Here is a 113863-nt window from a genome sequence, read left to right as displayed (position 1 = left end):
TCCCAATGGCGAATGAGCTCGCGGAAAGTGAGCATGCCTACAAGTTGGCCATGCTCCATGATGACTAAAGACCCGATATCAAGTTCGCTCATGCTTTTTACGGCATTCGCAACGGTCATGTCAGGTGTGCCGGTATAGAGAGTGTCCCCTTTTACACGCAGAATTTCACTGACCTTTAGCATTTTTATACTCCTGGCTGCTATAGCGGCGGTTCAAGTGGAAGAAAGGGCGTTGGCACTACCATCTTGCGGCGGTAGTGCTTGACGTGCTGCTAGCAATTCGGGCTGATTAAATAAAGCCTCAAGATGCGTGACCCCATCTTCCAGCGCGTTAGATAAATAATCGATAAGGTATTTTACCGGACCTGCGCTGATTAGCGAGCGGTTCAGTAAAAATACATCAAGTACTTGATTTATGCGAACTTGGCGTAAGTCGCTACAGAGTACCCAAGATTCTGTTTTGTTTTGCTCGGTATTGGCAACCCACCCCATTTGTTTCAGTTGCTCTAGCACCGTGATGAGCTCGTCGGCGTCGCGCTCTAGGGCGTAACTCAAGTCTAGTAAGCTCATTCCTGTCTGGCCTGCACGTTGACGTAGCCAAAGCGTGTAGAGAAGATTGATGGCATCTGCGAAATCTATGCCAGGCACATTTCTATCCATCCAATGTCGATGACGGAGCTCGGGTAATAAGGCGGCAATAGAGGCTCCGAGTAATACAATCATCCAAGAGATATAGATCCACAGTAAAAAAATGGGCAGGGTTGCAAAAGCTCCGTAAATTATGGTGTAGGTAGGAAAGCGGGTGAGATAAAAGGCGAATCCGGCACGCATTAGTTCTAAGGCGAGCGCCGTAAATAAAGCTCCCATGAACGCATCGCGCCACCAAATTTTTCGATTAGGAACAAATAGAAATAAGGCGGTAAAGCCGATTAAACTAAACAGAAATGGCAAATAAGTGAGAAGTAGATTGACCGGGCCTGACAGGGCGTTGATGTACCCCAATGAAGAGCTGGCTAGAACTGAGCTTGCCCATAAGCTGGCGCCTGTAAAAATAGGCCCTAGCGAAATAATGGCCCAGTACACCAGAAGGCGCTGGGTCAGTGGACGCTGCTGATGGACTTGCCAAATATCGTTGAAGGTTTGGTCTATCGTCATGATCAGCATGATAGAGGTCACAATCAGAAACAGGCTACCGATGGCCGTAAGGCTAGAAGCCTTGGCGGCAAACTGGTTTAGATACATCATGATATTGTCCGAGACATTTTCCGGCATCAGGCTGCGCGTCAGGAAATCTTCTAGAGCTCCTTGAAATTCATTGAACAGTGGAAAGGCCGTAAACAAAGCTAACACTACCGTCAGTAAAGGAACCAAAGCAAGTATGGTGGTGTAGGTTAAACTGGACGCTACTTTCATTAAGTCTTTAGCGATGAGGCGCTTTAGCACGTAGTGCAAATTGCTCCAAAGCTGCGCCCAGCGAGAAGGTTCCGGTACGGCTATCGGCTCATCCAAAGTAGGGGTCAGACTTTCCGTTTGGCTATTCATGTAGCGTTAATCCTTTTGACAGTGGAAGCAGGCGCGTGCGGGCGCACTGTGGCCTACTTTTTCGAGTCATAATAACAAGTATGCAAGCACGTTTAAATCCAGTATTACATCGTTTGGCCGCTGTTGCCTACGTCGCTCTCATCGTCGTCTGTGTGGCGTGGGAGCTTTATTTCGCGCCACTAAAGCCTGGCGGTTCATGGATGGCATTAAAAGTATTGCCATTATTCATTCCTTTACGAGGTGTACTTAAAGGTAACCTTTACACTTTGCAATGGGCGTCCATGTTTATTCTTTTATACTTTGCCGAAGGCGTGGTGCGGGCGTGGTCTGACCCTTCTGCAGCAAGTTTACCTTGGGCTTGGGCCGAAATTGTTTTATGCAGCGTGTTTTATTTCTGCGCTATTTTTTATCTCTGGCCATCCAAAAAAGCCGCTAAAGCGCGTGCCAAACAACAAAAGCAGTCGGCCTAAGTTTTTATGGGGGTGGCAGTGTCAAGAGCATTTGCAGAAGTAGATATTGCACAGGATTTTGCTAATTTGGGGCCCGAGTTCTCTACTCGCGTGCCATGTCAACCGTTAAGTAATGCGCGTTTGCTTGATGTGAATACTGATCTGGCAACTGAACTAGGTTTATCGCCCGACACGCTAGCAGCACCTGAGTTTCTGGCAGTCGTATCAGGGCAAAGCCCGATGCCCAATAGTGAAACGGTGGCTGCGGTATACAGCGGTCATCAATTTGGTGTTTGGGCGGGACAGCTAGGAGATGGCCGTGCCCATTTGCTGGGGCAGATTAACACCCCGCAAGGACCGCAGGAGTTACAACTGAAAGGCTCGGGTAAAACGCCTTATTCCCGCATGGGAGACGGTCGTGCGGTACTACGTTCTAGCGTGCGTGAGTATCTGGCCAGTGAAGCCATGCACGGTTTAGGCATAGCCACCTCGCGTGCCTTGGCGCTGGTAACATCCGATACCCCTGTGTACCGGGAAACAGTGGAGACGGCAGCCATTGTGACGCGCGTAGCCCCTAGCTTCATACGTTTTGGCACGTTTGAGCATTGGTCTACTCAGCCTGATGTGTTGAAGCGTTTGCTTGATTATGTGGTGGATCAGTTCTACCCCGAGTGTCGGCACGGTATTTCCGTTGGCGATACGCAGCAGGTGGCAGAACGCTTGCTTGCTCAAGTCAGTCAACGCACTGCATACATGGTGGCTGATTGGCAAACCGTAGGGTTTTGTCATGGCGTCATGAACACTGACAATATGTCGATTCTAGGGCTAACTATTGATTACGGCCCCTATGGTTTTATGGACACGTTTCAGGTGAACCATGTGTGTAACCATAGCGATACACACGGACGTTACGCGTGGAATACACAGCCGTCCATTGCGCATTGGAATTTATACCGATTAGCCAGCGCATTAATGGGATTAGACCTGAATTCGGAAGGTTTGAAAGCGGTGTTGCAAGATTTTGAGACCCATTTTTTGCACCGTTATTATGCTAACGCACAGGCTAAGTTCGGTTTTAATCAATGGCAAGACGGTGACGCGCAATTATTAGATGACTGGTGGCGGTTATTGCACCACGGCCAGGCGGATTTTACCTTGGCTTTCCGGGCGCTGGCCACTGCACCCGAACAAGAAGATGATTTCCTAGCCTTGTTTGCACAAGCGGAACAAGCAGAAAATTGGTTGGCAAGCTATAAACATCGTTTGACCGAGCAGGCTATAGATCCCCATATCCGTCGTGAAAATATGAATGCCGTTAATCCGCTTTATGTATTGCGTAATTATTTGGCAGAGCAGGCGATTCAAGCGGCTAAACAAGACGATCCCGCGGAAATCGACACACTTTTACGGTTACTGCGGGCTCCTTATACTGAAGTGCCAGGTTTTGAGGCGTATGCAGCAGCGCCGCCCTCGTGGGCTCAAGGCTTGTCGTTAAGTTGCTCTTCGTAATGGCAACTGGGCGCTGGGCCTGAACAATGCCATAATCTTGGTTTCCTTATTGTTTTTTTTCTACATACATATATGTCCGGCAATACTCTAGGCAAGTTGTTTTGCGTAACCAATTACGGTGAGTCGCATGGGCCCGCAATTGGTGCGGTGATTGATGGTTGTCCTCCGGGTCTGGAGCTTAGTGCAGAAGACATACAGTTTGAGTTAGACAGACGGCGCCCCGGCACATCTAGGCATGTGACCCAACGCCGTGAACCGGATGAAGTGGAAATTTTGTCTGGCCTATATGAAGGACGTACGACAGGCACGCCAATAAGCCTGTTAATCCGCAATACCGATGCGCGCAGTAAAGATTACGGCAACTTGTTAGACACGTTTCGTCCTGGACATGCCGATTATACGTACTGGAAAAAATTTGAGAATCGCGACCCTCGTGGGGGCGGACGCTCCTCCGCTCGGTTAACAGCACCTACCGTCGCGGCAGGTGCAATTGCCAAAAAGTGGTTGCGTGAGCAGTACGGTGTGCTGATACGCGGCTACATGAGCCAATTAGGCCCTATCCGTATTCCGTTTCAAACGTGGGATAGCGTAGCGGACAATCCGTTTTATGCCCCCAATCCGGGTATCGTGCCCGAGCTTGAAGCCTATATGGATGAACTGCGTAAAGAAGGGGACTCTATCGGCGCTCGTATCGAGGTCGTGGCAGAAAATGTACCAGCCGGTTTGGGTGAGCCGCTCTACGATAGATTAGATGCAGATATTGCCCATGCCATGATGGGTTTAAACGCCGTCAAGGGTGTTTCTATTGGGGCAGGCTTTGAGAGTATTACCCAAAAAGGCTCCGAGCACGGCGATGCGATTTATGCCGATGGCTTCGGCTCTAACCATGCGGGCGGTGTGCTAGGGGGAATATCATCAGGGCAAGATGTCACCGTGTCCTTAGCGATTAAGCCCACTTCTAGTATTCGTACTATGCGTCCCTCTATTACTCGCTCGGGCGAAGCGATTGAGGTGCAGACCTTGGGGCGTCATGACCCTTGTGTCGGCATACGTGCGACGCCTATTGCAGAGGCGTTACTAGCAATTGTTTTGATGGATCATGCTTTGCGTCAGCGTGCGCAATGCGGCTTAACGAGGTAAGCAAAACGGGGGTAAGTTTATGTTGAGCTATACACGAGTAACGAAATGGACGTGCACAGGTTTAGTAGTGGCCGTGCTAGCCGCTTGTGCAGCGGTGAATACGACTTCCAGTGGGACGGTGGGTGTTGATCGTAAACAATGGATGTCAGGTTTGGTCTCCGAGACTGAACTCAATCAAGCGGCCCAACAAAACTATACTCAAGTATTAAGCCAAGCTCGGTCTCAAGGCGCGTTAGATAAAGACGCTGCGCAAACGAACCGAGTTAAAAACATTGCCAACCGTTTGATTCGACATGTGGATGTGTTTCGGCCCGATGCAAGGGCGTGGAATTGGGAGGTTCACGTGATCTCGTCCAATGAACTGAACGCATGGTGCATGCCCGGCGGGAAAATGGCGGTTTATAGTGGTTTAATCAAACAGTTAAACTTAACGGATGCCGAGTTGGCGGCGATTATTGGCCATGAAATGGCGCATGCCTTGCGCGAGCACTCGCGCGAACAAGTGTCACAACAAATGGCTACTTCGGTGGGTCTGTCGGTGTTGTCGGCGGTGCTGGGACAGCCTGGAGTGCAAGACTTGGGTGGCCGCCTAAGTGAGGTAATGTTTACCTTGCCTAATAGCCGTCAACATGAAACCGAAGCGGACCTGATCGGGGTTGAACTGGCGGCCCGCGCTGGTTACGATCCGCGTGCGGCAATCACCTTGTGGGAAAAAATGGCAGCGGTAGAAAAAGGCCAGCAACAGCCTGAGTTCATGTCCACCCACCCCTCGTCGACAAGCCGTATCAACGAATTACGTACTATTACTGAACGAGTCATGCCTTTATACCAGGCGGCTCCTAAGGCATAAGGGGAGTGGCTCTGGTTAGGCACAGCCACAAATAAGTGGGTATTTCTCTTCTATGGGTACGGGGATCCATGCTGGCGTGCGGGCGTTTGCTGAAAAAACAGGTTTGGTATCCTATTAGGGTGGTAGTGCTAATACTAGGATACTCAATGGTCTTGTTGCGCTATCCGCTAATGGCATAATTCAATCCATAGCAGGGTTAAGCTTTTTTATTCCCATTTTTTCAGTGAGTTCAACCATGGCCAAGACCTTATACGACAAGCTGTTTGATGCCCATGTCGTGCATCAGGAAACCGACGGCACCTGTTTGCTGTACATAGATAGACATTTGTTGCACGAGGTCACCAGCCCTCAAGCGTTTGAAGGTTTGGAAATTGCAGGACGCAAACCTTGGCGTGTTAGCGCTAACTTAGCTGTGGCTGATCATAACGTGCCGACCACCTCAAGAGCCGAAGGCATTAGTGACCCTATTTCCCGTTTGCAGGTAGACACGCTGGACGCTAACTGCGAAAAATACGGTATTACAGAATTCCGTATGAATGATTTGCGTCAAGGCATTGTGCATATTGTGGGGCCCGAACAAGGGGCGACCTTGCCTGGTATGACTGTGGTGTGCGGTGACTCGCACACCAGCACGCATGGAGCAGTAGGTGCTCTAGCTTTTGGTATTGGTACCTCCGAAGTCGAGCACGTTTTGGCAACTCAGACATTGCTGATGAAGAAAGCCAAAAGTATGCTGATACGCATAGAAGGTAAATTGCCCTTTGGGTGCACCGGTAAAGATTTGATCTTGTATGTAATTGGCCAAATTGGTACAGCGGGTGGTACGGGCTACGCCATTGAGTTTGCTGGTTCTGCGATTCGCGACCTTAGCATGGAAGGCCGCATGACGGTGTGTAATATGGCGATTGAGGCAGGTGCGCGCTCTGGGATGGTCGCGGTAGACGATAAAACTATCGAGTACATGCGAGGTCGCCCTTATGCGCCTAAAGGAGCATTGTGGGATCAGGCTGTGGAGTACTGGAAAACCTTGCATTCTGACGAGGGAGCGCAGTTTGATAAGGTCATTAACATTGATGCGAGTCAAATCACACCTCAGTTAACCTGGGGAACTTCGCCTGAAATGGTTTTACCTATCGATAGTCGCGTACCAGACCCAGAAAAAGAAAAAGACGACGTTAAACGCAGCGGCATGGAGCGTGCGCTTCAATACATGGGGCTGGAGCCTAACACCCCGTTAGTCGATATTCGCATTGACCGCGTATTTATTGGTTCCTGTACCAACGCCCGCATTGAGGACTTGCGTGCGGCAGCTGTGGTTGCCAAAGGACGTAAAGTCGCCAGCAATGTAAAACAAGCCATGATTGTGCCTGGCTCCGGCTTAGTGAAACTGCAGGCTGAGCAAGAAGGGTTGGATAAGGTGTTTCTGGATGCCGGTTTCGAGTGGCGTGAACCCGGTTGTTCTATGTGCTTGGCCATGAATGCCGACCGTTTAGAGCCCGGTGAGCGTTGCGCTTCCACCTCTAACCGTAACTTTGAAGGCCGTCAGGGTATGGGTGGTCGTACTCATTTGGTCAGCCCCGCCATGGCTGCTGCCGCAGCGATTGCTGGCCATTTTGTCGACGTGCGTCGTTTTAACTAAGGAGGGTACTATGCAAGCTTTTACTACACACCAGGGCTTGGTAGCCCCCTTGGATCGTGAAAACGTAGACACCGATCTGATTATTCCAAAACAGTTTTTAAAATCCATTAAACGTACAGGCTTTGGCCCAAATTTGTTCGACGAATTGCGTTATCTGGACCACGGCGAACCCGGTATGGATAACAGTAAACGGCCGTTGAATCCGGATTTTGTCCTGAATCAAGCGCGATATCAGGGGGCTTCAATATTGTTGGCACGCAAAAACTTTGGCTGTGGGTCTAGCCGCGAGCACGCGCCGTGGGCCTTGGTGCAGTACGGTTTTCGCGCCATTATTGCCCCGTCTTTTGCGGATATTTTCTTTAATAACAGCTTTAAAAACGGCCTGTTACCCATCGTGTTAAATGAGCTCGATGTCGCTCGTCTGTTCGATGAGGTCAAGGCATTCCCCTCGTACCAATTGCGCATTGATCTGGCAGAACAAAAAGTGATCACTCCCGAGGGGCGCGAGCTGCATTTTGATATTGAACCGTTCCGTAAACATTGCTTGTACAACGGCTTGGACGATATTGGCCTGACCTTGCAAAAAGCGGACCAGATTCGTGCCTACGAGGCAGAGCGTTTAGCACGTCATCCATGGTTAGTGGGTGGCCCACAAGCCTAATCGAATTTTTACTGAGTATTTAACATGACTTACAAAATTGCAGTATTGCCCGGTGATGGCATTGGGCACGAGATTACCGAACAGGCGCAGCGTGTATTAGCAGCCTTAGGCTTAGACCTCGAAATGACTACGGCAGCGGTTGGGGGGGCAGCGTATGACGCTTCAGGGCATCCATTGCCACCCGAAACACTCAAGCTGGCTCAAGAGTCTGACGCCGTGCTGTTTGGTGCAGTGGGCGATTGGAAATACGACTCCCTAGAGCGTCATTTGCGTCCTGAGCAAGCTATTTTGGGTTTGCGTAAAGCCATGGGTTTGTTTGCCAATTTGCGCCCAGCTATTTTGTACCCCCAATTGGCCAATGCGTCGACACTGAAGCCCGAGGTGGTGTCTGGTTTAGACATCTTGATCGTGCGCGAACTGACCGGGGATATTTACTTTGGTCAGCCACGTGGCGTACGCCAAGTGGAGGATGGCCCCTTTAAAGGCGAGCAACAAGGCTTTGACACCATGCATTATGCGGCCAGCGAAGTGCGCCGTATTGCACACGTCGCTTTTCAGGCAGCGCAAAAGCGTCAAAAACGTTTGTGCAGTGTAGATAAAGCTAACGTTTTGGAAACGTCTCAATTTTGGCGCGATATCGTCATTGAAGTAGCCGCCGAATACCCAGATGTAGCATTAACACACATGTATGTGGATAATGCAGCCATGCAATTAGTGCGCGCACCCAAAGAATTTGATGTAATAGTTACAGGTAATTTATTTGGTGATATTTTGTCTGATGAAGCAGCCATGCTCACCGGTTCTATCGGTATGCTACCTTCTGCTTCGCTCAATGCGTCAAAACAGGGCTTGTACGAGCCTAGCCATGGATCCGCACCCGACATAGCAGGTCAAAATAAGGCTAATCCCTTAGCGACTATTTTGTCAGCGGCCATGCTCTTGCGTTATTCTTTAAATGAAGAAGCACAGGCGGCGCGTATCGAGGCGGCCGTTGCCAAAGTGCTAGAGCAAGGTTTGCGCACGGGTGACATCCATGAGGCGGGCACTACTTTGGTGGGAACTCGTGAAATGGGCGATGCCGTGTTAGCAGCCTTGTGATAAGGTTTTTTTAATTTTTTAGTACATATCAGGTAGAACAAACATGACTCAAGCGGTAGGTTTGGTTGGCTGGCGCGGCATGGTGGGCTCTGTGCTCATGCAGCGTATGCGCGACGAAGGTGATTTTTCGCTTTTTCAGCCAGTGTTTTTTTCGACCAGCAATGCTGGCGGCGCTGCTCCCGAGTGGGCAGACGGCGCGGGCCCTTTGCAGGACGCTCACGATATAGACGCCTTAAAAAAGCTGCCCATTATTGTGACCGCTCAAGGTGGAGATTACACATCCCAGGTCTACCCAACGTTGCGTGCAGCAGGCTGGGACGGCATTTGGATTGATGCCGCCAGCACACTGCGCATGCATGAAGACTCCGTCATTGTGCTTGACCCAGTGAACCGCAATGTAATTGATGCCGCTCTAGCGAAAGGCGGTAAACAGTTTATTGGGGGAAACTGTACCGTTAGCTGCATGTTGATCGGCTTGGGCGGTTTGTTCACCCATAATCTGGTCGACTGGATGACCAGCATGACGTACCAAGCTGCATCCGGTGGTGGCGCGCAACACATGCGCGAACTGCTGACTCAGTTTGGATTGTTAAATGAGGCAGTGGCGCCTTTGTTAGCAGATCCGGCGGCAGCCATTTTGGAGATTGACCGCGGTGTATTGGCAGCCCAAAAAGCCCCATCCTTGCCTCAGCAGCACTTTGGTGTGCCACTGGGCGGCAATTTAATTCCCTGGATCGACTCTGATTTGGGTAACGGCATGTCACGTGAAGAATGGAAAGGTGGTGCCGAAACCAATAAAATTTTGGGGCGCAGTGCGCAGGACGCACAGATCCCAATTGATGGCTTATGTGTGCGTATTGGTGCTATGCGTAGTCATAGCCAAGCCTTGACGATCAAATTGACTAAAGATGTGCCTTTGAACGAAATTGAGGACATCATTGCGCAGGGTTCGCAGTGGGCTAAAGTAGTACCGAACGAGCGTAACGCCACCATGCAGCAACTCACTCCGGTTGCCGTGACAGGCACTTTGGATATTCCGGTTGGACGCATACGTAAACTGGCGATGGGGCCCGAGTACATCAGCGCGTTCACCGTTGGCGATCAATTGCTGTGGGGAGCGGCAGAGCCATTGCGCCGCATGCTACGCATTGTTTTGGGCGAACTCTAATTATGCGTAAACCGAACCGTTGCCAGCCTTTCAAAATACATGTGTTGTTGTCAGGTGTACTGCTGTTCGGTACTTGTTTGCCTGCCCAGGCGTTACAGCTTGGGCACAGCCGCATTGAGTCGGCGCCCGGACAGGCGCTGGCTCTGCGGATACCCATCCGTCAGTCAGACGCTCAAGATAGTGCTAATTGGCGTATTACTTTAGCGTCTGCGCCTCAATGGCAGGCGGCAGGCATACAGCCTCCGGTTCCTTTAGAACAGTTGCAGCTGCACGTGCAACGTACTTCAGAGGGGGCGATAAGTGGGGTGCAGCTTACCTCTAGCCAGCCTTTCGAGGGCCCTTACGCTGACATTCTACTTAGTGTTGAAACCGCTCAGGGGCAGGAGTTGCGTCATGTAAGTGTGATGCAATCGCGTCGCCCTGTGGCCCAGTTGACGGCAGCGAGCCCAGAAACACGCAGTTCATCAGCACAAAATATTTCCTCTTTGCAGGTCAAAGCAGGGGACTCTTTATGGTCTTTGGCCCGGGGACGCGTGCCTGCTGGGGTGAGTGTTTATCAGTGGTTGCAGGCCGTGCATCAGGCTAATCCAGGTGCTTTCGTGCGCGGTAATATGCATCAGTTAAAGCAAGGTGTCACGCTAACGATACCTGATGCAGAACGCATGAAAGGCCTTAATGCACAAGCGGCGTATGAATACTTTCTGGCCCAAAGTGGGACGCTTAAAAAAGCCGACCCTTCTGGGTCAAGCACGAGCGGAGCAGTACAGTCGGGCACGCCAGAAAGTGAGACCGCTGCGATGGTGCAAAGCCGCTTGCAGCTTAGCCAAACCGATACTGAAAACCAACAAAATAAGCGTACGCAACAGCAACATGATTTACGCGATACGGGTGAACGTATATCGCAGTTAGAAGAAAGCGTGCATAATCTTAACCGTGCCCTGCAGTCGCAGGGTAGTGCGGCAACAAATCTACTGGTTGAAGGCGCGGAGATCTTAGGTATTCCTACCGATGGTGACTCACCTTTGGCAGTGCTTAAGTCTTCTGGGCCTGCGTCAGCGAAGCCTGGACAGGCTCAGGCGGCGTCTACCTCAGCGTCTACTCAGTTGCCTTCATCAACAAACACTGAAAATAAAAAGGCAGTATCTAAGGTGTCTTGGATTCAAGAGCATATGCTAGCGGTGATGGGCGTTTTACTGGCATTAATTATTATTGTCATCGCCTGGGTTTTACGTCGTGCCAATGCCGCCAGTCGCGAATTGGACGACACGCCAGCGCCCGTCAGCGAAGCGATGGTACGGGAAAAGCTTGAGCAGATTAATCTTGATCTGGATCAGCCACCTTCGGACGAACCCACGCCACGGCCCTAATTGCGATGCACCGAATTGCCTTAGGCCTGAGTTACGATGGCCAGCCTTGGCGTGGCTGGCAAAGTCAGCCTTGTCGAAATACCGTTCAAGATACGCTTGAAGCCGCCCTGACACAGTTTACGGCTGGACCAGTGAGTACTATTTGCGCAGGCCGCACCGACACTGGAGTGCATGCCTTAGAACAAGTCGTGCATTTGGATACGACCGCGCATCGAAGCAATGAGTCGTGGGTAAGAGGCCTAAACGCTTTGCTGCCGGCTAGTATTGCGGTGCAATGGGCGCAGCCTGTCGCGGACGACTTTCATGCCCGTTTTTCAGCGCGTATGCGGCATTATGTCTATGTTGTGCGTGGCGCGCGCGTGCGCAGCCCTTTATTGCATGGCCGAGTAGGGTGGGTATTTCGTCCCTTAGCTTTGGCCCCTATGCAAGAAGCAGCGTTGATTTTGCAAGGTGAGCATGATTTTAGTGCGTTTCGTGCGGCGCAATGTCAGGCGGCCAGTCCCGTTAGGCATTTGCACCGTTTGGATATTCAGCAGCGCGGCGATTTTTTTCTGTTTCAGTTCAGTGCGAATGCTTTTTTACATCACATGATACGTAATCTGATGGGGACCTTATTGTATGTAGGCCAAGGGCGTCAGCCGGTGCAGTGGGTGGCCGACGTACTGGAGCAAAAGCAGCGCAGTTTAGCTGCACCCACGTTTGATGCGGCTGGCCTATATTTGGCAGGCGTTAATTACGATCCGGTCTTTAATCTACCTGTCACTACCACTTTGGCACACTTAGAGCATTTGTGCGGCCATCGTTTTGAGTAATACAAGGGTAAATCCGTGCTTACGAGTATGACGGGCGAGCAAGGCATCGTATAGAATGTGATTCCTTATCGCATCCCAATTGTTGATTCAACGAAAGCACGGTTGCTTAGACCCAAAAAGTCACCTATTTGAAGATTTTATACAGAGCAAAGGCCATGTATATTTTATTAAATGTAGCGCGATTGATCGATCGCTTAAATACAGTAGTGGGTAAGTCAGTTACGTGGCTAACCTTGTTAGTGGTACTGGTCAGCGCTATTAATGCCATTATTCGCAAGAGCTTCGGTATTAGTTCTAATGCTTGGCTAGAGCTGCAATGGTACTTATTTGGCGCCATTTTCTTGCTGGCAGCGGGCTATACCTTTTTGTTGAACGAACATGTGCGGGTGGACGTGTTGGCGGAGCGCTTTCCGGTGAAAGTTCAGCTTTGGATTGAAGTAATAGGAGTGGTGTTTTTCTTATTGCCAGCCAGCTTGTTAATATTTTGGTTGTCCATTCCGTACTTCACCCTGTCTTACGAGCTTCAAGAGCTTTCCTCAAATACTGGGGGTTTAATTCGTTGGCCAGTTAAGCTATTAATTCCTATAGGCTTTTTATTACTTTCTTTAGCAGGTGTTTCACATCTGATTAAATGCGTTGCCTTTTTACTGGGCAAGGGCCCCAATCCTTTGCAAGGCCGCACTCGCCAAGAAGTCGAAGAAAAACTGGCTGAGGAAATTGCGCAATTGGCGCAAGCGGGTAATCAGAGCGTCCACACTGAGCAAAAAGGTAGTTAAGCATGGAATTCTTGCACGATAATCTCGCGCCGGTCATGTTTTTTAACTTGATCGTGTTTTTACTTTTAGGGTTTCCAGTAGCCTTTACCTTGGCCGCCATAGGTATTTTGTACGGCTTGCTGGCCATAGAATTAGGCATGATGCAGCCCGCCTTGTTTCAGGCTTTGCCGCAGCGTGTATTTGGTATCGTGGAAAACGACACCTTATTGGCGGTGCCGTTTTTTACCTTAATGGGGCTGATACTTGAACGCTCTGGTATGGCGGAGGACTTGCTTGACACCATTGGGCAATTGTTTGGTCCATTACGCGGTGGTTTAGCCATTGCAGTGGTGCTGGTTGGCGCTATGTTGGCGGCCACCACAGGTGTGGTATCCGCTTCGGTCATTTCTATGGGCTTGATTTCACTGCCTATTATGCTGCGCTATGGGTATGATAGGCGCCTAGCCAGTGGGGTGATTGCGGCCTCTGGAACCTTATCGCAAATTATTCCGCCTTCTATCGTACTGATCATTTTGGCCGATCAGTTGGGGCGTTCCATTGGCGATATGTACCGTGGCGCGATGCTCCCCGGTTTGTTACTCACGAGTGTCTATATTGCCTATATCGTGGTGGTGTCCTTTATCAAGCCTAATTCGGCGCCTGCGCTGCCTCCCGAAGCGCGTGTCTATGTAGAGCCCGATGGCAGCCGTGGTTTGAGGTCGTTATTGGTGTTGACGGTGCTTGCCTCAGCCGTGGCTTATTTTGGCTCTGCGCATTACTTTGCCACGCATCCGAATGTTCCTGTGGATGAGCATGTGGTGGTGTTGCTATTGCTCTGGGGGGCCACCGCCTGGGTAATAGCAGGCGTGAACAAGGTTTGTAAGCTGAACTTATTGTCACGCATTGCGGAGCGGGTGGTGTTTGTGATGATTCCGCCTTTGTTTCTGATCTTCTTGGTTCTTGGCACCATTTTTATTGGGCTCGCTACACCAACCGAAGGTGGGGCAATGGGGGCGGTAGGGGCGATACTGATGGCGGTAGCACGCGGTCGCCTCACCATGAGCTTATTGCGCCAGGCTATGGATTCCACCACCAGACTGTCCTGCTTTGTTGTGTTTATTTTGGTCGGCTCCACCGTATTTAGCCTAAGTTTTCGCGGTATTAATGGCGACTTATGGGTCGAAAGTCTACTGTTAGATCTTCCGGGAGGCGAATGGGGCTTTCTGATTGTGGTCAGTGTGCTCACCTTTGTGTTGGCATTCTTCTTGGATTTCTTTGAGCTAGCCTTTATTATTGTGCCGTTATTGGGGCCTATCGCCGACAAAATGGGCATAGATCTGATTTGGTTTGGTGTATTGCTAGCGGTCAATATGCAAACCTCCTTTATGCACCCGCCATTTGGTTTTGCTTTGTTTTTCTTGCGCTCGGTGGCGCCCAAACAAGATTACACGGATGTGGTGACGGGGCAGCGTATCAGAAAGGTGTCTACGGGCGATATTTACTGGGGCTCGGTGCCCTTTATCGTCATTCAATTGTGTATGGTGGCGTTAGTAATGGTGTATCCAGGCATGGTGACCCACTATAAGCATGGGGCACAGGTTATGGATGAGTCCGAGGTGCAGTTCGGATCAGATAACGTATATGGAAGCGATGAGGCGTTTGGCGGCATGGATGCAGGTGCGGCCTTCCAGTAATCGCGTTATGCTTAACAGGCGGCTTTAGTAGCCGCCTTTTTTATTTTAGGAGAACTGCAGTGCGTACTAGGGTAAAGGTGTGTGGGTTTACACGTGAGCAAGATATCGAGGCCGCCGTGGCCGTGGGGGTGGATGCTATAGGCTTAGTGTTTTATCCTCACAGTGCCCGTTGTGTCAGTATCGAGCAAGCACAAACCCTACGCGCGCAGATCCCCGCCTTTGTGAGCACAGTATGCTTGTTTGTGAACGCTGCTCCCGCAGAAGTACAAGCCGTGATCGAGCATGTTCGTCCTGATTTATTACAGTTTCATGGTGATGAGCCGGCACAGTATTGTGATTCATTTAAGCACCCCTACCTGAAGGCTCTACGAGTAGGGGCGCCTGGTTTGGAAACAGGGTCTAATTTGCTCGCACAAGCGCAGCAGTATCAGTCTAGCCAAGGCCTGTTATTAGATGCCTATACGCCCGCATATGGCGGCAGTGGTACAGCATTTGATCCGCTTATCTTAGATCAAATGCAGGCTATACAAGCCCAGCAAGCGCGTCGTTTACCCGTTTGTATCGTGGCAGGGGGCATGCGGGTTGAAAACGTGACCGAGCGCATACAGCGGTGGCGGCCTTATGCAATAGATGTGAGTAGCGGGGTGGAGGATGCGCCCGGTATAAAGAATGCGAACAAAATGCAAGAATTTATGCGTGTCGTGACGCAGGCGAGATAAGTAATGAGTAGTGTACAGATAGGGCCGTTTATGTTTGCTACGGGGCTTTTGCTGGCCGTGCTTGGGTTTATCACGGCGAATATCGTGGCAGCCGTTCTTGATCGTAAGCATAAAAGCGGGGCTGAAAATACCGTTTTTTGGGGTGTGCTCTGGGGGGTAATTGCCGGTAGGCTAGCGTATGTAGTTAGTCACCTTAGTTTGTATCAAGGGGCCTGGACGGCAGCCCTTGATTTGCGTGATGGGGATATCAATATAGCCGCAGCGCTTGTTGTAGCAGGGTTGTATTACCTATTTCGCTGGTATAAGAATCGTCGTTTATGGCCCGCGTTGCCCGCTGCGGTGGTAAGCGGTCTATTGGTGGCTGCTGTGCTACACCTGCTGTTGGGCTCAGGTGATACAGTGCGTGGGAAAGCTCTGCCCCACCTAACTTTGCAGGCTTTAGAGCCAGTAGATAGTAATAGATCTTTGGCCGACTTTACGGGCAAGCCTGTGGTGCTTAACCTATGGGCGAGTTGGTGTGGCCCGTGTCGACGAGAGATGCCGGCTTTTGAGCAAGCACAAGCGATGAATCCCGACATCACTTTTATATTTCTTAACCAAGGTGAAAGCGCGCAGATCGCTAATGACTTCTTAAAGCAGGAAGGTTTATCGCTTGAGCATGTGTACTTGGATCCTCAACAGCAGGCGCTAGCCAGCGTGGGCAGCGCAGGTTTACCCACAACAGTGTTTATCGATGCCTCGGGCAACGTCATCGACTTACGTGCAGGTGAGCTGTCCTTACCTAGTTTGAGAGCCTATTTAGAACGTTTACGCAAACCCTAGAAAGCACTCGGCCTGTCGTGGTTCAACGACAGGCCGAGTCAATACAGGGAACGTTAAGCGCTTATGCTTTGCTAACTTGCCCATCCTTATGGCCAAGCACTTGTAAAGCATAACGGTTGGCCATGAAGGAGCAGGCCATTAACTGAATCTGATGAAAAATCATAATAGGTAATAAAGCCGGTCCAATCGCCGCCGCACCAAACAGAACTTGTGCCATGGGTACACCAGTCGCCAAGCTCTTTTTAGAGCCACAAAAAACAATGGCAATTTCATCTTCGCGGTTAAAGTGAAAGCGACGAGCCAGCCAAGTGGTGAGAAAAAGTACCAGGGCTAGCATTAAACAGCACACCACGGTAAGAACGAGCAACGCTTGCGGAGGGACAGCGCTCCATAAGCCACCAATGACGGATTCACTAAAGGCGGTGTACACCACGAGCAAAATGGAACTTTGATCCACGTTTTTGAGCCACGAGCGGTTGCGGTCTATCCACTTCCCAATGAGCGGACGCATAAGGTGACCGACCAAAAAAGGCAATAGTAGCTGCACACTAATCTTTTTGACCGCTTGCATCGTGTTGCTGGCGTCACTGGCATCAGCATCCAGTAACAGCTTAAGTAAGACAGGGGTCAGAACAATACCAATCAGGCTAGAGGCCGAGGCGCTGCACACAGCGGCAGGAATATTGCCACGTGCGATAGAGGTAAAGGCGATAGCAGATTGCACCGTACCAGGCAGGGCGCAGAGGTATAAAAACCCGATAAATAGTGGCATCCCTAATAAAGGCAACAGCAAAGGCTTAGAGATCAAACCCAAAATCGGGAACATAATAAAGGTGCAGGCAAACACTAACGCATGCAAACGCCAATGCATGGCGCCAGCAATGATGGCCTCACGAGACAGCTTGGCGCCGTGCAGAAAAAAGAGCAGAGCGATAGCCAGATCGGTAATCCAGCCAAAATAGACGGCTCCCGTGCCATGCGCAGGTAGGAAAGTGGCGGTCAGTACCACCGCTATCAATATCAGTGAGAAGTTATCAAAAACCAGCCTGAATTTGGACCACATGAAAAATACTCGCGTTGCAATAAATGAGTCAACACTGTACTGTAAAACTTTATGATGGTTTATCGATAATAAGTTATGGATTGTCGCCAAACGGACAGCTTGCCGTCGCAAGATAGAATTCCTGATGTGTTGGGCCACTTGCGTCATTTACCGCGCCCTGTCTACGGGCAAGAGCGAGCCTTGCCGAATCAAGCTATCGCTCGCCCTCATCGACACCCTTGGGTGCAGTTTTCTTATGCCTTGCAAGGGGTGATTGAAGTACGCACACGAGATGGTAGGTTTATGGCGCCGCCGCAACAAGCCGTCTGGGTTCCAGCCACTATAGAGCATGGTGTACGGTGTTCGCCCGATGCGTTGATACGCAGCTTATATATTGAGCCCAGCGTACTCAAAAACGCCCCCGCCGAATGCAAAGTGGTGGCGGTGAACTCATTGTTGCGCGAGCTTATTCGTAGCTTTAGTGCTTTACCCGTGTTGTATGGCGAGCATGGGCCTGAGAGCCGTTTAGTGGCGGTGTTGTTGGATGAGCTCGCGGCGGCACCCGATAGCGGCTTGATTCTACCTTGGCCGCGCGATGAGCGATTGCAGGCCTTATGTAGTAGCTTGCAATCCGAGCCAGGCTCGCAAACCCGTCTCTATGACTTTGCTGCCCGTTATGATGTGTCGGAGAAAACCTTGACGCGTTTATTTAGGCAAGAGACTGGCTTGAGCTTTCGGGCATGGCGTCAACGTTTACGTATTATGAGCGCCTTGCCCCTGCTAGAGCGGCAAGAAAGAGTCACCGATGTGGCCTTGGCCTGCGGTTATGACAGTATGTCTGCCTTTGTGGCGTCATTCAGAGAACTCATGGGGGAAACTCCCGGCGAGTTCTTACGCGCAGCGGCGTCCAGTAATGCTGGGCTATAGGTTTGAACGAAATTGATCAAAAGTTGGCGTGCTTGTTGGGTGTCTTGCAGTGGGTGTAGTAAGTCGTCTAGCTTGTAGCCTTCAGCGATTAACTGTTCAGCCCGACGTTGTATGGTGGCGCGTAACAGGGAAACGGTGAACTCGGGATGAAACTGCACCGAATAAAAGCCGGCCCGATAGCTGAGCATTTGGTGCGGGTCGTGGTCACTACGCATGAGTACGCGGGCACATGAAGGGGGCGTTAATACACTTTGCTCATGCGTTAACAGGGCAGGAAATTGATGCGTTAATGTCCCCAGAAGCATAGCCTCGTGGTCTAGTAAGGGCTGAGCCAGTTGCCACACATTAAGGCAGCCAAGCTCGCGCCCTTGGGGGTGATAGTCCACTACGCCACCTAGCGCATCAGCCATGAGTTGATGGCCATAACACACGCCCAATAAAGGCGCTGTGCTGTGGTAGCGTTCGCGTATCCAGTGAGCTAAGGCTTCGCTCCATGGGGCGCGGTCAGTCACCATGGCCCATGAGCCGCTAATAATGACGGGGTGAGGGTCGTCGGTGTTGGGTAAGGCATCGCCAGCATGAGGGCGTAGCACGCGTACGGTGCAAGGAAGATTGGATAGGGCGTGAGTAAACCAGTCTCCTTGGCTGCCATGCAGGGATTGCAGCTCGGCGGGAGGATCAGCCGCTTGTATGATATAGACTAAAGATGTAGCAGGTTTCATGGCTTGAAAAATTGCACGCAGAGTATGCCTAAGGCTACCATGACTAATGAACCACAAACGTGAGCAGCGACGCCAAACAATGCCCAAGCATAGCGTTGTGCTTGGATCAAATGCATAATTTCTGCTGAAAAAGTAGAAAACGTCGTTAAACCGCCTAAAAAGCCCGTAAACAGTAGTAAACGCCACCCTTCGTGTACTTGCTGTAACAGGCCAAAAGCGGCTAGCCCCAAGCCCATCAGGAAAGCGCCTACGTAGTTAGCCACTAAAGTGCCAGGCGGCAACGGAGGATATAAAGCGTTAAGCCCTAGGCTGAGTAGCCAGCGGCTTACCGCCCCCGTAGCCCCTCCGGCGGCAACTAGAAGAACAGCATAATAAAAGGGTAATGGTGGAGGGCTCATGGTAGTGGCGACGGTTAGCGGTAATAGATTTTTATTCTACCAAAGCACGTTGAGCAAGGTTGGAAATGTCATGATTCTGACTTGTCAGCCTCAGCGCCAAGGTATAAGTTAAGCATAGGCGTAAAAGGGGGCAGGGCGCCTTGTAAAGACAGTTAAATTTTATAGATAGCTTCAGGAGACTTGCATGACCGGGATATATGATCAACATTTGCCCAAAACTACGGCCAATTATGCGTCGTTGTCGCCCTTAAGTTTTATAGAGCGTGCTGCACAGGTGTATCCGCACCGTTTAGCGGTAGTGCATGGCGACGCTAACACCGATATACGCTATACATGGAGCGAGCTGTACTCACGTTGCCGCCAGTTAGCAAGTGCTTTGGCCACACAAGGCATTAGTAAGGGCGACACAGTTGCCGTCATGTTACCGAACACCCCAGCAATGGTAGAGGTACACTTTGCGGTACCCATGACGGGAGCTGTGCTCAATACCCTCAATACGCGCTTAGATGCGTCAACCTTGGCCTATATGCTCGATCATGGCGAAGCCAAAGCAGTCTTGGTCGATGGTGAGTTTGCAGCGGTGATGCAAGAGGCCTTGGCGCTGCGCGAGTCTACGTCCCCAATCTTAGTCATTGACGTGGTTGACCCGCTTTATAAGGGGGAAAGCCGGTTAATTGGTACGCAAACCTACAACGAGTTTCTAAGTGGTGGTGATGCCAACTTTGCTTGGGAGCTTCCCGAGGACGAGTGGGACGCTATCGCCTTGAATTACACCAGTGGTACAACAGGCCGGCCCAAGGGCGTGGTGTATCACCACCGTGGGGCTGCGTTGGGGGCTATCTCTAACTTGTTAGAATGGGACATGCCCAAGCACGCGGTGTATATGTGGACTTTGCCCATGTTTCACTGCAACGGCTGGACCTTTCCTTGGGCCATTGCCGCGCGGGCGGGCGTTAATGTCTGTTTACGTAGGGTGGATGCAGTCAGTATGGTCAACGCTATTGTGGATCACGGCGTTACGCATTATTGTGGTGCGCCTATCGTGCATTCCACTTTGGTGAATGCTCCACCCGAACTTCGTGACCGCTTACCCCGCGGGGTGAACGCGATGGTAGCGGGGGCTGCCCCACCCGCTACCATGTTGGAAGGCATGGAGCACCTAGGTTTTAACCTTACGCATGTCTATGGTTTAACCGAAACATATGGCCCAGCAGCGGTGTGTGCCCCCCAACAAGAGTGGGCGCAGCTAAGCCTAGAGCAGCGAGCACAGAAAAATGCGCGCCAAGGGGTGGGATATCATTTACAGCGAGAGGTAGCGGTAGTTGATCCAGCCACGATGCGGCCCGTACCCCATGATGCTCAGGTAATGGGCGAAATCATGTTCCGGGGCAATATTGTTATGAAAGGTTATTTGAAGAACCCTGAGGAAACTGAAAAAGCCTTGGCGGGCGGATGGTTTCACAGTGGAGACTTGGCGGTTATGGAGCCGGACAGGTATGTCCGCATCAAGGATCGCAGCAAAGATATTATTATTTCCGGGGGAGAAAATATTTCCTCTATTGAGCTCGAAGACGTCTTGTATCGACATCCCTCGGTGCAGGCGGCCGCAGTGGTTGCGGTGAACGATGAACGCTGGGGCGAGACCCCGTTTGCTTTCATCGAGCTCAAGCCAGAGACCACAGTGACCGAGGCCCAATTGATAGAGCATTGCAGACAATACCTTGCAGGCTTTAAAATACCCAAACATTTTGCTTTTGTGGAGCTGCCAAAAACGTCCACGGGCAAAATTCAAAAATTTGCGTTGCGCCAACAAGCCAAGGCGCAAATGTCTGCTGTGTAAACAGCCTTATGTTGAACGGGCCGCTTCGACGTGATGAAGCGGCTTTTTTCTGTCAGGATAAAAAATATGCCTTCGTTTGATGTGGTTTCGGAAGTGAATGCGCACGAATTGCGCAATGCGGTTGATCAAGCAAGCCGTGAGCTTTCCACCCGTTTCGACTTCAAGGGGACGAGTGCCCAGTTTGAACTGGACGGTTTTGTGATTCAGCAGTCGGCTCCTAGTGTGTTTCAGCTAGAGCAGATGATGCAAATATTGCGTGCTCGTCTTGCTGCACGCAATATTGATGTACGTTGCCTAGAGGTAGATAAACCCTTGGAAAATGTAGCGGGTGCACGACAAAAAGTGACGGTACGTCAAGGTCTAGACCAACCCACCTCCAAGAAATTAATCGCGGCGATTAAAGCGGCAAAGATTAAAGTGGAAGCGCAAATTCAAGGGGAAAAGTTGCGCATTACGGGTAAAAAACGCGATGATCTCCAAGCCGCTATAGCTTTACTCAAGCAAGCCGACGTAGAGCTACCTTTACAATACGATAATTTCCGCGATTAATGTGTGTGCTGGTCTGCCTTGTTTAGCCCAGCCTCTTAAGTATGAATATCACTATTAGCTTATTGCAGCCCGAAGACTTAGATCAGATCGTGGATGTGCAAAGCAAAATTTATAGTCCTGATTTGCATGAAGAATACAGTTTTTATGCCAATCGTTTGCAGTTGGCGCCAAGCAGTTGTTGGAAAGCCAGCGATCAAGAAGGTCGCATACAGGGGTATTTAATCTCTTACCCTTGGAAGGGGGACAGCCCTCCGGCATTGGGGCACGCCTTACAAGCCTTGCCCGAAGCTGCTGACCAGTGGTTTATTCATGATTGTGCGTTGCTGCCCAGCGCGCAAGGCAAAGGCTGGTCGAAACAGCTGTTGCGCCATGGAGTGCAATTTGCCCGAACTTGTGGCTTACGTTGGTCCAGTTTAGTGTCGCTGGGGCAAGCTCGAGACTACTGGCAGGCTCAGGGGTACTCTGTGGTGCAGGCACAAGCCGAGCAAGCAGATCATTTGCTTGCCTACGGCCCGCAGTCATGCATGATGCGGCGGGCACTGTAGTGGCTTAGCCTAGGGACGGAGTCGATAACCTGTTTTGAAGATGGCATGGACTATGCCTAGGCAGAGCAGCAAAAATAGTCCTGTTATGCCTAGGCTTAGCCACACTGATACATCGGCGTGGCTGAAAAAACTCCAGCGAAAACCGCTGACTAAATACAGCACCGGGTTGATTAAGCTAAGCTTTTGCCAAAAAGTGGGCAGCATGTCGATGGAGTAAAAACTGCCGCCCAAAAAGGTAAGGGGGGTAATAATAAGCATGGGAACAAATTGCAGTTTCTCAAAGTTGTCCGCCCAAATGCCAATGATGAAGCCTAGCAAGCTAAAGGTAAAAGCTGTTATAACTAAAAAGGTGAGCATCCAAATAGGGTGATCGATGTGAAACGGTACAAAAAACTGTGCAGTGATTAAAATAATGGCAGCTAATAGTAAAGACTTAGTGGCGGCCGCCCCAACAAAGGCTAAGGTGATTTCCAGAGGGGACACTGGCGCTGATAATATTTCGTAAATGTTGCGTGTAAAGCGAGGAAAATAAATACCGAACGCGGCGTTGGAAACACTGTGGGTCAGCACTGAAAGCATAGTCAGCCCCGGAACAATAAAGGCTCCGTAAGCAATGCCTTCAATTTCATTGATGCGATTGCCGATCGCAGCACCGAATACAATGAAATACAGCGCAGTAGAAATCACAGGGGCAACAATACTTTGTAGCAAGGTGCGCCGCGTGCGGGCCATTTCATAGCTATAAATGGCGTTTAAGGCATACCAGTTCATACTTGTTCACCCGTCAATTCAACAAAAATATTTTCTAAAGAGCGCTGCCGTGTTTGAATGTCGGCGATTTGCAACTGAGCAGCATGGACCGCGCTGAGCAGTTGATCTAAGCCTAACGACTGATCTTGAAACTGATAGTGGAGCTCTGAGCCGCCTTTATCTTGACCCTGCTTGAGTTGCCAGCCATGCGCTTGCAGGTTGCTGGGCAGGGCACTGAGGGGCTGCGCTAAGCTGAGCACCAGTGTTTTGCCTCCCAAGCGTTGCATTAAAGCCTGCTTGGTTTCTACCAACTGTAGTTGACCACGGTTAATAATGCCGATGCGGTCCGCCATTTCTTCTGCTTCTTCTATGTAGTGGGTCGTCAAGATGATGGTGACCCCTTGGGTACGCAGCTTATGCACTAAAGCCCACATACCTTGTCGTAGTGTGACGTCCACCCCTGCAGTAGGTTCGTCTAGAAAGAGAATTTCAGGTTCATGGGATAAGGCTTTAGCAATGAGCACGCGTCGCTTCATGCCGCCTGAAAGTGCAATTTGTGGCTGATCTTTTTTGTCCCATAGGGAAAGGTCTTTAAGGATGCTTTCGATCAAGGCTGGATTTGGTTTCTTGCCAAAAAGCCCACGGCTAAAGTTAACGCTATTCCAAACGGTTTCAAAGGAGTCTGAGCTGAGTTCTTGAGGAACTAGGCCAATTTTGCTACGCGCTTGGCGATACTGCTTAATAATGTCATGGCCGTCGATAGCAACCGAACCCGTGCTGGGGTTGACCAAACCACAAACAATGCTGATTAAGGTGGTTTTTCCTGCTCCGTTAGGCCCCAACAAGGCAAAAATCTCGCCCCGTTGTATGCTCAAATCTATGGGCTGTAAGGCTTGGAAACCCGAGGCATAGGTTTTGCTGAGCTGGTGTACGTGGATAATACTGTCTAAAGTATCGGACATAAATAAGGTGTAAAACTTTAGTGGATGTGCAGGGGGGGTAAGCGTTACACTGCAAGGCAGTATGGCCGCTTTATGATCGCATGAAACACCCGCCTGTAATGAACTATTCCGATAATACCTTAATGCTAAGCGACGATGAGCACGCAATGCGCTTGGCCTTAGAGCAAGCTCAACTGGCTTATGCCATAGGTGAAGTGCCTGTAGGGGCAGTGCTGATAGACGGAGAAGGCAGGCTAGTGGGGCAGGGCTATAATCGTAGCATTGTTGATCACGACCCATCGCAGCACGCTGAAATGATGGCCTTACGAGCCGCTTGTAAAGCAGTGGGTAACTATCGCCTGCCCGGCTACAGCCTATTTGTCACTCTAGAACCCTGTCTGATGTGTTTAGGCGCTTTACTCCATGCGCGCCTAGAGCGGGTGGTGTTTGGGGCCTCTGACCCTAAAACCGGGGTGTGCGGGAGCCTATTGTCGTTGCACGAGCACACTCGTTTAAATCATCAAACGGTAGTCAGCGGGGGTGTGCTAGAGTCGGAATGTGCTGATTTACTGCGTCAGTTTTTTCGTGAACGACGTGCGCAACATCACTTACTTAAGCAACAAGCCCAGTTAGACGCTAACTCGTAGCGCAACCTTAATTTTCTTTTCCTAGCCTATCACCATGACCGAGCATCACGCACATCATCACGATGAGCACCACGCATGTAGCCATTGTTCACCTTCTGGCATTTATCTATTCTCGCCTTCCGGCGCTATTGCTGAGCCGGAGCGGGTGCGATTGGCGTGCGAGCGTCTTAACGCCTTGGGGTTTAAAACCGAGGTCGATGTGGATGCTTTGGCTGTGCATCAGCGCTTTGCGGGAACGGATGAACAGCGTTTAGCAGCCATTGACCGCAGCATGCGGCAACCTCAAGATATTGTGTTGGCCACACGCGGCGGTTACGGTATTAGCCGTCTGTTGCATCAGGTTAATTGGCAAGCGCTAGCCGATAGCGGTAAGCGGTATGTGGGTTTTAGCGATTTCACGGCGTTTAGCTTAGCCTTATTAGCGCAAACCGGGGCGGTTAGCTATAGTGGCCCAACAGCGGTGGCTTATTTTGGGGCAGACGAGCCCGATGAGCTGACGACAGAAATGTTTGGTGAGGCCATGCGTGGCGAATTGGAATTGTTTAGTTTCGAGGCACCCGATGCCGACCCTGTGGATGAGCATGGGGTGCTCTGGGGCGGCAATTTAGCGATGGTAGTGTCGTTGCTAGGAACACCTTATTTTCCTCAGGTGAATCACGGTATCCTGTTTTTAGAAGACGTAGGCGAAGCCCCTTACCGCATTGAACGCATGCTCACGCAATTGTTACATGCAGGGGTTCTAGCCCGTCAAAAGGCCATTTTGTTGGGGGCCTTTACCGAGTATCGGCAGTCGTCCGATGGGTATGACTTAGCGGTTGTGGTGCAATGGCTACGCAGTCACGTGAATGTACCCGTGATTTGTGGCCTACCTTATGGGCATACTGACGTGATGGTGACCTTGCCAGTGGGTAAACAGGTGGGTGTAGCCACCGAAGATGGCCTTGCATACTTGGTTATAGACGAACACCAACATTAAATTATGCCTAGGCACTAACTAAAATAGCGAGCGCTTGCTACACTAGCAGGTTGTATTTAACTTTTTTAGTGTATCTTTCAAATTGATCTCCACCGCAAATCTAACTATCCAGTTTGGTGCTAAGCCACTTTTCGAGAATGTCAGCGCCAAGTTTGGCGAGGGTAATCGTTATGGCCTAATTGGGGCCAATGGCTCAGGAAAGTCTACCTTGATGAAAATCATTGGGGGGGACCTTGAGCCAAGTTCTGGCAACGTAGCACTAGACCCCGGTGCTCGTTTGGGTAAACTGCGCCAAGATCAATTCGCCTATGAAGACATGCGGGTGCTCGACGTCGTAATGATGGGGCACACCGAAATGTGGGACACCATGCAGGAACGGGATGCGATTTATGACAATCCCGAGGCCAGCGAAGAAGACTATATGCGCGCGGCCGAGCTGGAAAGCCGTTTTGCTGAGTACGACGGTTATACCGCCGAAGCGCGCGCTGGTGAGCTATTGCTAGGTTTGGAAATTCCCATCGAACAGCACCATTTGACCATGAGTGAAGTGGCCCCGGGATGGAAGCTGCGCGTGTTGTTGGCTCAGGCCTTGTTTTCTAATCCTGATGTATTGTTGTTGGACGAACCAACGAACAACTTGGATATCAACACCATACGTTGGCTTGAAGAAGTGCTAAATAGCTACCAGTGCACGATGTTAATCATCAGTCACGATAGGCACTTTTTAAATGAAGTATGTACGCATATGGCGGACTTGGACTATGGCGCTTTACGCTTGTACCCAGGCACCTACGATGACTACATGCTGGCCGCCATGCAATCACGTGAGCGCGCATTAGCGGCGAACTCACGCGCTAAAGACCGTATCAGTGAGCTACAAGATTTCGTGCGCCGCTTTTCGGCCAATAAATCTAAGGCACGTCAGGCAACCTCTCGCATTAAGCAAATTGATCGTTTGAAAGCAGACGCCATCGAGGTGAAGCCTTCTTCGCGTCAGAACCCTTTTATTCGTTTTGAGCAGAAAAAGCCGTTGCATCGTTTGGCCGTTACCGTTGAGGGCTTAAGCAAAGCCTACGACAGGCCGATTATTCACAACTTCTCAACCATGATTGAAGCGGGCGAAAAAATTGCCATCGTGGGGGCGAATGGGGTAGGTAAGACGACTCTGCTGCGTCTATTGGCAAATGATCTACAGGCAGATTCCGGGACGGTTGTTTGGTCTGAAAATGCCGATATTGGTTATATGGCACAAGACGTATCAGACGATTTCGATAGCCAAGATAATTTGTTTGACTGGGTGGCTCAGTATCGTCAAACCGGTGACGACGATCAAGCATTGCGTTCTGTCTTGGGGCGTATGTTGTTCTCTGCCGATGACATCACCAAAGCCGTGCATGTGTTGTCAGGCGGTGAAAAAAACCGCATGACATTCTCGCGCTTGATGTTGGGCAGGCACAATGTGATGTTGCTCGACGAACCTACTAACCACTTGGATATGGAGTCGATTGAGTCTCTGCAAATGGCCTTAGAGAAATTTGCAGGCACCTTAGTATTTGTCTCCCATGACAGGGAGTTCATTTCGGGCGTGGCCACTCGCATTATGGAAGTGTTACCAAACGGGCAAGTGCTGGATTATCGTGGGGGATACGACGATTATTTAGCCGCTAAAGAGCAAGGCTAGTTTGCCTATGGTGCAGCAAACTTTGCTCGGTATAGAACGTTACGAAGAAGAGATTAAAAAAAGTCGTTTCATTGCTCTTGCAGCACCAATAGAGAGTGCTGCGCAGGCGCTGGCATTTTTTCAAAGCCAGGGTGCGCCTGAAGCAACGCACAATTGCTGGGCGTACAAAATAGGCCAGGAATATCGCTTTAATGATGACGGCGAGCCTGGCGGTACCGCTGGGCGGCCTATATTGCAAGCCATAGAAGGGCAGCAGTGCGATCGTGTTGCCGTCTTGGTGATTCGCTGGTTTGGTGGCGTGAAGCTGGGCACTGGTGGCTTGGTCCGGGCCTATGGCGGGGTGGCCGCACAGTGTCTACGCTTAGCGGAAAAACGTGACTTAATCCCTATGGCAGAGCTTAGTTGTCATTGTGGGTTTAGCGATATGGCATTGGTGCAATCGCGTTTTGAGCAGTTTAGCGTGCAAGTGCAGGCCGAAAGCTTTGATGCACAAGGTGTGCAGTGGACACTGAGTCTACCTACTGATCAGCAGGCATCATTTATAACAGCCTTCACTAATATGACTCGTGGTCAGGGCGTTTGTGCGCCTGTTGTTGCCGAGAGTGAGTAACGGTTGCGTACGTAATTTACACACTCTAAACGCTACCTTTGGGTAGCGTTTAGAGTGTGGGCAGAGCCCTTAATTGCTTGCGCTATTATTGCCCTGAGCAGCTATCTCGGCGTGTACTTGCTCCATATCAACCGCGTTGACCTGTTCGATGAGTTCATCCAACTGGGTAGGGCTTAAGGCGCCCGAGTGGGAGAATAACAGGACGCGCTCACGAAATACCATAATGGTAGGGATAGAGCGGATACGTAAGGCGGCGGCTAGCTCTTGCTCTTCTTCCGTGTTGACCTTTGCAAAGGTAATGTCGCTATGCTTTTCCGCTGCGGCTTCAAAAGTTGGGCCAAATTGACGGCAAGGGCCACACCAGGGGGCCCAGAAGTCAATAATCATGGGTTTACCATCTTCGATAGCGGCCTGGAAAGTGCTTTCGGTCAGATCTATCGTGCTCATGTGAGAGCCTCCGCATTGAAAAAAGCGGCTGGGTAGCCGCTTTTGTTAGTCATGGTCTCAGTGTACCTGTTTTTATAGAGGTGCCCAAGAGCTCAGCTTTTTTTTATCACTCGGCAATAGCGTATTTGATAACAAAAAGTATGGCCACTAGCAGTGTGGCAGGGTGGATATGGCGCCATTTTCCGGTGCACGCTTTCAGCACCACGTAGCTGATGAAGCCGATCGCCAAGCCATTAGCAATGGAATAAGTAAAAGGCATGGCAAAGGCGGTCAAGGCAGCAGGGGTGGCTTCTGTTGTATCGCTCCAGTCCACCTCTACAATTTCACGCATCATCAAGCAAGCCACGTATAGCAGTGCAGGTGCGGTGGCGTAAACGGGGACGGAGGCGGCAAGCGGAGAAATGAACAAAGCAAGCAAGAACAGTACGCCGATGACCAATGCGGTTAAGCCTGTGCGGCCACCTGCTTGTACGCCAGAAGCGCTTTCTACATAAGCTGTAGTGCTGCTGGTGCCTAATACGGAACCGGCAACAATGGCAGTGCTGTCCGCTAACAAGGCTTTGCCTAGACGGTTGGGTTTGCCCTCATCAATAAGGCGCGCGCGTTTGGCGACACCAATCATGGTGCCTGTTGCATCAAAAACCTCGACCAATACCAACACCAAAATAACGTGGAGTAGGCCGGTATGCATGGCGCCGATGATGTCTAGCTGCATGAAGGTAGGAGCAATCGAAGGCGGGATAGAAAACACCCCGACAAACTCACTTTGACCGGTCATCATGGACAGCACAGTGATGGCTAAAATACCAATCAGGATAGCGCCGCGCACTTTTAAGGTGTCGAGCGTGGCGATAATGAAAAACCCTAAAATGGCGTACAGCACCGGCGCCGAGGTCAAGTCACCCAAGCCTACTGTAGTGGCTGGATTGGCCACCACGATGCCCGAATTAATTAAAGCGATAAGGCCTAAAAACATACCAATACCGGCAGCGATAGCGCTTTGTAGCGATTTTGGTATGCCGCGTATCAGCCATGAGCGCACGCCTGTGACGGTCAAAATCAGGAAAATAATACCCGAAATAAAAACGGCACCTAGTGCTTGCTGCCAGGTATAACCTAAAGCGGCGACGACCGTAAAAGCAAAAAAAGCATTCAGCCCCATGCCTGGCGCCATACCGATAGGCCAGTTGGCAACAAAAGCCATAATAAAGGTGCCTAAGGCGGCAGCTAAGCAGGTGGCCACAAAAATTGCGTTACGGTCCATGCCTGTCGTAGATAGAATCTCCGGGTTAACAAAGATGATGTAGCACATCGTCAAAAATGTTGTAAAACCGGCGATTACTTCCGTACGTACTGATGTACCGTGCTCTTGAAGCTTGAACAGCCTTTCAAACATGGATATCCCCTCATGCCTTAATGGCAAGTAGTAGTCTTATGAAACAAGAATTTTAAGCTGTAGCTCTTTAGCTCGCTAGTGCTTTACTTAAAGGTTTTCCCCTTGATGCTTGGGTAAGCATTAAAAGCTAGAGTCTTAGAGCAAGCAGCCATTATTGGCAGTGTTTCAACCGGATTCGAACATGCGCAGGCTTGCCTATGCATAAAGAAGTACGCGTTCTGTCTCGGGGCGTTTACAATATAGGGCATGAATATATTGGGTTTTGAAAGTTCCTGTGATGAGACCGGCCTAGCGGTAGTGAATACCGAAAAAGGCTTACTGGCGCATGCCTTACACAGCCAAATTGCCATGCACCGAGAGTACGGCGGGGTGGTGCCGGAATTGGCCTCTAGGGACCACATACGACGGGTCATTCCGTTAACGCAACAGGTGCTTGACGAGGCTGGCTTAGCCTTAGACGATATCGATGCGATCGCTTATACGGCAGGGCCTGGCTTAGCGGGTGCCTTGCTAGTGGGGGCAAGTGTTGCGCAGGCCATGGCGTGGTCCTTAAATAAGCCCAGTATTGCCATTCATCACTTGGAAGGGCACTTGCTGTCTCCACTATTAGCCGAACCGCGCCCTGAGTTCCCATTTATTGCTTTGTTAGTGTCAGGTGGACACACACAAATTATGCGTGTCGATGCCGTAGGGAAATACGAGCTATTGGGCGAAACCTTGGATGACGCAGCCGGTGAGGCCTTTGATAAAACAGCCCAATTATTAGGCCTAGGCTATCCCGGCGGGCCTGCTTTATCGCGCCTTGCTGAGCAAGGCGATGCTACGGCGATTGAACTGCCGCGTCCTATGCTGCACAGCAAGGATTTGGATTTCAGTTTTAGTGGTTTAAAAACCGCAGTCATGACCCGTATGCGCCAATTAGAAAAGCAAGGTGTGTTCGACGAACAAAAGCGTGCCGATTTGGCCGCTGCAACCGAAGCGGCCATAGTGGATGTTTTGGCAGCTAAGGCGATTAAGGCCTTGAAGCAAACGGGGTTGCGGCGTTTGGTGGTGGCGGGGGGCGTGGGGGCCAATCGGCACTTGCGTGAACAACTACAACAAGCGATGACGCGTTTGCGCGCCACCGTTTATTTTCCGCCTTTGGAGCTGTGTACCGATAACGGCGCCATGATTGCTTTTGCCGCAGCGTTGCGGGTGCAGGCTGGCTTGGTTAACTTGCAGGCGCCTAAGCATTACGGTTTTGCCATACGGCCCCGCTGGGACCTGCACAGCTTAGTTGCTGCAGGTAATCCCACTTAAGGTTTTGATTTCTTCCCGATTTTGCTTTCTTTGCCTTGTAGTAAACGCTGAATGTTGCCCGCATGGCGCCAAAGTAGCGCGGCGGAGATGAATATCAGGCAAATAACCAAGCTAGATTGTAGTGGCCACGTAACATTACCACCCAATAAGTAAAAAAGTGGTACAAGTATGGCACTGATGATAGCGGCTAGGGAAGAGTAGCGAGTGACATAGGCCACTATAAGCCAAGTGCCAATTGCTGCTAGGGCAAGCCACGGGTTAAGTGCAAGGATCACGCCAATGGCAGTGGCTACGCCTTTACCGCCTTTAAAGCCCAAGAAAATGGGGAACAAGTGGCCTAAAAAAGCGCATAGGGCGCTCAGTCCAGCTAGGCTGGCTGCCCAATGCCAGTGCTCGATGGCTAGCAAGCACAGATAAACCGCTAGGTAGCCTTTGCAAGCATCGCCAAGCAAAGTTAGGATGGCAGCCGTTTTATTGCCGCTACGCAGTACGTTAGTAGCCCCTGGATTGCCAGAGCCAAAGCTGCGTGGGTCTTGTAAGCCCATGGCCCGACTCACGATGACGGCAAAAGGCAGTGATCCTAATAGGTAGGAAATAACGGCAACGATTAGGGCACAAACAACAAAGGGAACAGCGGTCATTGGGGACTCCGGATTATTAGCAAGGCGATTCTACCTAGCAACAGCAAAAAGCTGAAGCCTGCAGGTACAATTCGCTACCTATGTATTGTTTTTTGATGGAACAGTTATGCGCATATTGGTTTGCAACGATGATGGTTATAACGCTGCAGGGATAGAGGCCTTGTACCAGGCTTTGCAAGGCTTAGGTGAGCTAACTGTTGTTGCCCCTGAAACCAATTGCAGTGGTGCTAGCAACTCCTTAACTTTAAGCCGCCCGTTGTCCTTGCGGCAGGCAAGCAATGGATTTTATTACGTAAATGGCACGCCGTCAGATTGCGTGCATTTAGCCATGACGGGCGTACTCGATTTTCGTCCTGACTTAGTGGTCTCAGGCATTAATAATGGTGCCAATATGGGGGATGATACCCTCTATTCAGGTACGGTGGCCGCGGCCATGGAAGGTCATTTGTTTGGTGTGCCAGCCATTGCTTTTTCCTTAACCGAGCGCGGGTGGGGGCATTTGGACAGTGCCGCGCAGGTAGCGCGTGAATTGGTTCTACAGCACCAAGCGGTGCCATTGCCACCCGGTACCCTGCTTAACGTTAATATTCCGCCAGTGCCGTATGACGTGCTCAAAGGTACTAAAATAACGCGTTTGGGTAAGCGCCATCCCTCTGAGCCGGTTATACGCAGTACCACGCCTTACGGGGAGCCTATCTATTGGATCGGGCCGGTAGGGGTGGTGTCCGACTCGGCCGACGATACCGACTTCGGGGCCATTCAAGACCTCTATGTGTCAGCGACTCCGTTGCGGGTAGACTTAACCAATTATGCCCAATTAGACCAATTGCGTCGGTGGTCGGAGCAAACATGAACAAGCCTGTAAATCGTTATCCTTTTGCAACGGGTACGACGAACCGTTTTGGTAAGTCGCGTTTGGGCAGCGGTTTATCTGCAAGTAATAGTAATACCCGCATCGTGCAACCTGGGCATTTGCAACCGGGTTCTCCGCAAGCGTTTGTGCAATCGTCAAGAACTGAAAACCTGGGCTTAAACTCAGAGCGTTCGCGTATTATGATGGTTGAGCGTTTACGCCGTCAGGGAATCGTTGACGAGCGCGTACTCCGAGCAATGCTTGCCGTGCCCCGCCATTTATTTGTGGATGAAGGTTTGGCTAGCCGCGCCTACGAAGATGACGCTTTACCGATAGGCTTTGGGCAAACTATTTCGCAACCGTGGGTGGTGGCACGTATGATAGCCGCGGTATGTGAGAGTAAAATACCTAATAAAGTACTTGAAGTGGGTGCCGGATGTGGCTATCAGGCCGCGATTTTGGCACAATTGGTAAAAGAAGTGTATGCCATAGAACGTATCAAAGGATTGTACGATATGGCTCGCGGTACTATACGTCAATTAGCCCTGAACCAGCGCGTGCGCCTGCACTTTGGCGATGGCATGAAAGGCTATAGCGTAGCAGCGCCTTATGATGCTATTTTAGTGGCAGCAGCGGGGCCCAGTATCCCACGACCTTTGTTAGAACAACTAAGCGTAGGGGGGCGTTTAATTGCCCCTGAAGGCGCTAACCAGCAACGTTTGGTGTTGGTGGAACGAACCGGCACCAGTACATGGCGCCGGGAAGAAATGGAAGCAGTCCGCTTTGTACCCTTACGAGCGGGCACACAGACTTGAATTTGCTTATTGTTTGGAGATTTATATGCAGCATGCAGCCAGCTTACCGTTAGCCGCTGCTTTTACAGGCGTTCAGAAGCGACATGTGGTGGTCGTTGCCCTAGCCCTGAGCACCCTGTTAGCAGGGTGCGGATCGCGCACGACGCGCGCGCCAATTGCTGATCTTAGCGTGGCTCCTCCAGCCACGCCAGCCGTGAGCAACCCCAGTACGCTTGGAAGTTATGTCGTTAAGCCGGGTGATACTCTGTATAAAATTGCTCAAGCGCACAATACAGATATTGCTTCCTTAATACGTATTAATAACCTAGCGGACCCCTCAGTATTACGCCCAGGCCAGACCTTGCGCTTGAGCCAAGGCACATCTGAAGTAGCGGTAAGCACGCCCGTCACTCCGCCTGTTAGTACCGCACCGGTAACTGCACCTGTAGCACCCGCTACGCCAGTGCCTACCGAAACACCAAGCGCGGCACCCCGTGCCACTGATGCCAACTTAATTAGTTGGGATTGGCCAGCGCAAGGAAAAGTGATTCAAGGTTTCAACGCTTCAACCAAAGGCGTAGACATTGAAGGCAAGGTGGGTGATCCTGTGTTGGCGGCCGCTGACGGTAAAGTCATGTATGCAGGCAATGGCGTACGTGGACTAGGCTCTATGGTGTTGTTGGGCCATAGCAATGGTTTTATCACCGCCTATGCGCATAATCATGTATTGCATGTGAAAGCAGGGCAAGAGGTAAAACGTGGTCAGCGTATTGCTGATTTAGGTGAGTCCGATACCACTTCACCTCGTTTGCACTTCGAAATCCGTCGTTCGGGTAATCCGGTTAATCCTTTGGGCTACTTACCTGCTCGTTAATCAGCAATAATGTTTGCATGACTAAGCAGCTCTTAGCAGGGCTGCTTTTTTTATTTAGGCAGCACTTGCAGTCAAGTGTAGAATTGCTGACTCAAAACACCCGAACAATGAAGTAGGCCGTAGCTTGGCATCTGGAAACCACATAATGTCTGATGTTTTATTGATTGAATCGCTGGACCTGGAAGGGCGGGGCGTTGCGCACCGTGATGGCAAAGTAGTGTTTGTAGAAGGCGCTTTGCCCGGTGAGCGTGTCCGGGCGCAGGTGGTGCGTAGCAAAGACTCCTACGATAAGGCGCGTATGACACAATTGCTACATGCCAGTTCCATGCGTGTAGAGCCTCCCTGTCCTAATTTTTCTGTCTGTGGTGGCTGCGCTATGCAACACCTGCATCCCGAGGCTCAGGTGGCGGTAAAACAGCGTGTATTGGAAGATACGCTTGAACATATCGGTGGGGTACAGGCGCCGCAAATTTTGCCACCTTTACATGGTCCGTATTGGGGCTATCGTTTCCGTGCTCGCTTTTCAGTGCGCTTAGTGAATAAAAAGGGCGGTGTGCTGGTGGGTTTTCGGGAGCGCAATGGCCGGTATGTGGTCGACATGGACGAGTGTCGAGTGTTGCCGGCCGACGTATCGCAACTGTTACGGCCATTACGGACGATGTTGGGCGGCCTTTCACGCCCTGATCGCATTCCCCAAATTGAATTAGCTAAAGGCGATCAGCAACTGGCTTTGACCTTGCGGCATATGGAGCCCTTAAGCGCTGAAGACATTGAGTTGCTGAGTAACTTTGGGCGCGAGCATCAGGTGACGTGGTATTTACAGCCCAAGGGGCCCGAGACCATACATCCTCTTAACCGGGGCGATGAGCAGCACTTAGCTTATGCACTACCTGAGTTCGATTTACGTATGGGCTTTAAGCCTAGTGATTTTACCCAAGTTAACCAGTCGATAAATCGCAGCATGATTCATTCGGCCTTGTCTTTGCTACAAGTGCAGCCAGAGCATAGAGTTGCCGATATGTTCTGTGGCTTGGGTAATTTTAGCCTACCCATTGCGCGACAGGCGGCCAACGTGGTGGGTGTCGAAGGCAGTAGCACCTTAACCTTACGGGCGACCGAGGCAGCACGCGAGCACGGGTTGCAGGATAAAGCCAGTTTTGCAACGTTAAATTTGTTTGAAGTTGACGTCAGTTGGTTGCGTGAGCTGGGGTATTTTGATCGTATGCTGATTGATCCGCCGCGTGATGGCGCCATGGCCCTATCGCAAGCCCTCAGTCAGCTAGACCATCACGAGCGTCCCGAGCGCTTGGTCTATGTGTCGTGTAATCCGGGGACGCTAGCAAGGGATGCCGGTATTCTTGTACGCGAAGGTGGCTGGAAGCTTGAGCAGGCTGGGGTCATTAATATGTTCCCGCATACCGCACACATAGAATCTATTGCCTTATTTACGCGCTAGATGTGCAGGGCCTGCGCCCACCTAAGCAAATAGGTGGGCGAGGCGCCTGCTACACCAGCATTTGCGTAAAGCCGTCTACCACCAGTGCTTGTCCCGTTACGCTACGGGCAGCGCCGCTGGCATTAAATAAGGCCATATTGGCGATATCGCGTGCGCTGACCATACGTTTTAGGGCGGCATTGCTGACATACTCCGCATGCACCTGCTCAACAGGCAGGCCCAGCGTTTTTGCCTTGGCGGCAATCACGGCGTCGATCCTAGGCCCTTCTACCGCACCGGGTAAAATGGCGTTAACACGGATACCGTGTTGGCCCAGTTCAATGGCTAGCGTTTTGGTGAAACCGACCACGGCCCACTTCGATGAGGAGTAGGCTGCGCGTCCCGGAAACCCCATATGCCCGCCGATCGAAGACATATTGATCATCACGCCTTCTGAGGATTGCTTTAGCAAGGGAACGGCGCGGCGCGCGCACAGAAATTGTCCAGTAATATTAACGGCTAAGCAACGATCCCAGTCTTCTTTGCTAAGCGTTTCCACATAGCCGGTAGGTCCGGCAACGCCGGCATTATTAATCAAAATATCTAAGCCAGAGAACTGTTCCTTGACGAACTCAAACAGTTTGTCGACGTCTTGCTCTTGAGCGACGTCGCAATAGTAGGTGAGCAGTTCAGGGTGGTTCTGGGCAGCGTCTTGCATGCCGTTGCGGTCGACATCGCTGATGCACACTCGGGCACCCGCTTCTAAGAATACCTTGGCTATTTCCAGACCTAAGCCACTGGCACCAGCGGTAATGAGCACGCTTTTGCCTTTGACACTATATTGTTCGAACATGTGAGTCTCCTCCGTTTATGATGGGTTAGAGGTAATCGGGGGTGTTTTCTTTGGCTTTCAGCAAATCGACCAGCAAAGCGTCGCGTTTGCGAAGGAGCGCTTGTTGATCATACGCCGCAAGCTCTTCTTGTACACCTTGAGTGAGCTTTTCTCGTAGTTCGGGCGTTAAGCTTACCGTACCTAGGTCTTGCCACCACTCTTCAATAGGAGGCCCGAGATGCTCGATGGTGTGAGCAATACCACCCGCCCCGCCGGATAAATGCAGGTTGATGAAAGGGCCTAGCAGTGCCCAACGCAGGCCAGGGCCATGAGCAATCGCCGTATCCAAGTCTTCCACTGACACCACGTCTTCTTGGAGCAAATAGAGGGCTTCACGCCATAAGGCGGCTTGCAGTCGGTTGGCAACGTGGCCTTTACGCTCGGCCTTAACGTGTATTGGCTTTTTGCCAATATCTTTATAAAACTGCATGGTGCGTTGTACGGTGTCGGCAGAGGTTAACTTGCCGCCAATCACTTCGACCAAAGGAATCAAGTGAGGGGGATTAAAAGGGTGTCCCAAAACAATGCGTTCTGGATGTTGAGCACCCGCTTGCATGTCAGATACTAATAAGCCCGAAGAACTGGAGGAAATAATGGTCGTGGGGCGTGTGGCCTGTTCAATTTGAGCAATGAGCTCATGCTTGATTTTCAGACGCTCTGGAGCATTTTCTTGAATGAAGTCGGCGTCTTTGACGGCAGCGTGTAAATCAGCTTCAAAGCGCAATTGGTCGGGGTTGATGCCCTGACCCACTCCTAGCTCTTGTAGGGCTGGCCAGAAGTTTTGCACATGCTGACGTAGTGTTTGCTCAGCGTTGGGTGCTGGGTCATACACAGTCACCGTAAATCCCTTTGCCAGAAAATAGGCTGCCCAGCTACTGCCAATTACTCCTGTGCCGATGACGGCAACATGTTCAATAGTCATTGTGTTCCTTGTTAACGACTAGGCGCTTGCGTGCAAGTGCCTATTGACGGGGGGGACTAAGACGCTTATTTTGATCTAAGCATCAATTTAATGATTTGATGATAAAAGAGACAAACTGATAAAGGCAACTATATGAATCAAATTCTCCCCCTCAAACGCACAGTTTTAGCAGTGGCGTTAGGTGCGCTATCCTACTCAGCGTATGCAGCAGATATTTCCGATGATGTGATACGTATTGGTTTTATTACGGATATGTCGGGCGTATACGCAGACTATGATGGTCCCGCTGGGGCTGAGGCTATACGCATGGCCATTGAAGACGCCGGTGGAGAGATCAATGGGAAAAAAATTGAACTATTAACGGCCGATCACCAAAACAAGGCAGATATCGCTTCGGCGCGAGCACGGGAATGGTTCGATCAGAATAAGGTCGACGTCTTAATCGGAGGAACTAACTCTGCCGCTAACTTGGCCATGTCAGCGGTAGCGGCCGAGAAAAAGAAAGTCTTTATCACCTCAGGGGCGGGTGCTTCGGCCCTGACTAATGAGCAGTGCACGCCCTATACCGTGCAGTACACATACTCCACTAATGCTTTAGCGTCGGGTACCGGCGATGCCGTCGTGAAAGACGGCGGAAAGAAGTGGTTCTTCGTCACAACCGATTACACCTTTGGTCATGCGTTGGAAAATGAAACCTCTAAGGTAGTCAAAGCGGCTGGTGGAGATGTGGTCGGTTCAGTACGTGTGCCTCTGGGGGCAAATGATTTCTCATCGTTTATCCTGCAAGCGCAATCTTCAGGCGCCAATATTTTAGGTATGGCCAACGCGGGCGGTGACTTTGTGAACGCCGTGAAAGCAGCCAGTGACTTTGGTGTGAACCAAACGATGAACTTGGCGGGCTTGACCGTGTTCCTCATGGATATCCATTCTTTAGGTTTGGATGTCACCCAAGGCATGTACTTTACCGTACCGTGGTATTGGAACATTTCTGACGAGGCCAGCAAGTGGTCGGATCGGTTTGAGGAAAAGGTCAAGCGTAAGCCTTCTTACATACAGGCAGGTGACTACTCCGCTGTCACGGCCTATTTAAATGCGGTGAAAGAAACCGGTACAGATGATGCAGATGCCATTATGAAATGGCTTAAGTCCAACACGATTAACGACATGTTTGTGAAAAACGGCAAGGTGCGCGCCGACGGTCGTATGATGAATGATATGGTGCTACTGCAAGTGAAAAAACCGGGTGACAGTAAAGGTGCGTGGGATTACGTGAATCAGATCGCGGTGATACCTGCTGAGCAAGTGTATGGCACCTTGGAAGAGTCTACTTGCAAGCTCACCAAGGAGGGCGCTTAATGAGCCAGCGTAAAGTCATTGTGACGATCGCTCCGACGGGCGGAATGGCTTACAAAAGTCAGAATCCTGCCTTGCCGACTCAGCCTGCTGAAATCGCCCAAGATACTTACGACTGCTATAACGCGGGCGCAAGTGTCGTGGCTATTCATGCACGCACCCCGGATGACGGAGCTACTTGCGACGCCGCCATTTATCATGATATCAACACACGCATTCGTGCCAAGTGCGACATTATCTTGAATAATTCCACTGGCGGTGGTGTGCACGGCGAGATGATCGGCGAGACAGCACCCGGTTTGTGGGAGTTGCTCTGGGAAGAACGCATCAAGGGTATGGATGCGGGCGCAGAAATGTGTACGTTGGATGCCACCACCATCATTGCTAGTTTTGGTGGTAAAGAACTGCTCATGAACACGGCCCCCAGCAAAGCACGCTACCTCGCCGAGGAAATGAAAAAGCGCGGTATCAAACCCGAATGGGAGGTTTTTAGCCCCACCCATATTCTGCAAGATACCAATACCTTGATTGCTGAGGGTTTAGATGACGATCCCCCCTTTATTAATCTAGTAATGGGTGTGCATAAAGGGTTTCAAAATGCTATGCCTTATTCGCCTCGGCACTTGCAGTACATGGTCGATCTGCTGCCCCCCAACGCTATTTTTGGGGTTAGTGGTATCGGTCCAGCACAGCTACCCGCTGCGATGAACTCTTTGCTATTAGGCGGTCATGTTCGCGTAGGTCTAGAGGATAATTTGTATTATTCTCAAGGTGAATTGGCGACGAATATCCAACTGACCGAGCGCGTCGTACGGCTAGTACGTGAAATGGGTTATGAACCCGCCACGCCAGCGGAAGCGCGTGCCATGATGGGCTTACCTCGCCAAGGTGGGGTGAAGCCGGAGTTTGCCTTGTAAACAGCGCTGAAGCAGGTCAATAAGCAAACTGTTAAAGCCTGAGAGCGGTTATGCCGCTATCTCAGGCTTTTTTTGTTTACTACAGTTTTTACAGGCGAATGAGGCGTTTACCGAGGTTTTCGCCTTGATAAAGCTCGCTGATGGCGTTGAGCGCAGACTCAAGGCCGTCGGTGATATGTTCGGTGTAACGCAATTGGCCGTTCAGGACTGCCTGTTCCAGTTGGTGTACATAGTCGGCATAGGTGTCCATGTGATCAAAGATAATAAATCCTTGCATGCGCGCACGACGAGTAAGCAGTATGCGCTCTACCCGTGGCCCCATGGGGGTAGGATTCCATTGAGGGATCGAGGCCGTGCCACAAATAACCACCCGTGCGCCAATCGCTAGGTGCTGCATGACGGCATCGGAAATGGCGCCCGAGGTATTGTCAAAATAGACATTCACGCCTTCTGGGCATGCTTGTGATAGAGCAGAATGCAAATCATCGGTTTTATAGTTGATGACAGCATCGTAGCCAAAGGTGTCGTAGCAGGCCTTGACTTTGGCCGCTGAGCTGGTGAGGCCCACGGTGCGGCATCCTATCGCTTTTGCTAATTGGCCAACACAGGAGCCCACGCTACCGGCAGCGGTAGAAACGACCACTGTATCACCGGGCTTAGGTTGCCCCAGCTGCTCTAACGCAGTGGCCGCGGTAACGCCATTCAGACCTAAAACGCCAAGATACAAAGAGGGCGATAAGGTCGATGAAGTGATGCGTTGCACGACGGCATCGGGATCACACTGGGCGTAGTGCTGCCAACCGAACCAACCTAGCAAAAGTTCGCCCTCTTGGTAATCTGGGTGACGGGATTGTAGAACGCGCCCCACGCATAAAGCACGCATGACTTCCCCTACCGGGACGCTGGCATAGTTTTGGGCATCGGCTAGCCATCCACGCATGGCGGGCTCCACCGATAACCATTCATTTTTAATCAGTAACTGCCCCGCAGCCAAGGGTGATAGGGTTTCTTGTTCTATCTTGAATGTGTCAGCGGTCGGTATCCCTTGGGGCTTTTTGACCACGCGAATCAACTGGTTGAGTAAGGATGTCATAGTGGCAGAGAAAGAAGTTGTTAGTTCAAACAGTTGTAAAGGCTTTGTGTGTACTTGGCAAGATCTTGTTCGGTCCAGAGGGCAGAACGGTGAGCGTTAATGGAAAACGGCCATGAATACGTGGGTATCCATGGCCGTAGTGCGCCACCGATTAAGGTGGTATATATAGGGCGTACGCCGGTTAGCTGTTTTGGTCTATGATGCGCTGTGCCTCAATACGCACTCGTTCGGGGGCGGTGCCACCAATATGCTTGCGTGCAGCCACGGAGCCTTCCAGCGTTAACACTTGGAAAATATCCGCTTCAATACTGGCATCAAAGGCTTGCAACTGCTCTAAGCTAAGATCAGCTAAATCACAGCCTGCATCTTCACAATGGCGGACGGCAGCAGCCACGGTTTCGTGTGCATCCCGGAAAGGCAGGCCTTTTTTAACGAGATAGTCGGCCAAGTCGGTGGCGGTAGCAAAGCCCTGCAAAGCAGCATCGCGCATGGCTGAGGCTTTCACCTTAATACCAGCGATCATGTCGACAAAGATGGTTAAGGTATCGCGAATGGTGTCGGCGGAGTCAAACAAGCCTTCTTTGTCTTCTTGGTTGTCTTTGTTATAGGCTAAGGGCTGGCCTTTCATGAGCGTAAGTAGCGCAATAAGGTTGCCGTTCACGCGACCTGTTTTTCCACGAGCTAATTCCGGTACGTCCGGGTTTTTCTTTTGCGGCATGATGGAGCTGCCGGTACAAAAGCGGTCTGCTAGATCGATAAAACCGACTCGTGGGCTCATCCACATGACTAGCTCTTCAGAAAAGCGCGAAATATGCGTCATGATGAGTGCAGCGGCGGCACAGTATTCGATGGCAAAGTCGCGGTCTGATACAGCATCTAGCGAGTTGCGGCAGACTTCGTCAAAATTGAGCAGCTTGGCAACCATTTCGCGGTCGATAGGGAAACTAGTGCCGGCTAACGCTGCAGCCCCCAAGGGCAAACGGTTGACACGTTTGCGGCAGTCGGCCAAACGCTCAGCGTCGCGCTTAAACATTTCGGCATAAGCCAATAAGTGATGCCCGAAAGTAACCGGTTGAGCCACTTGTAAGTGGGTAAAACCCGGTAAAATCGTGTCCGCTTGCTCTAGAGCCAGTTGTGCAAGCTTGACCTGCATTTGAGCCAGTAGCTCTAGGGCGATATCAATTTCGTTGCGTAGCCATAGGCGTATATCGGTAGCTACTTGATCGTTGCGTGAACGACCTGTGTGTAAACGTTTGCCGGCATCACCGATTAGCTCTACTAAACGCTTTTCGATGTTTAGGTGTACGTCTTCAAGGTCGAGCAACCATTCAAATTGGCCAGCGTCGATTTCTTGCAGAATTTGCTGCATGCCGCGTTCAATATCTGCTTTATCCTCGGCGCTAATAACGCCAACCGCAGCCAGCATGGTGGCGTGGGCTAAAGAGCCTTGGATATCAAAGTGGGCCATGCGCTTGTCGAAGTTTACCGACGCGGTATAGCGCTTGACCAGATCGGAGACGGGCTCGGAGAAACGAGCGGACCAAGCTTGGGCCTTATTGGCGAACTGGTCCTGAGAGGCGGGGGTATTTTGATTTGACATAGCGAGAAATTATACGGGAATACGGGCACTACGCCGAGCCCTGTGCAGACACAGAAATACACGGTAAGGCGCTGTGCAGTATATTAGAGTGTTTACTGCTTACTGCCTACTATCCGTTGGCGTTATTAGCTGAGTTTTATAGAGCCTTAAAAAAGATGGAAGAAAAATTTCCGACTGAACCTCCATTAGCCGAGTGGTTGAATTGGTCAGTCATCGAGTCTTGGTTCCCTAGTAGTTTGTGGGCGCAGGTGGCGCTGGCATTGGTCGCTTTGCTATTGACGATGGCCTTAGCTAGTTGGATTACTTCACGGGTACTGTCTGGCTTATTTAAACGCTTATTACGGGTAGCGGGGCAAGAAGAATGGATTAAGGCCTTAGCGCAACACAAAGTGGTGCGTTATTGCTCCTACGCGGTGCCGGCTTACTTATTTGTGGGTAATGTTGCCTTGTTGCCAGTGAGCGAGGCGTGGTTAATCAGCATTGCTCGTATGGCGGCCACTTTAGCTACGGTGTTAACCGTATTAGCTTTAGTACGTTTGTTAGCCGCTTGGCAGCAGGTGTATGCGGCTTCAAATCGTGGCCAGACACGCTCTATTAAAGGTTATATCGAGCTCGCTAAGATTGCGCTCTGGGCAATAGGGGTGATTTTCGTTATATCTATTTTGATGGATCAGTCGCCTTTATTGCTACTCTCTGGCCTAGGGGCGTTATCAGCCGTCTTATTGTTAGTTTTTAAAGACACCCTGTTGTCTTTGGTGGCCAGCACCCAAATGAGTAGCAACGATATGTTGCGCATCGGCGACTGGATTGAGATGAAGCAAGCAGGGGCCGACGGCTTTGTGATCGATATTGCCTTACACACGGTCAAAGTTCAAAACTGGGATAAGACGGTCACTACGATTCCCACTTACAAGCTTTTTTCTGAAAGTTATCGAAACTGGCGTCAGATGTTTGAGTCGGGAGGGCGCAGAATTAAACGTACCCTTAGTATTGATGCCACCAGCGTGCGTTTTTTGAGCGATGTTGAAATAGAAGACTTATCCCGCTTTGCTTTATTAGACGAGTATTTGAAAGAAAAAAAGCAGCAATTAAGGCAGACTAATACAGCGCTTGCCCAATCTGGGATAGATCGCGTCAATCATAGGCGTCTCAGTAACATTGGAACCTTTCGTGCGTATTGCATGGCCTACATACAACAACACCCTGGAATACATCAGGGCATGATCATGATGGTGCGAATGATGGAGCCTGGAGCCGAAGGCATCCCGATAGAGATATACTGTTTCACTAATAATACAGCTTGGGTGGAGTTTGAACGTATACAAGGGGACATTTTTGATCATTTTTTAGCGATTCTGCCAGAAATGTCCTTGCGCCTGTTCCAGACTCCAACGGGCTATGACTTGAGCCAAGGCTTAAGCATGGCACGTCATGCCGCCAGCTTAGGGGACAGCAACAATAATTCAACGACTAACGGAATCTCATCATGAAGCAAATTACAGCCATTATTAAACCATTTAAGCTCGATGAAGTGCGCGAAGCGCTATCAGAGCTGAACGTGAACGGTTTAACGGTGACTGAGGTAAAAGGTTTCGGACGTCAGAAAGGACATACAGAGCTGTACCGCGGGGCTGAGTATGTAGTGGATTTTCTGCCGAAAATTAAAGTCGATGTGGTAGTGGAGGCCGATCGTAGTGAAGCGGTCATCGACGCAATTATTAAAGCGGCCCATACAGGTCGCATTGGTGACGGAAAAATTTTCGTCACCAATATCGAGCAAGCGATTCGTATTCGCACCGGAGAAAGTGGGCGCGAAGCCTTATAAAGCCATTACTCCGGTGGGCTATGCATAGTTTGCTATGTGTTGACGATGAAAATAGCTCCGTGGCCCACGGGGTGGTAAAGCTTAGGCGGTTGTGGTGTGGCTAGCAGGAGAACGGCTTTCATGCCTCCACAACCAGCTCAGAGCGCAAAGCAAGGCAATTACAATAGGAAAACTGCCCTGGTTGATAACGTCCCAGCCATATTTAGCCAATACTTGGCCAGAGCTGAAGGAAGACAGAGCGACGCAACCAAAAACAATGAAGTCGTTTAAAGCCTGAACGCGGCTGCGCTCAACGGGACGATAGCAGGAAATCACCATATTGGTGGCGCCAATAAAGCCGAAGTTCCAGCCTACACCCAACAAAATAAGGCTTAACCAAAAGTGGTTGACTGATAAACCGGTCAAGGCCACCGCACTGGCAGCACCAATAAGTAATAGGCCAATCATCGTAATAGGGATTTGGCCGAACCGTTTAATCAGATTGCCGGTAATAAAGCTAGGGCCGAACATGGCCAGAATATGCCATTGAATACCTAGCGTTGAATCCGTAATGCTGTGACCGCAGCCTATCATGGCCAACGGGGAGGCCGTCATCATAAAATTCATGAGGCCATACGAGGCAACCCCGGCCAGTACAGCCACAATGAAGCGTGGTTGGCGAGCGATTTCTTTAAGAGGGCGTCCCTGGTAAGGCCCGGTATGGCGTGACGTGGAGCCTAGGCTTTTAGCCCGCAATAGTAACACTAAGGGTATGACGCAGGCTGCCAGCACCGCTTGCGAGAAGAACGAGGCCATAAAGGGGTGCAAGGGTGTTAGATCGCTAGTCCAGATAATAGTTTGACTGGCAATCACAGCACCTAAAAGCCCCCCAGCCAACACCCACGAGGTCGCTTTGGGGCGAAACTCATCATTGGCGCCATCAGCGGCGGCGAAACGATAGTTTTGCACATACGAGGCATAGCACCCTGCCAGCGCCACCCCCAGACAAAAAATAGTAAAGGAAGCGATATAAATGCCCCACGTGGCCAGTAAGCCACCGCCGATGCCGAGAATAGCTCCCAGTAAATAGGCTTGCTTGCGCCCTATGCGCTGCATCATGAATATAGCCGGTAGTATGCCTAGCGCCAGCCCTAAATTAAAGGTGGTGACGGGCAGAGTGGCTAGTTCTGGAGAAGAGGCTAGTTGCTGTCCTACCAAGCTACTTAACGCCACTACTAGTGCCGGATTGGCGCCGCCGAGTGCTTGCATGCCAGAAAGCACAAGCGCATTATGCCGCCCTGAATCACCACTGCTCATGAGAAATACCTTGTCTATGCTTTATATAAATTTTAATTATAAGTTTATAACAAAGCCTATTGTTTAGCCTATTAGTCCATTGCGATGTGCCAGAATTCAGGGGTAAAACTTTCTGCTACTAGCAAAGGGCTACCTTGCCGCCAGAAGACCGAACAACGGGCCAATATTTGTGTAGGAGCAGGAGGGTGTGGGGAGCCATGCTGCAAAGCTGATAATCGAACTGTGCGATAAAGAGGCATGTGTGCATGCAAACGGCAGCTTAAAAAGGCCGAACGTTGTATCTGCGCATCGTTATATAGCATGTCGGCTAAGGGACGTTGGCGCAGACGACGCATGCCTTGCCACAGCCCATGGGAGTCTACTAGTGGGGTGAAGCTGCGTGCCACAACACATAAAACGCCGTCAATTGCCATGCGCACTTCACGTACCCAAACGGGGGCGGGACACGCGCGGTCTAACAGCCAGGCCTCGTCTTCTTTGAGCCCTGTGGCATATTCGCGCACCACGTTTAGCTCAACCTGTCCTAGTTGTCGTAGGCCGTCAGTCAAGGCACCGGGTCGATGTAACCAGTACTTTTGCAGCGGACTGTAGCTAGGTCGCAGGTGTTGTTGCCAAGGTTTTTTTTCAATGCAATGGAATTTCATAAACTATATTATCGCCAAAGCCATAAAATATCGCTTATGGAAAAAATACGTATTTCAAAATTAATGGCCGAACGCGGTATGTGTTCGCGACGCGAAGCAGACGCTTTTATTGAGCGAGGTTGGGTGCGGGTCGATGGCGAGGTGGTTTCCGAGCTAGGCTCTAAGGCTTATCCAAATCAAAAAATCACCTTGGAAAAACAAGCCCGTCAAAAACAGACCCAACGGGTGACGATTATTTTACATAAACCGGTGGGTTATGTATCGGGGCAGGCTGAAAAAGGCTACCGCAATGCTGTCTCGCTTATTTCGGGTGTTACGCAGTACAAGGGTGGGCGAGGAGGGGTGCGCTTTGAGCCCGGACATCTGCGTGGTTTAGCCCCTGCTGGGCGTTTGGATATTGACTCGACAGGTATGTTGATTCTTACTCAGGATGGCCGTATAGCGCGTCAAATCGTGGGCGAAGACTCAGTCATCGAAAAAGAATATTTAGTGCGCGTCAGTGGCAAGCTCACTGAGCGTGGCTTAGCAATGCTTAACTTTGGTCTGACCCTAGATGGTCAGCAGTTGCGGCCTGCCGAAGTAAGCTGGCAGAACGAAGACCAATTGCGTTTCATTTTACGTGAAGGCCGTAAGCGCCAAATTCGTCGTATGTGCGAAATGGTGGGCTTGAAAGTAGTAGGGTTAAAGCGCGTGCGTATTGGGGATATCGTGCTGGGCGATTTACCGGTAGGCCAGTGGCGCTACCTAAAAGAAGGTGAGCACCTAGCCTAACTGGGTGTAAGTGGGGCAAAAGCCTAGAGTTTATGCTGTTGCAAATAGCTTTGGGCTTTATTATCTTGGGCCATCGCGGCTTTAAGCCAGGGCAGAGCCTCGGACAAAGACTGATACAGGGTCCACGGCGGATTCACAATAAACATACCGCTGCCGTGTAAACCTAAACCATCGCGGCTTGGGGCACGCACAGTCAGACTAGTATGTAGCCAAGGTAGTGTTTGGCTTTCTAGGTAGCGCCGTAATTGCTGTACTTCAGGGCGCTGTACCAGGGGATACCAAATGACAAAACAGCATTGCGCAAAACGGCGTAAGGCCTCGTTAAGGCTGTGCTGTACCTGGCGATAATCGCCCTTGGCCTCGTAAGAAGGGTCCATCACCACTACTGCTCGCCGTGAAGGTGGAGGCAGTAAGCGTTTTATACCGTCGAAACCGTTTTCAGCATACAGGCGAACGCGACGGTTAGGACGTGGAAAAAGCTGTTTAACGTTATCGTTTAACGTTTGAAACTCAGAAGGGTGCAACTCAAATCCATGAAAGCTATCTTGCGGACGTAGTGCGGTGAGGGCTAACCAAGGTGAGCCTGGATAATAGCGCGCAATGCCATCGGGGTTGAGGTCTGCAATCGCATCCAGATAGCGTTCAACCATCGCAGGTGGGTTCTCGGCTTGCAATACTTTGTCCAGCCCATCGTAGAACTCGCCCTTGGTTTGGGCCCAGTCGTCCTCTAGGTCGTACAAGCCGGAACCGGTGTGCGTGTCGATAATGCTGTAAGGGCTATCTTTTTGAGCGTAATAATCAAAGATTTGCAGCAAGATAGCGTGTTTAAGTACATCGGCATGATTGCCGGCGTGAAATGCGTGACGGTAACTGAACAAAATGTTTGCAGCCTAAGCTGATCCTTGGAATTAAAAAGAGTCTGGACGTATGGTGGTAATTCTATCGGTAATGATGGCATCGCAGCCCCAGTCCAATAGTTCACGCACGCGCTCGGCTTCGTTGACGGTCCACACGCACACGGTGTAACCCGCTAGTTTAATCGCTCGCGCCTGAGCTTGCGTAAGATACCGAGTATTGACGTTCAAGCCTATGCAGCCTAGCTCCTCTAGCTTGTCTTGCCAATTAGAGGGTAATTCTGCCTCGATGAGCAGCGCACGGGGCATATCTGGGGCAGCCTGTTTGGCCGCCGCTAAGCTGGACTCGGAAAAAGACGAGAGCAAAGGTGGTAGAGCAGCCGCTTGCCATAACTGCTGAGCCAACAGGGCAATGCGTTGACCGGTTTCAGCTTCGCGCCCTGCGCTGGGCTTAATTTCTATATTGCTGTGAATTTGGTTGGCTATGGTGTAGTGTGCAATGCTATATAAGCTGGCAATGGGCTCACCGGCATAGGCAGAAGAGTGCCACGCGCCGAAGTCTAACTCAGCTAATTGCGCATAGGTGTAGTCGCTAGCTGGGCCTTGGTGGTTGCTGGTGCGGTCTACGTCATCATCGTGCAATAAAATAGGTACACCATCTTGACTTAGTTTGACGTCGAACTCCATCATGCTAAAGCCATTGGCCGCGCCTAAACGTATAGCAGACAAGGTGTTTTCCGGCGCCAACTTACCGGCTCCACGGTGGGCGATAAGCTGAGGATAATTCCAGTTGTGCGTGAAGTTAGCCACGATGGGGCTCCTTTATTAAGCATGGAATGTAAAAAACAGATTTACTATTTTCATTCAGGCTGTAAACTAACCGGTTAGGTTTTTAGCCATTGCATGGTGTTACACTGCCGATTTTATGCCAGACACGCACGGTGTGCTCAAAGCATTGTCAATTTGACACGCTAGACGGCATGCTCATCCGCAGCGATTCGCTGCATGCGATAGTAGGTGATAATGAATGTTTGAATTTATTCGTAGACATCAGCGCTTGATGTTGTTGGTGTTGCTAGTTTTAATTTTGCCGTCATTTGTACTGATAGGCGTAAGCGGTTATACCAATTTCGCCACGGGCGATAAAGAAATAGTCCAGATAGGTGATAGTGGAATCACTGTACAAGAGTTCGATCAAGCTAGACGCGCGCAACTTGAAGAAGCTCAGCGTAATTCGCCTGATGGCTTTGATATAGAGCGTTACGACACTCCGGCTATCCGTCAGCAGTTGCTCGATAACATGATCGATCAGCGTGTTTTGATTAATGTCGCTACCCAAGAACGATTTAGTGCTTCGGATGCTGTATTGCGTGAGTCCATCGCCGCCACGCCAGCCTTTCAAGAAAACGGCGTTTTCTCACCTAAGTTGTACGAAGAGCGATTACGTGGGGCGGGCATCGAGGCGCGTACTTACGAACAAAGCGAACGTGCCCAGTTGGCCTTGGCGCGGGTATTGGAACCTGTTGTGGGCACCGCCCATATTTTGCCTAGCGTAGTGGGGCAGCTAGAGCGAGCATTGACTGAAGCGCGACAAATACGCGTTAAGCAGTTCAGTCAGGCTGATTACCTAGAGCAAGTAGACGTTACCGATGCCGAGCTGCAGGAATGGTATGACAAGAACAAGCAGTCTTTAGAAATTCCCGAACAAGTAACGGCTGAGTTCCTATTGCTGGACGAGGCCGCTGCAACAGCCAGTGTGGGCACTCCCGACGAGGCACAACTCCAGCATTACTACGAGCAAAATAAAAGTCGCTTTGTATTGCCAGCGCGTGCTCACATCAGTCATATTTTAGTGGCGTTAACGGCCGGTGCCAGCGATAGCGAGCGTGAGCAGGCTCATGCCAAGGCCAAACAAATAGCCACGGCAGCACAGGCTGATAACGCCAATTTTGCTGAGCTGGCCAAAACGCAGTCCGAGGATGCAGGCAGCGCCAGTCAAGGTGGTGACCTGGGTTGGATCGTGTATGGTAGCTGGCCCGCTGCATTGCAAAACGCTGTGTTCTCCTTGCCTACCGGTGCGGTATCGGATGTGATTGAAGGCCCTAGCGGTTTTCATATCTTTAAAGTGCTCGAGACCGAACCAGAACGTGGTCAAAGTTTTGAGCAGGCTAAAACGCAGATTGAGCAAGAGTTACGCACACAAATGGCGGCAGAAAGCTTTGCCGAAATCGCCACCGTACTCACTGACTTAGTTTACGAGAACGAAGATAGCCTGCAGCCAGCCGCCCAAACCTTAGGTTTGCCGTTGCATGTAGCCGCTGGTATTACTCGTCAAGGCTTGTTGGACGCCTCTCAGGTGCAGGGCGATAATGCGGCCGCTAGCAGCCCTTATTGGGTCACCCTCAATGACAGCCGTGTGCGGCAGTCTTTGTTTGCGCCTATTAGCCTGAAAGACCGTAAAAATTCGGGCGTATTGGAACTGTCGCCAGATACGATTATCGCTTTGCGTGTCGCTGACGTGATTCCGGCTTATGTGCCCGAGTTTGCACAAGTTAAAGATAGTCTAGTCGAGCGTCTGCGCCATGAAAAAGCCTTGGCCTTGGCGGTTGCAGAAGGTGAGGCGGAATTAAAGCGTCTGCAAGCTGATAACACACTAGAGCGAGTAGGCTTCACGCCTGCAGAACAGGTGAGTCGCTCTGATTTCGGCGTTTTTACTGAAGCTGACTTGAACACAATCATGGCCGTGGATACTCAGACCTTACCTACGTATGTAGGCATTCAGGGGGCTGATCAATATCGTCTGGTTGAGGTGCTCGAAGATATCCCTGGCACAGTCAGTCCACAAGGTGAGCAATTCATTGCAGCCCGCATGAGCCCGCTTCTGGGCAATAGCGAAGCACAGGCCGTGCTACAAGTGCTACGTCAAGAGCAAGGTGTTAAAATCCTGCCTGCGGCGGCCGAGGAAATCAATCCTACTAGCCAAGACTAAGCTATTGCTGCCTGACTGATAGGGCGGTAATGGGTTGATTAATTAACGATGACCACCGTGTAGTGTGGTCATCGTTTTTTTATGGTGCGATCATGATAATGACAAAGTGGCCTGAGCGACTGCAAGTTCTACGTGCGTGGCGCTACGCATTGCTTTTAGCAAGCCTAAGCCTAGCGGCGCCGTTGGTGCAGGCCTCTACCTACATAGAAAGGGTGTTGCATAAGCCCGTGCCGGGTGGCGTAGCCGTGCTCAATGCGGGGCAGGCAGAGCAGGCGCCCGAGGTGTATGTAGATGGGCAGCGTGTGATGGTCATAAAGGATGCCGACGGCGCTTGGAAGGCTATCGTGGGCATAGATTTAAAAACCAAGCCCGGTACGATTAGCCTGCAAGACAACCAGGGTTTGAGCTTACACGTGGTGGTAGGTAACAAGCACTATAAAGAGCAACATATACGTTTGAAAAATCAAGCGCATGTGAACCCAGATCCTCAACAACAAGCTCGCTTCGCTGCCGAATATGCGGCACAAATTCAGGCCTATAGTCAGTTCCGGCCCGAAGGTCCTTCCAATGTGGTCTTTGAAAAACCCGTGCCGGGACGTTTATCCAGTCCTTTCGGTTTGCGCCGTTTTTTTAATGGCGAGGAGCGTAACCCCCATTCGGGCTTAGATTTGGCATCCCCGCAGGGAACTCCCGTTAAGGCCCCAGCAGATGGGGTAGTCTCTCTTGTGGGCGACTACTTTTTCAATGGTAAAACGGTGTTTGTTGATCATGGGCAGGGGTTTATCACCATGTATTGCCATCTGTCGGCGATTGATGTGCAGCCGGGCGACAGCATTAAACGGGGCGAGGTGCTAGGGCGAGTAGGGGCCACTGGCCGTGCAACCGGCCCGCATTTGCATTGGAATGTGAGCTTAAATAATGCTCGAGTGGATCCTGCGATTTTTATTCAGGCTTTTCAACCCTAGGAAGCTTACATGTCTGCTTTTGCCGTAAGCGGTTTTAGGCGCGGCCTACTGGATAGTTCGGCCATCGCACTAGGCTATATTCCGGTGGCCATTTCTTTTGGATTAACTGCTTATCATCAGGGCTTAAGTCCTTTTGTAGCCGTATTGATTTCCTTATTAGTGTATGCCGGAGCCAGCCAGTTTGTTCTGCTTAGCATGTTGGCAACGGGTGCCAATATGGCCAGCTTGTTGGCAGTAGTGGTGGTGATGAATCTGCGTCACTTGTTTTACGGCCCTTCTATATTGACCCATTTTGGTACGGCCCCACGCCATTTATCGGTATTTATTCTGGGGGCGGGTTTAACCGACGAAGTCTTTGCGTCTGCCTCGGGGAAAATGGCAAATGTGCCTGCCGAACAGCGTGAGTGGTGGTACTGTGGTTTGCAACTAGGGGCCTATGCTTCTTGGGTGGGCGGTACAGCAGTGGGCGCTTACTTAGCCCAAGACCTACTGGCTGACTCACAGGTGCTCACCAAAACCTTGGGTTTTGTATTGCCGGCTTTGTTTTTTGCGTTGTTGTTAGAAATACGTCATGCGGTAGCCCCTGGCGTGATGTATACCGCCGCCGTGGTGGCGCTATTATCGGTCTGGTTGATGCCAGCCTATCTGGGCATTATTGTAGCGATGCTAGCAGGCGGTGCATACGCTTTGCGGCGTCAATAGGCAGGAGCTATTATGCAAGATATAACGGTGTTGATGATAGTGATTGCGTTGGCGGGTTTAGGCACATACTTAATTCGTGTGTTGCCCATGAAATGGCACGAGCGCGGGCAACAGCAGCATAGCGACAAGGCACACTCAACACGCTTGATCCCGGTGCTGCAAGCCATTGGGCCAGCAGCCATCGTGGCTTTGCTGTGTATTTCCTTAGCTGGTTTGCTTACACCACCTAGTTGGCTAAGTGACAGCCTTTGTGTTGCCTTAGGTTTACTAGGTGTGATGGTAGGCCACCGCTTGGGTGGTATTGCCATAGGCACCCTGTTAGGGGTGCTTACCTACGGCTTAAGCCTTTACGTGTTGCTGTAAGGCAAGAAGGGGCTGCGGGTACCCTTTACCACTGCTTAACCCTTCACCCGCACTATCTTTTGCACCTGAGGCACATGCCGTATGGCGCGTATCACACGAGCCAAATGATTGCGGCTATCTACCTGTACAGTGACATGCAACAAGGAGGTTGCGGCGGCTTCATCTGGCATGGAAATGTGAATAATGTTGGAGTCGGCATCGGTGATTTCAGCAGCCAGACGACCGAGGACTCCACGCTCGTTAAGGACGGTAACATCAAGGCGGGTAGACAAGTGTCGAGCCGTATTGCTATCCCACATTACCGGTACCCAACGCTCGGGTTCTTTGGCCTGAGCACGCTGAGCGATTTCACACTCTGCCATGTGCACCACTAAGCCGTGGCCCATACGTATGCCGCCGATAATCGCGTCGCCTGGTAACGGGCCGCAGCAAGGTGCTAATTGTACTGCTTGCCCTTCGTTGCCTTGAATAAGAATAGGAGCCAAGGAGCTGGAGGTGAAATCGTCGATGGCTGCTGCTGTGGTTTCTAGCAGGGTGGTTTCTGGAGCGAAGCGGCGTGCCACGACCGCAGCTAAACGTTTGCCCAAGCCAATATCGGTAAGGATTTCTTCTCGTGACGCGGCGCCAGAGCTTTTAGCTAACTTGTCCCAAGCGGGGTCGTCATCACGTACCGGTGGCAAGCCCATTTGCTCGAACGCTTGATCTAATAAACGACGGCCAAAATCAAGCGACTCTTCGTACTGTACGGTACGAAGAAAATGACGGATTTCCGAACGGGCACGGCCAGAGCGCACATAATTAAGCCACTGAGCCTGTGGGCGTGCTGCCGGAGAAGTGATGATTTCAACCGAGTCACCACTTTTCAAATCAGTGCGTAGTGGGGCAAATTCGCCATTGATTTTGGAAGCAACGGCATGATTGCCAATATCGGTATGAATAGTGTAGGCAAAGTCTACGGGTGTGGCGCCCCGAGGTAAGGAGATAATTTTGCCCTTTGGGGTATACACATAAACGGCATCGGGGAACAAGTCGACTTTGACATGCTCTAGGAATTCAGTGGAATCGCCAGTTTGGCTTTGTATATCAAGTAAAGACTGCAGCCAGCGGTGCGTGCGCTTTTGTAGGTCGTTAAGCGTGACATCGTCGTCTTTGTAGAGCCAATGCGAAGCAACGCCTTCTTCGGCAACATGATCCATCTCGCGCGTGCGGAACTGAAATTCGACAGGCGTGCCGTAAGGGCCGATAAGCGTGGTGTGTAGCGACTGGTAGCCATTCACTTTGGGGATGGCAATGTAGTCTTTAAATTTGCCTGGCACGGGGCGATACAACTGATGTAAGGTGCCTAAGGCCAGGTAGCATTCGGGTAGGGTGTGCACAATAACCCTAAAACCGTAAATATCAAGTACGTCCGAAAAAGACTTTTTTTGCTCGACCATTTTACAGAAGATACTGTAAAGCGATTTTTCCCGACCACTGACATCGGCCTCGATGCCGGCAGCGGGCAGGGCAACCCGCACTGCATCAGTGATTTTGCTGAGTACTTCCCGGCGATTGCCGCGCGCGGACATCAAGGCCTTGTGTAGTACCCGATAGCGATTAGGGTACATGGCTTTGAAGCAACGATCTTGCAGCTCGCGAAATAAGGCGTTGAGCCCTAGTCGGTGGGCAATGGGTGCGTAAATGTCTAGGGTTTCTTGGGCGACGCGGCGACGCTTTTCTGGCTTGACGGCATCCAGTGTGCGCATATTATGCAGGCGGTCGGCCAGTTTAATCAGTATGACCCGTACATCGCGCGACATGGCCAGTAGCATTTTGCGAAAGCTATCGGCTTGCTGTTGTGTTTTTGTGGCGACTTCTAAGCGATCCAGTTTAGAGACACCGTCTACAATCTCAGCGACATCGGCACCGAATTTCTCGGCGAGCTCTTGTTTGCTGACATCTTGGTCTTCAATGACGTCGTGCAATAATGCAGCCATCAAAGAGTCTGCATCGAGTTTCCAGCCAGCACAAATTTCGGTTACTGCGATAGGGTGCGAAATGTAGGGTTCGCCGCTAGCACGGAATTGTCCTAAATGCGCTTGGTCAGAAAAACGATACGCCTCGCGTACCCGCTCTACATCTTTCGGATCCAAGTATTTGGAGATGATTTTCGTGAGCGGCGCCAGCGAGGCGATGGTGTTGTTGGTACTTTGTTCGGCCTCGGGTGAATAGACGCCATTCGGGCGTGCTGAGGCCTTGCGTTTTCCTAGGCGTGACCCTTTTTTTAAAACAGCTAATAGACCAGTTGATGCGCCTCGAAACCGCGGAAATACCATTGAATACCTCTAAGTGTTAGGTGGGTACCTTACGCAGCATTTCTATGCCGGTTGCACCAGCCGCAATTTCACGTAAAGCGGTCACTGTTGGTTTGTTTTTGGACTCTATGCGGGGTTCGTGACCTTGAGCCAGTTCGCGAGCGCGGTAGGCGGCGGTTAGCGTAAGATTAAAGCGATTAGGAATCTGCTCCAGGCAGTCTTCTACAGTAATACGAGCCATGTTTGATAACTTTAAGGTTAAGTTAAGCCTGTTTAAAGACCTAACTGTTGAAAAACGGAGGTTTGTCGAGCCGCTTGGTTGGCGACCCGTAAACGACTGGCTTGCACAATCAGGGAAAGCTGTGCCACAGCAGTGTCAAAATCTTGATTTATAATAACATATTGGCATTCATGCACATGGCTGATCTCGCCTGTTGCAGCCAGTAAGCGACGCTCAATCACTTCATCGCTATCTTGGCCGCGAGTGCGTAGCCTTTTCTCTAGTATAGCCAGTGAAGGGGGCAAAATAAAGATACCCACCGCTTGGGGGAAGTTCTCTTTTACTTGGCGCGCTCCTTGCCAGTCAATTTCCAATAGCACGTCTTTGCCCGCATTCAAGGCTTGTTCTACAGCTTTGCGGGGTGTGCCGTAGTAATTGCCATGAACATGCGCCCACTCAAGCATGGCATTGTCATCGCGCAAGCTTTCGAACTCTGGGGTGTCCACAAAGTAATAGTGCTTAGCGTGCTCTTCGCCTGGGCGTGGGGCGCGTGTCGTGCAAGAAATCGATAAACTAATGTTATGGTCTTGGGCAAGTAAAGCATTAACCAGACTGGATTTGCCAGCCCCGCTGGGGGCTACCACAATAAAAACACTGCCAGGAAAGTGAGCAGACGACATAAGCGCGGTGAAGAAAGGAAAAAATTAATCGTTAAAAAGGTCAGTGTTTTGGCCGAACTCATCCAGCACGGCTTGGCGGCTACGTAAATCGTTGCACAGAAACACGACGGTATCGCCGGGGTTCATATTGAACAGTACCTCTTGCACAAGCTCAGGAGCGTCTGCAGCTTGGGTGATAGCCATTACATGAATATCGCCTCCGGCTTCAAACTGCTCTTGTGGCACGAATTCAGCAACCCGCTCAAGATCAGGTTCGCTCAGTACGACATAAGCCCAAACAGTATGTTCGTCTAGGCTAATTTGCAGTACTGAACCGGCGGGTATGGTGCGCAAAACTTCACTTTGTACTTGCATAGTAGGGCTTCTTTGTTCAAGGTAATTGCAGTACTGCCGTAACAGGGGTGTGGTCCGAAGGCTGCTCCCAAGTGCGCGGCTCGCGATCAATCTCACATGCGACGCAGAACTCTTTCAGGCTATCAGAAAGTAATGCGTGATCAATCCGCAAACCTGCATCCCGTCTAAAGGCAAATCGGCGGTAGTCCCACCACGTAAATGGGCTGCCGTTTTGCTCAAACAGGCGATAGGCATCATGAAGTCCTAGGCTGAGTAATTTATTCAGCGCCGCACGCTCGGGCTCAGAAACTAAGACCACGTTTTGCCATTTAGCGGGATCATGCACGTCAGCATCCGTAGGGGCGATATTATAGTCCCCAAGTATCGCTAGATGGGGATACTTTTGTATTTCCGTACTTAGCCACTGATATAGCGCTTCAAACCAAGCCAGTTTGTACGTGTATTTATCGCTTTCTAAATCTTGACCGTTAGGGCAGTAGGCACTTATTACCCGTACAGGGCCGGCGCTAGTGTCGTAGGTCGCCGCAATAATACGTTGCTGGTGGTCGTCAAAGTCGGGAATGTTTCGTTGTACGTCATACCCTTGAGTACGTGAAATTAAGGCAACCCCGTTATAGGTCTTTTGACCCGCCCATACCGCTTGGTAACCGATTTCTTGTAAGGCTTCGATAGGGAAGCGTTCGTCAGGAATTTTAAGTTCTTGTAGACAAAGCACATCTACAGGGTTGGCTTGTAGCCACTGTATCACTTGAGGCAAGCGTACATTAAGCGAATTGACGTTCCAGGTGGTGAGTTTTAAGGTGGTCATAAAAAGTCTGGGTTCAAGGAGTGCGCCCTGAACAGTGGTCCCGTAGCGTAATCAGAGTATTGTCATAGTGTAGCCTTGCTAGGGTGAACTTGTCCTTGTTCAAGGGGAGAGTATCCCCACCAGTGCAGTCATGCGCAGAGTATTTAATTTTCTTTTATTTCTGTTATCTTCTTCTAAAACGCGGCTAACTTCTTGTTTATTTGAGGTTTTTACTTGTTTGTGTTATGATGGATATTGTTCGGAGCCAGTGGGTGTGCTCCGTCTTGCCGATGTATACAGGAGTTTTGCTTAGTGTCTACAAAGAAGCCGGTTCGTCGCAAGCCCCTTGTGGAAGTTCAACCATTAAATTGGGTAGCACCAGAACAGCGCAAGGATGATGTCGAGGACGAGAAGTCCTTTGAGCAGCAGGATTCAGAATTGACTGCACAAGGATAAAGCGTCCGTAGGCTGACCATTTTTTGGCAGGCCGCTTACGTTTTATCTGATAAAACCGAACCTCGCTTAACGAGCGACGTTCGGTTTTTTTATTGCCTAGACTAAGGCTTATTGCCAGGAGCTGCCCGGCGGTAATGACAGGCTATGGTGGGAAAGACGGAAAGACCAAGGGCTTTCGGAGGCCGGGGCGAGGACGACGCTGTGCTCGTGTTGAAAGCTTTCTATATCGCCAGGCCAAAGCTGGAATCCTAGGCGTGATCCTTCATGATCTTGTTCAAAAGACCACAGAGCCGTGCAGTGATAGCATCGGTATAAGTGTACGAATGTGAGGCCTGACTTGTTGATGTGCTCAGCCACGACATTCATATAAGCATGTTTTTGCTTATCTGATACAGCTAACGGCAGTTTTTGGCATGGTAAACATAAATTAAGGTAACCCTTATCGCCCATTTCCCTCTCCCAGTTGAAGCCATGTTTAAGAGTGTGTGTAGGACCACTTAGATGAGCTTATGGTAGGCAAACAAAAAAGTAAAGAATAGAGAAAAAAGAAATAAAGTTTTTCGTTTTTTCTTGCTTCGCCGATTTGGAGTTGGGAATTGTTTACCCACAGCCCTAGCGCCATTATCAGCAATAGTATTTTTCGCCTATTGAAAACCCTGCTTACGGGCGTGTAGGATCAACCGTGCCAATGATAGATTGCAGCTCTGCTTGCTCGGGCATCTCTAGGCATTGCATCACGTGTAATGAGCCCCCGCTTTTGGACTGATAAGGGTGTTGCAGTTGTTCGGCCACGGCGGCAGCAATTTTTTCATAAACCTCGATTTCGCCTTCGCTGAACTCCACATAGGCGCCCGAAGCTCGCCCTGCATCGGCGGCCAGTTCGCTGTTAGGGAAAGACTGCATCAGACATTGGCTAATCGCAAATTTGTTCAGTTGTTGTTGATTTTGATCCTTGTCTAGGGGCTTGGCGTGAGCATTCACACCAAGGGCGACCAGAAGTAGTAAACAGATTTTATGCATAATCATGGTAGAACCCACAGTTTAGCGCGCGTAGCACGCGCAAAATAACAAGTATCCGAGCATGTGGATCCGTTCCACAGCGTGACGTGTCCGGTGGCATCATTCCAGCCAGAGACCTCGAAGAGCAGTATGCCTTTTTTGCCCAAAAACTGCTGTAAATTTGGATTGTTCTGTACGTAATCGGGCTTACCAAAGCGGGTCTCAATGTGATTACTTAAATCGCTAACACGAAATAAATATTTTTCTCCTTTGGCGCCGGACGAAACTGCACCAGCGTTGGAAGGAATGGAAAAACCGGTTTGGTTAAATACATAGCTCATTCTGATGGCGCAGGCATTGGTAAAAATACCAGCATCAATATTAGTTTTAACCTTGCCACCTATTACGGAGCCGACATTTTCTACGGATCCGTGGACTTGCGAAAAAGAAGTCCAAGCATGTGTAAAAGAAGGGCGCTGGCTGCTCATACAGTAGGTTGATCTAATGAGTTAATAATAAGCAAAGCGTACCCACTGAACATGACAACTTGGATAAGCAAGCACCGCTTTTAGGTATCCAGTTGCAACATGAGTGGTGTGTTTTGTCGGTGAGAGTGGGGCGCTTGAAGAGGATGATGACTACGTACTTTTCGGTAGGATAAATCCGGTTTGTGTCGTAGTTTGCTTAAGTGAATTAAGTTTAAATAAAGCTCTTATGGCGAAGATGGATTAAATCCCTTGCGGCATCTTTCTTATTACCTGTGCTAACCGTTGACGCACAACGTCATTATGCATAGAATGTTTTGTAAAGAGTTTTTATGGCGATTGAGTTTCGTGATACTTGGCTGGCTGCTTTTTATGAGAAAGGTCTTAGTTCAAGAAAAATCCCGCAAACAATTGAAAATGCGCTTTTTAGAAAATTGCAAATTTTAGATGCCGCCTACAAAGAGTCTGATCTTCGGGCGCCGCCAGATAATCGTTTTGAGCATTTACAAGGAAAATTGATAGGACCGTGTTCTATTCGTGTGAACCGACAGTATCGTTTGATTTTTATATGGGAAAACGGTCTAGCAAAAAACGCCTATTTGGACCCGCATGTCTACGAGTTATAGCGGAGTAGTGTAATGAGAGCGACGAAACGTAGGCCCGTCACCGTTGGTGAAATGCTGACACTGGAGTTTTTGCAGCCCTTAAATATTGATATCAAAGAGCTTGCGGAGGCCATGGGGGTACATAGAAACACCTTAAGTCGTATTGTGAACGATAAAGGCGTGCTGACTGCTCCGATGGCCATTAAATTGGCAGCTGCTTTGGGTAATACGCCGGATTTCTGGCTAGATATTCAACATGCGGTAGAGCTGTGGGATGTACGTCATCGCGCCTATGAACATGAAGCAGAAAATGTACGTTTGGTTAGACAATTAGCACACCGGTAGCCTGGTAGGGCTTGCATGAGTTGGTTTGTTTGAGCTATATTAAAGGCTCATATGAGCCGAAGTGAGGTGGCTATGAATCCGAACAAAGAAACGCCCGTTGTGCGCAGAACGCGTAGGTCTGCGGTGGCGGCTAGCGCTACACCAGCAACAAAAAAGTTGCCGGGCAGGCAGGCTTATGTATTGCGTCACGCAAGTAAAACAACCGGGCTAGCTGAAAATGCCCCCAGTCTGTTGACCAGATACGCCGACATGGATGTACAAGATCGCATTCGTTTAGTGCGTGAAGGGGTGCCTGCCGAGCTTATCGATGATCTTGGTACGGCTATGCATGTGCCGCGGATTCAATTGTTAGATTGGATGGGGCTGCCTGAAGCGACTATCAAGCGACGCATTCGCGATGTACAACCCTTAAGCCGCCCTGAGGGTGAGCAAGCCTTGGCCATGACTCGGCTGATTCGTCAGGTGCAACGCATGGTAGACGAATCCGGTGACAGTACTAATTTTGACGCGGCCTTGTGGTTAGCACAATGGTTGGCCGAGCCTAACCCAGCCCTTGGAGGTGTGCCGCCAGGCCAGTACATGGATACGGCGGAAGGCTTTATGCTGATTTCCGATACCCTGGCGCGTATGCAGTCAGGCGCCTATGCATGAGCGAGAAAGCAAGCTTACAAATATGGCGCATCGGGGTGGATACGCCCACCTATGAAGCCCACGATATGCAAGGCGAAGGGGCCAGAATCAGTGGTGGCCGTTGGAACCGCAAAGGCCATCCTATGGTGTATGCGGCCAGCAGTCGCGCTTTAGCTTGCTTAGAAACCGTCGTTCATCTACAAAGCGGCTCCTTGCCTTTAAATAGCTATTTGGTGGAAATCACCCTACCAGAAAGCCTGTGGCAAGCTGCCACCGTCTTGCAGCACGATAGCCTAATTGGGTGGGATGCGTTGCCCCCAGGCAAAGTCTCGCTTGATTGGGGCGATAACTGGTTAGCCCAGCAACAAAGCGCCATCGCGCTAGTGCCATCTATTGTCATACCAGAAGAATATTGCGTACTGCTGAACCCCGAGCATCCAGATTCACGACAGATTAGCGCGAAAAAAATACGTCGTTGGCTTTACGATCACAGAATAAAAACCTAACCACCACACTATGGCTCGCTTTTACATCGGGTTAACGTCTTGGTGCTGTGGGCGGGTAGAGCAATTTGCCTGCGTAGGTGTTTATGGTCTTGATTATCAATGTTAATTGGTAGAAGGTAGAAGTCCTTCAGCACTTCTTGGCGGCGAGGGTTTGGTGTTCTGGTGAAGGTATGCAAGCTAAAGGATACATGCACGCAGTACGAAATTTCTACTTTGCCCTCTTTAGCTGGCTGGATGATCGTCATGACAAACGGGTGCAGGTGTTCAAGGCGGTATTACTTTCCTCTGTAATGAAAGGGTGCCCAAGTTGTCATGATGTGATTGCTGTCCGAGACTTTAGGTAGATTCGTTTGGCAAAAAATTAGGGCGAGTAAAAACTAATAAAATGATTGCTCGCATTGTGCATCGACCTAAGTGATGACCGATGCCCCTGAAGAGGGCAGGCTGAACACATGGCCGAACGTAACTATAAGATTAAGGTTATTGCTTGTAGAACTATTTAGTGTGGTAGTGTCCACTGGGTTTTTAGTAGGTGGATTATCTGAGCATCCTCACCTTGCCTGGTAGTGTTGAGCCTTTATAAAATATTTAATCAATCACACTGAGTACGACAAAGGAGATTGGAAATGATGACTCTAGATGTCAATGAGATCCGTGCTAAGTGGTCTGCTTTGCAAGGGGTAACAGGCTTGGTCGCTCCTATTCAGGATGAGGAAGGTTATGAGCGTATGGTAGCGCTAGCGGATGCTCTCATAGAGAGTGGTTTAGCTAGCGACGCAGGTGAGTTGGCAGATTTGTTTGCGATGGTTAGCACTTTAATTGCCGATTTTGATGCTCAGCACTATGTTGTGCCGAGTTCATCCTCGCCAGATATCCGCCTTGGTAGCGCGCTTTAATATCAGCGCAGATTTATTTATTGAGCCAGCCGTTGCAGCGGCTAGTTAGTTGGTTTTTTAAACCAAATGGATAAAAAGCATGGGCCGAGGGCCTCATAGTAAGCAGAGCGAGTAGTTCTGTAGGCCCACCATCATCGATTAATTTTAGTAACTTTGTTTTAATCGTAGTTTTGCTGCACTTTACACCAGACTAGTGCCAGGTACGCCACTGACTTCCAAGGATCTGGCGGAATTAGGCATTTCAGCTGATTTTGCTGTTCACCACGCCAGGGCAGGTTTGCTCATGCGGCTAGCGCGAGGGGTGTACTGTCGTCCCAACGATAGTTTGGCGCTTGATCCTAGTTTATTGTTATTACAACGCCGCTTTGAAGGGCTCCATGTCGGTGGCAAAACGGCACTTGATTGGTATGGCATTCGTCAATACGTTCCACAGCAGCCAGTGCTGCACTTATAGAGGTTACTAGGGATCCAAGGCCCTGCTGTCACAGGGTCTTGTTTTGCATTTGTGTAGACGTTAATGTATATTAATCGTGTGGAAATACATGGGCTTGACTGGGATGACGGCAACTGGCCCAAGTGCAGCAAGCACGGTGTTACTCGTGAGGAAATCGAGCAGGTTTTCTTGGGTGGCCCTGCTGTTATGCCTGATCCGTTTCCTGATGAGCCGCGCATGAGGGCTATTGGAAAAACTGTTGCTGGCCGGTATGTGTTTTTGGTGTTTATGTTTCGCAAGGTAGATGGCCAAACCAAATTGCGACCCATCAGCGCACGTTTCATGCACCAGAAGGAGATCGATCATTATGAACAGAAAACTTAAGTCTCTGCCACCGTTACGCAGTGATGCAGAAGCCGAAAAATTTGTGACGGATGCTGATCTGTCGAAATACGATCTGTCCGGCTTCAAGCCAATGAAGTTTGAATTCGCTAAGAAGGAAGCTGCGTTGAACATGCGCATTCCATCCGCGCTGTTATCTGCGGTTAAAGCGAAGGCAGCCAGTAAAGGCATTCCTTATACTCGTTATGTTCGGATGCTGCTTGAAAACGATATTTCGCATTCTCGTTAGTCGACAAGGGCCACCACTCGGTGGCCCTTGTCCATCTGTAGCAATGAGCAAGCCGAACCAAATTTTTGGGCTCTATGTTTTTCAGTCTACCCGCGTAAGCAGGTGTCAATAGTTGATTGACCCGCTCAAAGTCTGACTGCGGCACTTGGGTATTCTCGATATCTCTGCCGATATAAAGGTCCGTTCGGTGGTCTTCCAGCCCTTTGATGTAGCCCTCTAGGACGTCTATATTTTTCAGTTCTGCAACAGTCATCTCTGGAGCCTTCAAGTTCATTTTTTAATTTTTCTATAGAGCTGATTGGATTTGCATTGCATCATAGAAATAGTCTTCCGAATGTAATCCGGTATCACCGTTGCCCATAAAGGGGGCATTGACGGGGTATAGGTGGATGCATTGAGCTTCCCATTCGCTGGTTGGAAAAAAGGCGCCGCCGGGTTCATGGTGCATGTAGAAATCGCCCTGTGTTGCGTTGCAGTGCTCACAATGGTTCATAAAGTACCGAGCGTCGGCTTTTTTGCTGTAGGCCATGTGATAATTTTTTGTTAGCCGATGCATCGCATGGCTGGCAGGGGCCGCGAGGTCGCTAACCATGGAAAGAATGCAGAACCCGTCGGGTGAATACCAGTAGCCTGTTTGATCATCCTCCCATTCGTAGACTTCGTGCCCCGGGGGAAGCGCAAAAGCAAAAACAGCGGTCATTTGTTTACAGCGCCAGCATGTCGTGTGTGATTTGGCAATGAAATAATGTGATGCCCTGATGGGGTACTCAACAGCGTCGGAAGTCGATGTTGGGGCTGTATAGTTTTTTGGTAACCAGCGTGCGAACGGAGTCGGATCTGTCTCCGGCGGAAGGTACCAGGTTTTCTGAATAGAATCCCAGCGCGCTCCTAATTCTTTCGCCTGATCTTTTTGTGCAAATGGCACATTTAAATTTATCCTAGACACCTTATTGCTCCTGTCATGCAAACATCAACCCCACTGGCTGTTGTACATCTTCCTTTTAAGTAAAGGCCAACTTCTTGGTTTGGGTCAAGGGAGCACGGTGTTCTTGGGTGTTTTTTATATTGCGGCTTGTGAATTGCATTTTTGGCTAGGTTAAGGGTGCAACCGCAGCAATAACTTATATTGCACATTCTGCGGGATACATTACATTAGAGCCTACTATCGGAGGCTGCGATGCATCAAATTCTTGTTTATTCAGACTCGCTATCCTGGGGCATCATTCCCACGACGCGCCAACGGCTGCCCTTTGATCAGCGTTGGCCGGGCGTCATGGAAAACAGGCTCTTATCTTCCGGAAAAAGAGTTCGTATTATTGAAGATTGTTTGAACGGCCGTCGCACGGTTTGGGATGATCCTTACAAACCCGGCAGAAATGGTCTTGTAGGCTTGGCTCAACGTATTGAAATCCACTCGCCGTTGGCGCTTGTCGTGCTCATGCTTGGCACCAATGACTTTCAATCCATGCATGAACACAACGCGTGGCATTCCTCACAAGGCATCGCTGCTTTGATCTGTGCCATTCGTGGTGCACCGATTGAACCAAACATGCCCGTGCCACCAGTCTTGGTTGTGGCGCCGCCGCCCATTTGTACACCCAAAGGCCCGATTGCACCCAAGTTCGCAGGGGGAGAGCACAAGTGCGTGGGCCTGGCTGCTGCCTATGAGAAGGTTTGCCAAGAGATAGACTGCCATTTCTTCGACTCAAGTACCGTCGTCACATCAAGCGTTGTTGATGGGGTGCATCTTGATGCCGAGCAACATGTGGTGTTGGGCAAAGCATTGGCTACCGTTGCTGCCACCTTGCTGCACGTCTAGGCGTAGTAGGCTCTACCTTGAGCTTAAAGCCTTGGGCGTGGATGATTTTGATAGTGTATCGGAGCTTGGCGTACGCTTTCCAGAAAGGCTTTCTGGAGATAGCTCGCTCGGTGTCATGCGCTAGTTGAGTCATGCCTCGGGCGCGGGCGATATCGCCTAATGCTGCTGCTAATAGTGCTGGATCAGATTTTGTACTGCCATCGAGATATGACTCGGACTGCATGATTTAAGACGTACCGCGAGCACTTGGTTGCAAGACTGGGCTAGTATGATTGATGAGTGCAGTGAGGCTGTTGAATAAGCAAGCATGATGCCAAAAAAGAAGTACTTACTACGGACTTTACAAAGCACTGTAAAATCTTGCATCCATATCTCTTCAACCTTGAATGGCTGAAGTTGACCCAGTTGTCAAAACCAACAAGGAATCCCCATGCATACCATGCAAGCAATCGAAATTACCAAACCCGGTGCAGCTGACACGCTGCAGCCAACCGAGCGTGCGATCCCGTGCCCCGGACCGGGTGAAGTACTAATCAAGGTCGCTGCCGCAGGGGTCAATCGTCCGGATGTCGCTCAGCGCCAAGGCAATTACCCTGCGCCCCCTGGTGCATCCGACCTGCCTGGATTAGAGGTTTCCGGCGAGCTGGTCGGGGGAGACTTCGGTGGCGACAACCCGTTCGGTCTTAAGCTCGGCGATTCCGTTTGCGCGTTGCTCACTGGTGGCGGTTATGCACAGTACGCGGTGGCACCGCTGCTCCAATGTCTGCCCGTTCCCAAGGGGCTGACGCTTATTGAAGCGGCAGCGCTCCCGGAAAATTACTTCACCGTGTGGGGTAACTTGTTCGAACGCGGACGCCTTGGCGCTACCGCCAAAGGCACATCTGAATCGCTGTTGGTGCACGGCGGCTCTAGCGGAATCGGCGTTACCGCCATTCAACTCGCCCGGGCGTTCGGTCATCGGGTATTCGCCACCGCAGGCAATGCTGAAAAGTGTGCGGCCTGCGAAAAGCTGGGGGCACACGCTATCAACTATCACGAGCAAGATTTTGTCGAAGAGGTTCATCGGCTCACCGAAGGCAAGGGGGTTGACGTGATTCTGGACATGGTAGCCGGCGACTACGTGGCACGCGAATTGGGGTTGCTCGCCGAAGAAGGCAGGTTGGTGCTCATTGCTGATTTGGGTGGCAAGCAGGCCAACATCGATGCATTGCTGATCATGCAACGGCGGCTGACCATCACCGGTTCCACGCTTCGGTCGCGCCCAATTGAGTTCAAGGCCGCGTTGGCTCGTCAACTGTACGAGCGTGTGTGGCCTCTGCTGGAATCCGGCAAGGCCCGCCCAGTAATCCACCAAGTTTTCCCTGCGCAGGAGGCAGCCAAGGCGCATGCGTTGATGGAGACCAGCACGCATATCGGCAAGATCATGCTGCAGTGGTAGAAGCAGGGAGGGCTCGCTACCTCGTTTCCCCTCGGACTGGTGCGCTTTGATAGGGAGGTATGCGGAGCCTGGTGCTGCGGACTCTTACTAACACTGCAGCATGATCTGGTCAGCCTTGGCGTGCTGCGCGAAATGGCGTTTGGTAAGGAAAAACTCTTTATCCATCCCAAGTTGATGCAGCTACTCGGCCGAGACAGCAACGACTTCCAGCCTTACGCTTGAACGGCTAGGAATGGAGGGCACTTTTTGTGTGTAGCCCGAGGTGTGAAGTTATCTAGACAAGATCACTCTGGATGGTAGGTTCGACAGTCGTCAAAAGCATCATCTTGCAAGTCGCGTCGCCAGCGCGTATTGCTACCGCGTATTGACAGAGAGATCGACGGACTTAGTCATGCGCTACCAAAGCGCTGAGTTCCTTTGCCATCCATGTAGGCAAGCGCGTGCGTGCCGATGCGACTTCCTTGATTTCGGCGGGTGGCAGTTTGGTGTGGAGGGTGCGGATTGCTTTACTGGCTTTTTCTGGGCCTAGCCAGGCTAATGCGCGTACTAGGTCATCTGCGGCGTGACCTTGAAAATAAATACTGTTTTTTTACGTTATTCGCTTTTTTTAACTGTTAACTTTCGGTTTTCTGTTAGTAGGCCAAGCTGGGTGGCTGTTTTTTGCGGCAAGCGTAAGGTGATAGTGCTGCTGCCAGCTTCCCGAGCGGTGAGCTCTATGGCAACGCCTTCGAGTGATAGATAAACAGCTTCTTCGTCAAAAACGTCTTCATATAAGTGCCATGAAGGGGTGTCGTCATTGGAATCGTGATAGGCGAGAGTGTTTTTAGTGCTCATTGGATAGTGTCCTTGTTGATAAAGTAGACCTTGACGCGGCCTCCGAGATTCCGAATATATTTGCAGCATCATTCACAGATAAGCCGAGATAATCCATGATTTCAGCGCAAATAAGCGTGCCTTGGTGGGGCAAGGTGTAGCCTTTAGGAGTTGCGTTGTGCGGGGCACGAAAAAGGTCGTCTATCGTAAAGAATGGAGTGACAACGTGCCGCTATGCAGCCCCGAATCTAGTCGATGATAGATATTAAGGCAACGATAGACCAAAGGGAAATAGGATTTCAAGTTAGACCTTCTATATTGGTAGCATTAATTAGTCGGGGGATAAACTGGCTTAAGACGTAACTAAAGAAGGATGCAATAGTAAATGATCAGGCGCCTATGATCATTAGTAAGGAGGTATGGATTTCGGAGTATTTTTTTAATGGGTATTTAGAGATTATGGTCTGTAGGGTGTTTGTAAATTAATTGGTCTTTATGGCAGCGATAATGATTAATTTAACAATAAAAAAATATCGACAATAGGGTGAAAAAACATCGTATGTGTTTTTGTTAAATGGTGTGGGGTGCAGTTAACGCGTGTTCAGCAAACGGTGGTTTTTTGAACAGATGAAAAGACTGCAATTTTTCGTCGTGAGAACCGCCTTGAAGTGTTAACATATCCGTCAAGTTTTCAATGTCCTGGTTGCGTCCATGAATCAACGTATAGGGTACGCTCGCGTATCGACTGACGATCAGCACCTCGACCTGCAGCGCGACGCGCTTCAGCAGGCCGGATGCGGCGTTATCTACGAAGAAGCGGCTAGCGGCAAGAACACGGCTCGACCAGAGCTTGAACAGTGCAGCAAGGCGCTTCGGCCAGGGGACACCCTGGTGGTTTGGCGGCTGGATCGTCTCGGGCGCAGCCTGCCCGACCTGGTACAGGTCGTGACCGATCTTGAGCAGCGTGGCGTCGGCTTTGAAAGTTTGACGGAAAAGATCGAAACCGGCAGCGCAGCGGGCAAGCTAATCTTCCATGTGTTTGCAGCGCTGGCCGAATTCGAGCGTGGCTTGATCCGTGAGCGGACGCAAGCCGGGCTGGCCGCAGCGCGTGCCCGAGGTCGCGCCGGTGGTCGCAAGCCGAAGCTGGACGTACAGCAGGTAAGAGAGATCAAAGCCCTGTTACGTGACCCCGATATTCAGGTGGCTGACGTGGCCCGTCGCTATGGAGTATCTCGAACCACGATTTACAAGCATTGCGGCGTCGTGCAACCACGCCATCAATAGCGAAGATAGAAGAGAGAAAAAAGTTCCGTGTCCAGACTGACTGATTTGATTGCCAAGGCAAAAGCCAAGGATTCGGCACTGGGAGCCGAGTTGGATCGAGAGTTCAAGATTCTGTCGTCGCGCCTTCCTTTTGGCCTGAACTTCGAACGGCATAGCCCCGAAGCGGTAGAGCTACCGCTGCGCCCGATAAGCAAGGGCGACAAGGTATGCGTGCAGCCCGAACGTGGCACAACCCGAAAGGGTGACCAGCGACTATCGGAGCCGCAGCGTATGAAGCAGGACAACATAAGCGAGCCGTTTTTCATTACCGAGGAAGTTGAGGCCGAGATGATCGCTGCCGGCTACAAGTTCGAGCCGCCATTCATTGCCTGCACGTTGCGTCTGCGTGATGTGCTGGAGGGTATAAGCGATGCCGAGCTGGCATTGCAGCCGGGTGAGATAGCCGACCAGGAGCGTGAGCGCCGTCAGAGCTGCGTGAGTTAGTTAAGCTGTTTGTTTTCGTCAATGGGGGTGAATTTATTAACTCAATACGATCCAACGATCTACGCCTTGTAGATGACCTCGTTGATTTCATCCGAGGTCCCGGGTTCGTGCTCGATTTTTCCGACACGAGTTTTGCGGATTTTTTTGCCTCGGAGCTAAGGGTCAATATTGACGATCCCAAATACGCGGCTAACGGTGGCTCCAAGGGGAAGCGGCTGCGCTATTTCCTACAGAACTGTGACGATGCCACTGCCGTTTGCATACTTACAGCTCTCTGGGAACACCGCTCCGACTATCTTGCCCGCAGCGGCGGCAAGGATCCAGTAATCAATGCGCAGTCGCGCTATCAAGGCTTGATTAATCGTCTCTCCGGTGGTGCGGCTCCGAAGCCAACCCAATCACAGCTCCAACCCACAGTCGATCGTCAGAAGATCGCTATCATTAAGGCCGAGCTGCTACAGGTCTCCTCGCTCAGTGCTCAGGCCCGTGGTTTTGCCTTCGAGGGATTCCTCAAGGGAATGTTCGACGCATACGGTTTGGCCGCTCAGGAGCCGTTCCGCCTTCGCGGTGAGCAGATCGACGGTAGCTTCCAGCTCGGCAGCGAGACCTATCTGCTGGAAGCTAAATGGCATAGTCAGCCAATTGGCGTCGCCGATTTGCATACGTTCCACGGCAAGATTGAACAGAAGGCAGCCTGGACGCGGGGCCTGTTCGTGAGCAACAGCGGCTTCTCGAATGAGGGCCTCATCGCCTTCGGCCGAGGCAAGCGCGTTATCTGTATGGACGGCCTCGATCTCTATGAGTTGCTCGACCGCGAGATACCGCTCAACCAAGTTCTTGAACAGAAGGTGCGCAAAGCAGCCGAAACCGGCATGCCCTTTCTTCGCGTTCGCGACCTTTTTCCGAGCTAAGGAGGAGGAGATGGTCCAATTCAATGATTGGTGCGACTCGGCAGACACGCCATTAGGTAATCATCATGTCCGCGTCATGACAGGCCGGCCAGCGGACACTGCGATCGGCATTCAGGTGACGGCCAGGGCTATCCCCGCTCACTACGCTGCCGAGGAGCGTATCGCGGCCGCGCTTGCGAGGTTGGGCAAGGCCGTAGCTGCTCAGATGATCACCGATCTTCTCCCGCAAACGTCGCAGATCCGATCGGGCGACCTCGGTGAGATCTACGCTACAGAATGGATCGACACGCACAGCGGTTATCGCGCGCCAATCAAACGGCTGCGCTGGAAGGATCACCGCAACATGGCGATGCGCGGCGACGACGTCATCGGCATGTTTCTGGATCCGGCAACACAGCGGCTCTGTTTCCTGAAAACAGAAGCCAAGAGCCGCATTAACCTGCGTGCTCAAACGCTGGAGGAGGCGCGGGGCGGCCTGGATAAGGATGGCGGCCTTCCCTCGTCGCATGCATTGTCCTTTATCTCAGCCAGACTGATGGAACTAGGCACCGACGCACCGCTCGTCGACGCCATCGACGAGGCGCTCTATCGGCACGGTATCCCGCCCGAGAGCGTCAAACATCTCCTCTTCACGTTCTCTGGAAACTCCCCGCAGGCTCTGCTCACGCAGGCGCTGCAGGCCTATCCTGGTCCGATTGGACAATTGGGTATCGGTCTGCACGTCGACGGCCATGCCGCCTTTGTCGGGGCCGTCTACGATAGGGTCATAGCCAATGCCAACCTCCCCTGATTCGATCACAGCCGCTATAACGGACGCGGCGACGGCAGGCTTTCGCGGCAGGCTCATTGCGCGAGGTCAGGCGCGCGCAATGATCTGGCGTGACGGTGTTCTTCCACCTGGTGCGCCCGCCTTCTCGCCGCAGCTCAGCTTCGACCTTCACAGTTACGCTTATGGCTTGCTTGGGCTCGGGCTACGCCTTCTAGATCTCGATGGTGACTCGAACCAGGCACGGATCGCATTCGAACAGGCGGCGACAGCCCTTGAGTCGATTATGGCCAATGGCAATCGCGACGAAGCTGACCGCGATTTCCATTTCGTCATGGCAGCAGCCAGCTATCATCTCGCGCATCTTTCCGCCCGGGCCTATTCCCTCCTCGCAATAGTGGCCGACGAGGCGAATTTCTCGCCGATCGAACAGGCGCTCGCCCTGTTGATGCGCCGAGATATCAATGCGCTGCGTGCACGCGTGTATGCCTTTCGCCTCGATGGCCGAGGATCGGATACGGCCATTACGGCGCTTTTCCAGCAGCGCCTCGCCGAGCCTGTCGCTGTCGATGCGCCGGAACAAGACGGAATGGACTTTCTTTTCGAAGGCCTGGATCTTGCACTGACAGACGCTTTCTTCGGCGCCTTTTCAATGTTCCTGCTCGGCCTGGATCGCGGCGAACATGCTCTTCTAGACCGGGCGATCGCCCAGCTTCGCAAGAATCTCGACATCTGCGGGGAGCTGAACCTTCTGCCACAATGGTGGGGGCATCGGATCGCTATCCATCTGCTTTCCGATCTCTGGTCGAACACCTTCCACGAAAAGATCCCGCTGCTTCCCGCTGGCGGCGCTGCCCCTTCATGGCCCCGCCTCCGCGAACTCTTCATCGCCTTGCTCGCTCGACGCCCAAGGGCCGAGGTCGACCTATGGCCGTCACAGACCGAGGCGGCATCGCGCGCTGTCGATCAAACTGACAACCTAGTCGTTTCACTGCCGACCAGTGCCGGGAAGACCCGCATCGCTGAGCTGTCCATCTTGAGATGTTTAGCCGGCGGGCGGCGCGTCATATTCGTGACCCCGCTTCGCGCTTTGTCGGCGCAAACCGAAAACACGCTCCAGCGCACGTTCGGGCCGCTTGGCAAGACCATTTCCGCCCTTTACGGTAGCATCGGCGTGTCCGGCTTCGACGAGGATGCCATTCGCGAGCGTGATATCGTCGTCGCGACCCCCGAGAAGCTCGATTTCGCCTTGAGGAACGATCCATCGCTACTCGACGATGTGGGCCTTCTCGTGTTCGACGAAGGCCATATGATCGGGCCTGGCGAGCGCGAAGTTCGATATGAGGTTCAGATTCAGCGCCTCTTGCGTCGTCAGGACGCCGATCAACGCCGCATTGTCTGTTTGTCGGCAATTCTTCCCGACGGCGATCAAATGGAAGACTTCTCGGCGTGGCTACGGCGAGATCAACCGGGAAGTCCCATCAAGAATGATTGGCGCCCGACGCGCTTGCGGTTCGGCGAAGTAACCTGGAACGCGCCGACAGCGCGCCTCAATCTTCGCGTTGGCGAGGAAAGACCCTTCGTGCCCCGATTTATCACCGGCACTGCGCCGCCGCTGTTCGTGCCGCCGAAGAGGCTTCGCACCCGGCTCTTCCCGGACAATCAGCAGGAATTGAGCCTTGCTACCGCATGGCGCCTTGTCAGCGACGGCCAGACCGTGCTGATCTATTGTCCAGAGCGCCGCAGCGTTGAACCGTTCGCCAAGGTCATCGTTGACTTGCACTCGCGCGGCGCACTCGCATCCTTGCTCACGGTTGATCCAGCCACCTTGCAGATCGCCGTCGCGCTCGGTGAAGAATGGCTTGGGCCGGACAGCGACATCTTGAAATGCCTTCGGCTTGGTGTGGCGCTTCATCATGGCGCCTTGCCAACCGCTTATCGCAAGGAAGTCGAGCGCCTTCTGGGTGACGGTGTGCTCAAGGTCACGATCTCGTCGCCTACCCTGGCGCAGGGGCTCAATCTTTCGGCGACCGCAGTCGTCATGCACTCGCTCTACCGGCACGGTGAGAAGATCAAGGTTTCGGAGTTCAAGAACGTCATCGGCCGCGCAGGCCGAGCCTACGTCGATGTAGAAGGCCTTGTCCTCTATCCCATCTTTGAAGATACGAGGAACAGGAAACACGACAAATGGGTCGAGCTGATCGAGGACCTTGGCGCCCGCGAGATGGAAAGTGGGCTCATCCAGCTCATCTTCTCGCTGCTGAGCCGTATGCACGCCCGCCTCGGTGGCAATCTCGACCAGTTGATCGACTATGTCGTCAACAATGCTGCGGCGTGGACCTTCCCCGAGGTCGCCGGCGAAGAGGCCAACAAGCGCGAGCGGGCGCTGAAAGAGTGGGAGCGTTATATGGCAACGCTCGACACAGCCATTCTCAGTCTCATCGGCGAGGCCGACGTGCCCGATGATCAGATTGAGGCTGCGCTCGACAACATCCTTCAATCTTCGCTCTGGCAACGCCGGCTACTTCGCGTCGACGACGCATTGCGCGCTGCCTATCGCACCACGCTACTTACTCGGAGCCGGCATATATGGATGAATTCGACTGCCGCTACACGGCGTGGCTACTTTTTGGCCGGGCTTGGTCTTGAAGCTGGACATGCGCTGGACGCAATTGCGCCGGAGGCGAACGATCTTCTCATACAAGCCAACGCAGCCCTCATGGCATCGGATCATGAGTTGGCAATCGCCGCGATCACTGGGATCGCCGAACGCGTATTCGCCTTCTACCCGTTTGAGCCAGACCCACTCCCGGCGAATTGGCGCCAAGTTCTCAGATGTTGGTTGCTCGGGCAGCCGTTGGCAGCGATCATCGCCGGAGAGCAAGCTGATGCATTGCAGTTTATTGAGGGTGGCCTAGTGTATCGCCTTCCCTGGGCTATGGAAGCCTTACGGGTCCGTGCTGCGGCAAATGGCGATGTCGTTGGCATGTTTGCACAGGCATTGGATGATTATGAACTCGGCTTGGCTGTTCAGGCTGTCGAAACGGGGACGGTGAACCGCTCCGCTTCGATTCTGATCCAAGCGGGGTTTAATTCACGGCTGGCTGCCATCAAAGCTGTTACCGACACGGCCGCCACCTTCACGACCGGTTCGGAATTGCGCGACTGGCTGCGTTCACCCGGCCTCGCGGCCTGGTCGGCGCAAGCAAACTGGCCAACGGCCGAGACTCGGGCCATATGGCTCGCATTCATCCAGGAGTTTGCTCCGTCAGACAACCTGACCTGGGCGCGGCGAGATTATCTTGGAAACGTCCAGTGGTTCGCAGTACCGGCGCCTCCCGGAACACCAGTCAGCCTCTTTCATTGGAACGGACAGCCGCTAGTGCTGGCACCTGACGGGCACGCGATTGGTCTGCTACAACACCCACTCAACCCGAATCGGCGAGGTGTTGTTCGAGCGACGGTCGCTATGAATAACGGCCAGCTTGATCTGAGCTATCTAGGCCCCGATGATTTGTGGGGAGGCTAGGGTTGCAGCCGGCGAATCACTTACATTGGGCGAATGTGGGTTTACAAATTACCGCTCTGACGGCTTGAAATCTCTAAATATGGTATTTTTTATGGTATCAGGTGAATCAAACAGCGCAACTGTATGATATGTAAGGATATTTTTTTGTTGTTAATAATAGAGTGGGATAGCTAAAGGCGTTCAGAAGGTTCGGAGTTTTTCTTGTATGACTTGGCACTGTGCTATCAGTGCATCGAAAGGCTCAACGCTATCCAGAAACAAACCGTCGTCGATCATGTGTTGGTCGTCGGTTTCTGTGTGGCGTGTCCAACAGGGAGTTGATGGAAAGATCGTGGGGGTGTCTCATGGGACACCAAGGCGCTTATTTCTTGTGCCATCCAGGTTGGCAGGCGGGAGCGGGCTGAGGTGGCTTTTTTTATCTCGGCGGGGGGCAGTTTGGTGCGGAGGGTGGGGATTGCTTTACTGGCTTTTTCTGGGCCTAGCCAGGCTAATGCGCGTACTAGGTCGCCTGCGGCGCGACCTGGGTAAATCAGTTGCCATTTCGGTGCGTGGCGCAGTTCTACTTTTTGTGCCCCTAGCTTTAAGCGTCGGCTTGGGCCGGATGTTAGGTAGATGGCTTGCATAGGTACTTGAGTGGTGAGGCCGAGTGCGTTAGCTGAGGATGCGCCGTGCGGAACGATGACTTCGCCACGTTGTTTGGCCAGATTTTCGATCGTTTTAGCAGTGGAGGGCGCGCGCTTTCCAAAGCGGCTTTCGATTGGTAAGACATATATGCCACGGCTTGCACGTAATAAATGACCGCGCTGAACGAGGCGGGACAAAGCTTGGTCGATGGCAGCACGATTGCCTAAGTGCAGTAATTCCTTTGCGACCAAAGGCGACCCTTCCGGCAAGCCGGTAGCGTGCTGAAGTATTGTTTTGGAAAGTGGTTGCATAAGGTTGTCTCCTGATTGTCAGAAGTATAACAAAACTTCTGACGGTTTTTGAGATTAGCGAATTTAAACAAAAAAACCTACGCCTTTTTGGGGCGTAGGTTTTTTTGGGGGTGGGGGTTGGGTTAGGTGCCGAAGCCTAGGACTTGGACTTGGATTTGGGAGGGTTGGGTGCTGCGGGCGGCGTCGCGGGTGCGGGCTAGGGTTTCTTGGGCGGCGGTGGCGGCGCTGGTGGCGGCACTGCTGGCGCTGGTGAGGGCGCCGACGTTGACGGTGACGGCGATGGGGATGCCTTTGGATTCGCCTTGGACTTGGATGTTTTCGGCGTTGACGACGTGGAGGGCGGCGAGGTTGACGTTGCCGGAGACGCGGATGCCGGCTTCGCCTGCGTCGATGGTGCCTAGGGGGGCGATGAGGTCCATGTCGCCGGGTGGGACTTCGGCGATGGGTGCCAGGGTGGCGATGCCGGCGCCGGTGCTGGGGACGTCGGGGTTGATGGTGACGTTACCGATGTCGTCGTAGACGCGGCGGGGTGGGGTGAAGATTTGGGTGGTTTTGGCGCCGCGGCCGGCGTTGATGTCACCTTGGGCGGACCAGGCCAGTATGTCGCCACCGAAGGTGGTCATGATGCGGCTTTGGCCTAGCAGAATGCTGCCTAGGGAGTACATTTGTATATTGCCCTGGCCGCGGGTGATGAGGCCGGCGGTGGCGGGGGGGATGGCGGAGCCTTCTATGCCGTAAATTTGTGCGCCACCGGGGGTGAGGATTTGTATATCGCCGCCTACATCGGTGTGCACGCCGGAAGCGCCGTACATGAGTACGTCGCCTTGGTAGTGAATGGGCTGGCCTTGTGCGTCGGTAGTGGGGAACAGAGCAGCGATGGCTTGGCGGCCACGTAAGTAGCTGCCGGCGCGGGGGCCATTGGCATCGTTATATTCACGGCCACCGGCGCGTAGCTCGGCGAAGTACAGGTCGCGGGCAAAAATGCGCTGTTGTTCGCGGCCTAGGGCGGCAAAGTAGGCGCGGGCTTGTTCTACGGTATCACCATCACCGTCCGCTTCAAAGCCGTAGCGCTGTTCTAGCCACGTAATGAGTTCATCGTGGTAGGTTTTTACCACTTTACCGGCTTGGTCGGCCAAGGGCGTGCCCACTATGGCGGCATTGGCTGGGTCTAGGTAGTGCTGTAGGAAGGCATCCCACTGCGCGCCAGGGCCCATGCCGGCTTGTACGGCGATAGAAGCACCGGGGCGGTGGTCGCCGGGCACGATGGGGCCTAGGCTATGCAGGCCTGTGTTAACTAAGTGGCTACGTCTTGGGAATTGACTAAGGTCTATGAGCTGCTGGGCCATTATAATATGTCTACCAGCACTAACTTCTAGCGTACCCGGGCCGGCTATTTGAAAATGGCTCAAGATGATATCTCTACCCGCTTCTACTATAGACACATCATTCGCGTGATGGTGTATGAATAGGTTGCCGGTGCGGAATGAGGGGCCATAGGTGTCTTTACCCACTACCGAACCTAGCGCATTGGGCATAGAAGTTCGATTGTCCGTGCCCATGACATTGCCCGAGCGCACAATATCGCGGCCGGCGCGCATCCAAACGGGGGCATGGCCTTCGTACCAGATTTGGTTGGCACGGGACCCGTGTGCTCCAAAGTCAATGACGCCGCCGCTTTCTAAGCCGATGATGTCCCCTTGTTGGGCATAGAAACGGCTGGGGCGGCTGTCTAGGTGGCTGCTTAGGGCAGCATTGGGTACGCCAAAGGTAAATAAGCTGGCTCGGAGGTACATGGCGTTTTCAGTCAAGTTATGGGCTTGCGCCTCATTCAGGAAGCCTGTGCGCGACATAAAAGCCGGTTTAAAGGGGCTGCTAATGGCGTTTAGGTTGCCAGATCGACTGATGCTTAAGCCGGCGGTGTAGATGGATTGTTGCGCGAGTAGGGTTAGCTCTCCTAAAGTGGAAGGAGCTAAAAGGATAGGAATGTAGTTTTGAGTTCTTTCAGAATGCTGTATAAAGATGCTGCCCGCTGTGGCGATGACTTTAAGTTGCGAAGGATAGGTTTGCCAACCATCGCTGGCGTTCAAGTCGTTAGTAAGGTAGCTTTGCGCTGCTGGCGCAGCGTGACCACCCACGCTAAATAGCTGTATGGCGGTGTTGGGCGTCCACAGAGAAAACCAGGATTCGCCGCCCGACCCATATGCTTGCCCTAGGTAGGAGTAGGGCAGGGTATAGGGTGTGGCAAGGCGGGTAGGGTCGGCCGTGCCTGTTAGCACTAGATCGCCACGCGTATGTAAGCGTGCAGGGCTATCGCCCAATACCAAGGTGATGCCGCCATTGGCAAAACCGCGCTGTTGGGCATAGGGGTCAAAGGCCCGCGTGTCACGTAGGTCAGTGCCTAGGCCAAGGGCACGGGTATAAAACTGTTTGATGCCGCCTAGGCTGTTGCTTAAGGTGTAGGTGTCGCCGCGTAGGTTGGTGACGGTGCCCAGTAGGTTGGGGTTTTGACTCTGAAGGCCGGAGTTAGAGCTGATACGGGCTCTTGCTGCCATGCTGGGGTTCCACCCGTGGGCAATGCGTAGCTGTAAATCACCGCCGCCAGTTTGTAGTAATGACCCGTCGGCTAATACGCGGCCTGTGCTGGCCACGGCCACATTTAAAGCTTGGCTGCGAGGCATATTTGTTTCGTTGCGCCCTAGACGTTCTAGGGTACCGGCCATGCCCTGTACATCGATATGTAGGTTTCCCCCGCCTAAGGTCCCTAGGCCAGTAAACCCTATGAGCTCCGGCGTAGAGATCACTCCACCATAATTGACTTGGTCTAGTCCGGAAATTATAGACGAATTAATACTATTGGGTGTGCCCGCGATGTAGGTGCCAAAGTTCAGCCACCAGGCTGTGGCAATAGGGTCTATACCGTTGGTATTACCGGAAGCTTGGCGCCAGAGCCAGTTGCTGACTAAGCTGCTGGACTTTAACTCTCTCAAGTCAGTATCTTGCGAAATGTTAAAATACCCTGACCAATTGTCTAGCGTGACGTTGCCACCAGAGTGAATCAGCACATTACCCCCATGCTCTGGGTACCAGGCGGTGTAGGTGGACGAGGGGCCGCCATTTACTAAGGCTTCATAGCCAGTTCCGAGAGCAGGGCTGGAACCATCGCTAGGCGCCATGGATTTACTGGTGTTTAAGTAGGTGCCATCGGCGGCTTTTGCTCTGCTCCGATTAAAATCGGCTTCTTGGTTTGCTGCTGCCGAGGCCGTGTGGGTGCCTGCGGTGTAAATGCCGTAAGGGGACTGTACCTGAATACTGCCTTGGCTGATGAGGTCTAGGTGCCCTGTACCAGTGCGTAAAACACTGAAAACGTGAGAAACGGGGACTTGCTTGATGATAGCGCCGATAATGGTTTGGTCAGGGGTGCCTGGGATAATGATGGACTCGCCCAAGGAGTCGCAGTATCCGCGATTGCAGTGGCGTTCAAATTCAGGTCCAGCAGGCGTTCCTGCCTTATAACCAAAGCGTTGTTCACCTAGCTCGTTCCAAACATAAAAATAACGGTCACAATAGCCACGGCTGCAATGACGTTCAAATTCAGGGCCAGCAAGTGTCCCTGCTTTATGGCCAAAGCGCTGTTCTCCCAGCGCATTCCAAAACCATGCGCCGCCGGGAATAATTTGATCGGGGACGCCAGGTATAAATAGCGACTCACGTTGATTAAATATCGTGTAATGACTATCACTTAATTGGATTTCTCCGTTCGCGGTTTGTTGCAAGGAGCGGTTGTCCACTGCCTGGGTATCGGCTCCCGCCACTACGCGCAGGTTCCACGACAGCGATTTCTCCGGCAGCATGGCGGCAATAGCCCAGTTTTGCCCCATGCGGCCGTTGGCAGTGGGGCGTAAGGGGGTGGAGAGGGCGTTATGGGGGAGTTTAACGTCTGTGAGGCTAGGGATGAGGGCGCCCAGGGGTAAGTTCACATCCTGAGCCAATGCTAAGGATTGCGGCAAGGGCACGCCGGCTGGCCAAGTAAAGGCATGGAAGCTGGCGCGGGCAGGCAGTTTAAAACCAGCCCCTAATTGGGTGTTAGCGGCTAAGGTAGTGGCTTCTTGCAGTATGCTGCCGGCAGCATGTAGTAGTTGGCCGTTTGCATCGTAAACCGGGCCGTTAAAGACATAGCCAGCGGCCAAGTCTAAGTTAGTGCTTAAGGTGGCGGTAACGGGTAGCTCTACGCCTGCGGCCAAGCTAGGCTGGATGGGAATGGCGTAGTTGAGGGTTTTGCCCGAGGCAAACTGCGTGCCCTTGCCCAATACCACGCCACTGCCGGGCACAATAATTTCGCCGCCGAAAGCGATGACTCCTGGGGTCAGCACCCAGCCGTTATCGTCGGGGGTTTCGGGTGGGGGCGCAAAGCCATCGTTAATACTGCCGTATATGGATAGGTTACCACCAGCGCGTATGGCCAAGGTACCCGGCTCGCCAGAGCCATACAGGGCGGTTTGTTGGCGGTGGGGGTTCAGGCTAGCGTAGCGGTGGCCGGATAAGTCTAGGTCGCCGCTTACTATTAAATCACCATCGGCGGTGGCGCTGACCAGATCAATAGCGGGGCGTAGGTGCAAGATATCGCCGTAGCTTTGTGTTAAACCGGCCAGTTTGTGCTGACGTAGGTGGGTATTGGCTAAGGCGGCGTTAATGAACTGGGCAGACTGCTGGTGTTTGGCGTTTAGGTAGTCTTGGGTGATGACTTGGTAGGCTTTACCGCTGGCCGCAGGGTCGGTGCCGTAGGGGGCATCGTCATAGATGGTGCGGCCATACACGGCCACCGCATGGGCGCCTTGTAGTTGTAGGCCGGGTTCTATGTGTATGGCTAGGTCCCCATGCTGGATGGCGGCTGCGGTGTGACTATGGCCTTGGGCGTCGAGGCGGGGGGCGTACAGGTGCACTTCTCCTAAGCGGGGGGCAGCAACGATAGCCGCTAGGCGGGCATCGTCGGTGCCATAGCGCAGGTCCAGTTGGGCGCCAGCTTCTGTATGCAGTTGGCCTAGGCCCGAGTTCAGTTCGATGATGGCGCGGTTGGGCGCATAAATTAACTGGCCGTAGCTGTCGATACGGGCCAGGGTGCCGTGGGCATCCAGTAGGGCTTGGCTGCCTAGGTGTAGGCCGTTCTGGGCGGCTAGGCGTATGCTGCCCACTTGGGCGCCGCTGGCATCGATTTTGCCTTGTACGTTTAGGTGGCCAGCGTCTAGGGACAGGTCAATTTCGTGGGCGCGTAGTTCATCGCCCACGCGCAAGTCGCCTTGTAGTAGCTGGAAGCGGCGCAGGCCAAACACCTCGCCGGTATTCAGGCGCTGGTTAAGGGCTGCAAAGTTGCTGTTCAGGTCACCATGGCCCAAGGTTTGGGCTTGAATAATCAGCCCGCCACTCAGGTAGGGCACGACAGTGCCACCCGCATTGTAGGTGCCGCTGGCTTGGCCCAGGATTTGGCCTTGTAATAAGACCCGGCCGTGGTCTGGGTGGCTGGCCAGAGCGCTTAAACGCCCGGCTTGGTTGTTGATGGCCGATAGGTTGATGATGGAGGCTGGTGCCTGAGTAATGTTACCGCCCAGGCTTTCTAGGTAGACATCGCCACCCCAACTGTATTGAGTGGCGGCGGCATCGTCAAAGTAGGTGACGGTGCGGCCCGCCATGTCGATGTGGGCGTGGGCGCCTAGGTCTAGATGGTGCTGGGCTTTCAAGCTTAATTTACCACTGGGCAGTAGCACGGCGGTGTTTAGGTGTAGGCTGCCACCGGTTTGTAGGCCGAGTTCTGCCCCCAAGGCGTTGAGGGCATCGTATCCTAGTGATGCGCCGTAGGGGTTGTGTACGTTGATATCGCCACCCGTTACTATGCTGCTGCTAGAGCCGGCGCTGCCGGTGAGCAAGGGGGTGTGAATGCGTAGGTGGCCGCCGCTGTACTGGTAGCCGTTGACGGTGTCGTAATCGAGCCCACGGCGGTGGTAGAAAGATAGCTTGCCTTCATTGTTGGCACTAAAGGCGGTGCTGGCGTTCAAGTGGGCCTGCTTGAAACCCAGGAGTAAGCGTGCCGCTAGTGTGTCGCCGTCGGGTTGGCTCCACGGGCCAAAGCCTAAGGTAATGCGCTGGGCATCAATGTGAAAGGTGCCATCGCCTGTGCCAGCACCACCATACACCACATCGCCTGCGGCTTGGCTGCTGCCGTTCCAGATTAGATGGCCGGTATGGATGGCGGCGGTGTCGGTCTCTGTACCATAGCCATAGATGGCGGGAGTGGTCAGCAGCAGGTTGTCCATGGTGGACTGGCCCTGACTATTAAGGGTAGACAGGGTGACGTTACCCAAGAAGTTCATGCTGCTGCCAGCGATAAGCTCAAGGGTTTCCATAGCGGGTGCGCCCCAGTCTGTATCGCCTTGGAGTAGGCGCTGGAAGTCCCGTTCGGTTAAGCGCAGGCCAGGGGGCAGTACGCCAGCCGAGGCGGCCTGCTGTAAGGCGGTTTGTGAGCCGATGTGGAAGGCATCTGAACCTAGGCTTAAATGGCGCGTGCCGTAGCGCACGTGGTCTGTTAAGGTGAAGTTATTATTCGTCAGGAAAGCCAAAGAGCCTTCGGAGTATAAGCGGGTTAGACCTTGGCAAGTATGGCTAGGACAGGAGCCCAAAGCAATAGGTGCGGAAGGGCTATTATCACTTCCGCGTACAGGCGGGAGCCAACGCATCAGGCTATTAGATAAGGCAACAATAGCAGCGTTGTCTACCGCTTGATAAATGTAGCCGTCGTTAGCGCTGAAAGCCGCTTCCCCGCGATATAGGGTATTTAAGGCCGCTCCTTGTTCAATAATAATGCCTTCAGCACTAAAGCTGTGGCTGGCGAGTAAAATCTCTGGGGCGCTAAGACTTGCGTCAGAGCGAATGGTAATGCCCTGAGCCGCACTTGACCCAAGAATTTGAGCAATGTTTGGTGAAAAATCGTAGTCAACGTAGACTCTGGTTCCCAAGCTTAAGCGATTGATGTCTAGCTGACTGAGTTCAGAGGCTAAGAGGGCGGTGGCATGATCTGCTGAGGGTGTGGTGCCGTCAGCGAGCACTTCAATGTTGCCGGAAGTGGTAATAGCCACGTTGCTGCCATACCCTCGTTTTTCTGGTTTGCCTAGTATCTTGCCACGCAAAGATAGGCTTAACGTGCCTAGTTCACGATTTCTTTCTCGTAGGGCTATATGTAACAGCTTTCCATCTGCTTCTATTTGAGCACGAGGGACACCACGGCGGACGGCATCCATGTGCGCAAAATCCGCGTAGCTGGTTTCGTTGTAGGAGGCATACCGGCGTAGGGTATCGGCGGGGGTAAGGGTGATGCGATGGGCCAGGCTTTGTTCAATTCCTGTATGGGCTTGCGATAAGGTGCCGCTGGCTGCCCAGGAGCCATTAGGCATGGCGGTGGGTGCGGTGCCAGGTAGGGGATGGTTTAGGTGTAGTTCTACCCGGAATGCGCCGGGTAATAGGGCGTAGCTGGCGGGCAGTAAGGTGTAGGTACCTGCAGGCAAGCCGGGTAGGTGATGGCCTAGGGTGATTTGCTGGCCAGCAGTGGGGCTAGAGCCTTGTTCGGCTTGTGGGGCGGTAGCGTTTGGATGGCTTGGTACTATGGCGTAAATGGCCCGGTCTTGCTGGCTGGGCAGGGTGAAGCTATTGCCTTGGTATTGCATTAAGGGGTGGTAGCGGGCGTCGGTAGAGCCGCCACGGCCGGACACAAAGCCTGCGCCTGTTAAGGTGCCGCCCCCGGATAGGTCAATGATGGCCTTGTCGGCTACCTCGATATATTGTCCGCGCAAACCGACATGACCGACCTCTGGGCTACCGGCACCGTAGAGACTGATGGGTTGAGCCATATAGGTCCATGCGATATTGTCTACCGTGCCGCCATATGGCATGGTTAAGCCAGCCGCGCTAACAGAAGTGATGCTGCCAGCCGCTAAGGTTAGGCTTTGCGTAAAATCTGAATAAGCGTTAGAGCCTATAATTATTTGGCCCAGCGGAGCGCGTAACACACCTTGTTGAATGATGTGTGGTGCTTCTAAAGTAAGGGTCCCAAACACCGAGTAAGGAAGGTGGGGTAGCGCTCCTTCAGCTCGTTCAATGAGTAAGGTATGGGGAGGGTTTTGTGATGCTTTCCAGCCTGCTTGCAATAAGGTAGATGCTCCGGTAGCAGGATAAATTTGAGCCGCGTGTAAAGTTAAATTGGCCGGCGCATATACTGCGCTTAAGTGGCCCTTACGACTTGCTTTCACTAATCGTATATCACCTTTACTCTGCAAGAGTACGTGCTCGAAACCGCGTCGGTCTACAATTTGATTGACATGGGATGTGACGTCAGTGCGACCACCGATACTTAGCTGGTTTTGTATATCAAGTAGGGCTGTCGCGACGATTTGCAATTGTCCTTGCGGTGCTTGTTGCGAAGGCGTTAGGCCTGAAAGAGTGGGGTGTAAAGGGGGAGGATTCCCTTCTGCTCCTGTGGCACTTCCCGGAGCTGCCAGTTTGACATAAGGTGCTTTGAGTGACACTAAACCATGTGGATCGGTATGTTCCGCCCAGGCAATGGCTCTGGCATATAGATTTAGTGATTCTGCGGCTGTTAACAATAGCCCGTTTTCTAGGCTAAGTAACCCGTCACTGTATAAGCTGAGGTTGGTGATGCCGCTCTGTTCTAATTGTTGGGTAGCAAGACGCGCATGACCATAGCGTAATGCTTGTTGCGTACTGGATTCGAATTCTGTGGTTATTAAGAACTCGCGGGCCTCACGTACGATAGTGTTAGAGTGACTGGCGTAGATTGGAGTGTCGAGAGCTAGGGTTAAATGCCCGCCCGCAGCACCAAGGCCGCCAGAATGGGCAATAAACTGTCCGTCAAGATATAGGCCAGCACTGGACGAGAGGCTAATGCTTCCACCGTTGCTTGCGTGGTTGATAGTGTTTTGTTGAGGTACATCTATTTGGGTCCTGCTGCCTGATGCATCGAGTGTGGCGCCTTTATGCACAAGAATGAACATTGAGTCGGCATCTATGGGTTCACCATTAACAGCGTTAATATGACCTATAGTGCCATTTTGATGGTTGAACTGTCCCCCTATTTGTATAGTTCCGCCAGCCGGGGCTAGGCCATAGGCTTTACCGTAAGGGTCGACGGCGCTAGACGCACGCCCGGCCACATCTAGGTAAGCGCTAGGGGCTAGGGTGACGGTGCGAAATAGGTTGCCGGTGCCTTGGCCTTGCCACAGGTTGCCGATTTCTATTTTACCGCCCCAGGCGTTCAGGCGGCCCGCGATATGGATATCCCCCACGCTGTAGAGCTGAATCGTTTGGCCAGGGTCTACAGAGAGTGTGGCTTGTTCCCCTATGGACAGGGTTACGTCATGATCGGGGGCTGCGTAGGTAGAACCCACGGTTAAGGTTAGGTTGGCGCCGGCGCGTTGGGTGATGCTGCGTTTGGTATGGTCGGCGAGGTAGAGTTGAGGTAGGTAGGGCTGTAAGGCTTGTGAACTGTGGTGCTCGGAGCCCATATCTGCTGCCGTGGCAGTAGGCTGTAGTACGGGGCGCAGGATGTGTAGTTCTTGTTCTAGGCTCATGCCCTGTAGGCTGGCGATATGGTAGTGGGCAAAACCGGCAGCAAAAAAGCCTGCATCAAACAGGCCGGTACCGAGTTCGATAGCGCTGTTTTGGTGCCAGTGTAGGGTGCCGGCTTGTTGGAAGCCGTGGCCCTGTAGCTGACCTTGCAGGTGTATATCGGCCCCGGCCTTGTTGCCAAAACCGGCTTCTAGCTGTAGGTTGCCGCCACGGCCCCCTTGTACACGGCCTAGTTGATTGAGTGTAGCACCGGCAGAGACGTTAATCAGGCTGTTTTCGTTTAGGATGATATCGCCCGTGCTGCGTAAAGAGACGCTGCCGCCATGAATGTAGGGCGATGGGGTAGCGTTGCCTTGCGTCAGGTTATTCCATAGGCCTTGGGTAGTAAGGGTGACGCCTGGCGCTACTAGCACTTGGGCGGTGCGACCAGCTAGGGGATTCAGCCAAAAGTCGCGGTAACCGTTACCATCAATTTGATGTAATACGTTGCCTACTTCCACCTTGCCGCTGGGTACCGTTATGTTGGCGCCAAGATGAATATCGGGGCTGTAGAATTGTAGGTAGGCGCCGTCGGCTAGTTTAAGGTCGCTGTGCAGCGCAAGTGTGTCGTGGGTGGCGATGCGCAGGGCGCTGAGTTGGTCGCTATTTAGGGCATCGGTATTTACGTAAATCGTATTCTGACGTTCTAGTGGGAGGGCGGTATCTAGCTCCCACTCACTGGCTATGGCTTCCCCTAGGCTGTCTAGTATGACGGACTGAGCACGAGGGTTGAACTGATGGTCTAGGCGCTGTTCCTTACTGATATAAAAAGGGATGTATTGGCCAATAATTAATTGAGCGCTACGGGCTAGGGCGTGATGGGGGAGGCCATAGCCATCGGCGTCTGTGGGGGCAGCGGTGTGCTGGCGGGGGCTGTTGTAAACTGCGCTGATCAGCTCGCCTTCTAGCACGGCATTAGGGGTATCAATAATTAAACGGCCTGCATCGCGGCCCACCAAGTAGCCGTGTTCAAAGCGTTGCTGTGGGGCCAATAAGGGGCTGGCAAAGCTGCGTTTGCCACCCCAGCGGGCACTTTCTTGTACGTAGCCGGTAAACACGCCGGGTTGGTATAGGCGATCACCCGGGGCGGTATCGGCGCGGTACAGCCTACCATCGTCGCCGCGTAGCCAGCTTTGTTTTAGGTGGCCGCTTTGTACGGCTAGGGTGCCGCCAGATAGGTTAATTTGCGAGCCTTGCTGGGTGACGACATCGCCGCCGCTAAACAGTACGGTGCCGCCTTGGGCTAACCATTCAGCGGTGCTGTGTGTGGTGTTGCTGAGATAGCCGCCTACCTCCAGCAAGCCGCCTTGGCTGTACCAGCGATCCCCCTCGTAGCCGTTGGTGCCATCGGGTACGTGGACTAAAAAGCGCCGATCGAGCCAAATGGTTTGATTGTTGAGGTTTTTACTGTCGCGGTTGTTGGGGGAGTCGCGCTGTTCATTGCCCTGCACGTTAACTTCTAGGTTGTTCACCGCCATGGCGAGCGGCACATCTAAAGCCCCCGACACGTCCAACCTAGCACCCTTTCGCACTAGGCTGCGGTGTGCAGCGTTGAAGGTAATTTGCCCCCCGGTCGCCAGAGTGAGGGATTCCGTGGCAAGGTCTAGGGTGCCTGCGCTGGTGATACGAATGAGGGATAGGTCGCCACGAAAGCGGTCGTTCAAACCTAACCAGTTGGCAGCGATGGCGCTGTCGCGCTGGCTGTCTAGGGCTTGGCCACCGGGTTCTACTTCAATGGCGGTGACGCTGTGGCTGGCGAGCAGGATATTGGCGTCGGCTTCTGTGGCCGTAAGATGCACGGTGCCGCGCTGGTTTTGCGTGGTGGTGCTGGATAATACGCCGGCTTGGCTAATGCTGTTGGCGCTAAGGCTAATATCGCCGGCCCGTGCCTGTATTAAACCTGTGTTTTCTATATGGCCTAGGCCGCTAGGTAGGACTTCGTTGCCGCGTACGGTGGATTGCTGGTTGGCATCGGTGGCTTGGCCTTTACGGATGATGAAGCTGTCGCCAGCGGCTAAGGCCACTTGGCCTTGTTGGGCAGTCAGTGTGCCGTCTTGTTGTATGTCTTTCGCCAGCACTAATACATAGCCACCACCGGTCGTGGAATTTTCTGGTTTGTGGGTGTGAATTTGGGCGCCGGCTTGTATTTCAATTTTACCTATAGCTTGCTTGAAAGCGGGGGTTTTACTGTCGGGGCTGTAGAGGCCGTGATTCAGGAATTGGTCGTCGGTGATGGTGGCGGCGGCCGCTACTAAGTTACGCACGTTAACCTGACTGGTGCCACTGAACACGATGCCGTTTTGGTTGACCACCATGACGGTGCCGTCGCCTTTGATTCTTCCTTGTATTTGACTAGGGGCGACTTGATCACCGACGACGCGGTTTAGCACCGCATCGGTATTTTTTTGTTGGAACTCGACCGTCGTATTACGGCCCACATCAAAGCGGTTCCAGTTTAGGATAGCTTTAGATTCGGTTTGTTTAATGCCTACGTGATGTTGACCGTTTTGCTGGGTGTGTACAGGGGCTTCAGCGCCTAACCATTGTGCTTTATCACCTACCGCCACTTCTAGCCCACCCTGTGCTAAGCCTTCGGCTACGTTGCTGGCTTGTTGCTGTGCCGCTAAGCGGGCAGCGTTTTGGGCGGCTTGTTGGGCGGCGATAGCGCTGGCGGTACGGTTTAAGTTGTCCAGCGAATGCGATAGTTGCGCGCGGGCGGCAGCTTGTTGTTGCTGCATGTTAGCCACCTGCTGGGCGGCACGGATAGCATGGTTATTGTTGGCGTTTTGGTGTTGCTGGGCGGCATTGCTCTGGGTAAACCAGGCGCCGCGTAGTTGGGCCTGACTGTGCTGCGCCACACTGCTTAATAGTACAAGTGCTAAGGCTTGGGCGATGGGGTGTAAACGGTAGCGAGAGTGGGATTTTGATGTCATGTTGGCAGCGGTCAGGAAAAAAGAAAACACAGCGGCAGGCTACAAGAGGAAGCCCCTTGTAGCCTGCGGGTGGAACACTATGACATGGTGTGAATCAGTGGATTAGCGACCTGCGTGGCCCGCGCAAACGCTGGCGTTGCCGATGGCTAAGGTACTACTGCTTGGCTTTGCAAACGTCTCGTGTACAGCATTTTGCCAGTTAGTGGGTAGTGGCACTAAGTTGTTGGCGATGATTTTTGCGTCGTTAGCACTGGCTGCTGCTGTTGCGGAATAGTTCTTGTTGAGGAAATCGAGGATGCCTCCCTCAACATCAAAGTCGGCATAACACTGACTCAACAGTAGGTTGGTAACGCCTGTGATGGGGTAGCCTGCTGCGGGCAATGCTAACGCTGTTTCGGTTGGTTGGGCTCCGATCCCCCAATGAATTGGGTCCACTGGATTTAGACTAGAAAGAGGAGTTCCTGGTGGGTGTATCGCGTTAACAGCATTTTGCACATTGTTGATAGTGGGCAATACATAGTCGTTAGGAGCACTCAGGTTTTTGTTTTGAATACTAGCCACCTTGGCTGGATTACCAAACTCCACCACTTCGGGGCTAACGTAAGCAATAGAATAGTTGTTGGCATTTAGCTGAGTAATAACATCAGCTGTGCCATTGGCGGCAATGTATTTGCTAGTATTAGAAACGTTTACCACGCTAGAGAACGTGCTGCTAACGCCTGATAGATTTGGGTTAGAAGGGTTCACCGCTTTCAAGTGACGTAGAAAAATTTCTGTCGTACCGCTACCGTCGGCTCTATATACTACTTTAATAGGTACCGCAGGCCCACCGGTTATAACTTGATCCCATGTTGTTATGGCAGGGTCAGTAAAAATTTTATTTAACTGTTCGCCAGTTAGTTTTAATGAGGAGAAGCCTTTGAATGGGACAGTTACCGATGTTAAAGCGACTGGTATTTGTACCAAGGGTCCAAAAGCTGCCTTACCCGCTGTAGTGTGAGCATTATAATTAGTTAACTCAGTGGAAGTAACTAAGGAGTCGCTTCCAGCATAATGAACACGTACTTTAGGGTTGTATACGGGAACATTATCGCCAGCAGCATTTTTTACGGTAAAGAAGTCTGAGTTATCACCGAAGAAAGCCTTTTTACCGTTACCGCTACCCACACCAATGTATTTGTCGAAACCAGTGATGCTGGTGATGATGCCGGATTTAAAAGGGGCAGCCTTACCGTTGTACAGATTCTCTGGCAAGGTTGCCCCACCGCCTACGATTTGTGCCGAAGCTGCACCTGCAGCTAATAAGCTTGCAGCAACGGCGGCTACTAAGGTTTTAAGACTTAAGGTATTCATGGTCGATCTCCAGAAGCAATTAGAAAAAATTTAACGAACTTCATTACGGATGATTTACATGAAACGCAGAACTTGCTGCGCTTCGTTCCCTGTCTTAGGGAGCGTATCGCTGTGTTGCGATGGTTCCCATTGTGCGAGGCAAACATTACAGTTTGAAGAAAATAAATCCCCGATTTGAGGGTAAAAAACGTTTAGTTTTCAAGGGTTTATTGTTTTTGTGAAAACAGGAGAATCCCCCTGATTTGCTCTTTTTTTAGGGTGTTTTTTGGGTTTTTGACGGGTCTTTTTCGGTCAAATTCGGGAACATTTGTCGTTTCTCTGTCATAAAGCTGTCAGAAAGGAAAAGGCGCTTTTTAGGCCATGTTCGGGAGAACGGGTGAATTTGGGCCAAAAAAGCCCCAAAACAGCCGTTTTTAGGCCTTATTTAAGTTGTAAGCATTTATTTCTTTGGGTGCCAGTTTTTTTGTTGCTTTAGCCTATATAAGGTATGGCTGGTAAGGGTTTTAGCCTGATGTTGTTTGTTTTTTTGTGGAATTATATAGTTGCAATTTATTTGATCTTTTTTTCTTGTTTTCTGTGAATTGACCACGTTTTTTGTATTGACGGGCTGAAGTGCAGCTGTTTTTTGTTGATTTACGCTTGTATCTATGACGCTTTAGGGCAATGTAAGCGTGCTATTGGGTAGGTTAATTGTGTGCGGGTACATCAATCCGTAAAAAACCTAAATTAGTATGGTGATGTGCGGGCCGTGGTTGCGGTTGCTTGTGCGCACGCAGCAGGTGTTTCTTATTAGGCTTAGCCATGCGTGGACGTAAACCTTTATGGCGGCGTGTGCGGCATACAACTAGGAGTGTCTGGTGATGAGTAAGGCAACGGAATCTTTATACGACGGTGGGTTGACCGAGGCTAACAGCAAGGTATTGGTGGATGAGTTCGAGGCGCATTGCCCGCCTACCTTAAAGGGCTTTAGTGCCGCCGATGTGACGGCGTTGCGGGAGTCGTTACATTGTAGCCAAGCGATGTTTGCACACTATTTACATACGAGTGCGGTCACGGTGCGTAAGTGGGAGCAAGGTGAAACCCGCCCTACGGGGCCAGCGTTAAAGCTGTTGAATTTGCTGGCCGATAAGGGTTTGCAAGCTATTGTGTAGTACAGGCTAGGCGGCCATTAACGATGGGTTAATAAGCAGGGTTTCAAGGGTGTAGCTGATATGCGCTATGGGCTGGATGAAGGTGTAGTCTAGCAATTGGTTGACCCGCTGGGTGTGCTGCCGGATTTCTGCTTGTACTTTATTGGCGTCTAGGCTTTGAATGTGTGCTACCAGACGGTTGTTGCCAGGGCCACGGTAGACCCAGCCGCGATACATGATTTGTAGTGGCAAGCGAGGCGAGTGTAGCGAGGCCGTGATGGCGTTGCTGGCTGCGGGTAGGATTTTATCGTTTACGGCACAGGCGGTTTCATGATGCTGCACTTCGGCGTTGGCTTGGCGAAGCATGGATTTTAAGGTGGTGATGTGCTGGGCGAGGGTGACTGAGTTGATGAGCGCGCGAGGTTTCATTTGCACCGAGGCGGCCAGGCGCAAGTGCAGGTATTTAATGATTAAGAATATATATTGGTACGCAAAGCCGTTTGCTTTTTCGACTTCTTGTTTTAAGGCGGCGTAGGCTTTGTTTAGGGTGGTATCGGCCAGCTTGAGTAGATCAAGGGGCGGGTGGTGGGGGTAGTGGTCGTAGTCTTGCAGGTGTTTATCGGCCTGATATAAATAACGGATGATGTGATCGGTAGGGTGTGGGTGGACGCATATATCGCTGTCGCGCACCAGGGCTTGGGTGGCCTGTTGCAAGTCTGCTTGTAGTGCCAAAGGGCTGAGCAAGGGCATGGCGATAGAGCGTGCGTTTTCTAGTGTGAGTGGTTTTGCTATAGAAAGTGCCATGATGTGCGCAAAGTTCATGGCTATGCGTGAAAGGGTGGTAGCTTCAGGCATCAGGTGCTCCATATTTTATTACTTTTTATAGTAGGTAGACGGTGCCACGAGGGGTGTACCCTATATAGGGTATGGCTAAATTAATACTTCTGAGGTAACGGCTAGTGTTATAGGGCGCGGGGAATAGCGTATGGCGGGGTGCTGCCACCCCTAAATAGCGTATCAGCGCAGGCCGAAAACAACCTTTTTAACAAAATGGTGTTACAGCAGTTTTACTGTTTTAAAAATAAGACAGGGGGTTTAACTACTTTGTATCAGATTACTACTTAGATTGTTATAGGTATTAAGCCTATTTATTTAATTTGATAATTATAGTATTGCGTTAATTTTTTAAAGCTTCAAGTAATATCTTTGAGTGGGAATTAGATTTTTCGCATACAGTATATAGGGTGTTCAGGGGCGAAATAGAGGCGTTAACTTAGAGGAAAACTTTCATCCGATAAAGCTTAACTTTATAGTTAAATAAAAAATAAAATATTTTACTGGGTATGAAGGTAAGGTTGCAGCGGCGCTGCGTTTGGTATTGCTACGGGTTTTATTTGTTGGATAATTTTTAACGCTATTACCGCGGCAGACATACTGCCGTAAACTGGCGGGGCTACCCTGTTAGTGCTCAATATCGTTAAGGCTTAGGAGAGTAGGCAATGACAAACCCTTTAGAGAAGCAAGCGTCAAACGAGGACCCCAAACCCGAAGATAAAGCATCGGGATTAGGGGAGTTTTTTAGCCTGGAGTCAGTCACGGCTATTCCCAAAGATTATCTGCGCGCGTGCGAGCAGCCTTCGGTGGAAGCTGACCCGCTTGAGGAGCAAAGCAAGTAGGGGGCAATGTGGTGGGCCTTATTGCACCATTTGGTTAATTTCCATAATGGGCATTAGCACTGCTAGCACAATAAGCATCACCACGCCCCCCATGGCTAAAATCATCAAGGGTTCCAGTAAGGCGCTTAGCCTAGTGGCGCGACGTTCAAGGTCGCGCGATAGGTTTTGGGCGGCGCGATCTAGCATGGCGGCCAAGGTGCCGGTGTGTTCACCACTGGCCACTAGGTGAATTAAATTAGGCGGAAAGATTTTCTGTTCGCGTAGGGCCAAGGCTAAGGGTGCGCCTTCACGGGTGCGGGCCGAGGCTTGTTGCAAGCTGTTTTTTAAGCGTAAATTTCCTAGGGTGTCGTGGGCAGCTGCTAAGGCGCGCAGCAAGGGCACGCCTGCATCCATCAGTATGGCCAGGGTGGAGGCAAAGCGGGCGGTGTTTAGCCCTAGCAGGTAGTTGCCTACTAGCGGCAGGGTTAAACAAAGGCTGTGCCAGCGCAAGCGCCGGGCAGGGTTTTTTAACGCAAGGCGTGCCAGCACGACGAAGACCACGATGGCCACAGCGCAGAGCCAGCCCCAATCGCGAATAAAATCGCTGCAGTAAATCATGAATTGGGTGATGGCGGGTAGCTCTTGGCGGGTTTGGGTAAAGGCGCTAATGACCTGCGGGACGACGTAGCTGAGTAGAAAAATAACAATGGCTAGGGCGACTACCGCGACCACTACGGGGTAAATAAAGGCCGTGATGAGTTGGTTTTTTAAGTTGTCGCGGTTTTCCAGGTAGTCGGCTAGGCGTTCCATGACGCGGGCTAAGTCGCCGGCATCTTCGCCAGCGCTAATCAGGGCGCGATAAATATCGGGAAAGTCGCGTGGCCGCTGGGCCATGGCGTCGGCCAGGCGCATGCCGCTACGCACGTCTTCGCGCACGGCGTTAATGGCCTGCGTCATGTTTTTTTTCTGGGTTTGTTCTAGGCTGGCGCTTAAGGCGGCCTCTAGGGGCAGGCGGGCACTGAGTAAGCTGGCCAGTTCGCGGGTGAGCCAACAGAGGTCGTTGGCGCTGATGCCTGAGTTGAGCCAGCTTGAACTGGGCTGGTCGTTCATACGTTGCAGGGCCAATGGGCTTAAGCCGCGCTCGTGTAATTGGAGTCGGGCCGCTTGCAGGGAGTTGGCGGTGACGGTGCCGTTAAGCAGGGTGCCATCGGCTTGGGCGGCTTGGTATTGATAACGGGGCATGGTGGCGTTTAGTTCTCGTCGCGCGTCACGCGCAGGACTTCTTCGTGGGTGCTGATGCCGGCTTCTACCCAGCGCTGGGCGTCTTCTCGCATGCTACGCATGCCTTGGCGGCGGGCGGCGGCGCGGATGTCTTGTTCGCTGGCACCGGCATGAATAAGATGGCGAATGTCATCGTTAATGATGAGAAGCTCGTGTATGCCTGTGCGGCCTTTATAGCCGGATTGATTACAGTGTGCGCAACCTTTGGCTTGCCATTGCTGGCCTTGGTCGGGCGTGGTGACGGGGGTTTTGCAGTGGGGGCACAGGCAGCGTATGAGGCGTTGAGCCATGACGCCCAGTAAGGAGGACGAGAGTAGGAAGGGTTCTACGCCCATATCGGTTAGGCGGGTGATGGCGGACACGGCATCGTTGGTGTGCAGCGAGGCTAGCACTCCGTGGCCGGTGAGGGAAGACTGCACGGCGATTTGTGCGGTTTCTAGGTCGCGAATCTCGCCAATCATGATGTTGTCAGGGTCTTGACGTAGGGCGGCTCGGAGGGCGGCGGCAAAGCTCATGCCGATTTTGGCGTGCACGGGAATTTGGTTAATGCCGGGAATGTCGTATTCGACCGGGTCTTCGACGCTAAGAATGTTACTGACGCTTTTATCGAGCTGGCCCAAGGCGGCATACAGGGTGGTGGTTTTGCCGCTACCGGTGGGCCCGGTGACTAACACGATGCCGTGGGGCTGGCGGATGAGTTGGCTAAGTTGGTGCAAGGTGTGTGGGGCCAGGCCTAGTTTGTCCAGTTGCAAGCGGCCAGCGTCTTTTTCGAGTAAGCGCAGGACGGCACGTTCGCCGTGCATGGTGGGGACGGTGGAGACGCGTACATCGATGGGGCGGCCCGCCACTTTGAGGGTGATACGGCCATCTTGGGGGATGCGTTTTTCGGCGATGTCCAGTTGGGACATGATTTTGATACGCGAGATGAGCGCGGCGTGCAAGGCTTTGCGGGGGGCGACGATGTCATGCAGGGTGCCGTCGGTACGGAAGCGCACGACAGAATGGGTTTCAAAGGCTTCGAAGTGCACATCGCTGGCGCCGTCGCGGGCGGCTTGGGCCAGTAAGGCGTTGATCATGCGTATGACGGGGGCGCCGTCTTGGGTGTCGAGCAGGTCGGTGACGGCGGGGATGTCTTGCAGTAAGCGTTCTAGGTCTAGGTCGGATTCGGCCTCACCCACGACATCGGCCGCGCTGCCGGCCTCGGCATAGTGTTGGTTCAGGGTACTTTCTAGCTGGCTGTCACTTGTTAGCTGCCAGCGTTGCAGGCCAGTGAGCTGTAAGGCTTCAATCAGCGCCCACGAGGGGGCGGCGGGGCTGTGGAGCAGTTGTTCGGGCCGGGCTGGGTCTATCATGATGCGGTGGCTGCGGGCCCAGGCGTGGGGTAGGGGGGTGGCGTTAGGCATGGGCTAGATTCCGGGTTGTATGAGTAGTTCGGGGCGATATCCTAATTCTTGCAGGACGCCTATGCTGTTATCGAGGGCGGTTGCGTCACGGGGTAAGTCGACCCGCAGGGCGTAGCCGATGCCGCCGGGCGCGCTGACGATGTAGGCCGGTAAACCACTGATACGAACGCGTTGAACTATGCGGCGTGCCTGGCTTTCGTCGCTTACATCGGCAAATTGCACGATGTGTTTTTCTTGTTGGGCGGCGGCGTATAGGTTGGTGCTGTCACTGGCTAAGGCGACGTTGCTAGGCAGGTTAGAGCGATATGTGGGCTGGGGTTCGGCCTGCGCGGCGGGCACTTCGTGGAGGCTGGTTTGATGGGTGGTGTCGGGGCCAGGTTGGGTTTGGGTTTGGGCCCACTGGGCATCGCGCAGGTCGTGCTTGGGACGTTGCGTGGATGCGGGCAAGCGGGGCGGTAGTATGGGAGCGTCCATGTCGGGCAGTAATGGGTGGTTGCCTGGCTGGGCCTGGCTTTGTGCGGCACGCATGAAGTTATAGCGGTCTTGGGTGATGCCGCGGCTGGCTTGGGCGTCGCGAATGACAAAGGGGCGCAGGAACACCATTAAGTTGGTTTTTAGGCGTTTGCGTCGTTCATAGCGAAAGAGGTTGCCTAAAATAGGGATGTCGCCTAACAAGGGTACCGATTCGTTGAGGCTTTGTACGCTGTCTTCAAGCAGGCCGCCAAGCACCATGATTTGGCCATCGTCAAGAAGTACGCTGGTGTCCAGAGCGCGTTTGTTGGTAACGATGCCGGCTAAGCTTGAGTTTTTCTCGTCGATGCTGCTGACTTCTTGGTAGATGTCTAGTTTGACCGTGCCGCCTTCGGAAATTTGTGGGCGAATTTGCAGGCGTAAGCCGATGTCTTCGCGTTCTACGGTTTGGAAGGGGTTGTCTGAGCCGCCACTGCCGGAGGTAATGTACTGGCCACTGACAAAGGGGACGGTTTTGCCGACCATGATAGAGGCGCTTTCATTGTCGAGGGTAAGAATATTGGGGGTGGACAATATGTTGACGCCGCCGGTGGATTGTAGGGCGCGAGCCAGCAGTTCCAGATTCATGATGGCGCCTATGCCGGGCACGTTGAGGGTGCCTTTGATTACGCCTAGGTTGAGCCCTTCGGGGAGTAAGTCGATGCTGTTGCTTGCTTTGGTGTTAAAGCCGGCCCCGTTGAAATTCGTGCCGCCAATAAAGTTGCCCCCTTGGCGCATCCATTGAATGCCCAGTTCGGCGGCATTTTCTTCGACAACTTCAACGATCAGGCTTTCAACCAAGACTTGGGCGCGGCGTTGATCGAGCAGGTCAATAACCCGCCGCAGGCTGCGGTAAATGGGCTCGGGAGCCGCGATAATTAGGGTGTTGGTGCTGGAGTCGGCCTGTACGGTGACGCCGTTGGCAGAGAAAGAGTTGGCGCCAGAGTCGTTGTTTTGGCCCTGAAAGCGGGGGCTGCCCTGGTTTTGGCTTAGGCTGCCTGAGCTTTTATTGCTACCGGGGGGAGTGGCGCTGCCAGTAGGGGTGCCGCTGCCCGCGCTTAAGCCGCCTGCCCCTAGGGTGGCGCGGGCGGCGTCGCCGCTGCCTAGGGCCACTTCGCCGCTGTCGCCCGTAAGTAAACCGCGTAGCACTTGGGCCAAATAGCTGGCTTGCGCATTGCGTAGGTAGACCACGTGTAGGTTGGCGGGGTCGTCTTGGGCGTTATCGAGTTTGATGACCAGTTCGCGCGCCAGTTTAGTGCGGGCGGGGCTGCTAGAGCGTATGAGCACGTTGTTGGAGCGCGGGTCTGCGGTAAGGAGTATGTCGCGCTGGGCTTCGCGGCCGCTGCTTTGTTGTAGTAGCTCGTTGGCTAATGAGGCAATGTCGACCGCCACGCCATTGTAGACTTTGACCACTTCGGTATCGAGGGAGGTGGGGGTGTCGATGCTTTCAATGATGCGGGCTAAGCGATCGAGGTTGTCGGCGTAGTCGGTGATGACCAGAGTGTTGTTGGCGGGGTAGGCCGCGATGCTGTTCTCGGTGGCGATCATGGGTTTGAGCACGGCCAGTAAGGACTCGGCACTTTCATAGGCGAGGCGGAAGGTACGGGTGGTGATGCCGGCGCCGGGTTGGGCTTGGTCTACACCGCCGCCGTGCAGCTTGGCGTCGGCCACGGGTACGACGCGGCTGACGTCGCCTACGTCGACAATGGCAAAGCCTTGCATGCGTAAGGCGCTGTTAAGCAGTTGGCTGGCGGTGTCAGGGCTGACGGGGCCATCGGAGACCAGAGTGATTTGGCCGCTGACGCGCGGGTCGATAAGAAATTGGCGTTGCTGGTAGCGGGACACGGCCCGCACCACGGCCTCAATGTCTTGATTCTGGAAATTGAGTTCGACGGTTTCTTGAGCGTTGGCCGTGGGGGCGCTACGACTGTGGCGCGTGGGGGCGGGCGGGGTGGCGGGGCGGATGACTTTTTGTGGGGTGGCCGGGGCCGCGACGGGGGCCGTGGTGGCCCCCGGTGGCGCTTCGGGGGAGCTAGGCAGGTAACGCTGAGAGCGAAATAAAGGGTCGGTGTCGGAAGGGGCGGCACAACTGCTTAGGAGGGCGACCACTAGCAAGCCCATAGGGCTGCGGCGGCAAGGAGAGAGGAGTGGACGTAGACGCTTCATTTCCCAATGGTTTCCTTAAGGGTTAAGGTGACACGTACGGTAGGCGTACCCTCATCGTCGCTGCGTTGCAGGAGAACTTCTTGGGTGTGCCAGCCAAGGCTGCTGGGCGCCTGATTGAGCCAAGCGAGCAAGGGGTCGGGGTTGGGGGTAGGGGTAAATTCCAGAGTGAGTAAGGGCGAGGTATAGCTGATTTGGTAAGGGGGAAGCCCAGGGTGTAGCTGTAGCGATTCAGTGATGGCGGCGGGCGGGCTACTGTTGGCAAGGGGGGCGCCAGGGGCTTGTTTGAGTAAGCGTTGTAGCTCTTGCGCTTGCGATTGCAGGCGGGGCAGTTCTGCCTGCCAGTAACGTATGTTTTTTAACGCTGGTGCGAGCACGAACAGGTAGGCACTGGCCATTAGCACGATAAGGAGTAAGCCTTGCAATTGGGTTTGTTCGCGCGAGCTAAGGCTACGCCACGCGGTTGTGGCGCGGGTGTAGGTTCGGCGCACCGGGGTGCGAAGCCGCTGTAGGGCGTTTACCCACGACGCAGGCAGACGATAGGGTTTCATGGCTGGCCCTCGCTAGCGGGTAGGGAGGGGGCTGCGCGTATGGTCAGTTCGGTGTTGTCGTCGTGCAGTTGCAGGCCTTGTTCTTGTGCTTGCTGTTGCAGTGTTTGTAGATAGCTTTGCTTTAACCCAGCGGCAGGCCGTAAACGTAGGCGTAAGGTGCCATTTTTATAGTGCAGGCTTTGTATTTGCGCCTGCAAGGGATCGAGCAAGGGCGCCACGCTTTGTATGAGTTGCGGGTAGTTGGCGGGAGGAGGCGTGAGCGCGGAAGGTGCGGCAGCTTGCATTTGCCGTACTTGTTGCAGGGGGTTGAGCACGACGCTTAGCTGTGGGTAAGCCGCTTGTACGGCTTGGCTCATTTGGCGTTTCAGTGTTTGCCCTGACTGGCTCAGTTGCTGGGCATAGAGGTGTACGCTGCTTAACCAAATGGCGCTAATGATGGTGCCCCACAGTAATAAGGCAGGGTAGTAGGTATAGGCTTTGTGTTGGGCTTTATGCAGGGGGAAATGCCATGACCATGCTTTTCCAGTCCACGTATCGTATTGGCGGCGGGGCAACCACTGGAAGGGGGTAAGTTGTGGATAGTGGGTTTCGATGTGTGCGCGGATTTCTGCCTGGGTGGCGCTGGGGAGCGGTGGCACGATAACGCCATTATGTTCTTGGGGGCGCAGCACTGACCAAGTGTCTATATCACCCATGGGGGTTTGGGTCATGTCATCGGGTAAAAAGGCGCAGACTGGATAAAAGAGCAAGGATTTGAACCGATACTGAGCCAGCAGTTGGGCCCAGTGTTGGAGCGTGCTGAGCGGCGTCCAGCTAAGGGTGACGTGGGGCCCGACAGGGGGGCTATGGGTGATACTGAGTGTTTGGGTATCTTGGAGGCTGAGCAGGGCGACTTGTTCGCGCACGGCGGCCGTGAGCTTCGCAGCGGGCAAGGGCGGCAGGGTGAGCTGGGTGATGGCGAAGTCTTGGGGGTGCAGGCCTAGTTGTAGGCGCTTAGGCGCGTAGTGCTGCGCCAGCGATTCCCAACTGCTGTCGCCGGGCACCGGATGCCAGCGCTGTGCGTGGTAGTAGAGCGCCAAGTAGGGCCGTTGGGCGTGCTGCACCGATGGGAGCAGTATGCGCAGGATATCAACTTTTTGCTTTTTCATACTCCCTCTCGGAGCCACATAAGCTGGGTGCGTTGTTGACGGATATCGTGATGGATCAGTGCCTGAATTTGGCTGATGCCTTGGGCGCTCTGCACTAGGGCTTGCACATGAAACCAACTGCTGGTGATGCCAAGCAGAACTTCGTGGGAGGGCAATTGGGGCATGTTCAGGCGCTGGATAATGTCGCCATGATTGATAAACCACGTGCCTTGATCGCGGCTTTTTAGCAGGGCTTTGGCTTGCTCTAGGCTAAGCCCGGGCACCCAGGCAGCAATCACCACAGGCGAGGCGGTATTGGCGTTGATCCAGGTGCGTTCGGGCAAAACAGTGACGTAGGGCTGCAAGCGTGCCAGTGTGGCGGCTTGTACGCCAGGCACGGCGGTTAAGTCGTGCAAAACCCGTAAGCGGGGAGCGCGGTGGTGTGGTGCTTTGGCTTGCACGGGGTGTGACGGGCTAGAGACGACGGAGTGCGTGCCGGTTTGTTTATGGGGTGGGGCGGTGTCAGGCGCTTGATCGTCGATGAGGCTGCTGATGACGCGCTGGCTAATGAGTTCCGCTTGCGCGGGGGGGACGCCTAGTAAGGCGCACAGGCGTAAAAAGGCGCTGACTTCTTTGGGCTGAATTTGGCCGCGCTCGACGAGGTTAGTGAGGTTGTATTTGGACTGCTCATCGGTGATAAGGGTATAAAGGCGTGCCGGTATGCCGTTGTCTAGGGTGATGGGACGTGATTGGCCGGACGAGGACCAGTCGCCACCCAGGCGCACTACGGGCTGGCGGTGCGAGATGTGACGTAGCCTTGCTTGCACATGGTTAATTTCGCCGCGCAGTAACCAGTAGTTGCGCAGGCGGTATTGTTCATTTTGAACACTGTGCAGGACGGTGTTTTGGCGTGTCATGAGGGCGGTGGCCAGGCCGGCAATCAGCGCCACAATGAGCAGTACGCTAATGACTGCCATGCCTGGAGCGGGCGACTGTGATGGGTGCACGGCTTATAGCTGCCAAGAGCCTATGTCAGCATTGCTGCCTTCGCCACCGGGTTCGCCGTCGGCGCCGAGTGAAAAGACATCGATTTCACCGTTGGTGCCTGGGTTCAGGTAGTGGTAGGGCTTGCCCCAGGGGTCGTTGGGCAGGCGATCTAAGTAAGAGCGCCAGTTATTGGGTATGGGGTTGGTGGTGGGTTTTTCGACCAGGGCGCGTAGGCCTTGGCTGCCACTGGGGTACTGACCATTATCTAGGCGATAAAGCTTTAAGGCTTGCATGATTGCGCCAACGTCGTTGCGTGCTGCGGTGGCACGCGCCTGATCTGGTCTATCCATTAGGTTAGGGACAATCAGGGCGGCGAGTACCCCCATGATGACCAATACCACCATAATTTCAATTAAGGAGAAGCCGTGTTGACGACGGCTACGATAGGTGGTGGAAGCGTGAGCTAAACCTTGCATAAAGCACCCCAGTAAGAAGAGATTAGGACTGTATAAATAATCTCAAATTCGCATGTCAGGAACATGGATGGGGGTCGGGGAAACAGGCACAAAAAACCCTTAAAAAACAGTTTTTTTTGGCTTTTTTGGGCTCATATTGGGGATTTTGGGTCACAAACAAGAAATATTTGAAAAACAGGGTGTATTTGCCCTAAAAGGCATGTTCATTAAATGACATTTTTGACGTTCTGGAGGGGAAGGGGAAAGGGGGGAATAAGCGATTAAAAATGGCTTGGATTTTTTACGTGGGATGGATAAGCAAGGGCAGGTTTAACAGTAAGTAGAGTAAGCCGGGGGGCTTTTTGATGGGGGGCTGGATGGGGTGCTTATAATGACAGGGAACGTCATGGACGTTTTTATCCTATCTTTAGCCTCTCTCATGTCAGTTAGAAAAAAAGCAGCACCTAGAAATCGTCGTTCTACCCGTTCTTCTCCTCCTCGTCCCCTGCGACGTTTGTTGCGCCAGATTAGTGCCTCGGCGGTGCTGGCGTTTGTGGCGGCAAGTTGTGCACTGAATCCCAATTGGCGCGAGCAGTTACAGATCGAGCAGTTGAGCGTCGGTCAGTTTAGTCTTGAGGATGTGCTGCCCGATTGGCGTTGGCCTGCTTTGCCTTCTTTGCCGTCGTTATCGGGTAATTTATCGACGGTGCAAAGCCCTGATGGGGTGTTTGTACAAACGTCGTTTGCGTCTTGTGCCGACTTTTTCCCCCAGCGTAGTGCGCCCGTGGTGCCCGAGGCACCTATATTGCGTGAGTTGTGTTTTACCGATTTTGCCCTGTTGCACAGTGGGCAGTATAAGACGCCGGTATTTGTGGTGGAACGGTTGAGCCGCAGCAAGCTGAGCCAAAGCTCGCAGTTCAAGCGTAGCGATAAGTTTTATGCGGAAGCGCGTTTGCCTCAAGCCGAGCGTGCGGAGCTGGCCGATTATCGTGGGTCGGGCTATTCACGCGGGCATATGGCGCCTGCCGGTGATATGTATTCGGCCGAAGGCATGGCGCAAAGCTTTTCGTTGGCTAATATGGTGCCGCAGAATCAACGTCATAATGCGGGGGCCTGGAGCAAGATTGAGGGGGATACGCGTAAGTACGTGCAGCGGGCCCAAGGCGATGTGTATGTGTATACGGGGCCGGTGTATGAAAGCCCGGTGCAAACCATCGGGGCAGGGAAGGTGGCCATCCCTAAGTATCTGTACAAGTTGGTGTATGACCCGAACACGGGTAAGTCGTGGGTACATTGGCATGAGAATAGTCCTGACACCAAGGTGGGCGCGCCGATCTCTTATCAAGAGTTTGTGAACCGCACGGGTTTGCATTTGCTGCCTCATTTAAGCCGTTAATTGTGCCTGAGTTGGGCAGGGTTAACCTGCTGGTGAGCGCGGCCTTTTTTGCCTAGAGTGTGGAAGGCTATTTATTACGAGGAGAAGCAGCCATGTCAGAGCAGTCAGCCAGTTATTGGAATCCCAGCATACCCGAAGCGGTGCGAGCTAGTTTTGCGTGCCAAGGGGCGATGTCGTTAATTAAAGCTTCTATGCCGGTGGTTGAGCAGGGCAGAGTAGAGATACATTTACCGCACTGGGATGGGGTGGGGCAGCAGCATGGCTTTGTGCATGGCGGCGTGGTGGGGATGATTGCTGACTCGGCCGGTGGCTATGCCGCGATGACGGTGGCGCCGGAGGGCTCTTCGGTGTTGTCGGTGGAATATAAGCTGAATTTTTTGGCCCCGGCGAAGGGCACGATGTTAATTGCGCGCGGCAGTGTTATTAAGGCAGGGCGCAGGCTGATTATTACCGAAGCTAAAGTGTGGGCACGTGAGGGTACAGAGGAGCGTTTGTGTGCGGTGATGCAGCAGACGATTATGGCGGTGAGTGAGCCCGAACGAGCGTAAGGTTTACGTTGTAGGGCTATACGGCGTTGCGCCAGGAAAGGGTTTAGGCTTCTTTGCGGCGCTGTGCCCGTTTGAGTGCGTCGATTTCTTTGCGTAGGGCGAAGACTTCTTCGCTCATCATGTTAATCATGGCCATTTGGCTTTGATACATTTCTGCTAAGGAATGGTAGCTCATGCCTTGGCTGGTTAGCTCGCGGCATAGGTTACTCATGCCAGAATTGGCGCGCTGGGTGAATACGGCTAAACGCTTTTTATCCATTGCTGCTTTCCTGGTGAGGGCTTAAGCACAGATGGGTACCTTGCTTTAGGCCCTTAGTGTATTGATCTTTATACCATAACAGCTAATTCCACTTTGTGTTAGCGCTTATTGCAGCCTTGACTGTTAAGCAACTTAAATTATTGCGTTCTACTGGCGTTTACCCTACCTGAAATTGCCCTTCGGGGTAACGAATACGGCTGCGCTGACGGTTGGCGATGGTGTAGATGAGGGTAAGAGGGCCCAGGCGGCCAATAAACATTAAAAATATAATGATGGATTGGCTGGGTTTGGACAGTTCATTGGTGATGCCGTGGCTCATGCCGGTGGTGCTAAGGGCCGAGGCAGTTTCAAATAGAATGCTGACCAATGGCAGATCTTCGTCGAACAAGGTAATGCTAAATACCCCTAAAAAGTACATGGCACCGGTTATTAGAAATAAGGCTAGGGCTTTTTGTACGGTTTCGGGGGCGACGCTGCGCTGCATCAGAACAATTTCTTGGCGTTGGCGTATGTAGGAGCTGGCTGCGGCGAGCAAAATCATGAGGGTGCCAATTTTGATACCGCTGGCGGTACTGAGCGAACCACCACCTATTAACATCAGCACGATGAGTAGCAATGAGGTGCCGTCACGCATGTATTGGAGGTCCATAGTGGTGAAACCTGCGGTGCGGGTGGCGGCAGTTTGCATCCAGGTTGCCAGTAGCTGGTCGTACAGGCTGAGCTTACCGATGGTGTAAGGGTTATGGTATTCAATGATGAAGAAAGCACCAAAGCCAATTAGGTTGAGCACCAGGGTAGCCAAAATAATGAGCCGTGTGTAGGGCAAGAGCGAGCGCCAGTTTTTGTTTTTCCAGACATCGCCTAACACGCCAAAACCTATGCCGCCCAGAATGATTAATGAGGACATGACAGCTACGACGGTGATGTCGCTGGCCCAAGGGCTGAGGGAGTCATTAAATAGGGTGTAGCCCGCATTATTAAAGGCGGAGACTGAGTGAAATAAAGCGCGGTATAAGGCGGTTTGCCAAGGCATGTCGCCCGACCAGCGGATAAATAGCACTAAGGCGGCCGTCAGTTCAATAGCCGCGGCAATTTTGAAGACTTGCTTGGCAGTGTCGCGGATACGGGCGACACTGGTTTGGTTAAAGGCCTCGAGCGCTAAGGCTTGCTGGTTAACGCTGATGTGTTTGCGCATAGTGATGGCGGCAATGACAGCGAAGGTGACAAAGCCTATGCCGCCTATTTGCACCATAATGGCTAAGGCGATTTGACCAAAATGAGTGAGGCCGGTGGCCGGGTCGACGATGGTTAGTCCGGTAACGGTAACCGCGGAGGTCGCCATGAATAGGGCTTCGAAGTAGGAAATCGGGGCAGTGCTGGCTTGTGGTAAGCTGAGTACGGCAGAGCCCAGAAGAATGAGGAACAGGAAGCCGATAGCTAGCACGATAGGTGGGCTAGCTTGCAGTTGTTGTTGGCGACGTGGTTTTCTGTGCTCGTGCCGTAGCGCTTGTTTAGGTTCCCAAGAACGCATGGTTAAACCAGTTTAGGAGCAATGCTACGCAAAGCACTTAGTTGACCGAACAAGACGAGTAGGTCTTTTGCTTGCAGGATGTGCTGTGGGTCGGGGTTGAGCGTGGTAGAGGAGCGATGTTTGATGAGCAACACGTTGACGTTATCGGTATGAGGATCGAGTACACTGGCTAGTGTTTGCCCGTCGAGGTGAGGGCTAATGGTAATTTCTACGACAAAGTCACCGTTGCCTAAAGAGATGTAGTCGTTAACCATGGGGTAGCTGAGTATTTGCGCTACGCGTATGCCCATTTCTTCTTCGGGATGAATAATGCGGCTGACGCCAAGTTTAGCCAGAATAAGATGCTGGGTATGAGTGGTGGCTTTGACCCAAATGGTAGGAACCCCAAAACTTTTAAGGTGCACCACACAGACTAGGCAGGCTTCGATGTCATCGCCGATCGCCACAAGTACGACGTCAAAGTTATCTAAGCCAAGTTCTTCTAGGGCCAGTTTGTCGGTGACATCGGCAATGACGGCACGGCTCAACTGATCGGCGTATTTGTCTACGAGTTTTGGGTTGGTGTCTACCCCTAAAACGGAGTGGCCCATTTTCATGAGTTCTAAGGCGGCGGCGGAGCCAAAACGACCTAGGCCTATAATTGCAAACTGTGCCATAGTAGCTGTTCTTTTGAGTCTTAAAATTTAATACGAGACAAATAAGCCTTGGTAGGCTACGATAAAATCTGGTAAAAACCCTTATCGGGTATTCCCGATCCCTTCTGTGCCGAAGTTCTGGCTGATGAAAAATTGCACCATCATGCTCACTTTGTTTGATCCCTTACAGTTAGGTGATATCACCTTAAATAATCGTATCATCATGGCTCCCATGACGCGTTCGCGTGCCTCTGAGGGGCGGGTGCCGAATGATTTGATGCGTACGTATTATTGCCAGCGAGCGTCCGCAGGTTTGATTTTAACCGAGGCTACCTCAATTTCGCCGCAGGCTGTGGGTTATGTGCACACGCCGGGTATCTGGAGCTCTGCCCAGGTAGAAGGTTGGCGCCATATTACCGAGGCGGTGCATGCGCGGCAGGGCAAAATATTTTTGCAGTTATGGCATGTGGGTAGGGTGTCGGACCCTGAGTTCTTAAATGGGCAAATCCCGGTTGCGCCTAGCGCGATTGCCTGCCAGGGCATGGTCAGTAACCTAACGCCTGAACGGGCATATTCGGTGCCGCGTGCCTTGCATTCCGAGGAAATTGCCGAGATAGTGAAAGATTTTGGCATAGCGGCGCAAAATGCATTGACGGCAGGTTTTGATGGGGTGGAAGTGCACGCTGCCAATGGCTACTTAATTGATCAGTTTTTACACGACGGTTCTAATCGACGTTGTGATCAATATGGTGGTTCGATTGAGAATCGGGCTCGCTTTTTGCTTGAGGTGGTGGACGCCTGCATTAGTATTTGGGGCCCTGGCCGGGTTGGGGTGCACTTGTCGCCACGTGGCGGGGTGCATGATATGCATGACTCGGACCCACACGCCTTGTTTGGCTATGTGGCTAAGGCGTTAAACGAGCGCGAATTGGCGTTTGTATTTTTACGTGAAAGCCCTGCCTCTGATAGTTTGCTCCCCATGATACGCAGTTGCTATAAAGGGGTATTGATTGCAAATGAACATTTTGACTTGCCAACGGCTGAAACTGCCTTGCAAAAAGGGATGGCGGATGCCGTGTCTTTTGGCAAAGCTTTTTTAGCGAACCCCGATTTGCCGTTACGTTTTCAACGTAAAGCGGCGTTAAATGCCTGGGATGCGAACACTTTTTACAGTATGGGGCCCAAGGGGTATACCGATTACCCTTTTTTGGATGCGGTGGCGCCCCTAAGTTGCCAAGTGGCTGACGAGTAGTGTTATTTACCGGGGGGTGCTACGCGGTTCTCGGCGTGGACGATTCTAAAAGTGGCCGCTGCTTTGACTAATAAGCGCTGTTTGTCATCGTAACCGGCCCCTTCGCAATAGGCGGTGTCGCCTTCTAGATAGAGACACCGTGCGCGAAACCATACATCAGCACGGGCCGGTAATAAAAACTGGGTATTCATGTCTATAGTGGCCATGCCGGATTCTGGCAGGCGTGCGCGTGCGGCGGCGCTGAGGGTGAAGTCTAGGGCTGCCATTAAGGTGCCGCCGTGTACGTCGCCACGGCTATTGGCGTTGCCTGGCTGCCAAGGTAGGTAGGTTTCGACTTGTTCTGGCGTAAAAGAAAGAGGCTGCAGCCCCAGAGTTTGCATTAAGGGAATATGCACACCGAAATAATCGTGCTTGACGGGGGTGTGTTCTGGGGCTGTCAGGGTCTCGGTGAGCATGAACTTAGGCTATTTTTTGTTTCAGTAAGGCGGAGACGGCGGCCATGTCGGCGCGGCCAGCAAGTTGAGCTTTAATTTGAGCCATGGCTTTACCCATGATGGCTGGGCCTTGCGCACCTTGGGCTTGAGCTTGGGCAATGGCTGCGTCGAGCACAGCGTTGATTTCAGCTTGATCAGCTTGGGCAGGCAGATAGGTTTGCAGAACTTCCAGTTCAGCTTTTTCTTGGGCAGCGCTTTCAGTGCGGCCAGCTTGTTCAAAAGCCTGGATGGATTCACGGCGTTGTTTGGCTTGTTTTTCGATGATGCTGATGATGTCGTCATCGCTGAGCTCAATGCGTTTGTCGACTTCCACTTGTTTGATGGCCGCTTGTAGTAGGCGTAAGGTGCCTAAGCGAGCCGTGTCGCGAGCGCGCATGGCAGTTTTGGTGTCTTCGGACAAACGGGTTTTCAGGCTGGTACTCATGTCAGTTCCTGTGAGCTTTAACTAAAGTTCTATTTTAGCGTAGCTGTCAATGTTGAGCCAATTTAATGGAAGTCGCGACTGGATGTGTGTAGCTGTTCGATCAAGTGGCTGAGGTCAACAAGCCGTAAAGCAATGAGGTGGCAGACTTGGCCATGTCGTTGCCAGGTGCCATACACAGCGAGTAAGCGGGCTTGGAGCAAGGCGGCTGAGTCTCGTTGGGCAATGGTGTCGCGGACAATCACGTTAAGGTGGCCGGTTTCGTCTTCGAGGGTGACAAAAATAGTGCCTTTAGAGGTTTGTGGGCGCTGGCGCATGGTGACTAGGCCGCAGGCGCGTGCTAAGCGACGATCGGGGTAGTCGTTGAGCAAGGTTTGGGCTGAAACAAAACCTTGTGTTTGGAGTTGAGCGCGTAATAGGCCGACAGGGTGGTGGTCTAGGCTAAAACCTAGACTGCGGTAGTCGCTTAAGGTATCGGCGGCAGCACCGGCGGGGGCAAAGTGGGCGGGGTTGGTTTCGTGTATGGGGCTGTGGCGTAGTAGGCCTTTGGGGTGGCTAAGGCGGCTATCCCATAGTGCTTGGCGACGCGTAGGGCTAAGGCTGCGTAAGGCTTGTGCTTGGGCTAGGGCTTGGAGCGCGGTGGGGTCAAGGTAGGGGCGTAAGCTGGCTAAGGTTAAGGTTTGTTGTTGATGTTGCGCTTGAGTGCGCCACTGTACCAGTTGTGCGGCGCTGCTTTGCGCTAGGCCTTTGATGCGATTTAAGCCTAGACGCACGGTGTTAGGTGCTTGAATGTGGCTTTCCCAGTGGCTATGCAGGGCATCGACAGGTAATACCTGGACGCCATGTTGACGGGCATCGTGTATGAGTTGACCTGGGGTGTAAAAGCCCATGGGTTGTGAGTTTAATAAGGCGGCTAGAAACTCGGCGGGATAATGGCATTTTAAATATGCACTGCACCACGCTAAGCGAGCAAAACTGGCGGCATGGCTTTCGGGGAAGCCGTATTCGCCAAAACCACTAAGCTGTTCAAAAAGCCGTTCGGCAAAGTCTTGTTGGTAGCCATTGGCCAGCATGCCGTCGATCAGCCGGTGACGCATTTGTGCTAAGCCGCCGCGTCGTCGCCAGGCGGCCATTGAACGGCGTAGTTGGTCGGCTTCGTCGGGGGTGAAGCTGGCGGCAATCATGGCTAGCTCCATGGCTTGCTCTTGAAAGATGGGTACGCCTAGGGTGCGGTCTAGCACGTGGGCTAAGGCGGGGTTGGGATACTGTGCTTGATAGCCGTGTTCACGTCGTTGTAGGTAAGGGTGCACCATGCCCCCTTGTATGGGGCCAGGCCGAACAATGGCCACTTGTACCACTAAGTCGTAATATTCTTTGGGTTTTAAGCGCGGCAGCATGCTCATTTGGGCGCGTGATTCGATTTGGAATACGCCTATGGTGTCGGCCGCTTGAATCATGGCAAAACATGGGGCGTCGGCGTTGCCGATGTCTTGTAAGCGTAAGGGGCGTTCTAGGCTTGCACTGACGAGTTTTAGGCAGCGTTGCAGGGCGCTGAGCATGCCTAGCGCTAAGATATCGACTTTGAGTAAACCCATGGCATCGAGGTCGTCTTTGTCCCATTGCACAATGCTGCGCTCGGGCATAGTGGCAGGCTGTATGGGCACTAAATGGTGCAAGGGGGTGTCGGCGATAACAAAGCCCCCTGGGTGTTGGGAGAAATGCCTGGGAAAGTCACGCAGTTGAGGTGTTAGGCTGGCCCATAGCAGCATTTGGCGTTTGCTGAGCGAGTGGGGCGTTTCTTGTAAGCGGGTGAGCAGGTCGCGATCACGCACCCAGCTATGTTCGCTTTTTGCCATGCTATCGATGAGGTCTGGGGGCAGGCCTAGTGCTTTGCCGACATCGCGCAAGGCGCTACGACGGCGATAGCGAATAACGACGGCTGCCAACGCGGCGCGATGGCGACCGTATTTTTGATAAATGTATTGAATGACTTCTTCGCGGCGTTGATGTTCGAAATCGACGTCAATGTCGGGCGGCTCTTTGCGGGCACGGCTGATAAAGCGGGCAAATAAGGTGCGGCTACTGGCGGGGTCAACTTCGGTGATGCCTAAGCAGTAGCAGACGGCGGAGTTGGCGGCCGAGCCACGCCCTTGGCAAAGGATATCGCGCGAGCGGGCAAAGTTGACGATATCATATAAGGTAAGAAAGTAGGCTTCGTAGCGTAGCTCGGCAATAAGCGCGAGCTCTTCGTCTAGGCGTTGGGCGATAGAAAGTGGCAGGCCTTCGGGATAGCGTTTTTGTGCTCCTTGCCACACTTCTGTGCGTAGGTATTGGCTGTGGCTCATGTGGGGCGGGCACACTTCTTGAGGATACTGGTACTGTAGTTCGTTTAAGGAGAAATGGCAGCGCTGTGCGAGGGCGATGCTGAGCGAACGCATGGCGGGAGGATAAAGATTGGCCAGTTGTAGGCGACTACGCAAGTGATGCTCGGCATTAGGGCGTAAGTGGGCCACGCATTGTTGTACGCTTTGTTTATGACGGATGGCGCAAAGGATGTCGTGTAGCACCTGACGCGAACGTACGTGCATTTGTACACCGCCTAGGGGCAAGACGGGTATTGTGCTGTGGGCGCTGGCGAGCTGTATTTGTTGGCGGTGGTAGGAGTCTTGATCGAGTTTGTGCAGGCAAAGCCCCAGATAGAGGCGCGTTGGGAAAAAAGCGTTGAGGGTGGCTAACTGTGCTTGTATGTGTTGTGCGCTGCGGGCGTAGGCGGGTTTATAAATAAACAGGCAGTCGGGAAAGAGTGAGGGGCTAAGGGCTTTATGTTGGGCTGCTAACGCTTGCGCCTGTAAAACGAAGGCTTGGGGCGTTTGGTGTTGTGCGGTGATGAGTTGGCATAAGTTGCTGTAGCCTGCCTGAGTGGTGGCTAGGCACAGGAGTTCGTCTGCTTGGGGGGCTTGCTCTTGCCAGTAAAATCGGGTGCCGATAATAAGATGAATGCCGTGTTCTTGGGCGGCCACATGGGCGCGCACGACACCAGCCATTGAGGCGTAATCGCATAGGGCTAAGGCTTGATAGCCAAGCTTGGCGGCACGGGCACAAAGTTCTTCGGGATGAGAGGCGCCTTGCAAGAAACTAAAATTAGAGATGCAGTCTAGTTCGGCGTAATCCAGCAGGTGGCTCATCCGAATACTCCATGCAAAAACCAGCGGTCCGCTTGTTTGACTAAGCGGTAGATCCAATAACGGGTATGGCGGTGGTCTTGGGCGATGTAGTAGTCCCGTTGTTCGTGCCCTGGCTCTTGCCACCAGCCTGACTGTAGGCGTTCGGGGCCTTGAATGAGTTGTAAGGCATGCCCTTTCAGGCCGGGGCTATGTCCTATGGTGGAAAGCTCACGAGCAGGAGTAAAAAGCCAATAAGGACGTAGGGGCTGTAGGGGTAGGGGAGTATGGCTTAATGCCGGTAAAATTTGGTGAGAGTAGTTTTGCCATTGGTTGACTTGTTCCGGGATATGACTGGCTTGGGCGTGGGGGTAGCGTAGGTTGTGTGGACCTAGGCGGGCCGCGAGTTGATCAAGCAGGTGTTGTTCTTGGGCTTGTAAGGTGTGGGGGTCGTCGGGTAGCAAGCTGGCCGTGCGCGCACTGCGCGCGTGGGTATCGTGAACGATAAGGGTGATGGCATAAACAGGGTTGGAAATAGGTAGGTGGGTGAGTTTTTCGGTGATTACTGGCAGGAAGTCGCTAGGGTGACAGGCTGAGCCACTAAGCTGGATGAGAAGCTGAGTGGGAGCAAGGTGGCGACGGTCGTGACGTAAGCGGATTAATAGTTGATTGCAGGCAAGCTGGCGCTGGTGTAGCCAGGTGGACAGTTGTTGTACTTGTTGCGCTAGGACGTGTAGCAAGGGGGCGCTATGGCGCGTGCTGTAATCGAGCTCATGATGATGTCTAAAATAAGGGCGGGGGCGTAACCATTCGAATACACTGGCTTGTAGGCCATAAGCCTGATCAAGCTGGTCGAGTACTTGACGCAAACCGCGCTGCGCTAAGCCTGCACGAGGTAGTCGTCGCAGTTGGGCTAAGGTGTGGCAGGCTAAGTCAGCCAGCCAGGTGCTGTGTGTGGGTGAAAGCGCCAGTACGCTAAGCGGTAAAGCGTCGAGGCGTTGTTGTAAGGTGCTCAGACGCAAGCAACGGGTTTGCCTTGGCTGTGCGCTGGCCAATAGGTAAGCCCCCCAAGCGGTAGGCGCCAAAGCGGTTTGCCAAGGGGCTGGCGCATCCAGATCAAGGGTGAGTAGATCGGCGTGAATACGACGCCATAGCTGTCGTGGCCCCCCAAATAACACTAGGCTGGCTTGTAGGCTAAGGAGTAAGGCATGGGGCTGCAAGTAACACAGTTGGGGGGTGTAGGCCTGCATACGCCCACTGAGCGCCTGCATGGCAAGCTTAGTGTTTTTGTAGTGGGGCGGCAGCAAAAGGCACAGGTAAAGGCTCATGGGTTGGAGTGATGACACGGGGTTGATTAGCTGTGTGTGATGCAGGAGGGGCTTGCCATAAGGGTAAATACAGTTCGTGCTGAGTAAGGAGCCCGGCGCCTTTGAGTAGGTGTACCGCTAGCCCCCAGCTATTTGGGTGGTGGGCAGGAACCTGGGGGCGATACCTTACACGTAAGGGGGCGGGGCTAGGGCGCTGGCCTGCACTGGCAGGGGGCATAAGAAACAGTACATTTTGGGTTTGCCGTGCCAAAACATGGAGCTGCCTAAGCTGTGCATAGCTGAGGGGGTGGGCGGGCCAGTAACACAGGAAGGCATGTTGATGATGACGTAATACTTGTAGGGCAGCCCAATAGGCATCGGCGGCGGTGTCGCTATTGAGCCAGAGTAGGCGGTGTTGAGCTAAGCCGTGGTGATACCATGCTTGCAGGCAGGGCGGGTGCGGTGGCGTGAGTAAAACGATTAAGGTGGCCGGCGTTAACGCTTGCAAGCACGGCTGTAATAGTGAGAGCTCGGCTGTACCGCAGGTATGCTGAGGGATGAGTTCAATCAGAGTACCTACCGGCCAGCCGCGGCCGGGGAGTTCGGCGTCTAGTTGTGAGAAACCACTGGATAAGGTGGTGCCTACTACGCTGGGCAGTTGATGGGCGCGCCATACGGCTGGGTGCAATACGTTTTGCTTCATAGCTTGCTGTCTTTATTAGGTGCTGTATAAATATACAGTAGTTGTGCGTAGCACAGCAAGTTTTTGAATCAGTCTTACAATAACGGTTTTTAATCTTGTGAGTGATTGTGGCCGTTTCTTTACGCCCCCGTTGTGAGGCATGCCAGCGTCCTACCGAGCGCTGCTTGTGCCCGCTCATTCCCCATTTGCCGCATCGCTGTCCGGTATTGGTGTTGCAGCACACGAGTGAAAGTCGCCATGCTTTAAATACGGCGCGCTTAGCGGTGCTGGGGTTGCAGCAGGCGCAGTTGTGGGTGGGGGAAAGTTTTAGCCAGTTAAACGCTTATTTAGCCGCGTTTAGGCATCCTGTTTTATTGTTTCCAGGGCCCGAGGCGCAAACGGTGGAGCAGTGGCGTGCGGCGCAGCGTGAGCCGGATTTACTGATTGTGCCCGATGGTACATGGCGTAAAGCGCGCAAGATACTGTATGCCAACCCCTGCTTGCAAGAGTTGCCACGTTTGCAACTGAACGTCGCTGAGGCTTCGCGTTATCGGGTGCGTAAGGCGCCTGATGCGCAATCGTTAGCGAGCATTGAGGCGATTGCGCAGGTGTTGGCTGAGCTACAGCCCGAGCAGTCGTATGCGGCGTTGTTACGGCCTTTTGAGCAGTTGATTGAAGAGCAAATTGCCGCCATGGGCGCTGAGGTGTATGCGCGTAATTATGGCGGCTTAACCTAGGTGTTAAGGTGTGCTTGGTGTCGTGGTAGCGGGCCATTGAAAGTTCACTTCGCGTGCTTGGTCGGGTGCGATGGTGACGTCTTGGTGCAGGGTGATACCTTCCAGCGTAGCAAAAACCTTGTAGTTGCCTGGGGCTAAACGAATCAGGCAGAAAGGGCCGTCTATAGCGCTATTGAGCACGGTTTGATCGTGTTGATCACGGATGACTAACTGGGCGTCGGACACATAGGCGGCTTTGTCTTGGGGCATTAAGCGCGCAAAGCTGACCGATAAAGGAAAGGTTTTGCGGGCTAGGCGAAACAGTTGTGCTTCATCACTGCCTATGCCGCCAGCAATATATTCGGTTACCCCATAGTATTGGCTAGGGGGCAGGCTTTCTTGGGCATGGGCTGTATACAGCACAGCACTGGAGCATAGGGCCAAGGCGAGATGAGAAAAGAAACGAGGGCGCCGTGTCATACTGTGTCCTTAAGGGGCTTGTAATTGAAAGTACCAGTCGTTCTGGGCCAATAGTTGGGCTTGTGGGGTAAAGCTGCGCTCGATAAACATGCCTTGCCCTTGGGCGTTGACGGCAATGATCGTGGAGCAACGCGTACCGTATTCAGGGCTAATGATAAAAGGGCTGCTGAGCAGACGTTCACGCTCTAGGGATAGGCCGGTGCTGGGCAGCAGGTGGTCGGGCGCAGCTTGGTCAGTGCGCAATATGGTAAATAGATGGGCAATGGCCGCTGGCGAACCATCAAAACCTTGAGCTAAGGTGTGTTCACGTAGGTAGTCGCTTTTGGGCCAAGCGGTATTGAGTAAATGGTTGCTGAGTACATGAATGCCATCAGCCAGAGTTTGAGCCGGCGCGTTGGCACGATTGCTGAGGTAGGCAGCTTTTGCCACCCAGGTTTGAGCATTGGGCACAAGATCAATACTGAGCAAATTAAAGCCGGCGTAATGCTTTTGTTGTGCGGCTAAGCTTTGTAGTGCCTCAAGGCTAGTGGCTTGCGGGTTTTCGAGGCAGGCTAAGGGTAATTGCCCGCGAGAGCGGCTATAAGAGTGTGTGTGGCCGGGCTCACGAAAGTTGGTAACGAGGCTAACACGCCGATGCTGGGTGTGCAGACCTAACCAGGTTCCCCCCGCTTGGAGATCTTGGCCCGCCAGT

The 113863-nt window shown here is 52.4% G+C and carries 105 protein-coding genes and 1 pseudogene (2 of these 106 only partly in view); 57 read left to right on the top strand and 49 right to left on the bottom strand.

The genetic code is table 11. The features are described 5' to 3' along the window. Positions 1–182, bottom strand: partial view of a CBS domain-containing protein gene (locus OSH01_RS12005; RefSeq protein WP_266124351.1) — the 5' end (the start) only. It extends 274 nt beyond the left edge of the window; 182 of the gene's 456 nt are visible here — the first part of the coding sequence; it begins with the start codon at positions 180–182; its stop codon lies beyond the left edge, outside the window. Between the two features lie 30 nt (positions 183–212). After that, on the bottom strand, positions 213–1541 hold the full coding sequence (locus tag OSH01_RS12000) for a YihY family inner membrane protein (RefSeq protein ID WP_266124350.1): 1329 nt from the start codon (positions 1539–1541) through the stop codon (positions 213–215). A gap of 80 nt (positions 1542–1621) precedes the next feature. Here OSH01_RS12000 and OSH01_RS11995 point away from each other — a divergent pair, with 80 nt between their 5' ends. From OSH01_RS11995 to OSH01_RS11930, 14 genes are all read left to right on the top strand, one after another. Continuing rightward, the gene (locus OSH01_RS11995) at positions 1622–2011 is read left to right on the top strand and encodes a DUF2069 domain-containing protein (protein ID WP_266124349.1); all 390 of its coding nucleotides are present in this window, start codon (positions 1622–1624) and stop codon (positions 2009–2011) included. Positions 2012–2029: 18 nt separating this feature from the next. After that, positions 2030–3499: a protein adenylyltransferase SelO gene (locus OSH01_RS11990; RefSeq protein WP_266124348.1), complete on the top strand. Its 1470-nt coding sequence runs from the start codon at positions 2030–2032 to the stop codon at positions 3497–3499. A gap of 72 nt (positions 3500–3571) precedes the next feature. Further along, positions 3572–4639 (top strand): chorismate synthase, encoded by a 1068-nt coding sequence (gene aroC / locus OSH01_RS11985; RefSeq protein ID WP_266124347.1) that lies wholly within the window; start codon positions 3572–3574, stop codon positions 4637–4639. A gap of 19 nt (positions 4640–4658) precedes the next feature. Continuing rightward, positions 4659–5489 (top strand): M48 family metallopeptidase, encoded by an 831-nt coding sequence (locus OSH01_RS11980; RefSeq protein WP_266124346.1) that lies wholly within the window; start codon positions 4659–4661, stop codon positions 5487–5489. A 235-nt stretch (positions 5490–5724) separates the two neighbouring features. Next, on the top strand, positions 5725–7128 hold the full coding sequence (gene leuC / locus OSH01_RS11975; protein ID WP_266124345.1) for a 3-isopropylmalate dehydratase large subunit: 1404 nt from the start codon (positions 5725–5727) through the stop codon (positions 7126–7128). A 10-nt stretch (positions 7129–7138) separates the two neighbouring features. Then, a complete protein-coding gene (gene leuD / locus OSH01_RS11970; RefSeq protein ID WP_266124344.1) occupies positions 7139–7789 on the top strand; it encodes a 3-isopropylmalate dehydratase small subunit in 651 nt (216 codons plus the stop codon). Positions 7790–7813: 24 nt separating this feature from the next. Then, complete coding sequence (gene leuB / locus OSH01_RS11965) at positions 7814–8887, top strand: 3-isopropylmalate dehydrogenase (RefSeq protein WP_266124343.1); 1074 nt, start codon at positions 7814–7816, stop codon at positions 8885–8887. Between the two features lie 43 nt (positions 8888–8930). Then, positions 8931–10055 carry an aspartate-semialdehyde dehydrogenase gene (gene asd, locus OSH01_RS11960; RefSeq protein WP_266124342.1) on the top strand — a complete coding sequence of 375 codons (1125 nt, stop codon included), beginning with the start codon at positions 8931–8933 and terminating at the stop codon, positions 10053–10055. 2 nt (positions 10056–10057) lie between these two features. After that, a complete protein-coding gene (locus OSH01_RS11955) occupies positions 10058–11422 on the top strand; it encodes a type IV pilus assembly protein FimV (protein ID WP_266124341.1) in 1365 nt (454 codons plus the stop codon). 5 nt (positions 11423–11427) lie between these two features. After that, a complete protein-coding gene (gene truA / locus OSH01_RS11950; protein WP_266124340.1) occupies positions 11428–12234 on the top strand; it encodes a tRNA pseudouridine(38-40) synthase TruA in 807 nt (268 codons plus the stop codon). Positions 12235–12389: 155 nt separating this feature from the next. Continuing rightward, a complete protein-coding gene (locus tag OSH01_RS11945) occupies positions 12390–13010 on the top strand; it encodes a TRAP transporter small permease subunit (RefSeq protein WP_266124339.1) in 621 nt (206 codons plus the stop codon). Positions 13011–13012: 2 nt separating this feature from the next. Then, positions 13013–14683 (top strand): TRAP transporter large permease, encoded by a 1671-nt coding sequence (locus tag OSH01_RS11940; protein ID WP_266124338.1) that lies wholly within the window; start codon positions 13013–13015, stop codon positions 14681–14683. A 59-nt stretch (positions 14684–14742) separates the two neighbouring features. Beyond that, the gene (locus OSH01_RS11935; RefSeq protein ID WP_266124337.1) at positions 14743–15402 is read left to right on the top strand and encodes a phosphoribosylanthranilate isomerase; all 660 of its coding nucleotides are present in this window, start codon (positions 14743–14745) and stop codon (positions 15400–15402) included. A 3-nt stretch (positions 15403–15405) separates the two neighbouring features. After that, complete coding sequence (locus OSH01_RS11930; RefSeq protein ID WP_266124336.1) at positions 15406–16224, top strand: TlpA family protein disulfide reductase; 819 nt, start codon at positions 15406–15408, stop codon at positions 16222–16224. Between the two features lie 61 nt (positions 16225–16285). Here the strand turns inward: OSH01_RS11930 and OSH01_RS11925 are convergent, their stop codons facing one another. After that, complete coding sequence (locus tag OSH01_RS11925; RefSeq protein WP_266124335.1) at positions 16286–17287, bottom strand: bile acid:sodium symporter family protein; 1002 nt, start codon at positions 17285–17287, stop codon at positions 16286–16288. A gap of 75 nt (positions 17288–17362) precedes the next feature. On the opposite strand from OSH01_RS11925, the gene OSH01_RS11920 reads away from it, so the two are divergent. After that, complete coding sequence (locus OSH01_RS11920) at positions 17363–18193, top strand: AraC family transcriptional regulator (protein ID WP_266124334.1); 831 nt, start codon at positions 17363–17365, stop codon at positions 18191–18193. Here OSH01_RS11920 and OSH01_RS11915 read toward each other — a convergent pair. Together OSH01_RS11915 and crcB are read right to left on the bottom strand one after the other, a co-directional pair. Beyond that, complete coding sequence (locus OSH01_RS11915; protein WP_266124333.1) at positions 18091–18915, bottom strand: glutamine amidotransferase; 825 nt, start codon at positions 18913–18915, stop codon at positions 18091–18093. The two genes, OSH01_RS11920 and OSH01_RS11915, sit on opposite strands and share 103 nt — an antisense overlap. Continuing rightward, the gene (gene crcB / locus OSH01_RS11910) at positions 18912–19313 is read right to left on the bottom strand and encodes a fluoride efflux transporter CrcB (protein WP_266124332.1); all 402 of its coding nucleotides are present in this window, start codon (positions 19311–19313) and stop codon (positions 18912–18914) included. The genes OSH01_RS11915 and crcB overlap by 4 nt, the downstream gene beginning before the upstream one ends. Positions 19314–19497: 184 nt before the next feature. Here crcB and OSH01_RS11905 point away from each other — a divergent pair, with 184 nt between their 5' ends. The 3 genes from OSH01_RS11905 (at position 19498) to OSH01_RS11895 (ending at position 22247) form a co-directional block, all read left to right on the top strand. Then, complete coding sequence (locus OSH01_RS11905) at positions 19498–21153, top strand: acyl-CoA synthetase (protein WP_266124331.1); 1656 nt, start codon at positions 19498–19500, stop codon at positions 21151–21153. A 66-nt stretch (positions 21154–21219) separates the two neighbouring features. Further along, on the top strand, positions 21220–21702 hold the full coding sequence (locus OSH01_RS11900; RefSeq protein WP_266124330.1) for a YajQ family cyclic di-GMP-binding protein: 483 nt from the start codon (positions 21220–21222) through the stop codon (positions 21700–21702). Between the two features lie 41 nt (positions 21703–21743). Further along, the gene (locus OSH01_RS11895; RefSeq protein ID WP_266124329.1) at positions 21744–22247 is read left to right on the top strand and encodes a GNAT family N-acetyltransferase; all 504 of its coding nucleotides are present in this window, start codon (positions 21744–21746) and stop codon (positions 22245–22247) included. 9 nt (positions 22248–22256) lie between these two features. Here OSH01_RS11895 and OSH01_RS11890 read toward each other — a convergent pair whose 3' ends face one another. Together OSH01_RS11890 and OSH01_RS11885 are read right to left on the bottom strand one after the other, a co-directional pair. Further along, positions 22257–23018, bottom strand: coding sequence for an ABC transporter permease (locus OSH01_RS11890; RefSeq protein WP_266124328.1), 762 nt, complete (start codon positions 23016–23018; stop codon positions 22257–22259). Continuing rightward, positions 23015–23959: an ABC transporter ATP-binding protein gene (locus OSH01_RS11885; RefSeq protein ID WP_266124327.1), complete on the bottom strand. Its 945-nt coding sequence runs from the start codon at positions 23957–23959 to the stop codon at positions 23015–23017. The genes OSH01_RS11890 and OSH01_RS11885 overlap by 4 nt, the downstream gene beginning before the upstream one ends. A 98-nt stretch (positions 23960–24057) precedes the next feature. Between OSH01_RS11885 and tadA the strand changes: the two genes are divergently transcribed. From tadA to OSH01_RS11865, 4 genes are all read left to right on the top strand, one after another. Further along, a complete protein-coding gene (tadA, locus tag OSH01_RS11880; RefSeq protein ID WP_266124326.1) occupies positions 24058–24585 on the top strand; it encodes a tRNA adenosine(34) deaminase TadA in 528 nt (175 codons plus the stop codon). Between the two features lie 34 nt (positions 24586–24619). Further along, positions 24620–25561 carry an LD-carboxypeptidase gene (locus OSH01_RS11875; RefSeq protein WP_266124325.1) on the top strand — a complete coding sequence of 314 codons (942 nt, stop codon included), beginning with the start codon at positions 24620–24622 and terminating at the stop codon, positions 25559–25561. An 82-nt stretch (positions 25562–25643) separates the two neighbouring features. Next, on the top strand, positions 25644–27242 hold the full coding sequence (locus OSH01_RS11870; RefSeq protein WP_266124324.1) for an ABC-F family ATPase: 1599 nt from the start codon (positions 25644–25646) through the stop codon (positions 27240–27242). Positions 27243–27252: 10 nt separating this feature from the next. Beyond that, positions 27253–27852 (top strand): IMPACT family protein, encoded by a 600-nt coding sequence (locus OSH01_RS11865; protein ID WP_376918142.1) that lies wholly within the window; start codon positions 27253–27255, stop codon positions 27850–27852. 69 nt (positions 27853–27921) lie between these two features. Here the strand turns inward: OSH01_RS11865 and trxA are convergent, their stop codons facing one another. Together trxA and OSH01_RS11855 are read right to left on the bottom strand one after the other, a co-directional pair. Next, positions 27922–28299 (bottom strand): thioredoxin, encoded by a 378-nt coding sequence (gene trxA, locus OSH01_RS11860; protein ID WP_266124322.1) that lies wholly within the window; start codon positions 28297–28299, stop codon positions 27922–27924. Between the two features lie 106 nt (positions 28300–28405). Continuing rightward, positions 28406–29695, bottom strand: coding sequence for an NCS2 family permease (locus OSH01_RS11855; protein ID WP_266124321.1), 1290 nt, complete (start codon positions 29693–29695; stop codon positions 28406–28408). Positions 29696–29941: 246 nt separating this feature from the next. Here OSH01_RS11855 and tsaD point away from each other — a divergent pair, with 246 nt between their 5' ends. Next, complete coding sequence (gene tsaD, locus OSH01_RS11850; RefSeq protein ID WP_266124320.1) at positions 29942–30994, top strand: tRNA (adenosine(37)-N6)-threonylcarbamoyltransferase complex transferase subunit TsaD; 1053 nt, start codon at positions 29942–29944, stop codon at positions 30992–30994. Here the strand turns inward: tsaD and plsY are convergent. Then, positions 30991–31635 carry a glycerol-3-phosphate 1-O-acyltransferase PlsY gene (gene plsY, locus OSH01_RS11845; protein ID WP_266124319.1) on the bottom strand — a complete coding sequence of 215 codons (645 nt, stop codon included), beginning with the start codon at positions 31633–31635 and terminating at the stop codon, positions 30991–30993. The two genes, tsaD and plsY, sit on opposite strands and share 4 nt — an antisense overlap. A 106-nt stretch (positions 31636–31741) precedes the next feature. Here plsY and surE point away from each other — a divergent pair, with 106 nt between their 5' ends. From surE to rlmD, 4 genes are all read left to right on the top strand, one after another. Then, complete coding sequence (gene surE, locus OSH01_RS11840) at positions 31742–32488, top strand: 5'/3'-nucleotidase SurE (RefSeq protein WP_266124318.1); 747 nt, start codon at positions 31742–31744, stop codon at positions 32486–32488. Beyond that, positions 32485–33303 (top strand): protein-L-isoaspartate(D-aspartate) O-methyltransferase, encoded by an 819-nt coding sequence (locus OSH01_RS11835; RefSeq protein ID WP_266124317.1) that lies wholly within the window; start codon positions 32485–32487, stop codon positions 33301–33303. The genes surE and OSH01_RS11835 overlap by 4 nt, the downstream gene beginning before the upstream one ends. A 25-nt stretch (positions 33304–33328) precedes the next feature. Continuing rightward, positions 33329–34156, top strand: a complete 828-nt coding sequence (locus tag OSH01_RS11830) for a peptidoglycan DD-metalloendopeptidase family protein (protein WP_266124316.1) — start codon at positions 33329–33331, stop codon at positions 34154–34156. A 145-nt stretch (positions 34157–34301) separates the two neighbouring features. After that, complete coding sequence (gene rlmD, locus OSH01_RS11825) at positions 34302–35612, top strand: 23S rRNA (uracil(1939)-C(5))-methyltransferase RlmD (RefSeq protein ID WP_266124315.1); 1311 nt, start codon at positions 34302–34304, stop codon at positions 35610–35612. Between the two features lie 49 nt (positions 35613–35661). On the opposite strand, the gene OSH01_RS11820 is transcribed toward rlmD, so the two are convergent. Both OSH01_RS11820 and OSH01_RS11815 read right to left on the bottom strand, forming a co-directional pair. Next, positions 35662–36444 carry an SDR family oxidoreductase gene (locus OSH01_RS11820; protein WP_266124314.1) on the bottom strand — a complete coding sequence of 261 codons (783 nt, stop codon included), beginning with the start codon at positions 36442–36444 and terminating at the stop codon, positions 35662–35664. Positions 36445–36469: 25 nt separating this feature from the next. Further along, a complete protein-coding gene (locus tag OSH01_RS11815; RefSeq protein WP_266124313.1) occupies positions 36470–37405 on the bottom strand; it encodes a 3-hydroxyacyl-CoA dehydrogenase NAD-binding domain-containing protein in 936 nt (311 codons plus the stop codon). 132 nt (positions 37406–37537) lie between these two features. Here OSH01_RS11815 and OSH01_RS11810 point away from each other — a divergent pair, with 132 nt between their 5' ends. Beyond that, positions 37538–38761: an ABC transporter substrate-binding protein gene (locus tag OSH01_RS11810; protein WP_266124312.1), complete on the top strand. Its 1224-nt coding sequence runs from the start codon at positions 37538–37540 to the stop codon at positions 38759–38761. Next, on the top strand, positions 38761–39675 hold the full coding sequence (locus OSH01_RS11805) for a BKACE family enzyme (protein WP_266124311.1): 915 nt from the start codon (positions 38761–38763) through the stop codon (positions 39673–39675). Before OSH01_RS11810 ends, OSH01_RS11805 begins: the two co-directional genes overlap by 1 nt. Positions 39676–39763: 88 nt before the next feature. On the opposite strand, the gene OSH01_RS11800 is transcribed toward OSH01_RS11805, so the two are convergent. After that, a complete protein-coding gene (locus tag OSH01_RS11800; RefSeq protein WP_266124310.1) occupies positions 39764–40768 on the bottom strand; it encodes an NADP-dependent oxidoreductase in 1005 nt (334 codons plus the stop codon). Positions 40769–40949: 181 nt separating this feature from the next. Beyond that, complete coding sequence (gene argH, locus OSH01_RS11795; RefSeq protein WP_266124309.1) at positions 40950–42368, bottom strand: argininosuccinate lyase; 1419 nt, start codon at positions 42366–42368, stop codon at positions 40950–40952. Between the two features lie 155 nt (positions 42369–42523). Here argH and OSH01_RS11790 point away from each other — a divergent pair, with 155 nt between their 5' ends. Together OSH01_RS11790 and OSH01_RS11785 are read left to right on the top strand one after the other, a co-directional pair. Next, positions 42524–43858 (top strand): mechanosensitive ion channel family protein, encoded by a 1335-nt coding sequence (locus OSH01_RS11790; protein ID WP_266124308.1) that lies wholly within the window; start codon positions 42524–42526, stop codon positions 43856–43858. Next, positions 43855–44193 carry a P-II family nitrogen regulator gene (locus tag OSH01_RS11785; protein ID WP_266124307.1) on the top strand — a complete coding sequence of 113 codons (339 nt, stop codon included), beginning with the start codon at positions 43855–43857 and terminating at the stop codon, positions 44191–44193. Before OSH01_RS11790 ends, OSH01_RS11785 begins: the two co-directional genes overlap by 4 nt. A gap of 81 nt (positions 44194–44274) precedes the next feature. Here the strand turns inward: OSH01_RS11785 and OSH01_RS11780 are convergent, their stop codons facing one another. Both OSH01_RS11780 and OSH01_RS11775 read right to left on the bottom strand, forming a co-directional pair. Continuing rightward, positions 44275–45489: an MFS transporter gene (locus tag OSH01_RS11780; RefSeq protein ID WP_266124306.1), complete on the bottom strand. Its 1215-nt coding sequence runs from the start codon at positions 45487–45489 to the stop codon at positions 44275–44277. Between the two features lie 71 nt (positions 45490–45560). Further along, positions 45561–46133, bottom strand: a complete 573-nt coding sequence (locus OSH01_RS11775) for a chorismate--pyruvate lyase family protein (protein ID WP_266124305.1) — start codon at positions 46131–46133, stop codon at positions 45561–45563. Positions 46134–46169: 36 nt separating this feature from the next. On the opposite strand from OSH01_RS11775, the gene OSH01_RS11770 reads away from it, so the two are divergent. After that, on the top strand, positions 46170–46904 hold the full coding sequence (locus OSH01_RS11770; RefSeq protein WP_266124304.1) for a pseudouridine synthase: 735 nt from the start codon (positions 46170–46172) through the stop codon (positions 46902–46904). Between the two features lie 23 nt (positions 46905–46927). On the opposite strand, the gene OSH01_RS11765 is transcribed toward OSH01_RS11770, so the two are convergent. Continuing rightward, the gene (locus tag OSH01_RS11765) at positions 46928–47782 is read right to left on the bottom strand and encodes a 23S rRNA (adenine(2030)-N(6))-methyltransferase RlmJ (protein WP_266124303.1); all 855 of its coding nucleotides are present in this window, start codon (positions 47780–47782) and stop codon (positions 46928–46930) included. Positions 47783–47812: 30 nt separating this feature from the next. Beyond that, positions 47813–48568, bottom strand: a complete 756-nt coding sequence (gene ugpQ, locus OSH01_RS11760; RefSeq protein WP_266124302.1) for a glycerophosphodiester phosphodiesterase — start codon at positions 48566–48568, stop codon at positions 47813–47815. Between the two features lie 217 nt (positions 48569–48785). On the opposite strand from ugpQ, the gene OSH01_RS11755 reads away from it, so the two are divergent. From OSH01_RS11755 to OSH01_RS11740, 4 genes are all read left to right on the top strand, one after another. Continuing rightward, positions 48786–50747 carry a SurA N-terminal domain-containing protein gene (locus OSH01_RS11755; protein ID WP_266124301.1) on the top strand — a complete coding sequence of 654 codons (1962 nt, stop codon included), beginning with the start codon at positions 48786–48788 and terminating at the stop codon, positions 50745–50747. Between the two features lie 92 nt (positions 50748–50839). Next, positions 50840–51712: a peptidoglycan DD-metalloendopeptidase family protein gene (locus tag OSH01_RS11750; RefSeq protein ID WP_376918134.1), complete on the top strand. Its 873-nt coding sequence runs from the start codon at positions 50840–50842 to the stop codon at positions 51710–51712. Between the two features lie 9 nt (positions 51713–51721). Next, positions 51722–52414, top strand: coding sequence for an AzlC family ABC transporter permease (locus tag OSH01_RS11745; protein WP_266124300.1), 693 nt, complete (start codon positions 51722–51724; stop codon positions 52412–52414). A 12-nt stretch (positions 52415–52426) separates the two neighbouring features. Beyond that, positions 52427–52777 carry a hypothetical protein gene (locus tag OSH01_RS11740; protein ID WP_266124299.1) on the top strand — a complete coding sequence of 117 codons (351 nt, stop codon included), beginning with the start codon at positions 52427–52429 and terminating at the stop codon, positions 52775–52777. 35 nt (positions 52778–52812) lie between these two features. Here the strand turns inward: OSH01_RS11740 and OSH01_RS11735 are convergent, their stop codons facing one another. The 7 genes from OSH01_RS11735 to OSH01_RS11705 all read right to left on the bottom strand — a co-directional run bounded on the left by OSH01_RS11735 (position 52813) and on the right by OSH01_RS11705 (position 59055). Further along, positions 52813–55092 carry a RelA/SpoT family protein gene (locus tag OSH01_RS11735; RefSeq protein WP_266124298.1) on the bottom strand — a complete coding sequence of 760 codons (2280 nt, stop codon included), beginning with the start codon at positions 55090–55092 and terminating at the stop codon, positions 52813–52815. Between the two features lie 16 nt (positions 55093–55108). Beyond that, on the bottom strand, positions 55109–55312 hold the full coding sequence (gene rpoZ / locus OSH01_RS11730) for a DNA-directed RNA polymerase subunit omega (RefSeq protein ID WP_266124297.1): 204 nt from the start codon (positions 55310–55312) through the stop codon (positions 55109–55111). A 32-nt stretch (positions 55313–55344) separates the two neighbouring features. Beyond that, positions 55345–55971: a guanylate kinase gene (gene gmk, locus OSH01_RS11725; protein ID WP_266124296.1), complete on the bottom strand. Its 627-nt coding sequence runs from the start codon at positions 55969–55971 to the stop codon at positions 55345–55347. A 24-nt stretch (positions 55972–55995) separates the two neighbouring features. After that, positions 55996–56325, bottom strand: a complete 330-nt coding sequence (locus OSH01_RS11720; RefSeq protein ID WP_266124295.1) for a hypothetical protein — start codon at positions 56323–56325, stop codon at positions 55996–55998. A 16-nt stretch (positions 56326–56341) separates the two neighbouring features. After that, positions 56342–57133, bottom strand: a complete 792-nt coding sequence (gene xth / locus OSH01_RS11715) for an exodeoxyribonuclease III (protein WP_266124294.1) — start codon at positions 57131–57133, stop codon at positions 56342–56344. 1095 nt (positions 57134–58228) lie between these two features. After that, a complete protein-coding gene (locus OSH01_RS11710) occupies positions 58229–58594 on the bottom strand; it encodes a T6SS amidase immunity protein Tai4 family protein (RefSeq protein WP_266124293.1) in 366 nt (121 codons plus the stop codon). Then, the gene (locus OSH01_RS11705; RefSeq protein ID WP_266124292.1) at positions 58591–59055 is read right to left on the bottom strand and encodes a type VI secretion system amidase effector protein Tae4; all 465 of its coding nucleotides are present in this window, start codon (positions 59053–59055) and stop codon (positions 58591–58593) included. Before OSH01_RS11705 ends, OSH01_RS11710 begins: the two co-directional genes overlap by 4 nt. Positions 59056–59384: 329 nt before the next feature. On the opposite strand from OSH01_RS11705, the gene OSH01_RS11700 reads away from it, so the two are divergent. From OSH01_RS11700 to OSH01_RS11665, 8 genes and pseudogenes are all read left to right on the top strand, one after another. Beyond that, entirely contained in the window at positions 59385–59678 is a 294-nt protein-coding gene (locus tag OSH01_RS11700) for a type II toxin-antitoxin system RelE/ParE family toxin (protein ID WP_266124291.1), read from the top strand. Between the two features lie 12 nt (positions 59679–59690). Further along, complete coding sequence (locus tag OSH01_RS11695; RefSeq protein ID WP_266124290.1) at positions 59691–60002, top strand: HigA family addiction module antitoxin; 312 nt, start codon at positions 59691–59693, stop codon at positions 60000–60002. Between the two features lie 51 nt (positions 60003–60053). Next, positions 60054–60653, top strand: coding sequence for an antitoxin Xre-like helix-turn-helix domain-containing protein (locus tag OSH01_RS11690; RefSeq protein ID WP_266124289.1), 600 nt, complete (start codon positions 60054–60056; stop codon positions 60651–60653). After that, complete coding sequence (locus OSH01_RS11685) at positions 60650–61138, top strand: RES family NAD+ phosphorylase (RefSeq protein ID WP_266124288.1); 489 nt, start codon at positions 60650–60652, stop codon at positions 61136–61138. Before OSH01_RS11690 ends, OSH01_RS11685 begins: the two co-directional genes overlap by 4 nt. A gap of 626 nt (positions 61139–61764) precedes the next feature. Further along, entirely contained in the window at positions 61765–62034 is a 270-nt protein-coding gene (locus tag OSH01_RS11680) for a hypothetical protein (RefSeq protein WP_266124287.1), read from the top strand. A 175-nt stretch (positions 62035–62209) separates the two neighbouring features. After that, a pseudogene (locus OSH01_RS11675) lies at positions 62210–62485 on the top strand (AbiEi antitoxin N-terminal domain-containing protein); the annotation flags it as partial. A gap of 66 nt (positions 62486–62551) precedes the next feature. Then, positions 62552–62851, top strand: coding sequence for a BrnT family toxin (locus OSH01_RS11670; protein ID WP_266124286.1), 300 nt, complete (start codon positions 62552–62554; stop codon positions 62849–62851). Beyond that, complete coding sequence (locus OSH01_RS11665) at positions 62835–63098, top strand: BrnA antitoxin family protein (protein WP_266124285.1); 264 nt, start codon at positions 62835–62837, stop codon at positions 63096–63098. Before OSH01_RS11670 ends, OSH01_RS11665 begins: the two co-directional genes overlap by 17 nt. A 286-nt stretch (positions 63099–63384) precedes the next feature. On the opposite strand, the gene OSH01_RS11660 is transcribed toward OSH01_RS11665, so the two are convergent. Further along, entirely contained in the window at positions 63385–64044 is a 660-nt protein-coding gene (locus OSH01_RS11660; protein WP_266124284.1) for a DUF5710 domain-containing protein, read from the bottom strand. A 231-nt stretch (positions 64045–64275) separates the two neighbouring features. Here OSH01_RS11660 and OSH01_RS11655 point away from each other — a divergent pair, with 231 nt between their 5' ends. Next, the gene (locus OSH01_RS11655; protein ID WP_266124283.1) at positions 64276–64917 is read left to right on the top strand and encodes an SGNH/GDSL hydrolase family protein; all 642 of its coding nucleotides are present in this window, start codon (positions 64276–64278) and stop codon (positions 64915–64917) included. Here OSH01_RS11655 and OSH01_RS11650 read toward each other — a convergent pair. Continuing rightward, on the bottom strand, positions 64886–65140 hold the full coding sequence (locus OSH01_RS11650) for a helix-turn-helix domain-containing protein (RefSeq protein ID WP_266124282.1): 255 nt from the start codon (positions 65138–65140) through the stop codon (positions 64886–64888). The two genes, OSH01_RS11655 and OSH01_RS11650, sit on opposite strands and share 32 nt — an antisense overlap. A 216-nt stretch (positions 65141–65356) precedes the next feature. On the opposite strand from OSH01_RS11650, the gene OSH01_RS11645 reads away from it, so the two are divergent. Then, complete coding sequence (locus OSH01_RS11645; RefSeq protein ID WP_266124403.1) at positions 65357–66355, top strand: NAD(P)H-quinone oxidoreductase; 999 nt, start codon at positions 65357–65359, stop codon at positions 66353–66355. A gap of 594 nt (positions 66356–66949) precedes the next feature. On the opposite strand, the gene OSH01_RS11640 is transcribed toward OSH01_RS11645, so the two are convergent. Then, positions 66950–67189, bottom strand: coding sequence for a hypothetical protein (locus OSH01_RS11640; protein ID WP_266124281.1), 240 nt, complete (start codon positions 67187–67189; stop codon positions 66950–66952). Positions 67190–67879: 690 nt separating this feature from the next. On the opposite strand from OSH01_RS11640, the gene OSH01_RS11635 reads away from it, so the two are divergent. From OSH01_RS11635 to OSH01_RS11615, 5 genes are all read left to right on the top strand, one after another. Then, complete coding sequence (locus tag OSH01_RS11635) at positions 67880–68452, top strand: recombinase family protein (protein WP_266124280.1); 573 nt, start codon at positions 67880–67882, stop codon at positions 68450–68452. 27 nt (positions 68453–68479) lie between these two features. After that, positions 68480–68935: a hypothetical protein gene (locus tag OSH01_RS16575; protein WP_435574920.1), complete on the top strand. Its 456-nt coding sequence runs from the start codon at positions 68480–68482 to the stop codon at positions 68933–68935. A gap of 107 nt (positions 68936–69042) precedes the next feature. Further along, entirely contained in the window at positions 69043–69846 is an 804-nt protein-coding gene (locus OSH01_RS11625) for a restriction endonuclease (protein ID WP_266124279.1), read from the top strand. A gap of 10 nt (positions 69847–69856) precedes the next feature. After that, a complete protein-coding gene (locus OSH01_RS11620; protein ID WP_266124278.1) occupies positions 69857–70636 on the top strand; it encodes a Hachiman antiphage defense system protein HamA in 780 nt (259 codons plus the stop codon). Between the two features lie 79 nt (positions 70637–70715). Then, entirely contained in the window at positions 70716–74141 is a 3426-nt protein-coding gene (locus tag OSH01_RS11615) for a DEAD/DEAH box helicase (RefSeq protein ID WP_266124277.1), read from the top strand. A gap of 272 nt (positions 74142–74413) precedes the next feature. Here OSH01_RS11615 and OSH01_RS11610 read toward each other — a convergent pair whose 3' ends face one another. From OSH01_RS11610 to OSH01_RS11600, 3 genes are all read right to left on the bottom strand, one after another. Further along, entirely contained in the window at positions 74414–75076 is a 663-nt protein-coding gene (locus tag OSH01_RS11610) for a DUF6088 family protein (protein ID WP_266124276.1), read from the bottom strand. A 122-nt stretch (positions 75077–75198) separates the two neighbouring features. Then, complete coding sequence (locus OSH01_RS11605) at positions 75199–87675, bottom strand: filamentous haemagglutinin family protein (protein WP_266124275.1); 12477 nt, start codon at positions 87673–87675, stop codon at positions 75199–75201. A gap of 102 nt (positions 87676–87777) precedes the next feature. Continuing rightward, complete coding sequence (locus tag OSH01_RS11600) at positions 87778–89028, bottom strand: substrate-binding domain-containing protein (RefSeq protein WP_266124274.1); 1251 nt, start codon at positions 89026–89028, stop codon at positions 87778–87780. 860 nt (positions 89029–89888) lie between these two features. Between OSH01_RS11600 and OSH01_RS11595 the strand changes: the two genes are divergently transcribed. Then, complete coding sequence (locus OSH01_RS11595) at positions 89889–90179, top strand: helix-turn-helix domain-containing protein (protein WP_266124273.1); 291 nt, start codon at positions 89889–89891, stop codon at positions 90177–90179. Positions 90180–90185: 6 nt separating this feature from the next. Here OSH01_RS11595 and OSH01_RS11590 read toward each other — a convergent pair whose 3' ends face one another. After that, a complete protein-coding gene (locus OSH01_RS11590; RefSeq protein ID WP_266124272.1) occupies positions 90186–91013 on the bottom strand; it encodes a hypothetical protein in 828 nt (275 codons plus the stop codon). A gap of 644 nt (positions 91014–91657) precedes the next feature. On the opposite strand from OSH01_RS11590, the gene OSH01_RS11585 reads away from it, so the two are divergent. After that, positions 91658–91834 (top strand): hypothetical protein, encoded by a 177-nt coding sequence (locus OSH01_RS11585; protein ID WP_266124271.1) that lies wholly within the window; start codon positions 91658–91660, stop codon positions 91832–91834. A gap of 18 nt (positions 91835–91852) precedes the next feature. Here the strand turns inward: OSH01_RS11585 and gspF are convergent, their stop codons facing one another. Genes gspF through gspG form a run of 7 tightly spaced genes read right to left on the bottom strand, consistent with a single transcriptional unit; the run spans position 91853 to position 100311 of the window. Further along, on the bottom strand, positions 91853–93055 hold the full coding sequence (gene gspF / locus OSH01_RS11580; protein ID WP_266124270.1) for a type II secretion system inner membrane protein GspF: 1203 nt from the start codon (positions 93053–93055) through the stop codon (positions 91853–91855). An 8-nt stretch (positions 93056–93063) separates the two neighbouring features. Further along, entirely contained in the window at positions 93064–94497 is a 1434-nt protein-coding gene (gene gspE / locus OSH01_RS11575) for a type II secretion system ATPase GspE (protein ID WP_266124269.1), read from the bottom strand. A gap of 3 nt (positions 94498–94500) precedes the next feature. Then, entirely contained in the window at positions 94501–97173 is a 2673-nt protein-coding gene (gspD, locus tag OSH01_RS11570; protein ID WP_266124268.1) for a type II secretion system secretin GspD, read from the bottom strand. Next, positions 97170–97721 (bottom strand): type II secretion system protein GspM, encoded by a 552-nt coding sequence (gene gspM / locus OSH01_RS11565; RefSeq protein WP_266124267.1) that lies wholly within the window; start codon positions 97719–97721, stop codon positions 97170–97172. The genes gspD and gspM overlap by 4 nt, the downstream gene beginning before the upstream one ends. Beyond that, entirely contained in the window at positions 97718–98869 is a 1152-nt protein-coding gene (gspL, locus tag OSH01_RS11560) for a type II secretion system protein GspL (protein WP_266124266.1), read from the bottom strand. Before gspL ends, gspM begins: the two co-directional genes overlap by 4 nt. Continuing rightward, on the bottom strand, positions 98866–99855 hold the full coding sequence (gspK, locus tag OSH01_RS11555) for a type II secretion system minor pseudopilin GspK (RefSeq protein WP_266124265.1): 990 nt from the start codon (positions 99853–99855) through the stop codon (positions 98866–98868). Before gspK ends, gspL begins: the two co-directional genes overlap by 4 nt. 3 nt (positions 99856–99858) lie before the next feature. Then, on the bottom strand, positions 99859–100311 hold the full coding sequence (gspG, locus tag OSH01_RS11550) for a type II secretion system major pseudopilin GspG (protein WP_266124264.1): 453 nt from the start codon (positions 100309–100311) through the stop codon (positions 99859–99861). Between the two features lie 385 nt (positions 100312–100696). Here gspG and OSH01_RS11545 point away from each other — a divergent pair, with 385 nt between their 5' ends. Further along, positions 100697–101686, top strand: a complete 990-nt coding sequence (locus OSH01_RS11545) for a DNA/RNA non-specific endonuclease (RefSeq protein ID WP_266124263.1) — start codon at positions 100697–100699, stop codon at positions 101684–101686. 92 nt (positions 101687–101778) lie between these two features. Continuing rightward, entirely contained in the window at positions 101779–102234 is a 456-nt protein-coding gene (locus OSH01_RS11540) for a PaaI family thioesterase (RefSeq protein ID WP_266124262.1), read from the top strand. Positions 102235–102277: 43 nt separating this feature from the next. Here the strand turns inward: OSH01_RS11540 and OSH01_RS11535 are convergent, their stop codons facing one another. The 3 genes from OSH01_RS11535 to OSH01_RS11525 form a co-directional block, all read right to left on the bottom strand. Then, positions 102278–102493: a hypothetical protein gene (locus tag OSH01_RS11535; RefSeq protein ID WP_266124261.1), complete on the bottom strand. Its 216-nt coding sequence runs from the start codon at positions 102491–102493 to the stop codon at positions 102278–102280. Between the two features lie 157 nt (positions 102494–102650). Then, positions 102651–104024 carry a TrkH family potassium uptake protein gene (locus tag OSH01_RS11530; protein WP_266124260.1) on the bottom strand — a complete coding sequence of 458 codons (1374 nt, stop codon included), beginning with the start codon at positions 104022–104024 and terminating at the stop codon, positions 102651–102653. Positions 104025–104026: 2 nt separating this feature from the next. Beyond that, positions 104027–104680 (bottom strand): potassium channel family protein, encoded by a 654-nt coding sequence (locus OSH01_RS11525; protein WP_266124259.1) that lies wholly within the window; start codon positions 104678–104680, stop codon positions 104027–104029. A gap of 142 nt (positions 104681–104822) precedes the next feature. On the opposite strand from OSH01_RS11525, the gene OSH01_RS11520 reads away from it, so the two are divergent. Then, entirely contained in the window at positions 104823–105911 is a 1089-nt protein-coding gene (locus tag OSH01_RS11520) for an alkene reductase (RefSeq protein WP_266124401.1), read from the top strand. A gap of 2 nt (positions 105912–105913) precedes the next feature. Here the strand turns inward: OSH01_RS11520 and OSH01_RS11515 are convergent, their stop codons facing one another. The 5 genes from OSH01_RS11515 to imuA all read right to left on the bottom strand — a co-directional run bounded on the left by OSH01_RS11515 (position 105914) and on the right by imuA (position 111997). Further along, complete coding sequence (locus OSH01_RS11515; RefSeq protein WP_266124258.1) at positions 105914–106366, bottom strand: PaaI family thioesterase; 453 nt, start codon at positions 106364–106366, stop codon at positions 105914–105916. 4 nt (positions 106367–106370) lie between these two features. After that, a complete protein-coding gene (locus OSH01_RS11510) occupies positions 106371–106829 on the bottom strand; it encodes a GatB/YqeY domain-containing protein (protein ID WP_266124257.1) in 459 nt (152 codons plus the stop codon). A 62-nt stretch (positions 106830–106891) separates the two neighbouring features. Beyond that, complete coding sequence (locus OSH01_RS11505) at positions 106892–110011, bottom strand: error-prone DNA polymerase (RefSeq protein ID WP_266124256.1); 3120 nt, start codon at positions 110009–110011, stop codon at positions 106892–106894. Beyond that, entirely contained in the window at positions 110008–111258 is a 1251-nt protein-coding gene (locus OSH01_RS11500) for a DNA polymerase Y subunit UmuC family protein (protein ID WP_266124255.1), read from the bottom strand. Before OSH01_RS11500 ends, OSH01_RS11505 begins: the two co-directional genes overlap by 4 nt. 7 nt (positions 111259–111265) lie before the next feature. Then, positions 111266–111997 (bottom strand): translesion DNA synthesis-associated protein ImuA, encoded by a 732-nt coding sequence (imuA, locus tag OSH01_RS11495; RefSeq protein ID WP_266124254.1) that lies wholly within the window; start codon positions 111995–111997, stop codon positions 111266–111268. A 107-nt stretch (positions 111998–112104) separates the two neighbouring features. Between imuA and OSH01_RS11490 the strand changes: the two genes are divergently transcribed. Continuing rightward, on the top strand, positions 112105–112713 hold the full coding sequence (locus tag OSH01_RS11490) for a tRNA-uridine aminocarboxypropyltransferase (RefSeq protein ID WP_266124253.1): 609 nt from the start codon (positions 112105–112107) through the stop codon (positions 112711–112713). 3 nt (positions 112714–112716) lie between these two features. On the opposite strand, the gene OSH01_RS11485 is transcribed toward OSH01_RS11490, so the two are convergent. Both OSH01_RS11485 and OSH01_RS11480 read right to left on the bottom strand, forming a co-directional pair. Continuing rightward, the gene (locus OSH01_RS11485) at positions 112717–113172 is read right to left on the bottom strand and encodes a carboxypeptidase-like regulatory domain-containing protein (protein ID WP_266124252.1); all 456 of its coding nucleotides are present in this window, start codon (positions 113170–113172) and stop codon (positions 112717–112719) included. Positions 113173–113181: 9 nt separating this feature from the next. Beyond that, positions 113182–113863: the 3' portion of an NRDE family protein gene (locus OSH01_RS11480; protein WP_266124251.1), read on the bottom strand. The gene runs 125 nt beyond the window's last position; only the last 682 of its 807 coding nucleotides appear in the window; its start codon lies off the right edge, out of view; the stop codon is at positions 113182–113184.

Origin of the sequence: Alcaligenes endophyticus (genome assembly GCF_026344035.1) — a bacterium.
Classification (GTDB): Bacteria; Pseudomonadota; Gammaproteobacteria; order Burkholderiales; family Burkholderiaceae_B; genus Alcaligenes; species Alcaligenes endophyticus.
This window is presented reverse-complemented; position numbering and strand designations above follow the sequence as displayed.

What these genes read in the sequence shown, in the direction of transcription:
- OSH01_RS12000 (WP_266124350.1), bottom strand. Translation starts at nt 1,541, where the DNA reads ATGAATAGCCAAACGGAAAGTCTGACCCCTACTTTGGATGAGCCGATA.
- OSH01_RS11995 (WP_266124349.1), top strand. Translation starts at nt 1,622, where the DNA reads ATGCAAGCACGTTTAAATCCAGTATTACATCGTTTGGCCGCTGTTGCC.
- aroC (WP_266124347.1), top strand. Translation starts at nt 3,572, where the DNA reads ATGTCCGGCAATACTCTAGGCAAGTTGTTTTGCGTAACCAATTACGGT.
- OSH01_RS11980 (WP_266124346.1), top strand. Translation starts at nt 4,659, where the DNA reads ATGTTGAGCTATACACGAGTAACGAAATGGACGTGCACAGGTTTAGTA.
- leuC (WP_266124345.1), top strand. Translation starts at nt 5,725, where the DNA reads ATGGCCAAGACCTTATACGACAAGCTGTTTGATGCCCATGTCGTGCAT.
- leuD (WP_266124344.1), top strand. Translation starts at nt 7,139, where the DNA reads ATGCAAGCTTTTACTACACACCAGGGCTTGGTAGCCCCCTTGGATCGT.
- leuB (WP_266124343.1), top strand. Translation starts at nt 7,814, where the DNA reads ATGACTTACAAAATTGCAGTATTGCCCGGTGATGGCATTGGGCACGAG.
- asd (WP_266124342.1), top strand. Translation starts at nt 8,931, where the DNA reads ATGACTCAAGCGGTAGGTTTGGTTGGCTGGCGCGGCATGGTGGGCTCT.
- OSH01_RS11955 (WP_266124341.1), top strand. Translation starts at nt 10,058, where the DNA reads ATGCGTAAACCGAACCGTTGCCAGCCTTTCAAAATACATGTGTTGTTG.
- truA (WP_266124340.1), top strand. Translation starts at nt 11,428, where the DNA reads ATGCACCGAATTGCCTTAGGCCTGAGTTACGATGGCCAGCCTTGGCGT.
- OSH01_RS11945 (WP_266124339.1), top strand. Translation starts at nt 12,390, where the DNA reads ATGTATATTTTATTAAATGTAGCGCGATTGATCGATCGCTTAAATACA.
- OSH01_RS11940 (WP_266124338.1), top strand. Translation starts at nt 13,013, where the DNA reads ATGGAATTCTTGCACGATAATCTCGCGCCGGTCATGTTTTTTAACTTG.
- OSH01_RS11930 (WP_266124336.1), top strand. Translation starts at nt 15,406, where the DNA reads ATGAGTAGTGTACAGATAGGGCCGTTTATGTTTGCTACGGGGCTTTTG.
- OSH01_RS11925 (WP_266124335.1), bottom strand. Translation starts at nt 17,287, where the DNA reads ATGTGGTCCAAATTCAGGCTGGTTTTTGATAACTTCTCACTGATATTG.
- OSH01_RS11920 (WP_266124334.1), top strand. Translation starts at nt 17,363, where the DNA reads ATGGATTGTCGCCAAACGGACAGCTTGCCGTCGCAAGATAGAATTCCT.
- OSH01_RS11915 (WP_266124333.1), bottom strand. Translation starts at nt 18,915, where the DNA reads ATGAAACCTGCTACATCTTTAGTCTATATCATACAAGCGGCTGATCCT.
- crcB (WP_266124332.1), bottom strand. Translation starts at nt 19,313, where the DNA reads ATGAGCCCTCCACCATTACCCTTTTATTATGCTGTTCTTCTAGTTGCC.
- OSH01_RS11905 (WP_266124331.1), top strand. Translation starts at nt 19,498, where the DNA reads ATGACCGGGATATATGATCAACATTTGCCCAAAACTACGGCCAATTAT.
- OSH01_RS11900 (WP_266124330.1), top strand. Translation starts at nt 21,220, where the DNA reads ATGCCTTCGTTTGATGTGGTTTCGGAAGTGAATGCGCACGAATTGCGC.
- OSH01_RS11895 (WP_266124329.1), top strand. Translation starts at nt 21,744, where the DNA reads ATGAATATCACTATTAGCTTATTGCAGCCCGAAGACTTAGATCAGATC.
- OSH01_RS11890 (WP_266124328.1), bottom strand. Translation starts at nt 23,018, where the DNA reads ATGAACTGGTATGCCTTAAACGCCATTTATAGCTATGAAATGGCCCGC.
- OSH01_RS11885 (WP_266124327.1), bottom strand. Translation starts at nt 23,959, where the DNA reads ATGTCCGATACTTTAGACAGTATTATCCACGTACACCAGCTCAGCAAA.
- tadA (WP_266124326.1), top strand. Translation starts at nt 24,058, where the DNA reads ATGAACTATTCCGATAATACCTTAATGCTAAGCGACGATGAGCACGCA.
- OSH01_RS11875 (WP_266124325.1), top strand. Translation starts at nt 24,620, where the DNA reads ATGACCGAGCATCACGCACATCATCACGATGAGCACCACGCATGTAGC.
- trxA (WP_266124322.1), bottom strand. Translation starts at nt 28,299, where the DNA reads ATGAGCACGATAGATCTGACCGAAAGCACTTTCCAGGCCGCTATCGAA.
- OSH01_RS11855 (WP_266124321.1), bottom strand. Translation starts at nt 29,695, where the DNA reads ATGTTTGAAAGGCTGTTCAAGCTTCAAGAGCACGGTACATCAGTACGT.
- tsaD (WP_266124320.1), top strand. Translation starts at nt 29,942, where the DNA reads ATGAATATATTGGGTTTTGAAAGTTCCTGTGATGAGACCGGCCTAGCG.
- plsY (WP_266124319.1), bottom strand. Translation starts at nt 31,635, where the DNA reads ATGACCGCTGTTCCCTTTGTTGTTTGTGCCCTAATCGTTGCCGTTATT.
- surE (WP_266124318.1), top strand. Translation starts at nt 31,742, where the DNA reads ATGCGCATATTGGTTTGCAACGATGATGGTTATAACGCTGCAGGGATA.
- OSH01_RS11835 (WP_266124317.1), top strand. Translation starts at nt 32,485, where the DNA reads ATGAACAAGCCTGTAAATCGTTATCCTTTTGCAACGGGTACGACGAAC.
- OSH01_RS11830 (WP_266124316.1), top strand. Translation starts at nt 33,329, where the DNA reads ATGCAGCATGCAGCCAGCTTACCGTTAGCCGCTGCTTTTACAGGCGTT.
- rlmD (WP_266124315.1), top strand. Translation starts at nt 34,302, where the DNA reads ATGTCTGATGTTTTATTGATTGAATCGCTGGACCTGGAAGGGCGGGGC.
- OSH01_RS11820 (WP_266124314.1), bottom strand. Translation starts at nt 36,444, where the DNA reads ATGTTCGAACAATATAGTGTCAAAGGCAAAAGCGTGCTCATTACCGCT.
- OSH01_RS11815 (WP_266124313.1), bottom strand. Translation starts at nt 37,405, where the DNA reads ATGACTATTGAACATGTTGCCGTCATCGGCACAGGAGTAATTGGCAGT.
- OSH01_RS11810 (WP_266124312.1), top strand. Translation starts at nt 37,538, where the DNA reads ATGAATCAAATTCTCCCCCTCAAACGCACAGTTTTAGCAGTGGCGTTA.
- OSH01_RS11805 (WP_266124311.1), top strand. Translation starts at nt 38,761, where the DNA reads ATGAGCCAGCGTAAAGTCATTGTGACGATCGCTCCGACGGGCGGAATG.
- OSH01_RS11800 (WP_266124310.1), bottom strand. Translation starts at nt 40,768, where the DNA reads ATGACATCCTTACTCAACCAGTTGATTCGCGTGGTCAAAAAGCCCCAA.
- argH (WP_266124309.1), bottom strand. Translation starts at nt 42,368, where the DNA reads ATGTCAAATCAAAATACCCCCGCCTCTCAGGACCAGTTCGCCAATAAG.
- OSH01_RS11790 (WP_266124308.1), top strand. Translation starts at nt 42,524, where the DNA reads ATGGAAGAAAAATTTCCGACTGAACCTCCATTAGCCGAGTGGTTGAAT.
- OSH01_RS11785 (WP_266124307.1), top strand. Translation starts at nt 43,855, where the DNA reads ATGAAGCAAATTACAGCCATTATTAAACCATTTAAGCTCGATGAAGTG.
- OSH01_RS11780 (WP_266124306.1), bottom strand. Translation starts at nt 45,489, where the DNA reads ATGAGCAGTGGTGATTCAGGGCGGCATAATGCGCTTGTGCTTTCTGGC.
- OSH01_RS11775 (WP_266124305.1), bottom strand. Translation starts at nt 46,133, where the DNA reads ATGAAATTCCATTGCATTGAAAAAAAACCTTGGCAACAACACCTGCGA.
- OSH01_RS11770 (WP_266124304.1), top strand. Translation starts at nt 46,170, where the DNA reads ATGGAAAAAATACGTATTTCAAAATTAATGGCCGAACGCGGTATGTGT.
- OSH01_RS11755 (WP_266124301.1), top strand. Translation starts at nt 48,786, where the DNA reads ATGTTTGAATTTATTCGTAGACATCAGCGCTTGATGTTGTTGGTGTTG.
- OSH01_RS11750 (WP_376918134.1), top strand. Translation starts at nt 50,840, where the DNA reads ATGATAATGACAAAGTGGCCTGAGCGACTGCAAGTTCTACGTGCGTGG.
- OSH01_RS11745 (WP_266124300.1), top strand. Translation starts at nt 51,722, where the DNA reads ATGTCTGCTTTTGCCGTAAGCGGTTTTAGGCGCGGCCTACTGGATAGT.
- OSH01_RS11740 (WP_266124299.1), top strand. Translation starts at nt 52,427, where the DNA reads ATGCAAGATATAACGGTGTTGATGATAGTGATTGCGTTGGCGGGTTTA.
- OSH01_RS11735 (WP_266124298.1), bottom strand. Translation starts at nt 55,092, where the DNA reads ATGGTATTTCCGCGGTTTCGAGGCGCATCAACTGGTCTATTAGCTGTT.
- rpoZ (WP_266124297.1), bottom strand. Translation starts at nt 55,312, where the DNA reads ATGGCTCGTATTACTGTAGAAGACTGCCTGGAGCAGATTCCTAATCGC.
- gmk (WP_266124296.1), bottom strand. Translation starts at nt 55,971, where the DNA reads ATGTCGTCTGCTCACTTTCCTGGCAGTGTTTTTATTGTGGTAGCCCCC.
- OSH01_RS11720 (WP_266124295.1), bottom strand. Translation starts at nt 56,325, where the DNA reads ATGCAAGTACAAAGTGAAGTTTTGCGCACCATACCCGCCGGTTCAGTA.
- xth (WP_266124294.1), bottom strand. Translation starts at nt 57,133, where the DNA reads ATGACCACCTTAAAACTCACCACCTGGAACGTCAATTCGCTTAATGTA.
- OSH01_RS11710 (WP_266124293.1), bottom strand. Translation starts at nt 58,594, where the DNA reads ATGATTATGCATAAAATCTGTTTACTACTTCTGGTCGCCCTTGGTGTG.
- OSH01_RS11705 (WP_266124292.1), bottom strand. Translation starts at nt 59,055, where the DNA reads ATGAGCAGCCAGCGCCCTTCTTTTACACATGCTTGGACTTCTTTTTCG.
- OSH01_RS11700 (WP_266124291.1), top strand. Translation starts at nt 59,385, where the DNA reads ATGGCGATTGAGTTTCGTGATACTTGGCTGGCTGCTTTTTATGAGAAA.
- OSH01_RS11695 (WP_266124290.1), top strand. Translation starts at nt 59,691, where the DNA reads ATGAGAGCGACGAAACGTAGGCCCGTCACCGTTGGTGAAATGCTGACA.
- OSH01_RS11690 (WP_266124289.1), top strand. Translation starts at nt 60,054, where the DNA reads ATGAGCCGAAGTGAGGTGGCTATGAATCCGAACAAAGAAACGCCCGTT.
- OSH01_RS11685 (WP_266124288.1), top strand. Translation starts at nt 60,650, where the DNA reads ATGAGCGAGAAAGCAAGCTTACAAATATGGCGCATCGGGGTGGATACG.
- OSH01_RS11680 (WP_266124287.1), top strand. Translation starts at nt 61,765, where the DNA reads ATGATGACTCTAGATGTCAATGAGATCCGTGCTAAGTGGTCTGCTTTG.
- OSH01_RS11670 (WP_266124286.1), top strand. Translation starts at nt 62,552, where the DNA reads ATGTATATTAATCGTGTGGAAATACATGGGCTTGACTGGGATGACGGC.
- OSH01_RS11665 (WP_266124285.1), top strand. Translation starts at nt 62,835, where the DNA reads ATGAACAGAAAACTTAAGTCTCTGCCACCGTTACGCAGTGATGCAGAA.
- OSH01_RS11655 (WP_266124283.1), top strand. Translation starts at nt 64,276, where the DNA reads ATGCATCAAATTCTTGTTTATTCAGACTCGCTATCCTGGGGCATCATT.
- OSH01_RS11650 (WP_266124282.1), bottom strand. Translation starts at nt 65,140, where the DNA reads ATGCAGTCCGAGTCATATCTCGATGGCAGTACAAAATCTGATCCAGCA.
- OSH01_RS11645 (WP_266124403.1), top strand. Translation starts at nt 65,357, where the DNA reads ATGCAAGCAATCGAAATTACCAAACCCGGTGCAGCTGACACGCTGCAG.
- OSH01_RS11640 (WP_266124281.1), bottom strand. Translation starts at nt 67,189, where the DNA reads ATGAGCACTAAAAACACTCTCGCCTATCACGATTCCAATGACGACACC.
- OSH01_RS11635 (WP_266124280.1), top strand. Translation starts at nt 67,880, where the DNA reads ATGAATCAACGTATAGGGTACGCTCGCGTATCGACTGACGATCAGCAC.
- OSH01_RS11620 (WP_266124278.1), top strand. Translation starts at nt 69,857, where the DNA reads ATGGTCCAATTCAATGATTGGTGCGACTCGGCAGACACGCCATTAGGT.
- OSH01_RS11615 (WP_266124277.1), top strand. Translation starts at nt 70,716, where the DNA reads ATGATCTGGCGTGACGGTGTTCTTCCACCTGGTGCGCCCGCCTTCTCG.
- OSH01_RS11610 (WP_266124276.1), bottom strand. Translation starts at nt 75,076, where the DNA reads ATGCAACCACTTTCCAAAACAATACTTCAGCACGCTACCGGCTTGCCG.
- OSH01_RS11605 (WP_266124275.1), bottom strand. Translation starts at nt 87,675, where the DNA reads ATGACATCAAAATCCCACTCTCGCTACCGTTTACACCCCATCGCCCAA.
- OSH01_RS11600 (WP_266124274.1), bottom strand. Translation starts at nt 89,028, where the DNA reads ATGAATACCTTAAGTCTTAAAACCTTAGTAGCCGCCGTTGCTGCAAGC.
- OSH01_RS11595 (WP_266124273.1), top strand. Translation starts at nt 89,889, where the DNA reads ATGAGTAAGGCAACGGAATCTTTATACGACGGTGGGTTGACCGAGGCT.
- OSH01_RS11590 (WP_266124272.1), bottom strand. Translation starts at nt 91,013, where the DNA reads ATGCCTGAAGCTACCACCCTTTCACGCATAGCCATGAACTTTGCGCAC.
- OSH01_RS11585 (WP_266124271.1), top strand. Translation starts at nt 91,658, where the DNA reads ATGACAAACCCTTTAGAGAAGCAAGCGTCAAACGAGGACCCCAAACCC.
- gspF (WP_266124270.1), bottom strand. Translation starts at nt 93,055, where the DNA reads ATGCCCCGTTATCAATACCAAGCCGCCCAAGCCGATGGCACCCTGCTT.
- gspE (WP_266124269.1), bottom strand. Translation starts at nt 94,497, where the DNA reads ATGCCTAACGCCACCCCCCTACCCCACGCCTGGGCCCGCAGCCACCGC.
- gspD (WP_266124268.1), bottom strand. Translation starts at nt 97,173, where the DNA reads ATGAAGCGTCTACGTCCACTCCTCTCTCCTTGCCGCCGCAGCCCTATG.
- gspM (WP_266124267.1), bottom strand. Translation starts at nt 97,721, where the DNA reads ATGAAACCCTATCGTCTGCCTGCGTCGTGGGTAAACGCCCTACAGCGG.
- gspL (WP_266124266.1), bottom strand. Translation starts at nt 98,869, where the DNA reads ATGAAAAAGCAAAAAGTTGATATCCTGCGCATACTGCTCCCATCGGTG.
- gspG (WP_266124264.1), bottom strand. Translation starts at nt 100,311, where the DNA reads ATGCAAGGTTTAGCTCACGCTTCCACCACCTATCGTAGCCGTCGTCAA.
- OSH01_RS11545 (WP_266124263.1), top strand. Translation starts at nt 100,697, where the DNA reads ATGGACGTTTTTATCCTATCTTTAGCCTCTCTCATGTCAGTTAGAAAA.
- OSH01_RS11540 (WP_266124262.1), top strand. Translation starts at nt 101,779, where the DNA reads ATGTCAGAGCAGTCAGCCAGTTATTGGAATCCCAGCATACCCGAAGCG.
- OSH01_RS11535 (WP_266124261.1), bottom strand. Translation starts at nt 102,493, where the DNA reads ATGGATAAAAAGCGTTTAGCCGTATTCACCCAGCGCGCCAATTCTGGC.
- OSH01_RS11530 (WP_266124260.1), bottom strand. Translation starts at nt 104,024, where the DNA reads ATGCGTTCTTGGGAACCTAAACAAGCGCTACGGCACGAGCACAGAAAA.
- OSH01_RS11525 (WP_266124259.1), bottom strand. Translation starts at nt 104,680, where the DNA reads ATGGCACAGTTTGCAATTATAGGCCTAGGTCGTTTTGGCTCCGCCGCC.
- OSH01_RS11520 (WP_266124401.1), top strand. Translation starts at nt 104,823, where the DNA reads ATGCTCACTTTGTTTGATCCCTTACAGTTAGGTGATATCACCTTAAAT.
- OSH01_RS11515 (WP_266124258.1), bottom strand. Translation starts at nt 106,366, where the DNA reads ATGCTCACCGAGACCCTGACAGCCCCAGAACACACCCCCGTCAAGCAC.
- OSH01_RS11510 (WP_266124257.1), bottom strand. Translation starts at nt 106,829, where the DNA reads ATGAGTACCAGCCTGAAAACCCGTTTGTCCGAAGACACCAAAACTGCC.
- OSH01_RS11505 (WP_266124256.1), bottom strand. Translation starts at nt 110,011, where the DNA reads ATGAGCCACCTGCTGGATTACGCCGAACTAGACTGCATCTCTAATTTT.
- OSH01_RS11500 (WP_266124255.1), bottom strand. Translation starts at nt 111,258, where the DNA reads ATGCAGGCGCTCAGTGGGCGTATGCAGGCCTACACCCCCCAACTGTGT.
- imuA (WP_266124254.1), bottom strand. Translation starts at nt 111,997, where the DNA reads ATGAAGCAAAACGTATTGCACCCAGCCGTATGGCGCGCCCATCAACTG.
- OSH01_RS11485 (WP_266124252.1), bottom strand. Translation starts at nt 113,172, where the DNA reads ATGACACGGCGCCCTCGTTTCTTTTCTCATCTCGCCTTGGCCCTATGC.